97 protein-coding genes and 8 pseudogenes (2 of these 105 only partly in view) are annotated in these 112,896 nt (G+C 71.7%); 58 read left to right on the top strand and 47 right to left on the bottom strand.

The window, feature by feature from the left end:
• Positions 1-424 carry the final stretch of an FAD-binding protein gene (locus tag ACH4SI_RS22905; protein WP_398298388.1) on the top strand. It extends 917 nt beyond the left edge of the window, so the window shows 424 of its 1,341 coding nt (coding positions 918-1,341); its start codon lies off the left edge, out of view; its stop codon occupies positions 422-424.
• Between the two features lie 33 nt (positions 425-457).
• Here ACH4SI_RS22905 and ACH4SI_RS22910 read toward each other — a convergent pair whose 3' ends face one another.
• Both ACH4SI_RS22910 and ACH4SI_RS22915 read right to left on the bottom strand, forming a co-directional pair.
• On the bottom strand, positions 458-1,477 hold the full coding sequence (locus ACH4SI_RS22910; RefSeq protein WP_398298390.1) for a glutathione S-transferase family protein: 1,020 nt from the start codon (positions 1,475-1,477) through the stop codon (positions 458-460).
• A gap of 245 nt (positions 1,478-1,722) precedes the next feature.
• The gene (locus ACH4SI_RS22915; RefSeq protein ID WP_398298392.1) at positions 1,723-2,022 is read right to left on the bottom strand and encodes a hypothetical protein; all 300 of its coding nucleotides are present in this window, start codon (positions 2,020-2,022) and stop codon (positions 1,723-1,725) included.
• A gap of 253 nt (positions 2,023-2,275) precedes the next feature.
• On the opposite strand from ACH4SI_RS22915, the gene ACH4SI_RS22920 reads away from it, so the two are divergent.
• The gene (locus ACH4SI_RS22920) at positions 2,276-3,250 is read left to right on the top strand and encodes a helix-turn-helix domain-containing protein (protein WP_398298394.1); all 975 of its coding nucleotides are present in this window, start codon (positions 2,276-2,278) and stop codon (positions 3,248-3,250) included.
• 1 nt (position 3,251) lies between these two features.
• Here the strand turns inward: ACH4SI_RS22920 and ACH4SI_RS22925 are convergent, their stop codons facing one another.
• Positions 3,252-3,653, bottom strand: coding sequence for a RidA family protein (locus tag ACH4SI_RS22925; RefSeq protein WP_398298396.1), 402 nt, complete (start codon positions 3,651-3,653; stop codon positions 3,252-3,254).
• A 102-nt stretch (positions 3,654-3,755) separates the two neighbouring features.
• Here ACH4SI_RS22925 and ACH4SI_RS22930 point away from each other — a divergent pair, with 102 nt between their 5' ends.
• Entirely contained in the window at positions 3,756-4,139 is a 384-nt protein-coding gene (locus ACH4SI_RS22930; protein WP_398298398.1) for a winged helix-turn-helix transcriptional regulator, read from the top strand.
• A 161-nt stretch (positions 4,140-4,300) separates the two neighbouring features.
• Complete coding sequence (locus ACH4SI_RS22935; RefSeq protein ID WP_398298400.1) at positions 4,301-5,407, top strand: amidase domain-containing protein; 1,107 nt, start codon at positions 4,301-4,303, stop codon at positions 5,405-5,407.
• 67 nt (positions 5,408-5,474) lie between these two features.
• Here the strand turns inward: ACH4SI_RS22935 and ACH4SI_RS22940 are convergent, their stop codons facing one another.
• A complete protein-coding gene (locus tag ACH4SI_RS22940) occupies positions 5,475-6,185 on the bottom strand; it encodes a TetR/AcrR family transcriptional regulator (RefSeq protein ID WP_398298403.1) in 711 nt (236 codons plus the stop codon).
• A 179-nt stretch (positions 6,186-6,364) separates the two neighbouring features.
• On the opposite strand from ACH4SI_RS22940, the gene ACH4SI_RS22945 reads away from it, so the two are divergent.
• On the top strand, positions 6,365-7,321 hold the full coding sequence (locus tag ACH4SI_RS22945; RefSeq protein ID WP_398298405.1) for an ADP-ribosylation family protein: 957 nt from the start codon (positions 6,365-6,367) through the stop codon (positions 7,319-7,321).
• A gap of 15 nt (positions 7,322-7,336) precedes the next feature.
• Here ACH4SI_RS22945 and ACH4SI_RS22950 read toward each other — a convergent pair whose 3' ends face one another.
• Positions 7,337-7,876, bottom strand: a complete 540-nt coding sequence (locus ACH4SI_RS22950; RefSeq protein ID WP_398298407.1) for a hypothetical protein — start codon at positions 7,874-7,876, stop codon at positions 7,337-7,339.
• Positions 7,877-7,977: 101 nt separating this feature from the next.
• Complete coding sequence (locus tag ACH4SI_RS22955; RefSeq protein WP_398298409.1) at positions 7,978-9,192, bottom strand: cysteine desulfurase-like protein; 1,215 nt, start codon at positions 9,190-9,192, stop codon at positions 7,978-7,980.
• Positions 9,193-9,442: 250 nt separating this feature from the next.
• On the opposite strand from ACH4SI_RS22955, the gene ACH4SI_RS22960 reads away from it, so the two are divergent.
• Complete coding sequence (locus tag ACH4SI_RS22960) at positions 9,443-10,669, top strand: AI-2E family transporter (RefSeq protein ID WP_398298411.1); 1,227 nt, start codon at positions 9,443-9,445, stop codon at positions 10,667-10,669.
• Between the two features lie 59 nt (positions 10,670-10,728).
• On the opposite strand, the gene ACH4SI_RS22965 is transcribed toward ACH4SI_RS22960, so the two are convergent.
• Positions 10,729-11,184, bottom strand: a complete 456-nt coding sequence (locus ACH4SI_RS22965) for a sulfite exporter TauE/SafE family protein (RefSeq protein WP_398298797.1) — start codon at positions 11,182-11,184, stop codon at positions 10,729-10,731.
• Between the two features lie 172 nt (positions 11,185-11,356).
• On the opposite strand from ACH4SI_RS22965, the gene ACH4SI_RS22970 reads away from it, so the two are divergent.
• The 3 genes from ACH4SI_RS22970 to ACH4SI_RS22980 all read left to right on the top strand — a co-directional run bounded on the left by ACH4SI_RS22970 (position 11,357) and on the right by ACH4SI_RS22980 (position 14,114).
• Entirely contained in the window at positions 11,357-11,806 is a 450-nt protein-coding gene (locus ACH4SI_RS22970) for an RrF2 family transcriptional regulator (protein ID WP_398298413.1), read from the top strand.
• Between the two features lie 93 nt (positions 11,807-11,899).
• On the top strand, positions 11,900-13,096 hold the full coding sequence (locus tag ACH4SI_RS22975) for a globin domain-containing protein (RefSeq protein ID WP_398298415.1): 1,197 nt from the start codon (positions 11,900-11,902) through the stop codon (positions 13,094-13,096).
• Positions 13,097-13,295: 199 nt separating this feature from the next.
• Positions 13,296-14,114, top strand: a complete 819-nt coding sequence (locus tag ACH4SI_RS22980) for a class I SAM-dependent methyltransferase (protein WP_398298417.1) — start codon at positions 13,296-13,298, stop codon at positions 14,112-14,114.
• Here ACH4SI_RS22980 and ACH4SI_RS22985 read toward each other — a convergent pair.
• The 3 genes from ACH4SI_RS22985 to ACH4SI_RS22995 form a co-directional block, all read right to left on the bottom strand.
• Positions 14,111-15,409, bottom strand: a complete 1,299-nt coding sequence (locus ACH4SI_RS22985; protein WP_398298419.1) for a phosphatase PAP2 family protein — start codon at positions 15,407-15,409, stop codon at positions 14,111-14,113. The genes ACH4SI_RS22980 and ACH4SI_RS22985 overlap by 4 nt on opposite strands.
• Before the next feature lie 301 nt (positions 15,410-15,710).
• A complete protein-coding gene (locus ACH4SI_RS22990; protein ID WP_398298421.1) occupies positions 15,711-16,721 on the bottom strand; it encodes a methyltransferase in 1,011 nt (336 codons plus the stop codon).
• A 51-nt stretch (positions 16,722-16,772) separates the two neighbouring features.
• Positions 16,773-17,606, bottom strand: coding sequence for a CPBP family intramembrane glutamic endopeptidase (locus ACH4SI_RS22995; protein ID WP_398298423.1), 834 nt, complete (start codon positions 17,604-17,606; stop codon positions 16,773-16,775).
• A gap of 302 nt (positions 17,607-17,908) precedes the next feature.
• Between ACH4SI_RS22995 and ACH4SI_RS23000 the strand changes: the two genes are divergently transcribed.
• From ACH4SI_RS23000 to ACH4SI_RS23015, 4 genes are all read left to right on the top strand, one after another.
• Complete coding sequence (locus ACH4SI_RS23000; protein WP_398298425.1) at positions 17,909-19,054, top strand: sensor histidine kinase; 1,146 nt, start codon at positions 17,909-17,911, stop codon at positions 19,052-19,054.
• 5 nt (positions 19,055-19,059) lie between these two features.
• Positions 19,060-19,794: a response regulator gene (locus ACH4SI_RS23005; protein ID WP_398298427.1), complete on the top strand. Its 735-nt coding sequence runs from the start codon at positions 19,060-19,062 to the stop codon at positions 19,792-19,794.
• 674 nt (positions 19,795-20,468) lie between these two features.
• Positions 20,469-20,948 carry a macro domain-containing protein gene (locus tag ACH4SI_RS23010; protein WP_398298429.1) on the top strand — a complete coding sequence of 160 codons (480 nt, stop codon included), beginning with the start codon at positions 20,469-20,471 and terminating at the stop codon, positions 20,946-20,948.
• A 37-nt stretch (positions 20,949-20,985) separates the two neighbouring features.
• A complete protein-coding gene (locus tag ACH4SI_RS23015; protein ID WP_398298431.1) occupies positions 20,986-21,459 on the top strand; it encodes a nuclear transport factor 2 family protein in 474 nt (157 codons plus the stop codon).
• 1 nt (position 21,460) lies between these two features.
• Here ACH4SI_RS23015 and ACH4SI_RS23020 read toward each other — a convergent pair whose 3' ends face one another.
• Complete coding sequence (locus ACH4SI_RS23020) at positions 21,461-21,634, bottom strand: hypothetical protein (protein ID WP_398298433.1); 174 nt, start codon at positions 21,632-21,634, stop codon at positions 21,461-21,463.
• Between the two features lie 163 nt (positions 21,635-21,797).
• On the opposite strand from ACH4SI_RS23020, the gene ACH4SI_RS23025 reads away from it, so the two are divergent.
• Complete coding sequence (locus ACH4SI_RS23025; RefSeq protein WP_398298435.1) at positions 21,798-23,735, top strand: glycoside hydrolase family 97 catalytic domain-containing protein; 1,938 nt, start codon at positions 21,798-21,800, stop codon at positions 23,733-23,735.
• Between the two features lie 120 nt (positions 23,736-23,855).
• Positions 23,856-24,428 (top strand): YceI family protein, encoded by a 573-nt coding sequence (locus tag ACH4SI_RS23030; RefSeq protein WP_398298437.1) that lies wholly within the window; start codon positions 23,856-23,858, stop codon positions 24,426-24,428.
• Positions 24,429-24,459: 31 nt separating this feature from the next.
• Here ACH4SI_RS23030 and ACH4SI_RS23035 read toward each other — a convergent pair whose 3' ends face one another.
• The 4 genes from ACH4SI_RS23035 to ACH4SI_RS23050 all read right to left on the bottom strand — a co-directional run bounded on the left by ACH4SI_RS23035 (position 24,460) and on the right by ACH4SI_RS23050 (position 29,628).
• Positions 24,460-25,518 carry a PHP domain-containing protein gene (locus tag ACH4SI_RS23035; protein ID WP_398298439.1) on the bottom strand — a complete coding sequence of 353 codons (1,059 nt, stop codon included), beginning with the start codon at positions 25,516-25,518 and terminating at the stop codon, positions 24,460-24,462.
• A 49-nt stretch (positions 25,519-25,567) separates the two neighbouring features.
• On the bottom strand, positions 25,568-27,913 hold the full coding sequence (locus ACH4SI_RS23040; protein WP_398298441.1) for a glycoside hydrolase family 65 protein: 2,346 nt from the start codon (positions 27,911-27,913) through the stop codon (positions 25,568-25,570).
• Positions 27,910-28,653 (bottom strand): HAD family hydrolase, encoded by a 744-nt coding sequence (locus tag ACH4SI_RS23045; protein WP_398298443.1) that lies wholly within the window; start codon positions 28,651-28,653, stop codon positions 27,910-27,912. Before ACH4SI_RS23045 ends, ACH4SI_RS23040 begins: the two co-directional genes overlap by 4 nt.
• A 78-nt stretch (positions 28,654-28,731) precedes the next feature.
• The gene (locus ACH4SI_RS23050; RefSeq protein ID WP_398298445.1) at positions 28,732-29,628 is read right to left on the bottom strand and encodes a Gfo/Idh/MocA family protein; all 897 of its coding nucleotides are present in this window, start codon (positions 29,626-29,628) and stop codon (positions 28,732-28,734) included.
• 215 nt (positions 29,629-29,843) lie between these two features.
• Here ACH4SI_RS23050 and ACH4SI_RS23055 point away from each other — a divergent pair, with 215 nt between their 5' ends.
• The 3 genes and pseudogenes from ACH4SI_RS23055 to ACH4SI_RS23065 form a co-directional block, all read left to right on the top strand.
• Positions 29,844-31,100 carry a YncE family protein gene (locus tag ACH4SI_RS23055; protein WP_398298447.1) on the top strand — a complete coding sequence of 419 codons (1,257 nt, stop codon included), beginning with the start codon at positions 29,844-29,846 and terminating at the stop codon, positions 31,098-31,100.
• Positions 31,101-31,179: 79 nt separating this feature from the next.
• Positions 31,180-31,692, top strand: a complete 513-nt coding sequence (locus ACH4SI_RS23060) for a MarR family winged helix-turn-helix transcriptional regulator (protein ID WP_398298449.1) — start codon at positions 31,180-31,182, stop codon at positions 31,690-31,692.
• 87 nt (positions 31,693-31,779) lie between these two features.
• Positions 31,780-32,028 (top strand): annotated as a pseudogene (locus ACH4SI_RS23065) (MFS transporter); the annotation flags it as partial.
• Between the two features lie 116 nt (positions 32,029-32,144).
• Here ACH4SI_RS23065 and ACH4SI_RS23070 read toward each other — a convergent pair.
• From ACH4SI_RS23070 to ACH4SI_RS23080, 3 genes are all read right to left on the bottom strand, one after another.
• Complete coding sequence (locus ACH4SI_RS23070) at positions 32,145-32,519, bottom strand: toxin Doc (RefSeq protein WP_398298451.1); 375 nt, start codon at positions 32,517-32,519, stop codon at positions 32,145-32,147.
• A 2-nt stretch (positions 32,520-32,521) separates the two neighbouring features.
• Positions 32,522-32,761: a hypothetical protein gene (locus ACH4SI_RS23075; protein ID WP_014057435.1), complete on the bottom strand. Its 240-nt coding sequence runs from the start codon at positions 32,759-32,761 to the stop codon at positions 32,522-32,524.
• Positions 32,762-32,840: 79 nt separating this feature from the next.
• Complete coding sequence (locus tag ACH4SI_RS23080) at positions 32,841-33,815, bottom strand: carbon-nitrogen hydrolase family protein (protein ID WP_398298453.1); 975 nt, start codon at positions 33,813-33,815, stop codon at positions 32,841-32,843.
• Positions 33,816-33,999: 184 nt separating this feature from the next.
• Between ACH4SI_RS23080 and ACH4SI_RS23085 the strand changes: the two genes are divergently transcribed.
• Positions 34,000-34,983, top strand: coding sequence for an aldo/keto reductase (locus ACH4SI_RS23085; RefSeq protein WP_398298799.1), 984 nt, complete (start codon positions 34,000-34,002; stop codon positions 34,981-34,983).
• A gap of 16 nt (positions 34,984-34,999) precedes the next feature.
• Here ACH4SI_RS23085 and ACH4SI_RS23090 read toward each other — a convergent pair whose 3' ends face one another.
• The 4 genes and pseudogenes from ACH4SI_RS23090 to ACH4SI_RS23105 form a co-directional block, all read right to left on the bottom strand.
• Positions 35,000-36,961 carry a cellulase family glycosylhydrolase gene (locus ACH4SI_RS23090; RefSeq protein ID WP_398298455.1) on the bottom strand — a complete coding sequence of 654 codons (1,962 nt, stop codon included), beginning with the start codon at positions 36,959-36,961 and terminating at the stop codon, positions 35,000-35,002.
• An 89-nt stretch (positions 36,962-37,050) separates the two neighbouring features.
• Positions 37,051-38,457 carry an FG-GAP and VCBS repeat-containing protein gene (locus tag ACH4SI_RS23095; RefSeq protein WP_398298457.1) on the bottom strand — a complete coding sequence of 469 codons (1,407 nt, stop codon included), beginning with the start codon at positions 38,455-38,457 and terminating at the stop codon, positions 37,051-37,053.
• Positions 38,458-38,646: 189 nt separating this feature from the next.
• A pseudogene (locus ACH4SI_RS23100) lies at positions 38,647-39,441 on the bottom strand (SDR family NAD(P)-dependent oxidoreductase).
• Between the two features lie 63 nt (positions 39,442-39,504).
• Positions 39,505-39,642 (bottom strand): annotated as a pseudogene (locus ACH4SI_RS23105) (aldo/keto reductase); the annotation flags it as partial.
• A gap of 46 nt (positions 39,643-39,688) precedes the next feature.
• On the opposite strand from ACH4SI_RS23105, the pseudogene ACH4SI_RS23110 reads away from it, so the two are divergent.
• Positions 39,689-39,841: pseudogene (locus ACH4SI_RS23110) on the top strand (MarR family transcriptional regulator); the annotation flags it as partial.
• Here ACH4SI_RS23110 and ACH4SI_RS23115 read toward each other — a convergent pair.
• Positions 39,815-40,737: pseudogene (locus ACH4SI_RS23115) on the bottom strand (helix-turn-helix transcriptional regulator). The pseudogenes ACH4SI_RS23110 and ACH4SI_RS23115 overlap by 27 nt on opposite strands.
• Before the next feature lie 156 nt (positions 40,738-40,893).
• Here ACH4SI_RS23115 and ACH4SI_RS23120 point away from each other — a divergent pair.
• Both ACH4SI_RS23120 and ACH4SI_RS23125 read left to right on the top strand, forming a co-directional pair.
• Positions 40,894-41,841 (top strand): annotated as a pseudogene (locus ACH4SI_RS23120) (zinc-dependent alcohol dehydrogenase family protein).
• 50 nt (positions 41,842-41,891) lie between these two features.
• Positions 41,892-42,326 (top strand): VOC family protein, encoded by a 435-nt coding sequence (locus ACH4SI_RS23125; RefSeq protein ID WP_398298459.1) that lies wholly within the window; start codon positions 41,892-41,894, stop codon positions 42,324-42,326.
• Here the strand turns inward: ACH4SI_RS23125 and ACH4SI_RS23130 are convergent, their stop codons facing one another.
• Complete coding sequence (locus ACH4SI_RS23130; protein WP_398298461.1) at positions 42,327-43,382, bottom strand: CobW family GTP-binding protein; 1,056 nt, start codon at positions 43,380-43,382, stop codon at positions 42,327-42,329. It lies immediately after the preceding gene.
• A gap of 481 nt (positions 43,383-43,863) precedes the next feature.
• Between ACH4SI_RS23130 and ACH4SI_RS23135 the strand changes: the two genes are divergently transcribed.
• From ACH4SI_RS23135 to ACH4SI_RS23145, 3 genes are read left to right on the top strand one after another with little or no spacing between them, the layout of a single operon-like run.
• The gene (locus ACH4SI_RS23135) at positions 43,864-45,486 is read left to right on the top strand and encodes an amino acid adenylation domain-containing protein (RefSeq protein WP_398298801.1); all 1,623 of its coding nucleotides are present in this window, start codon (positions 43,864-43,866) and stop codon (positions 45,484-45,486) included.
• Complete coding sequence (locus ACH4SI_RS23140; protein WP_398298463.1) at positions 45,483-46,817, top strand: hypothetical protein; 1,335 nt, start codon at positions 45,483-45,485, stop codon at positions 46,815-46,817. The genes ACH4SI_RS23135 and ACH4SI_RS23140 overlap by 4 nt, the downstream gene beginning before the upstream one ends.
• A 17-nt stretch (positions 46,818-46,834) precedes the next feature.
• Positions 46,835-47,602 (top strand): enoyl-CoA hydratase-related protein, encoded by a 768-nt coding sequence (locus ACH4SI_RS23145; protein ID WP_398298465.1) that lies wholly within the window; start codon positions 46,835-46,837, stop codon positions 47,600-47,602.
• Between the two features lie 71 nt (positions 47,603-47,673).
• On the opposite strand, the gene ACH4SI_RS23150 is transcribed toward ACH4SI_RS23145, so the two are convergent.
• From ACH4SI_RS23150 to ACH4SI_RS23170, 5 genes and pseudogenes are all read right to left on the bottom strand, one after another.
• The gene (locus ACH4SI_RS23150) at positions 47,674-48,681 is read right to left on the bottom strand and encodes an aldo/keto reductase (protein ID WP_398298467.1); all 1,008 of its coding nucleotides are present in this window, start codon (positions 48,679-48,681) and stop codon (positions 47,674-47,676) included.
• 68 nt (positions 48,682-48,749) lie between these two features.
• Positions 48,750-51,301 (bottom strand): annotated as a pseudogene (locus tag ACH4SI_RS23155) (beta-L-arabinofuranosidase domain-containing protein).
• A gap of 107 nt (positions 51,302-51,408) precedes the next feature.
• Positions 51,409-52,845: an RICIN domain-containing protein gene (locus ACH4SI_RS23160; RefSeq protein WP_398298469.1), complete on the bottom strand. Its 1,437-nt coding sequence runs from the start codon at positions 52,843-52,845 to the stop codon at positions 51,409-51,411.
• Positions 52,845-54,728 (bottom strand): family 43 glycosylhydrolase, encoded by a 1,884-nt coding sequence (locus ACH4SI_RS23165; protein WP_398298471.1) that lies wholly within the window; start codon positions 54,726-54,728, stop codon positions 52,845-52,847. Before ACH4SI_RS23165 ends, ACH4SI_RS23160 begins: the two co-directional genes overlap by 1 nt.
• 161 nt (positions 54,729-54,889) lie before the next feature.
• Positions 54,890-55,921: a hypothetical protein gene (locus tag ACH4SI_RS23170; RefSeq protein WP_398298473.1), complete on the bottom strand. Its 1,032-nt coding sequence runs from the start codon at positions 55,919-55,921 to the stop codon at positions 54,890-54,892.
• A gap of 256 nt (positions 55,922-56,177) precedes the next feature.
• Here ACH4SI_RS23170 and ACH4SI_RS23175 point away from each other — a divergent pair, with 256 nt between their 5' ends.
• The 10 genes and pseudogenes from ACH4SI_RS23175 to ACH4SI_RS23220 all read left to right on the top strand — a co-directional run bounded on the left by ACH4SI_RS23175 (position 56,178) and on the right by ACH4SI_RS23220 (position 66,126).
• Entirely contained in the window at positions 56,178-57,263 is a 1,086-nt protein-coding gene (locus ACH4SI_RS23175; protein ID WP_398298475.1) for a MerR family transcriptional regulator, read from the top strand.
• Between the two features lie 145 nt (positions 57,264-57,408).
• The gene (locus tag ACH4SI_RS23180) at positions 57,409-59,331 is read left to right on the top strand and encodes a glycoside hydrolase family 127 protein (RefSeq protein WP_398298477.1); all 1,923 of its coding nucleotides are present in this window, start codon (positions 57,409-57,411) and stop codon (positions 59,329-59,331) included.
• 95 nt (positions 59,332-59,426) lie between these two features.
• Positions 59,427-59,657, top strand: coding sequence for a hypothetical protein (locus ACH4SI_RS23185; protein WP_398298479.1), 231 nt, complete (start codon positions 59,427-59,429; stop codon positions 59,655-59,657).
• Between the two features lie 165 nt (positions 59,658-59,822).
• Entirely contained in the window at positions 59,823-60,617 is a 795-nt protein-coding gene (locus tag ACH4SI_RS23190) for an ABC transporter substrate-binding protein (RefSeq protein WP_398298481.1), read from the top strand.
• Positions 60,618-60,620: 3 nt separating this feature from the next.
• Entirely contained in the window at positions 60,621-61,406 is a 786-nt protein-coding gene (locus tag ACH4SI_RS23195) for an amino acid ABC transporter permease (RefSeq protein ID WP_398298483.1), read from the top strand.
• 5 nt (positions 61,407-61,411) lie between these two features.
• Positions 61,412-62,194, top strand: coding sequence for an amino acid ABC transporter ATP-binding protein (locus ACH4SI_RS23200; protein WP_398298485.1), 783 nt, complete (start codon positions 61,412-61,414; stop codon positions 62,192-62,194).
• A gap of 141 nt (positions 62,195-62,335) precedes the next feature.
• Positions 62,336-62,617, top strand: a pseudogene (locus ACH4SI_RS23205) (hypothetical protein); the annotation flags it as partial.
• Between the two features lie 146 nt (positions 62,618-62,763).
• The gene (locus ACH4SI_RS23210) at positions 62,764-63,807 is read left to right on the top strand and encodes a LacI family DNA-binding transcriptional regulator (protein WP_398298487.1); all 1,044 of its coding nucleotides are present in this window, start codon (positions 62,764-62,766) and stop codon (positions 63,805-63,807) included.
• 113 nt (positions 63,808-63,920) lie between these two features.
• Positions 63,921-64,889 (top strand): acetylxylan esterase, encoded by a 969-nt coding sequence (locus tag ACH4SI_RS23215; RefSeq protein ID WP_398298489.1) that lies wholly within the window; start codon positions 63,921-63,923, stop codon positions 64,887-64,889.
• A 97-nt stretch (positions 64,890-64,986) separates the two neighbouring features.
• The gene (locus ACH4SI_RS23220) at positions 64,987-66,126 is read left to right on the top strand and encodes a CaiB/BaiF CoA transferase family protein (RefSeq protein ID WP_398298492.1); all 1,140 of its coding nucleotides are present in this window, start codon (positions 64,987-64,989) and stop codon (positions 66,124-66,126) included.
• A gap of 181 nt (positions 66,127-66,307) precedes the next feature.
• On the opposite strand, the gene ACH4SI_RS23225 is transcribed toward ACH4SI_RS23220, so the two are convergent.
• On the bottom strand, positions 66,308-68,128 hold the full coding sequence (locus ACH4SI_RS23225) for an ABC transporter ATP-binding protein (RefSeq protein WP_398298494.1): 1,821 nt from the start codon (positions 68,126-68,128) through the stop codon (positions 66,308-66,310).
• Positions 68,129-68,220: 92 nt separating this feature from the next.
• Between ACH4SI_RS23225 and ACH4SI_RS23230 the strand changes: the two genes are divergently transcribed.
• Positions 68,221-68,721 carry a MarR family winged helix-turn-helix transcriptional regulator gene (locus ACH4SI_RS23230; RefSeq protein WP_398298496.1) on the top strand — a complete coding sequence of 167 codons (501 nt, stop codon included), beginning with the start codon at positions 68,221-68,223 and terminating at the stop codon, positions 68,719-68,721.
• Positions 68,722-68,754: 33 nt separating this feature from the next.
• On the opposite strand, the gene ACH4SI_RS23235 is transcribed toward ACH4SI_RS23230, so the two are convergent.
• Positions 68,755-69,492, bottom strand: coding sequence for a hypothetical protein (locus ACH4SI_RS23235; protein ID WP_398298498.1), 738 nt, complete (start codon positions 69,490-69,492; stop codon positions 68,755-68,757).
• A 155-nt stretch (positions 69,493-69,647) separates the two neighbouring features.
• Here ACH4SI_RS23235 and ACH4SI_RS23240 point away from each other — a divergent pair, with 155 nt between their 5' ends.
• Both ACH4SI_RS23240 and ACH4SI_RS23245 read left to right on the top strand, forming a co-directional pair.
• Positions 69,648-71,531, top strand: a complete 1,884-nt coding sequence (locus ACH4SI_RS23240) for an ABC transporter transmembrane domain-containing protein (RefSeq protein WP_398298500.1) — start codon at positions 69,648-69,650, stop codon at positions 71,529-71,531.
• On the top strand, positions 71,528-73,309 hold the full coding sequence (locus ACH4SI_RS23245; RefSeq protein WP_398298502.1) for an ABC transporter ATP-binding protein: 1,782 nt from the start codon (positions 71,528-71,530) through the stop codon (positions 73,307-73,309). Before ACH4SI_RS23240 ends, ACH4SI_RS23245 begins: the two co-directional genes overlap by 4 nt.
• A gap of 56 nt (positions 73,310-73,365) precedes the next feature.
• Here the strand turns inward: ACH4SI_RS23245 and ACH4SI_RS23250 are convergent, their stop codons facing one another.
• Both ACH4SI_RS23250 and ACH4SI_RS23255 read right to left on the bottom strand, forming a co-directional pair.
• A complete protein-coding gene (locus ACH4SI_RS23250; protein WP_398298504.1) occupies positions 73,366-74,253 on the bottom strand; it encodes an alpha/beta fold hydrolase in 888 nt (295 codons plus the stop codon).
• A 200-nt stretch (positions 74,254-74,453) separates the two neighbouring features.
• The gene (locus tag ACH4SI_RS23255; protein WP_398298506.1) at positions 74,454-75,245 is read right to left on the bottom strand and encodes a metal-dependent hydrolase; all 792 of its coding nucleotides are present in this window, start codon (positions 75,243-75,245) and stop codon (positions 74,454-74,456) included.
• A gap of 137 nt (positions 75,246-75,382) precedes the next feature.
• Here ACH4SI_RS23255 and ACH4SI_RS23260 point away from each other — a divergent pair, with 137 nt between their 5' ends.
• Positions 75,383-77,896, top strand: a complete 2,514-nt coding sequence (locus tag ACH4SI_RS23260; protein ID WP_398298508.1) for a DEAD/DEAH box helicase — start codon at positions 75,383-75,385, stop codon at positions 77,894-77,896.
• A 52-nt stretch (positions 77,897-77,948) separates the two neighbouring features.
• Positions 77,949-78,857 carry an acyl-CoA thioesterase gene (locus ACH4SI_RS23265; RefSeq protein WP_398298510.1) on the top strand — a complete coding sequence of 303 codons (909 nt, stop codon included), beginning with the start codon at positions 77,949-77,951 and terminating at the stop codon, positions 78,855-78,857.
• Between the two features lie 28 nt (positions 78,858-78,885).
• Here the strand turns inward: ACH4SI_RS23265 and ACH4SI_RS23270 are convergent, their stop codons facing one another.
• On the bottom strand, positions 78,886-79,824 hold the full coding sequence (locus tag ACH4SI_RS23270; protein WP_398298512.1) for a DUF6397 family protein: 939 nt from the start codon (positions 79,822-79,824) through the stop codon (positions 78,886-78,888).
• A gap of 155 nt (positions 79,825-79,979) precedes the next feature.
• Positions 79,980-80,384, bottom strand: a complete 405-nt coding sequence (locus tag ACH4SI_RS23275; RefSeq protein ID WP_398298514.1) for a roadblock/LC7 domain-containing protein — start codon at positions 80,382-80,384, stop codon at positions 79,980-79,982.
• Between the two features lie 118 nt (positions 80,385-80,502).
• Between ACH4SI_RS23275 and ACH4SI_RS23280 the strand changes: the two genes are divergently transcribed.
• Entirely contained in the window at positions 80,503-80,931 is a 429-nt protein-coding gene (locus ACH4SI_RS23280; protein WP_398298516.1) for a PPOX class F420-dependent oxidoreductase, read from the top strand.
• A 64-nt stretch (positions 80,932-80,995) separates the two neighbouring features.
• On the opposite strand, the gene ACH4SI_RS23285 is transcribed toward ACH4SI_RS23280, so the two are convergent.
• Positions 80,996-82,186, bottom strand: coding sequence for an alcohol dehydrogenase catalytic domain-containing protein (locus ACH4SI_RS23285; protein ID WP_398298518.1), 1,191 nt, complete (start codon positions 82,184-82,186; stop codon positions 80,996-80,998).
• A gap of 99 nt (positions 82,187-82,285) precedes the next feature.
• Positions 82,286-82,723, bottom strand: coding sequence for a roadblock/LC7 domain-containing protein (locus ACH4SI_RS23290; protein WP_398298520.1), 438 nt, complete (start codon positions 82,721-82,723; stop codon positions 82,286-82,288).
• A 207-nt stretch (positions 82,724-82,930) separates the two neighbouring features.
• On the opposite strand from ACH4SI_RS23290, the gene ACH4SI_RS23295 reads away from it, so the two are divergent.
• The 3 genes from ACH4SI_RS23295 (at position 82,931) to ACH4SI_RS23305 (ending at position 85,046) form a co-directional block, all read left to right on the top strand.
• Positions 82,931-83,548, top strand: a complete 618-nt coding sequence (locus tag ACH4SI_RS23295; RefSeq protein WP_398298522.1) for a class I SAM-dependent methyltransferase — start codon at positions 82,931-82,933, stop codon at positions 83,546-83,548.
• A gap of 82 nt (positions 83,549-83,630) precedes the next feature.
• Complete coding sequence (locus tag ACH4SI_RS23300; protein ID WP_398298524.1) at positions 83,631-84,167, top strand: PadR family transcriptional regulator; 537 nt, start codon at positions 83,631-83,633, stop codon at positions 84,165-84,167.
• A gap of 84 nt (positions 84,168-84,251) precedes the next feature.
• Entirely contained in the window at positions 84,252-85,046 is a 795-nt protein-coding gene (locus ACH4SI_RS23305) for a hypothetical protein (RefSeq protein ID WP_398298526.1), read from the top strand.
• A 195-nt stretch (positions 85,047-85,241) separates the two neighbouring features.
• On the opposite strand, the gene ACH4SI_RS23310 is transcribed toward ACH4SI_RS23305, so the two are convergent.
• The gene (locus ACH4SI_RS23310; protein WP_398298528.1) at positions 85,242-85,424 is read right to left on the bottom strand and encodes a hypothetical protein; all 183 of its coding nucleotides are present in this window, start codon (positions 85,422-85,424) and stop codon (positions 85,242-85,244) included.
• Between the two features lie 141 nt (positions 85,425-85,565).
• On the opposite strand from ACH4SI_RS23310, the gene ACH4SI_RS23315 reads away from it, so the two are divergent.
• The 3 genes from ACH4SI_RS23315 to ACH4SI_RS23325 all read left to right on the top strand — a co-directional run bounded on the left by ACH4SI_RS23315 (position 85,566) and on the right by ACH4SI_RS23325 (position 91,105).
• The gene (locus ACH4SI_RS23315; RefSeq protein ID WP_398298530.1) at positions 85,566-88,565 is read left to right on the top strand and encodes an SNF2-related protein; all 3,000 of its coding nucleotides are present in this window, start codon (positions 85,566-85,568) and stop codon (positions 88,563-88,565) included.
• Entirely contained in the window at positions 88,562-89,881 is a 1,320-nt protein-coding gene (locus tag ACH4SI_RS23320) for an SWF or SNF family helicase (RefSeq protein ID WP_398298532.1), read from the top strand. Before ACH4SI_RS23315 ends, ACH4SI_RS23320 begins: the two co-directional genes overlap by 4 nt.
• 126 nt (positions 89,882-90,007) lie before the next feature.
• Positions 90,008-91,105 carry a pectinesterase family protein gene (locus ACH4SI_RS23325; protein WP_398298534.1) on the top strand — a complete coding sequence of 366 codons (1,098 nt, stop codon included), beginning with the start codon at positions 90,008-90,010 and terminating at the stop codon, positions 91,103-91,105.
• Positions 91,106-91,189: 84 nt separating this feature from the next.
• On the opposite strand, the gene xylA is transcribed toward ACH4SI_RS23325, so the two are convergent.
• On the bottom strand, positions 91,190-92,362 hold the full coding sequence (xylA, locus tag ACH4SI_RS23330; protein WP_398298536.1) for a xylose isomerase: 1,173 nt from the start codon (positions 92,360-92,362) through the stop codon (positions 91,190-91,192).
• Positions 92,363-92,521: 159 nt separating this feature from the next.
• Here xylA and xylB point away from each other — a divergent pair, with 159 nt between their 5' ends.
• Together xylB and ACH4SI_RS23340 are read left to right on the top strand one after the other, a co-directional pair.
• Positions 92,522-93,964: a xylulokinase gene (gene xylB / locus ACH4SI_RS23335; protein WP_398298803.1), complete on the top strand. Its 1,443-nt coding sequence runs from the start codon at positions 92,522-92,524 to the stop codon at positions 93,962-93,964.
• 44 nt (positions 93,965-94,008) lie between these two features.
• A complete protein-coding gene (locus tag ACH4SI_RS23340; RefSeq protein ID WP_398298538.1) occupies positions 94,009-95,256 on the top strand; it encodes an ROK family protein in 1,248 nt (415 codons plus the stop codon).
• Here the strand turns inward: ACH4SI_RS23340 and ACH4SI_RS23345 are convergent.
• Both ACH4SI_RS23345 and ACH4SI_RS23350 read right to left on the bottom strand, forming a co-directional pair.
• Entirely contained in the window at positions 95,237-95,725 is a 489-nt protein-coding gene (locus ACH4SI_RS23345; protein WP_398298540.1) for a GNAT family N-acetyltransferase, read from the bottom strand. The genes ACH4SI_RS23340 and ACH4SI_RS23345 overlap by 20 nt on opposite strands.
• Before the next feature lie 87 nt (positions 95,726-95,812).
• Complete coding sequence (locus ACH4SI_RS23350; protein ID WP_398298542.1) at positions 95,813-96,673, bottom strand: phosphatidylinositol-specific phospholipase C/glycerophosphodiester phosphodiesterase family protein; 861 nt, start codon at positions 96,671-96,673, stop codon at positions 95,813-95,815.
• Between the two features lie 411 nt (positions 96,674-97,084).
• Here ACH4SI_RS23350 and ACH4SI_RS23355 point away from each other — a divergent pair, with 411 nt between their 5' ends.
• Together ACH4SI_RS23355 and ACH4SI_RS23360 are read left to right on the top strand one after the other, a co-directional pair.
• Entirely contained in the window at positions 97,085-98,497 is a 1,413-nt protein-coding gene (locus tag ACH4SI_RS23355; RefSeq protein WP_398298544.1) for a family 2B encapsulin nanocompartment shell protein, read from the top strand.
• A gap of 82 nt (positions 98,498-98,579) precedes the next feature.
• Positions 98,580-99,968: a family 2B encapsulin nanocompartment shell protein gene (locus ACH4SI_RS23360; RefSeq protein ID WP_398298547.1), complete on the top strand. Its 1,389-nt coding sequence runs from the start codon at positions 98,580-98,582 to the stop codon at positions 99,966-99,968.
• A 31-nt stretch (positions 99,969-99,999) separates the two neighbouring features.
• Here the strand turns inward: ACH4SI_RS23360 and ACH4SI_RS23365 are convergent, their stop codons facing one another.
• The 4 genes from ACH4SI_RS23365 to ACH4SI_RS23380 form a co-directional block, all read right to left on the bottom strand.
• Positions 100,000-100,194 (bottom strand): hypothetical protein, encoded by a 195-nt coding sequence (locus tag ACH4SI_RS23365; RefSeq protein WP_009720740.1) that lies wholly within the window; start codon positions 100,192-100,194, stop codon positions 100,000-100,002.
• 181 nt (positions 100,195-100,375) lie between these two features.
• Positions 100,376-101,512, bottom strand: coding sequence for an acyl-CoA dehydrogenase family protein (locus tag ACH4SI_RS23370; RefSeq protein ID WP_398298549.1), 1,137 nt, complete (start codon positions 101,510-101,512; stop codon positions 100,376-100,378).
• Entirely contained in the window at positions 101,509-102,744 is a 1,236-nt protein-coding gene (locus ACH4SI_RS23375; RefSeq protein WP_398298551.1) for an acyl-CoA dehydrogenase family protein, read from the bottom strand. The genes ACH4SI_RS23370 and ACH4SI_RS23375 overlap by 4 nt, the downstream gene beginning before the upstream one ends.
• Positions 102,741-103,745 (bottom strand): NADPH:quinone oxidoreductase family protein, encoded by a 1,005-nt coding sequence (locus ACH4SI_RS23380; protein ID WP_398298553.1) that lies wholly within the window; start codon positions 103,743-103,745, stop codon positions 102,741-102,743. The genes ACH4SI_RS23375 and ACH4SI_RS23380 overlap by 4 nt, the downstream gene beginning before the upstream one ends.
• A 243-nt stretch (positions 103,746-103,988) precedes the next feature.
• Here ACH4SI_RS23380 and egtA point away from each other — a divergent pair, with 243 nt between their 5' ends.
• From egtA to ACH4SI_RS23410, 6 genes are all read left to right on the top strand, one after another.
• Positions 103,989-105,275 (top strand): ergothioneine biosynthesis glutamate--cysteine ligase EgtA, encoded by a 1,287-nt coding sequence (egtA, locus tag ACH4SI_RS23385; RefSeq protein WP_398298555.1) that lies wholly within the window; start codon positions 103,989-103,991, stop codon positions 105,273-105,275.
• Positions 105,272-106,606, top strand: a complete 1,335-nt coding sequence (gene egtB / locus ACH4SI_RS23390) for an ergothioneine biosynthesis protein EgtB (protein WP_398298558.1) — start codon at positions 105,272-105,274, stop codon at positions 106,604-106,606. The genes egtA and egtB overlap by 4 nt, the downstream gene beginning before the upstream one ends.
• Positions 106,607-106,648: 42 nt before the next feature.
• Positions 106,649-107,404 carry an ergothioneine biosynthesis protein EgtC gene (gene egtC, locus ACH4SI_RS23395; RefSeq protein ID WP_398298559.1) on the top strand — a complete coding sequence of 252 codons (756 nt, stop codon included), beginning with the start codon at positions 106,649-106,651 and terminating at the stop codon, positions 107,402-107,404.
• On the top strand, positions 107,401-108,366 hold the full coding sequence (gene egtD, locus ACH4SI_RS23400) for an L-histidine N(alpha)-methyltransferase (RefSeq protein WP_398298560.1): 966 nt from the start codon (positions 107,401-107,403) through the stop codon (positions 108,364-108,366). Before egtC ends, egtD begins: the two co-directional genes overlap by 4 nt.
• Before the next feature lie 242 nt (positions 108,367-108,608).
• Entirely contained in the window at positions 108,609-109,829 is a 1,221-nt protein-coding gene (locus ACH4SI_RS23405) for a transglycosylase family protein (RefSeq protein ID WP_398298561.1), read from the top strand.
• Positions 109,830-109,895: 66 nt separating this feature from the next.
• Entirely contained in the window at positions 109,896-110,960 is a 1,065-nt protein-coding gene (locus tag ACH4SI_RS23410) for a GDSL-type esterase/lipase family protein (protein ID WP_398298562.1), read from the top strand.
• Between the two features lie 19 nt (positions 110,961-110,979).
• On the opposite strand, the gene ACH4SI_RS23415 is transcribed toward ACH4SI_RS23410, so the two are convergent.
• Together ACH4SI_RS23415 and ACH4SI_RS23420 are read right to left on the bottom strand one after the other, a co-directional pair.
• Positions 110,980-111,897, bottom strand: coding sequence for an SDR family oxidoreductase (locus tag ACH4SI_RS23415; protein WP_398298564.1), 918 nt, complete (start codon positions 111,895-111,897; stop codon positions 110,980-110,982).
• A complete protein-coding gene (locus ACH4SI_RS23420; protein ID WP_398298566.1) occupies positions 111,894-112,700 on the bottom strand; it encodes an SDR family oxidoreductase in 807 nt (268 codons plus the stop codon). Before ACH4SI_RS23420 ends, ACH4SI_RS23415 begins: the two co-directional genes overlap by 4 nt.
• An 86-nt stretch (positions 112,701-112,786) precedes the next feature.
• On the opposite strand from ACH4SI_RS23420, the gene ACH4SI_RS23425 reads away from it, so the two are divergent.
• Positions 112,787-112,896, top strand: partial view of an enoyl-CoA hydratase family protein gene (locus ACH4SI_RS23425; protein ID WP_398298568.1) — the 5' end (the start) only. The gene runs 661 nt beyond the window's last position; the window shows 110 of its 771 coding nt (coding positions 1-110); the start codon lies at positions 112,787-112,789; its stop codon lies off the right edge, out of view.

Genomic DNA, 112,896 nt, shown 5'->3' on the forward strand with positions numbered 1-112,896 from the left:
GCTGGCGAACAAGCGGGGCGGCCGCGCCGGACTGGCCGAAGACCTCGACGAACTGGCCTGCCTACCCGAGGAATGGGGCTACCGGGGCGACTCCATCCGCGACGGCGTCAAGCGGTTCAACGAGCGCGTTTCGGCGGGGCTCGCCACGGCACCCGGCCGGGCACTGGACCCCCTGGCGCTGGACGAGCCCCCGTACTACGTCATCGAGACGGTACCGGCCATCACCTTCCCGTTCCACGGAGTGCGCATCGACGACCAGGCTCGGGTCCTGGCCGAGAACGGGGAGCCGCTGACAGGGCTTCTCGCCGCCGGGTCGGACACCGGCGGGCTGTGGCACCGCGCCTACGCGGGCGGTATCGCCTCAGCCCTCGTCTTCGGGCTGACCGCGGCGGACACCGCCGCGGCGCCGGCCCGTCACCCCTGATCCCGGATACGGAGGGTGCGCACGGCAGGTCCGTCAGCCGGCGCGGCCGGCCTCCGTGATCGCTTCACCGGGCGGCACCGGGCCGGGAGGGGTGCCGTCGCCGAAGGGGCGCCCGCCCAGTTCCTCCCGTCCGTGCGGGGCGGACCAGTCGGAGAGGTCGGGGCCCAGCGGGACGATGCGCGTGGGATTGACGCTGGTGTGCACCTGGTAGTAGTGCCGCTTGATGTGGTCGAAATCCACGGTGTCGCCGAATCCGGGCGTCTGGAAGAGGTCGCGTACGTAGCCCCACAGCACCCGGTCCTCGCTCAGCTTGTTCCGGTTGCACTTGAAGTGGCCGTGGTAAACGGCGTCGAAGCGGACCAGCGTGGTGAACAGCCGGATGTCGGCCTCGGTGATGGTGTCGCCGACCAGATACCGCCGCGTGGCCAGACGTTCCGACAGCCGGTCCAGACGGGCGAAGAGGTTCCGGTAGGCATCGTCGTACGGCCCCTGATGCGTGGCGAATCCGGCCTGGTACACGCCGTTGTTCACATCGTGGTAGACCCCCTCCATCACCTCGTCGATCTCGTCGCGGTGCTTCTCGGGGTACAGGTCCGGCGCCCCGTCCCGGTGCAGGGCGGTCCACTGGGTGGCGAGGTCGAGGGTGAGGCGCTGGAAGTCGTTGGTGACCAGCTTCCCGCTGGGGATGTCGACGATCGCGGGCACGCTCACGCCGCCCGGATACTCCGTCTCGCGGGCGTCGTACGCCTCGCTGAGGAACGCTATGCCCAGCACCGGGTCCCGGCCCCCCGGGTCCAGGGTGAAGCGCCAGCTCCGCTCGTCCTGGATGGGGTCCGTGACCGCCAGCGACAGGGCCGATTCCAGGCCGAGCAGCCGTCGCGAGATCAGCGCCCGGCTGGCCCAGGGGCAGGCCCGGCTGACGACCAGCCGGTAGCGCCCGGCCTCGACCGGCCAGCCGTCCCGGCCGTCGGCCGTGATCCGGTCGGAGAAGTGCGGCCCGGATCGTGTGAATTCCTTCTCGTCACGGGGTGTCTCCTGGCCAGCGGAGTTCAATTCGGTTACCTCCCGAAGTGCGCGGCGCGTATGTGTCCGCCCGACATGTGTACGGTCGGCTCACTACCTACCCTGCCGCACGCCGGGGAGACACGCGACGCAGCGCGATCCCAGGTGATACCTCGGTGAGGAAGCCACCTCGGAGCCGGGACAGGGGACAGGGGCACAGCACGGTGGCGGCCCGCCGGATGCACCGGCCGGCCGCCACCCCTCCCCCGCTCCCATCGCGGTTGTTCAGCCGGTGGTCAGACTCGCCGGTTGTACACGTACAGGAACCACTTCTTGTATCCGTCGTTGCCCGTTTCGTACTTGCAGCTGTAGTCGGCCCACCAGCGCTTGGTCTTGCCCGCCTTGCCCTCCGAAACACAGGCGCTCTTGGTCCAGTAGGCGCGGTAGAAGCTCCACCCCGCCGCCAGCTGGCCGGAGTTCTCGCCGGTGACTGCGTGGCCGGTCACGACCTGGGCCGGGGCCGACGGGCGCGGCGTGGCCTCGGCCGTCCCCGCCAGGCCCAGCAGGCCGGCGCCGAGTACCACGGTGGTGGCCACTGTGTTCCTCAGCGCCCTGCGGGCCCTCGGGCTCCTGCGGTTGTCGTTCCTCATGGACTTCCCCCTTCGTTCGTGTGGTGCGCCCCCGTGACGGTCCGGCCCTTCGTGGCCCGGCCGTGGCGCGAACACGCGAACATGCTGCCGCTCGCGCCCGCCGCTTGTCGTGAGCGGACGGCGCACTGTTGTTGGCGCAGAGCGCACTACCGCGGCGGGCCGATGGTGGAGGACGCTGGACCACGATGAGGGGGTCTTCGTGGAAGTGGTCTTCGACAGCGCCGCACTGCCCGTACGCGACCGTGCGGAGGCTTGGGTACGGACCACGGCTCAGGCGCTGGTCACCACCAAGCTCACATTCCCGCACCCCGGCGGCTTCCGGGGGCGTCTGCGGGCCATGCCCCTCGGCCCCGCCCAGGTCAGCGAGATGGCGTACGCGCCGCTGCTCTCCCAGCGGACGCCCGCCCTGATCCGGCGGTCGGACCCGGAGCAGTACCAGCTGGCTCTGATCCGCCGGGGGCACCAGGGCATCGAGCAGAATCGGACGCGGGCTCTCCTCGGTCCCGGCGAACTCGTCCTGTACGACAGTTCACGCCCCTTCGACGCCCTCGTCGACACCGGTCAGGCCGACTCCGAATCGGTGGTGCTGCAGTTCCCGAAACGGCTGCTGCCGCTGCCGGAGCGGAAGGTCGCCCGGCTGCTGGCGGTGCCACTGCCCGGCACGGAGGGCGTCGGCCGCCTGTGCGCGCAGTTCATGACCTCCCTGGCCGACGAACACCTCCGGTGCACTCCGCGCGATGTCCTGCGGATGGGGCACACGGCGGTCGACCTGGCCACCGCCGTACTGGCCCACCATCTCGACGACGAGGCGGCCCTGCCGGCCCGGTCACCGCAGCACGTGCTGTTCCTGCGCATCGCCGCCTTCATCGATCAGCATCTGCCCGCCGCGGATCTGGGGCCCGCCACCATCGCCTCGGCTCAGCGGATCTCGCTGCGCTATCTGCACCGGATCTTCCAGCAGCACGGCACCTCGGTGAGCGCGTACATCAAGGACCGCCGTCTGGACCGGTGCCGACGCGACCTGGCCGATCCCCATCTCCACCATCTGACCATCCAGGCCATCGCCGCTCGCTGGGGCTTCCCGCGGCCCGCCGAGTTCAGTCGCGCCTTCCGCGCGGCGGTGGGAATGCCACCCAGCCACTACCGGGCCCTCACCCACCGCCGCGCGCCGTGACCTAGGCGGGCAGTTTCGTGTCGACGACGAAGCTGATCTCGATGACCTGGCCGGGGAAGGTCAGTTCGGTGACGCCGATGACCGTGCTGACCGGGCGGTGGTCGCCGAAATACGCCAGGTTGCCCTCCGCCGTCGCCGCGGCGTTCCGCCGCAGGTCGACCACGTACACGGTCTGCGAGACGACCTGGCTCCGGGTGACGCCGTAGTGGTCCAGGACCTTGTCCAGGTTGACGTAGGTCTGCTTGAGCTGGGCGGCGAAGTCGTCCGGGGAGCGGAACTCGCCCGCCTCGTCCAGCGAGAGCTGTCCGGAGATGTGGATCAGATCGCCGGACTTGATCGCCTGCGAGTAGCCGAAGTCGCTCTCGGCCGGCACGTCGTAATGGAAGACATCGATGGTGGCCAACGGTGCTCGCCCTTCTGGTGGACTCTCTTGCGGTTACTCGGGAACTGTAGGAGAGTGACCGCCGACCTGGAAGAACGCACTTTTCGGTGACTGAGGAACCTGATGGTGACCAAGCAGCAACTCAATGGCCTTCCCGAGGACGCGGACCTGAGGCGAGCGGACTCCCTGGCGCGGGAGATCTTCTCGGACGTCGCCAACAAGTGGGCGCTCCTGATCATCGAGGCGCTCGGCGAGCGCACCCTGCGCTTCAGCGAACTGCGGAACGAGGTCGAGGGCGTCAGCCACAAGATGCTCACCCAGAACCTGCGCATGCTGGAGCGCAACGGCCTGGTCGACCGGAAGGTGCACCCCACCGTGCCGCCACGGGTCGAGTACACCCTCACCGAGCCCGGCCGGGCCCTGCGCGCCACGGTCGACGCCCTCTGCGGCTGGACCCACCAGTACCTCGGCCACATCGAGGACGCGCGCCGCCGCTTCGGCGCCTGAGGGGCGCGCACCCAGCCGAGCATTATCCCGCAGATGAAGACCCCGTCGACGCCACTTCGCGGTTTGAACACAAAATCACCAAAGTGGCGGCGCATATGCAAGGATCCGACCCCCCGGGCCGATCCGGCCCGGAGTGTGGAGGGGAATCCATAGTGAAATCAATGACCTTCAGATCCGCTGTCGGGGCGGCACTGACGGTGGCGTTGTCGGCCGTGGCTCTGCCCGCCTCGGCCGCGAGTTCGGCGCAGACGGGTGTGGTGGACGGGGCGACCGCCACGTCCTTCGGGCAGTTGGCGGACGCGGTGCTCACCGAGCGTACGGCGGCCCTGTTGGACGGGCAGCAGGCACGGCGTACGGCGGCACCGGCCACCAAGAAGGCGCGGCTGTCGGCCGGTCTGACGCGGACCGAGAACACGGCGCTGTCCACGCTGCGCACCCGCAAGGCGCGGCTGGCGGCGCTGGGCGAGGCGTACACGAACGCCGACACCAAGGTCACCGTGGGCAAGACCCGTGTCAAGGACGGGCGTGCGACCGTCCAGGCCACGGAGACCACGACGCTGACGTACAAGAAGATCCGCGGGGACGAGCCCGCGACCACCAGCTTCCAGGCCCACCACGAGCTGAGCTTCACCGCCGGCACCGGCGGCAAGTGGGAGCTGACGGGCATCAGGCCCACCGACGACGGGCCCAGGGCCATCAACGAGCCCGCCACGGTGGCGGTGAAGGCGGCGGCGCTGCCCAGCGCGACCCCCGCGTCCACGGCGATGCCGTCCCAGCAGGTGAACAAGCCCGCGGGTGCGTACAACTACGCGGCGATGGCGACGTACGCGGAGAAGTACTGGAGCAACTACAACCCCGCCTACCGGAAGTTCAACGAAGCCGGCGGGGACTGCACCAACTTCATCAGCCAGGCCCTGAAGGCGGGCGGCTGGAAGCACGCGCCGGGCGACGCGCAGGACTACCGCACTTGGTGGTACGACACCTCCACCCAGGCGACGGCCTGGGTGGGCGCCAACGAGTGGTCGTGGTTCACGCTGGACGCCAAGCGGGCGACCAACCTGGCGAACGTGTACTACATGGGCGTCGGGGACGTCATGCAGATGGACTTCGACCGGGACGGGTCCAAGGACCACACCATGATGGTCACGTACCGCTCACCCAGCGGTGTTCCGTACATGACCTACCACTCGGTCAACACGTACCGGAAGTCGATAGCGAGCGTCATCGCCTCCAACCCGAACTCGCTGTACTACGCGTACCGCACCTGACGGAAACACACCGGTGACCGTGGCCTCCGCCCTTCGGGTGGGGGCCACGGTCCATTGCCGTGCGTGGTCACATGTGGTGCGCACCGCCCGGGCTCTCGGCCCCGGTCGGCGTCTCGCGGCTGAAGGCGTGCTCCGGCCCCGGGTGGCCCGGGCCCGGGGCGGAGAGGTGATGGGTGGCGCCGGGGCGGAGTCCGTCGAGGTGGACGGCGATGTGGCGGCGGGCGGTGATGTCGAGCCACTCGGGCGGGGTGTTGGGAAGGGGTCGGCTGATCATGGCCGCGGTCATCAGCAGGTCGATGGAGTTGACGTCGTCGCGCACCGCCCCGCGCTCCCGGCCGCGGGCGAGCACCGCCTCCAGGGAGCGGGTGATGCGGTGGCGCAGGTCGGTGGCGTCCTCGTCGTGGAAGGCCGGCCCGCCGAACAGCGGGAGGACCAGGCGCGAGCGCTGTGCGACCACACCGGTCAGGAAGCGTTCGACGGCCCTCAGCGGGGCGTCCGGACCGCCCTCCTCGGCCACCTCCTGGGCGGCCCTCGCTTCGGCCAGCACGGTTTCGTAACCCTCGATGGCCACCTGCCGGCAGAGTGCGGCGCGGTCGGGGAAGCGGCGGTAGAGCGTCGCGATGCTGACGTGGGCGCGACGGGCGATGTCGTCCAGGGGCGCGGCGGTGCCGTGCTCGCCGAACATGGCGCGGGCCGCGTCCAGGATGCGCTGCTGGTTGCGGCGGGCGTCGGCGCGCATCGGGGGCTTCGCCCGTATGGATTCCTGACCGTCCCTCACGCCTCCGCGCCTTCCCTCGGTGTGCATACCGCATGCCCTGGATCGCACCACATGGCTGAGCGTAACCGGGTGGCGCGCGGGAGCCGACCGTCGTGTACGGGGCATCATCGGTGGCCGGGGGACGGTTCGGTAGCCTCGGTCCCCGTCACGGCGGCCGGGTGTGGATCGGGGGATGTTCGGTGGACAAGGCGAGGGCGGACGTCGAGGAGCGGGTCCGGCGCGACTGGGGGCTCACGTTGCCGGAGTCGTTCTTCCGGCTGATGGAGTGCATGGAACGGCTGGGGCCCGTCGAACGTCGAGCGCTGGCGGACATGGGGGTGTCCCCGTGCGGTGTCGCTGATGTGTACGACGACCCCGGTGCGCGGCCCCGCGAGGGCGTCGACGTGCGGGCGCATGGACGTTACTACCGGGATCCGCCGGAGTTCCTGACGTTTCTGCACGGCGGGTCAGACGGGCTGCACTACGGGCTGTGGTCCGACGACGGCCGCACGTGCGAGGGGATCGCCTCGTACTACAACAACGACGGTGGCGGGATCGAGAGGCACGCGGGGACGCCCCTGGAGGCCGTGCGGGCGCTCCTGGAACGCCACTGGCGGGACCTCGCGGACGACGACGGGGACGAGGAGTACCTGGCCGAGCGGCGGTCGGGGCTCGGGGCGCTGCGGCAGGCGCTGACCGGCTTCGAAACCGGGGACCGGGCGGAGGTGGGGATCGCCTGCTCCAGGATCCACGACGCCGCCGTCCCGCCCGTGGACCCGGGGCGGATCACCACCCTCGACGGTGCCGGCGCGCTCGTCGCGGGCAGCACCGCGCTGGACCGGCCCCCGCACAACGGGGCCGACACGTACGCGTTCGCGCGGTACATGTACGAGTTCTTCGAGGACCACGCGGCCGTGGAGCGGAGTGTGGAGGAGGCGCGGCGCCGGTGTGCGGCGGGGGATCCCGCGGAGGCGCTGGTGCTGGGGCGCGATCTGCACTGGGCGTCAGGGGGCGAGCCGGTGTTCGAGGGGTTCGCGCGGGATCTCCTCGCGGCGGCCTACGGTGCGCTGGATCGCCCCGCGCTCGCGGAGACGGCCGCCGCCCATCACCGCCATCGTGATCTGCCCCGGGTCGACGTGCTGCTCCCGAGCGGCTGACGCCAGGGGCGGGGTCTACGCGCCGTCGGCCCAGCCGGTGGCCGCCACCAGCTCTCGCGCGATGTCCACCACCAGCCGCCCGTCGGTGGCCACGCGCAGGGCGTCCGCGGGGGCCTGCTCGTCCAGGAGGCGGGCCTTGCGGGCGCTGGCGCGCAGTTCGTGCTCCAGTTCCGAGCCGAGTTCCCGGCCCGTCAGCCGCTCCTCCGTCGTGGCGTCCGATGCGGTGAGCAGGACAGGTACGATCCGGGCGCAGGGCCTGGTGGCGCGCTCGATCATGTCGGTGGCCGCGGGCAGCACGCTCACGGTGTTCGTGTAGACGAGGCGCCGGTAACCGAGTTCGGCGTAGTTGGCCCAGAGGGCCGTCAGGTTGCGTTCGGCGATTTTCGTGCAGCGCGGATCGTCCTCGGGGGCCGGGTGCACCTGGGCCATGAAGTCTCCCTCGACGATCGCGTGGGGCACCGACGCGGCGCGCAGCTGCGCCGACACCTCCCAGCCGACCGTCGTCTTGCCGACGCCCGCACGTCCTCCTATGACCAGTACTTCGGTGTGTTCCATGGAGGGAGGGTCTCAGCTGCGGCCCGCCGGCCGCGATGCGTTATCCGGGGCGTCGGCGGGAGCGAGCGGCTTCCTGCTCGGGCCGTCGGGCCCGCCCTGGGCTACCGGCTGTCCGACGACAGGAAGTCCGACAGTCCCTCCAGCAGTCGGTCCACGTCCTCGGTGCTGGTGTAGGGGGCCAGGCCGACGCGGAGTCCGCCGGTGTCACCGAGGCCGAGCCTGCGGGAGGTCTCGATCGCGTAGAAGGATCCGGACGGCGCGTCCACGCCGCTGCGGGCCAGGTGGCGGTAGGCGTCGGTGGTGTCGCGGCCGTCGATGGTCATCAGGAGGGTGGGGGTGCGGTCCGCCGCGCGGGAGTGGACCGTGATCGGGTCGAGGGCGGCCAGCCCCTTGTCGATGCGCAGCCGCAGCGCTTCCTCGTGTTCTTCGAGGGCCGCGTACGCCGATGCCAGCCGCTCGCGGCGGCTGCCGTGCGCCCGCGGGTCCAGCCCGGCGAGGAAGTCGACGGCGGCGCGGGTCCCGGCGAGGAATTCGTACGGCAGGGTGCCCAGCTCGAACCGCTCGGGGATAACGTTGGTGGAGGGCAGCAGCTTGTCGGGGTGCAGGGTCTCCAGGAGTTCGGGGCGGCTCGCCAGGACGCCGAGATGGGGGCCGAGGAACTTGTACGGGGAGCAGGCGAAGAAGTCCGCTCCGAGCAGGTCGAGGTCGACGAGGGAGTGGGCGGTGTGGTGCACGCCGTCGACGTACAGCAGCGCCCCGGCGCCGTGGACGCGCCGGGCGATCTCCGGTATCGCCGGGCGGGTGCCGATGAGGTTCGAGGCGGCGGTGACGGCGACCAGCCGGGTGCGCTCGCTCAGGACGGCGCTGATGTCGTCGGGGGTCAGCTCGCCCGTGGCCGGGTCGAAGTCGGCCCAGCGCACGGTGGCCCCGGCCCGGTCCGCGGCCTGGACCCAGGGGCGGATGTTGGAGTCGTGGTCCAGGCGGGTGACCACGACCTCGTCGCCCGGCGACCACGTCTTGGCGAGCGTACGGGAGAAGTCGTAGGCCAGTTGGGTGGCACTGCGGCCGAAGACGACCGCGGTGGGGTCCGCGCCGAGCAGATCGGCCATCGCCTGCCGGGCCGCGGCGACGATCGCCTCGGCGTTGCGCTCCCCCGCGGTGTTCTGTCCCCGGTTGGCCAGCGGGTGCGCCAGTGCGTCGGTGATGGCCTCGATGACGGGTACGGGGGTCTGCGTACCGCCGGGACCGTCGAAGTGGGCCGAACCGGCCGTCAGGGCGGGAAACTGCGCGCGGATGGCGGTGATGTCGTACGTCACGGCAACTCCTTGCTGCGGTGCGGAGGCGGTCGGCGGTGAGGCACCGTGGTGATCGATTATGGAGTTCGCCGGGGCTGTGGGGAACAGCGCCTGCCGCGGTCGGCTTCGCCGAGCGGAGGCGTGATCAGGCGCGCGCCCGGCCACCCTGATTGAATCATCACATCAGGCACATATCGGGAAGAGCGGTCATCCCGTCCCGCCGCGCGGGACCGGGGCGCGGGGCCGGGTCGCGAAGGGCGGTGGCACCGGCGTGAGCAGCGGGTCTCTCCCTCCGCCGGAGCGGGCACAGAGGCGGGAGGGCAGGCGGCGTCCGGGTATCCGGCGCGGCCGGTGGGCGCGGTACGCGGCGGTCGGCCGCCGTCCGCGCCAGGGCGCGGGGGCCTCGGCGCGGACGCGTGCGGGGCGCGGGGCGGGTGGCGCGGGCGGGGCGGGCGATCGGGTGCATCCCGGGCTGCGGCTGGCCGCGGCGTACGCGTGGCGGCTACTGGCCGTCGGGGCGGCGGTCTATCTGACGTTCACCGTACTGGGGCGCTTTCAGCTGGTGGCGGTCGCGGTGTTCCTGGCGCTGGTGGGCACGGCGCTGCTGCGGCCGCTGGCCGATGTGCTGGCGCGCAGACTGCCCCGGCCGCTCGCGGTGGCGCTGGCGGTGTTCGGGAGCCTGCTGGCGGTTTTGGGGCTGCTGGCGCTGGTGGGCAGCGCGGCGGCAGGTGAGGCGGGTCGGCTCGTGGGCGAGTTCCGCGGCGGCATCGGCCGCATCACCCAATGGCTGGAGGGACCGCCGTTCCACATCCGGCACCGCACGCTGACCGGGCTGCACGACAGGATCAGCTCGTTCGTCTCGACCCATCGCGCCACGCTCATCAGCAGGGCGCTCAGCAGCGCGGGCCGGGTCGTGGAGGCGCTGACGGCGGCGGTGCTGGCGCTGTTCTGCTCGCTGTTCTTCGTGCATTCCGGCGACGGGATGTGGCGGTGGTTCCGCGAGCAGCTCCCGGAGGCGGCCCGTTCACGGTGGGACCGGGCGGGGCGGGCGGCCTGGGGCACCTTCGCCGGGTACACCCGGGGCATCATCCTGGTGGCGGCGGCCAACGCGACTCTGGTCGGCCTGGCCCTGTTGCTGCTGCGGGTGCCGCTGGCGCTGCCGTTGACCCTGCTGGTCTTCTTCGCCACCTTCATCCCGCTGATCGGTTCGCCGATCGCGCTGGCCGTGGCCACGGTGGTGGCCCTGGCGGGGCGGGGACCGGTCATCGCGGCGGTGGTGCTCGTGCTCATCGTCGTGGTCGGGCAGGTCGAGGGGCATGTGCTGCATCCGCTGGTGATGAGCTGGGCGGTGCGGCTGCACCCGGTGGTGGTGGCGATCTCGGTGATCGCCGGAAGCATCGTGGCGGGGGTGGTCGGGGCGATCGTGGCCGTGCCCATGGTGTCGGTGGCCTGGTCCGTGACCCGCGCGCTGCGCGACCCTCCCACGGGTCACCGCTAGAAAGCGTCAGGAGGCCTCACGTACGGTCCGGGCCAGAATCCGCAGGCCCTCGTCGACGCTCAGAAGTAGCTGCGCAGCAGTCCCTCGGAGCCGCGGGTCGCGAGCAGCAGTGCGAGGATCACCACGCCCGAGGCGGCGGCGAGGTATCCGCCGTAGAGGGCCACGGCGAACATGCCGATGACGGACAGCCAGGTCACGTCGCCGCCCGCCGTGGGCTGGAGGGTGGTGGCCGTGGCCTGCCGGCGTCCGAGGATGAGCAGGGAGGCACTGCCGACGAGGAAGGGCACAACGCGTTCGAATACTCCGGGCGGGGTCAGCAGGAGCAGTACGACACCCACCGCACTGCCTGCCGCACAGGCCACACCGATCCGTAACGCCGCGTCGAACTGTCCGGTGAGCTCCCGCCGCGAACTGGGCACCACGGCGATGTTGCCGACCGCCGGCAAGACGGTGTTGGTGACGTTCGCGGTGGTCGGTGGAAGCCCCGCGGCCAGCAGCGCCGGGTAGGAAAACAGTGAGGCGAGTCCCGCACCGTCCCGGCCAGCCCCGCGGCCATCCCGGCGAGTGCCAGCAAGGTGGCCCGTACGTACGCATCCGGCATCGGCCCCGGCCGCTGCGTCAGCCGGACCGGCGGTCCTGCGGCCTCAATAAATTGCACCTGAGATTCGTATTATCTAAGATGGCGTCATGCGGCTGACGAAATCAACCGACCTGGCTCTCCGCGCCATCATGCGACTGGCGGTCACCGGAGCCGAGCCGTGCACCGCGCGGCAGATCGCCGGGGAGATGCGGGTGCAGTACAGCCACTTGGCGAAGGTCGCCGCCCGGCTGCAGCACCTCGGCCTCATCGAGACGCGGCGGGGGCGCGGCGGCGGGCTGGTGCTCACGGAGACCGGCCGCACCGCGTCGGTCGGCCAACTGGTCCGGGAGCTCGAAGGGGTCGGCGAGGTGGTCGACTGCGAAGGCGACACCCCGTGTCCGCTCCGGCAGGGCTGCCGACTGCGGATGGCGCTGCGGCAGGCACAAGAGGCGTTCTTCTCCTCGCTCGACCCGCTGACGGTCACTGATCTGGTCGGCTCCCCCACCGGGCCCGTCCTGCTCGGGCTGGTGGGACGAGCTCCGGTGGCGGACCGGTGACCGGGCCCCGCCGCGCCGGTGTGCCGACGCTCGCCGCGCCGGGTTTTTTCGCGCTATTAAATACGAATGCTACGTACCATTTAGGAGCCGGTGATGCTCTCCCAGAAGTCCGCTGACACCGTCCGCGCCACCCTCCCCGCCGTCGGTGCGGCCATCGGGTCCATCACCGATCTGTTCTACCGGAAGCTCTTCGAGGCCCACCCGGAGCTGCTGCGGCACATGTTCAACCGGGGGAACCAGGCCGCGGGCGTCCAGCGGCAGGCCCTCGCAGGTGCCGTGGCCGCGTTCGCCACCGCCCTGGTGGAGCGCCCCGATGTCCGCCCCGACGCGATGCTGAGCCGGATCGCGCACAAGCACGCCTCGCTCGGGGTGAGCCCCGCCCAGTACCCGCTCGTGCACCGCCACCTGTCGGCCGCGATCGCGGACGTCCTCGGTGACGCGGTCACCGAGGAGGTCGCCGCCGCCTGGGACGAGGTCTACTGGCTGATGGCAGGCGCCCTCATCGAGATCGAGCGGCGGCTCTACGCCGAGCAGGGGGTGCTGGCGGGCGGGACCTGGCGGCCCTGGGAGGTGGCCGAGCGGATCCAGGAGACCGCGGACGTCGTCACCTTTCGGCTGCGGCCCGCGGACGGCCGCCCGGCACCGGCCTTCAAGGCGGGCCAGTACGTCTCGGTCCAGGTCGAACTGGCCGACGGGGCGCGCCAGATCCGCCAGTACAGCCTGACCAACCCGCCCGGCGCGACGGTGCGCTCCATCACCGTCAAGCATGTGCGCGGCGGCACGGGGCCGGACGGCGAGGTCTCGGGGCATCTGCACGAGCACCTCCGGGAGGGCGATGTGATCAGCGTGTCCGCCCCGTACGGCGACCTCGTGCTCGACGCCAGGGACGCACCGCTGCTGCTGGCGTCGGCCGGTATCGGCTGCACACCGATCGTCGCGATGCTGGGGGATCTGGTCGACCGGGGGCACCAGGCCCCGGTCATCACGGTCCACGCCGACCGCTCTCCCGCCGACCACGCGCTGCGCGCGGATCAGGAGCGGCTGGTCACCAAGCTCGCCCAGGGTTCCGCACACGTCTGGTACGAACGGCCGGAGGACGACTGGCCGGCCGAGCGCACCGGCCTGGTGGACCTGTCCGGCGTCGAGATCCCCGAGGGCGTCCGGGCCTATCTCTGCGGGCCGCTGGGGTTCATGCGGTCGGTGCGCGCCCAGTTGCTGGAGCACGGTGTGCGACCGTCGGACATCCACTACGAGGTCTTCGGCCCCGATATGTGGCTCGCGCAGAGCTGACTCCGGCTCGCCCGACCGCCGATTTCAGCCGTCCCCGGCAGCCGCCGGGCACGGATTTCGGCGTGAAAGACACGAATGGCCCAGGGCGCGGTCGCCTCGATCCGGGTACTCGTGGGACGGTACGCATCACGGATTACCTTCCATTCCGGATGAATCGCCGGAAATGGCCGTCGGCATCCCCGCATTCGACCGAGGAACCATGGATCGCGAAAAGATCACTCTCAGCGGTACGCAGGAGACGATGCTCGCCACGCTGTACGGCCGGGCGGTGGACAGCCGCTCACCGCACTCCGTCCTGGGCGATCACACGGCCCAGGAGGCGGTGGAGCGCGTCGCCTACGACTTCGGCAAGACCGGCATGACGGAGACCACCGCGGTCGGCATCGCGCTCCGGGCCAAACAGCTCGACGACTGGACCTCCGCGTTCCTGGCCGAGCACCAGAAGGCGACCGTGCTGCACCTGGCGTGCGGACTGGACACCCGGGTCCACCGGCTCGACCCCTCGTCGTCGGTGCGCTGGCTGGACGTCGACTACCCCGACGTCATCGAGCTGCGCCGGCAGCTCCTCCCCCGGCCGTCGGGGAACTACGAGATGATCGCCTCCTCGGTGACCGAGGAGGCGTGGCTTTGCGAGGTGCCAGACGACCGGCCGACCGTGGCCGTCTTCGAGGGACTGACGATGTATCTGCGCAAGGAGGAGGGCAAGCGCCTCATCCAGCGGATCACCGACCGGTTCCCCGGCGGCCAACTGCTCTTCGACGTCTACGGGTCACTCGGCATCCGCCTCCAGAAGATGGTCCCGGCGGTCCGCAACGCGGGCGCGACGCTGCACTGGGGCCTGGACGACCCGCGTGAGATCGAGGGCTGGCACGACGGACTGACCCTGATGGACGCGGTCCGCAGCGTCGACATGCCGGGCATGGAGGCGATGCCCACCTCGGGCAGGGTGAGCATGAAGGTGATGGCACATCTGCCCGGCTTCAAGGACGTGGGCCGCATTCTGCGCTACCGCTTCTAGGCGAGTTCGGGCTGCGGTTCCAGCGCCGGTGCCTGCGCGACTTTCGGTTCCCACAGGCTGGTGGTCCGCATGTAGCCGTAGATGACCGAGGCCATCGCCAGAAGGAGAAGCGGTCCGAACACCCATGGATGCCTGGCCATCTCCATCGGCAGATAGCGATAGGACACCAGGAGCGCGGTGAAAACCGTTGTGCCGTAGGCGACCAGCTGGATTCCCGACCGGCCCCAGCCACGTGCGAGCGAGCGCAGCGCTGCCTCTATCGTGAGCGCGAACACCACACCGGCGATGAGATCCACGCCGTAGTGGTAGCCGAATCCCAGGGTTGCGGAAAGCGTGGCGATCAGCCAGAACGCGCCCGCGAATCGCAGAATCCGCGGCCCCTTGCGGGAATGGATGAAAATCGCGGTGGCCCATGCCGTGTGCAGGCTGGGCATGCAGTTGCGGGGGGTGGCGTCGTCGTACGAGACCGGGTGCGGGGGGTTGAACGGCGGTAGCGTGTGCGGCCACAGGTTGGCGATCGCCCAGTGCTCGCCGCCGGTGCCGAAGGCTCCGGTGCCGTAGGCGAAGACCGGTCCGACCACCGGGAAGATCATGTAGATGGCCGGCCCGAGGAGCCCGATGGCCAGAAAGGTGGGCACCAGATGGTGCCCCGGGAAGCGGCGCTCGACCGCCACGTTGCGCAGCTGGTACAGCGCGACGATGACCGCGGCCACCGGTAGCTGAATGTAGACGTAGTCGAGAACGTGGGCGGGGACCGGGCCGGCGGCCGCGACGACCCGCCCCACCAGCCACGACGGATTGCCCAGCGCGTGGTCGGCGATCGCCAGGTACTGGTCGAGCACCACCGGGCGGGTCTTCGCCGTGATGAGGAGCCAGGTATCGCCGGCCTTACGGCCGGCCACCAGCACCAGGCCCAGCCCTACGCCCTTCAGCAGCAGGACGCGCTCCCGGCCCGTGCGGCGCGTGACAGCGATGACCGCATAGCCCAAAATCACCCACAACGCGCCGTTACCGAAGGGGTGACCTTCGGTCACCTTCAGGTCGAGCGCCCACCGCACCAGAAAGAAGACGATATCGATACCGATCGCGACGCCAGCGGCGATGAACCGCTCCCGCCAGGTGAGCACCACCATCATCAAGGCCATGCCGCCGTACAGCAGGGGGCCCGATTTGGGGGCAATTATCACCTCTTGCGCCTGGCTGGTGATCGGCCCCGGCAGGCCGTAGCGACGCGCCGCGACCTCCAGCGCGACGAGAAACACGAGGAGCGCCACACCCGCCGCGACCCACAGCATCACCCGTGGTTGACGCCACGTGGCGAACGCCTTTCGGTAACTTGTTCGCGAAAACACCCGCGATGCTTTAGGTATCAATTGGTCAGCCGATTTGTTAGATATTGGTTGAGTAAGTCACTGTTGGCGCCGAATGGCATGGCTTTCCGTGAAGGGCGGGCGATGGGGGCGCTCGTCGTGAGTTTGATCATTCTATCGGAGCAGCGCGGGTGTCCAGTGTCAGCGCCCACGGTCGCCCCGATCCGCCCGGGGCGAAGGACCCGCGCCCGGCCGCCACGGCCGCACCGCACCCGGCGCCGGGGCGCTATTTGATGCCGACCAGCATGGAATAGCCGCCCATCAGGGCTTCGATCCGGGTGCTGCCGAATCCCGCCTCCGCCATCCAGGACCGTCCTTCGGCCACGGTGTATTCGCATCCGGCGACGGACTCGATCAGCATGTTCAGGCTTGCCAGCAGGCCGAACGCGTTGTGCCGCCGCTCGTCGTCGATGATCGCGTCGTAGATCAGCACCGCTCCCCCGTCGGGCAGGGCGTCGTACGCCTTCTTCAGCAGCAGCCGCTTCTCGTCCAGGCCCCAGCCGTGCAGGATCTGGCCCAGCACGATGACATCGGCGGTGGGCAGTTCGTCCGCGAAGAAGTCGCCGCCGTGGAAGGTGAGCCGGTCGGTGAGGCCGAAGGACGCCACGTAGTCGTCGAATACCGGGCGCACCCGGGGCAGTTCGTAGACACCGCCGCTGATGTGGGGGTGGCGCTGGGCCACCGCCACCGGGACGCAGCCCAGGGCGCCGCCGACGTCGAGCACCGTCCGGTAGCCGTCCCAGGGGAATTTCTCGGCTATCACCCGCGCCATTCCCATGCTGAGCCCAGTCATGCCGTGCAGGAATCGTTCGAGGCCGGCCTGGTCGTGGTAGATGGCGTCGTAGACGTCTCCGCCGTGCTTCTGTTCGTTCTGTGGCTTTCCGGTGCGCAACGCCTCGGTGAGCGACCCCCAGAACGGATAGAGACGGCTGTTCGCCATCTCCAGGACTCCGCCGACGTAGGCGTCCTTCTGCCGGTCGAGAAACGCGTCGGCGCTCGGGCTGTTGCGATACTCCCTCCCCGCTCTCTCCAGGAATCCCAGGGCGACCAGCGCGTCCAGGAAGTCCGCCGCGCTTCGCGGATGCAGACCCAGCGTCTCCGCCAGCTCACCGCCCTCGCAAGGGCCTTTGCCAAGCCGGGTGAAGACATCCAGCTCCACGGCGGTGAGCAGGGTTTTGGACGCCATGTAGCCGAGCCCCACCTCCAGGATGGGCTTCGGGCTGATCTCGTGCGACATGAAGTTCCTCGCCGTTGTTCCGGAATGAGCACACACGGCACTCGACCGCGGTCATTGCGGACTTTCGTACGCTACCGCGCAGTTGGGGCGGCAAGCGATCCACAGGCTGAGCCCGGCCAGGGGGATCGTGCTCAGCAGGGTGACGGCGACCGTGCCGAGACCGCCGCCCCCACTGCCGAGCACCTGGCCGGTGAGCAGGAAGAGGACCATGTTGTTGCCCGCGTGGGCCAGGCTCGCGACCCAGACCGTGCCACTGCGCACGAACAGCCAGGCGAGAATGACCTCCTGACACTGGAAGCAGAGGGTCCACACCAGCAGTCCCAGCAAGAGCCGGGGGAATTCGACATAGCCGATGAAGGCAAGCGGATAGTGCCAGGACGCCCAGACGAGCCCGGTGACAATCGACGACGGCGCCATTCTGCCGCCGAACAGCCGCGGTCGGAGATAGCTGGTCCAGCCGAACTCCTCACCCCAGTACAGCGGGGTGAGGAGGGGAAGGGCGAGCATCAGGGCGAGCACCGCCGCCCAGCCCGGGACACCGTCCACGATCTCGTCCAGCGGGGCGAGGTCCGGGCGCCACAGGCCCAGTGCGGCCGCGAGAGCCATGGTCACGGCGGCGATTGCCAACGGCCCGAACCAGGCGAGGAGATAGTAGCGCCAGGCCGTCTTCAGCCGGAGCCGGAGCCCCGCGTCGGCGAATCCCTCCCGGGTGACCCAGCGCCGTACGATGAACGCCGCCATGGCCGGGACACAGAAACCCGGAAGCTGCAGCAGCGGATGCAACGCGGACAAGCCCATGACCCGGTGCGCCACGAACAGCCACAGCCAGGTTCCGGCGAAGGACAGGGCGAGGAACACCGCGACCCCTCTGGTTTTCGGTGACATCAACACACATGCCTTTCATGAGTACTGACGGTTCGGCGCCGAAGAACGCCACGGATGAAGGTGCGGACAAAACTGCCGTCCGGCGGCGTGGGACGCATCGCTGCCACGAGGGAAATCCGCATCCCCCGGTATCGCCGGCGGAGCTGGCTCTTTCGGGGGAGGCAGGGCGCGGCGGGGCGCCGGTACTCTTCGGCCCCATGCGCCAACTGATGCGCCCACTTTTCGATGGCGCCACTTATCGGAGCTGGGCTTACCTACTTCTCGGAGCGGCACTGAGTGTGCCGCCGCTGGTGGTGGCGGTTGTGTCAGCACCGCCCGGGTGGCCGCTTCCCGGCCGTATCGCGGGCTTCACGCTCGCGCTCGTCGTCGTGATCGCCGGCATGGGTGTTCCGCGCGCGGCGCGCGGCTGGTGCGTCACGCTGGCCAACCGGCTGCTGGGCACCGAACTGCCCGTTCCGGCCGCCGCGTCGCCCCGGTCCCGGTGGCCCGACCGGGTGCGTACGGCGGTCTGGCTGGTGCCGCATGCGGCGGTGGGCGTGACGGCGACGGCTGCGACCGGGGCGCTGGTGTTCGCCGCGGTCATCTTTCCGGCCGTATGGCTGGATGGCGGAGGCCGGATCGCCGTCCTCTGGAGCCATGTCACCGTGACTGCGGGCGTGGCGGGAACGTGGAGCCTCCTCATCCCCGTTTTGTGTCTGCTGCTGGCCGCGTACGTGACCGCGGCCGCCGCCATGGGACTCCGGCTGCTGGCTCCGGTCCTGCTCGACCACCGGCCCGCCGAGCGGGCGGCCGCCGCCGAGGAGCGGGCGCGCCTGCTGGCCGGGCGCAACCGGCTGGCTCAGGAGCTGCACGACTCCATCGGGCATACGCTGACGGCCTCCACCATCCAGGCGGCGGTGGCCGGCGAACTGCTGGAGCGCGATCCGGTGGCGGCGCGGCGTGCCCTGACCAGCATCGAGGAGACGACCCGTGCGGCGATGGACGACCTCGACCACGTCCTCGGCGCCCTGCGGGAGCAGCAGGCGCCCACGGCTCCCGCGCGTACCCTCGCCGACTTCGGCGCGCTGGTGGAGTCGGTGCGGCAGGCGGGAGCGTTGCTGGAGGTGACCAGCGAGGGCAGCCTGGACCGCGTCCCGGCGACCGTGTCGCGCGAGGCGTACCGCATCGTCCAGGAGGGGCTGACCAACGCGCTGCGGCACGGCGCGAAGGCGGGCATCACGCTGCGGGTCACCGCCCGGGACGGGCTGCTGGAGCTGGAACTCGTCAACCTGGTGGGCGGCGCGGCGCGCTTCCGCCGGGGCGGGCGGCCGCGTCACGGGCTGGACGGGATCGCCGACCGGGTGCGGCTGCTGAACGGCGAGGTGTCGGCCGGTCCGGCGGACGACGCCGAGGGCGGGCGGGCGCGGTGGCGGCTGGTGGCGCGACTGCCGCTGGGGCCCGTGCGATGACCGCGATGAACGCTGCCGGGACGCCGGACGGGGCGGCCGCTGCACGCCGTACGGTGCGCGTGCTCATCGTGGACGACGAGGAACTCACGCGCACCGGACTGCGGACGCTGGTGTCCGCGAAGCCCGATCTCACTGTGGTCGGCGAGGCCACCGACGGGTGCGAAGTACTGGCGCTGGTGGACGAGTTGTGCCCCGATGTGGTGCTGATGGACGTGCGGATGCCCACTGTCAACGGGATCGAGGCCACGCGGCGGCTGAGGGCCGCGTCGGCGGAGCCGCCGAAGGTCATCGTGATCACCACCTTCGAGAACGACGAGTACGTCTACGACGCCTTGGAGGCCGGTGCCAGCGGATTCATCCGCAAGCGGGCCCCAGCCCAGCAGATCGCCCATGCCATCCGGCTGGTGGCCAGTGGGGATTCGGTCCTCTTCCCCGAGGCCGTCGCCCGGCTGACCACCGGGCGTCCGGTGCGGCGGGAGTCCGCGGCACGGGCGGCAACGCTCACCCGCCGGGAGGCGGAGATCCTCCAGCTGATGGCGGAGGGGCTGACGAACCAGCAGATCGCGGCGGTGCTGACGGTGAGCCTGGAGACCGTCAAGACGCATGTGGGCAATGTGCTGACCAAGCTGGGCGCCGGGAATCGGACCCAGGCGGTGATTCTGGCCTTCGAAGCAGGACTCGCGCCCCGAAGGCAAGAAAGGGCTTGTGCCATCAAGTCGCCTACGTCGCACGGGCCTTGACACCACTGATGACAGCGCTTCTACGGCGTGATGACTTTCGGACGACGATCCCTCAGACCCGGTGGGCGGCCGCTCGGCCTGCTCACGGCCGCCGCCCTCGGCGCCGCCGCCACCCTCACGGCGCTCCCCGCCCCCGCATCCGCCTCCGCTCCGGCACGGACTGGGCCGACTGTGACCGAAGGGCTCGGGCGCGAAGAACCGCCCCATCACGATCGGGCGTTACGGACCGGGCCCAAGCCCCGGATCGGCGGCGACACCGCGGGCAACGCCTCGGGCGTGCGCTTCAAAGCGGATGGGACCGGTCCAAGAAGACCGGGGGCATCGTATTCGACACCACTGTGCCCGACATCACGGCGCCGCCCGCCGCTCCGACCGTGCTGCACGATGTGCGGGTGCAGAACTCCACGGTGCGCAACACCCGGCGGCACCGCGTACGGCTGCAACACGATGGACCAACGTCCGCGGCGCGGTGGTGGACCGCAATGTGGTCGACCAGGCGGGAACGTCGGGCATCGAGGCGTACTACGCGGACGACGTGGTGATCCAGCGCCGTCAACCCGGCCGTGTCGGGCCCGTACGGCACCCCCCTCTACCGCGGCGCACCCGACATCGGCGCGATCGAGGGCCCGCGTTAATCGCTGTCGATTGTCAGTGGTGCCTCGTACCGTGAGGACATGGCGGAGATCGAGTACGTCCGGGGGGACGCCACCGCGCCTCACGGCAAGGGAGTGAAGATCCTCGCCCATGTCTGCAACGACCTGGGCGGCTGGGGGAAAGGCTTCGTGCTGGGGCTGTCGCGGCGCTGGCCGGAGCCCGAGGCGGCGTACCGCCGATGGCACCGTGAGCGGGCGCGCAACGACTTCGGGCTGGGCGCGGTGCAGTTCGTCCGGGTGGGCCCGTATCTGTGGGTCGCGAACATGATCGGTCAGCGCGGGATGCGCCGTGGCAGCAAGGGGGTTCCCGTGCGGTACGAGGCGATCGACACGGCCCTCGGCTCACTCGCGGCCAAGGCCGCCGAGGCCGGTGCGTCGGTGCATATGCCGCGCATCGGCTGCGGGTTGGCGGGCGGCCGGTGGTCGCGGGTCGAGCCGCTGATAGAGCGGCGGCTGACGGCGCGGGGCATATCGGTCACGGTGTACGACCATGCCGGCTGAGCCGGCATCGGCCCCGGGCTGCGGACAGGAGGCGGAGATGGAGACCGGGACACTCGATCCGATGGAGCGGCTGATCGCCGAGCGGGCCTGTGAGCGTCTGATCGTGGAGTTTCTGCGGCGGCTCGATCTGGGGGAACCCGGCACGGTGGCGGAGTTGTTCACCCCCGAGGGGATATGGGAGTGGCCCGCCGGCGATCGTCTGGTGCGGGGACGGGATGCGCTGCGGGAGTATTTCGCCTCGCGGCCGGCCGATCGGCTGTCGCGTCGGGTGTGTTCGAACATCCTGGTCACCGTGGACTCCACGGCGACGGCCCGCGCGACGTCGTATTTCGCGACGTACCGGGTCGACGGCTATCGCGGGGGCATCGTTCCGCCGCGGCCGCCGGTCAATGTGGGGCACTACGAGGACAGGTTCCGCCGGGTGGAGGGGCGGTGGCTGCTGGCCTCGCGGACCACGCATCTGGCCTTCGGCGGGGAGACGGAGCGGCTCGGGGGCGCGGAGCGGGACTGAGTCAGCCGTCCTCCGCGTCCGCGCCGCAGCGCGCGCAGCGGTCGAAGAGGGCGGTGTCCTGGATGGCGCCGCATGCGGCGCAGACGCGGTCCAGCCAACAGGCGGCTTCCCCGCCTTCGGATTCAGCGGGGGCGGGTACCGAGGGCCGGCTCGGCTCCGTGTCGTTGTCGCTCATCGTCGGTGTCTCTCCCGGGCCGTTGAGTGGGTCTATCCAGGGTCCCACGGGGCGGATACATCGGATCTGTGTCGTGCATCGGCGCATTCATAGGGCGTTATTCGGTCTCGACTCTCCACAGTTATCGGATGACTCGGTAACGTGTCCGCCTCGGGAGGCAAACATGGAGAGATCTGTCAGACGCTCCACCCTGGTCCTTCTCCTCTGCGGCGCACTGGCCATGACGCTGTTCGTCACGGGCCCGGCGCGGGCGAAGGGGCAGGCGAAGGACTCCGCGTGGACGGTGAGCGGTCCCTTGCCGAACGGGCGAGCGCCCCACTCGGAGGGCTCCGGTCCGCTCGCCCGGTTACGGCTCGACCGGGCCTCGGGCGCGCTGACGCTTCAGGTGTCCCGAGCCGGTCGTACGGTGGTCGAGCCCTCGGCCCTGGGCATCGTCACCGAGCGGGCGGACCTGTCGCACGGGCTGCGGTTCCTGGGCCGCAGCGACCGTACGGTGGCCGGGCAGTACCGGTCCACGGTCGGCAAGGAGCGCTCGCGCGCGTTCCGCATGACCGAGGCGCGCTTCCGGTTCCGGGGCAGCGGCGGCGCCCGGCTGGACGTGCTGGTGCGGGTGTCCGGCGACGGCGTCGCCTATCGCTACGTCCTGCCGTCCGGCAGCGGTGATGTGCTGGGCGAGACCTCGGCGTTCACGCTGCCGGCGGACGCGGACGCGTGGCTCGGCACGTACCGTAAGGACAACGAGAACCTGTTCAAGCAGTACACCGCGGCGACGGCGCCCGCCGGTGAGTACATGGCGCAGGCCCTGTTCGGGACGGGCGGCGTCTACACCCTGATCGCCGAGTCGGACCTCACCGGCCGCTACTCCGCCGCCCGCCTGGTCCACGAGGAGGGCCGCCCGACATACCGCATCGGGCTGTGGGACCAGCGGGTCGAGTCCGACGGCCCGCTCAGCACCCCGTGGCGCGCGATGGTCGTCGGCGATCTGGCGACCGTCACCGAGTCCACCTTCACCGACGATCTGGCTCCGGCCTCGAAGGTCGCCGACACCTCGTGGATCCGGCCGGGGCCCGCGCTGTGGACCTGGCTCGCGGGCGGGCGTCCGGCCGGGCAGAGCCTGTCGATGCAGAAGGGATACGTGGACTACGCGGCACGCCGTGGCTGGCCGTATGTGGTGGTGGACGCGGGCTGGTACTTCGACCCGGAGCAGTGGGACGTCACCGACCCCGACTGGCAGCGCAACAGCTGGATCCCGGAGCTGGTCCGGTACGCCCGGGAGCGGAAGGTCGGCATCCAGGTCTGGATCCACCATCGCGATCTGGACACCGCGGAGGAGCGCGAGCAGTGGCTGCCGACCCTGGAGAAGTGGGGGGTGAAGGGGGTGAAGATCGACTTCATGGACTCCGAATCCCAGGAGACGCTGCGCTGGTACGACGAGATCGTTCCGGCCACCGCCGCCCACCATCTGCTCGTCAACTTCCACGGCTCGACCATCCCCAAGGGCATCCAGCGCACCTGGCCGCAGGTGATGTCGATGGAGGGCGTCAACGGCGAGGAGAAGCGGGTGAACACCCCGGAGCATCTGGCGACGCTTCCCTTCACCCGCAACGTCATCGGCTCGATGGACTTCACCCCGGGCGCCTTCCAGCGGGCCGAGCGCCCCAACGCGGCCTCGGACGCGGGCGAGCTGGGCCTGTCGGTGCTGTACGAGTCGGGGATCCAGAACCTGGCGGGCACCCCGGAGTCGTACGACGCCCGTCCGCAGGCCCGTCGCTTCCTGGAGCAGATACCCACCTCCTGGGACCGCACCCGGCTGCTGGCCGGGCGGCCCGGCGAGAGCGCGGTGGTCGCCCGCGCGAAGGGAGGGCGCTGGTTCATCGGCGGCATCTTCACCGGTGAGGCGCACACCGCCGCCGTACCGTTGCGGCTGGGCCAGGGGAAGTGGCTGGTCGATCTCGTCCGCGACGGAGCGGACGGCCTGGTGCGCGAGCCGCGGGTGGTGCGCGGCGGGGACACCGTGTCCGTCCCGGTGGTGAAGGACGGCGGCTTCGCCGCCATCGCCTGCCGCTGGCGCCCCGGCCTCACCAGCTGCGGCCGGTCCTGACGCACAAGCCGTGCCCCGCGTCGGATCCGGCGCGGGGCACGGCGCGGAGCGGCGGATTCCGCGCGTCTGACGCATGATCGTTCCAGGGCGACCGAGCGGATCACACGTCAGGAAGCGGATATGGCGATCACCAGATGGTTCTTCGAGCCCGGCCACACGGCCGCCGAATTCAAGGCCAGGCACATGATGGTCACGTACGTGCGGGGACAGTTCAAGAATATTGAGGGCTCGATCGAGGTGGATCCGGACAAGCCGGAGGACGCCCGGATCGAGGCGACCATCGACGCGACGCAGGTGTACACCGGGCAGCCGCAGCGGGACGACCATCTGCGCAGCGCGGACTTCTTCGATGCCGAACACCATCCGACGTGGACGTTCACCGGCACGGGCGTCACCCAGCTGAGCGAAACCGAGTTCGAGGTCGCGGGCGATCTCACGGTGCGCGGTGTCACCCGCCGGGTGCCGCTCCATGTGACCTATCTGGGGCAGTGGAACACGCCCTGGTGGGAGGGTGACCGGGACCTGGGGCCGCGGCGGCGGGCGGGCTTCCTCGCTACGGGCCGGGTCAACCGGCAGGACTTCGGGGTGTCCTGGAACGACACGGTGGACCGGGGCGGAGTCGTGGTGAGCGACATGATCGACATCACCGTCGACGTCGAGGCCGTTCTCGATCCCACGGGCGGGCGCTCCTGAGCCGCTCAGAGGCTAGGGGGCGTCCGGCCGGTCAGCCGGTGCGGGCCCGGCGACCCGGCGGCTTGCGGGTGCGGGTCCACTCCCCCAGTTGCCGGGCCGTCCAGGTGTTGATGACGCGTTCCTTCGGCACGCCGCATTCCACCGCCCGGGTGCATCCGTTGAGCTGCCAATCGAGCTGGCCAGGCGCATGGGCGTCGGTGTCGACCGAGAAGAACGTCCCCGCCCGGACCGCCTCCCGGAGCAGGCGGCGCGGCGGATCCAGCCGCTCCGGACGGCAGTTGATCTCCACGGCGGTGCCCGACTCCACGCAGGCGGCGAAGACCTCGGCGGCGTCGAACGCCGACTCGGGCCGCTTGCCGCCCAGCAGCCGCCCCGTGCAGTGCCCCAGCACATCGACGTGCGGATCGCTGACCGCGGCCACCATCCGGCGGGTCATCGGGCGCGCGTCCATCCGCAGCTTGGAGTGGACGGAGGCCACCACCAGGTCCAGCCGTTCCAGCAGCTCGGGCTCCTGGTCGAGCGAGCCGTCGGCCAGGATGTCGACCTCGATCCCGGTCAGCAGCCGGAACGGGGACAGCGTCTCGTTGAGCGCAGCCACCACGTCCAGCTGCTCGCGCAGCCGGTCCGCCGAGAGCCCCCGGGCGACGGTGAGCCGCGGGGAATGGTCCGTCAGCACGGCCCAGTCATGGCCCAGCCGGGCGGCGGTACGGGCCATCAGCTCGATCGGGGAGCCGCCGTCCGACCAGTCCGAATGCAGATGGCAGTCGCCGCGCAGCGCGGCCCGCAGCTCGTCCGCGGCGGCGTCGGGCGGCCGATCCTCTCCGGGGCCGCCCTCTCCTGAACTGGCTGCGAGCTTCCGCAGATAGCCGGGCACCTCGCCCCTGAGCGCCTCCTTGACCACCTGTGAGGTCTTGGGCCCGAGGCCCTTGAGCGAGGCGAGCGTGCCCGCCGCCGCCCGTCGCTCCACCTCTTCCGGGGGCAGTTCGGCGAGCACCGCCTGCGCGGTACGGAAGGCGCGCACGCGGTACGTCGGTGCCTGCTCGCGCTCCAGCAGGAACGCGATCCGGTCCAGCGCCGTCAGCGGGTCCACCCGCGGCCTCCTTCCTCCCGCACGCCGATGTCTCAGGCGCGCCGGTGCCTCAGGCGCGCCGGTCCGGGCGGCGGCTCGGAGGCTGCCGGGGCTCGGCGCGCGCGGTCTGTTCGGGCACGTCACAGGTCTGCGGCGACTTGTCGGAGACGGTGATGGGCCGACCGTAGTGCTGGATCTCCAGCGGGGCGCCCTCGACCAGGGTGTAGGTGGCGGTGCGGTCGGTGATCTCCACGCGCAGCCGCCGTCGCAGCACCTGCACGCTGAAGGCCAGCCGGGCCAGCTTCTCCGGCAGCTTGGGCGAGAAGCACAGGTTGCCCTCCTTGTACCGCATCCCGCCGAACCCGGCGACCAGCGCCATCCAGGTGCCGGCCAGCGAGGCGATGTGCAGGCCGTCGCGGGTGTTGTGCTCCAGGTCCCGCAGGTCCATCAGGGCCGCCTCGCCCAGGTAGTCGTAGGCGAGGCGCAGATGGCCGACCTCGGCGGCCATGACGGCCTGGGCGCAGGCGGACAGGGAGGAGTCGCGGACGGTCAGGTGCTCGTAGTAGGCGAAGTTGCGTGCCTTCTCCTCCTCGGTGAAGCACTCGCCGCGCAGATACATGGCCAGCACCAGGTCGGCCTGTTTGACCACCTGCTTGCGGTACAGGTCGAAGTAGGGGAAGTGGAGCATCAGGGGGTACTGGCTGGGGTGGGTGTTCTGGAAGTCCCACTCCTGGTGGCCGGTGAAGTCGGCGGACTGTTCGTGGACGCCCAGCGTCTTGTTGTACGGGACCGTCATGGCCTCGGCCGCGTCCCGCCAGGTCGCGGCCTCCTCGTCGTCGGCGCCCAGCAGCGAGCCCTTGTCCGGGTGGCGCTCCACGACGTCCGCGGCGGCGCGCAGGTTCGACTGGGCCATGAGGTTGGTGTAGACGTTGTCGTCCGCGATGGCGCTGTACTCGTCCGGGCCGGTCACCCCGTCGATGTGGAACCGGCCGTGGTGGTCATGGTGGCCCAGGGACCGCCACAGCCTGGCGGTCTCCACCAGTATTTCCACCCCCGTCTCGCGTTCGAACTCCTCGTCGCCGGTGGCGGCGATGTAGCGCACCACGGCGTCGGCCACGTCGGCGTTGATGTGGAAGGCGGCGGTGCCGGCGGGCCAGTAGGCGGAGCACTCGGATCCGTCGATGGTGCGCCAGGGGAAGGCGGCGCCCTCGTGGCCGAGCTGGCGCGCCCGCTCCCGGGCGGCGGGCAGGGTGGACTGGCGCCAGCGCAGCGCCTGGGCGACCGCCTCGGGGAAGGTGTAGGTCAGCAGTTGCAGGACGAAGGTGTCGGCGTCCCAGAAGGAATGGCCGTCGTAGCCGGAGCCGGTGAGGCCCTTGGCGGGGATGGCGCGTTCCTCGGCGCGTGCCCCGGCCTGCAGGACGTGGAAGATGCCGAACCGCACGGCCTGCTGGATCTCGGCGTCGCCCTCGACCTCGACGTCGGCGCGGGCCCAGAAGTCCTCAAGCCAGGCGCGCTGCTGTTCGACCAGGCCCTCCCAGCCGGTGGAGGCGGCTCCGGCGAGCCCCGCCTCGACCTGGTCGCGTACGGCGGGCAGGGAGCGCGCGCCGGACCAGCCGTAGGCGACCAGCTTCTCCAGCCGCAGTTTCTCGCCCGGCTTGAGGACGGAGGTGACGGTGAGGCGGGCGACGTCGTCGCTGCTCTCACTGGCGTGGCGGGTGGGCGGCGGTCCGGTGATCAGATGGTCGGCGGCGCTGGCGACCCGCAGCCCGCTGGCCCTGGTGCAGTGGATCAGCCGCAGCCGCTTGTCGACGGCGGCGTGCTCCTCGGGCTCCAGCGGACTCTCCAGAGCGGAGGCGACCCGGGGGTCCCCGCCGCGCTCCGGCAGCTGTTCGTTGGCGACCAGCTCGGACTGGACGACGACGCGGATCTCGGCGTCCAGCGCTTCCACCTCGTAGGCGATCGCGGCGACGGACCGCTGGGTGAGGGAGACCAGACGGGTCGAGCGCACCCGCACGCTGGTTCCCGAGGGGGAGGTCCATTCGCAGGTGCGGTGCAGTACGCCGGCCCGCAGGTCGAGCACGCGCTCATGGGAGCAGAGCCGCCCGTAGCGCAGGTCGAAGGGTTCGTCGTCCACCAGCAACCGGATGATCTTGCCGTTGGTGACGTTGATCATGGTCTGGCCGGCCTCGGGATAGCCGTATCCGGCCTCCGCGTACGGCAGCGGGCGCAGCTCGTGCACCCCGTTGAGGTAGGAGCCGGGCAGTCCGTGCGGCTCGCCCTCGTCGATGTTGGCGCGCCAGCCGACATGGCCGTTGGACAGTGCGAAGACCGACTCGCTCTGCGGCAGCAGATCGAGGCGGAGCGCGGTCTCTCGCAGCTGCCAGGGATCGACGGCGTACGAGGAATCGGTGATCACGAGGGGCCCTCCAGCAGCTCGGCGAGATCCTTGACGACGATGTCGGCGCCGTGTCCGCGCAGCGCGTCGGCCTGGCCGACCCGGTCCACGCCGACGACGTAGCCGAAGCGGCCCGCGCGGCCGGCCTCCATGCCCGCCAGCGCGTCCTCGAAGACGGCCGCCTCGGCGGGGGCGGCGTCCAGGTCCTTGGCGGCTTCCAGGAAGGTGTCCGGATTCGGTTTGCCCGGGAGCCCTCGCTCGGCGGCGACCACGCCGTCGATCCGCACCTCGAAGAGATGCTCGATACCGGCGGCGACCAGCACGTCGCGGCAGTTGGCGCTGGAGGAGACGACCGCCGTGCGCAGCCCGGCGGCGCGCGCGGCCTCGGCGAAGCGCACCGATCCGGGATACGCCTCGACGCCTTCCTCCCGGATCTTCTCCAGGACGAGGGCGTTCTTCCGGTTGCCGAGCCCGTAGACGGTGTCCTTGTCGGGCGGGTCGTCCACGCTGCCCTCGGGGATGTCGATGTCCCGGGAGGCCAGGAAGGTGAGTACGCCGTCGGCGCGCGGGCGGCCATCGACGTACTCGTCGTAGTCGGTGGTCTTGTCGAAGGGGCGGAAGGAGGGGCCGTCGCGGCGGCGCAGAAATTCGTCGAACATCTGCTTCCACGCCGCCGCGTGCACCACGGCGGTCCGGGTCAGCACGCCGTCGAGGTCGAACAGGCAGGCCCGGATGCCCGCCGGGAGGCAGAGCTTGGTCATGGCTCCCGGTTCCCCAGCGCGCGCCGGAATATGCGGCCGGATTCTCCGGCGAATCCGGCGAGGGCGGGGAGCGGGAGCCTAGTCCGGTACGGCGGTGCGGCCCTCGCGGCGGGAGCGGTCGGCGGCCTCCAGTACGGCGACCACCTCGCGGCCGAACCGCACGTCGCAGGGGTCGGCCACGCCGTCCCGGGCGCTCAGCAGCAGCCGGTCGACGGCCGTGGTGAAGGCCTCCACGGCCGTTACTCCGGGGTCGGGCACCTCGGCCGTTCCCTGTTCGCCGTAGAAGTCGCAGCCGAAGCCGACCGCGGCGGGCCGGGCGTCCAGGGTGAGCGCGAGGGTGCCGACCGCGCCGGAGTGGTGCCGCAGCAGTACGTGCGCGGCGCCGCGCGGTCCGTCGAGGGCGCTGACCTCGGCCACCGGGCCCAGCACCGGCAGCAGCAGGGACAGGGCGTGCGGGCCGACGTCCCACAGCCCGCCGCGTTCGCGGCGCCAGGGAGAGCGGCCGTAGGGGCTGCCGGACCGGAATATGGAGCCGAAGCCGGTGGCCCGGCCGCCGTCCCAGCCCCCGGCCGCCGCGGCACGGTCCAGGAACGAAGCGACGGGCGCGGCGAAGCGCCGGGTGAAGAAGACCACCGAGGCCGCCGAGCGCTCCTCGGCGGCGGTCACGATCCGGTCGGCGGCGGCGGTGGTGAAGGCCAGCGGCTTGTCGAGCAGCAGATGGCGTCCGGCCCGTGCGGCGCGCTCGGCGAGGTCGCTCTGGATGTCCGGCGGGAGGGCAACGGCGACCGCGTCGACGTCGGCGATCAGGGCGTCGGCGTCGGTGTAGGCGCGGGTGCCGTGGCGGTCGGCCAGCACCGCCGCCCTGGCCGGGTCGCGGCCCCAGACCCCGGCCAGTTCCGCGTCGGGGTGCGCGGCGAGCGCCGCGCCGTGGGTCTCCGCGGCCCAGTGTCCGGTGCCCAGCAGTCCGAAGCGCATTTCCCGCCCTTTCGCCCGGTCCGCCGCGGGGCGCTCCCGCGGTGCGGGCGCGATCCTACGCCGCCGCCCCGGGCGCGGCGTCGGCCGCCGGTGGTACGCCGCTCACCTGCTTGGACGTGGGCGCGTGCCGGTGGGCGGGGCCGGTGACAATCTTGGGCCACGGCCCCGCCGCAGACCGGGCACGGCCGCCCTTCCCTCACCGCTGGAGGACCTCCGTGGCCAGCCCGACCCGCCCGAGCCTCACGCCCCCGGGCCATGCGAGACGGCCCGCCCCGGGGCGCCGCCGTACCGCGACGCGCGCGGTCGCGGCGCTGCTGCTGTGCTGTGCGGCGGTGCCGGGCTGCGCCTCCTCCCCGGAACACGCCTCCCACCCGCGGAAGTCGGCGGCGCCGCACCACTCGGGCCGGGCGCAGTCCGCGGCCGAGAAGGCGGCCAGGGCCCGGCTGCTGCCGGGCATGCCGCCGCCGCTCGATCCGCACGACCTGTACGCGGCGGACCGGCCGGGCAAGCTGTCGCGGGCGGTGAAGGGCTTTCCGTCGCGGGTGTACGTGCCCAACACGCTGTCGGACACGGTGAGCGTGATCGACCCCAAGACGTACAAGGTGGTCCGCACCGTCCAGGTCGGCCACCAGCCGCAGCACGTGGTGCCGTCGTGGGATCTGAAGACGCTGTGGGTCAACAACGACCTCGGCAACAGCCTCACCCCGATCGATCCGAGGACCGGCCGGGTGGGCCGCCCGGTGGACGTCCACGATCCGTATAACCTCTACTTCACACCGGACGGCAAGTACGCCGTGGTGATGGCCTCCAAGGACCGGGCCCTGGTCTTCCGGGACGCGCACAGCATGCGGGTGGTGAAGTCGGTGCCGGTGACGTGCTCCGGCGTCAACCACGCGGACTTCTCCCCCGACGGGCGCTACTTCATCGTCTCGTGCGAGTTCTCGAGCGAGCTGCTGAAGGTGGACACGGCCCGGATGAAGGTGGTGGCGCACCAGCGGCTGCCGCTCGCGGGGGCCATGCCGCAGGACGTCAAGATTTCGCCGAACGGGAAGACCTGGTACGTCGCCGACATGGTGGCGAACGGGGTATGGGTCCTGAACGGGGACACCTTCGACCGCCCCCGGCTGCTGCCCACCGGCAAGGGCACCCATGGCCTCTACGTCAGCCGGGACTCCCGCACGCTCTATATCTCCAATCGCGGCGAGGGCACGGTCTCCTTGCTGTCCTTCAAGACCGGCAAGCTCACCGGCCGCTGGCGGCTGCCCGTCGGCACCAGCCCCGACATGGGCGGCGTGTCCTCCGACGGCAAGGTGCTGTGGCTCTCGGGCCGCTACAACGGCGAGGTGTACGCGATCGACACCCGCACCGGGCGGCTCCGCGCCCGGATCCCGGTGGGAGGCGGTCCGCACGGGCTCGCCGTCTATCCGCAGCCGGGTCGCTACTCCCTCGGCCACACCGGCATCTTCCGCTGAGCCCGCCGGAATCAACCGGCCGGAACAACCCGGGCCGCTATATAGTCCGCCTATATAGACCCGTGATACATATGTACGTGTGGAGTACACACATCAGTCCGGATCGCCGGAACCCCCGGAGGCCGAGGGCAACGCGGCTCGTGAGGAGGTCGCGGAGGCGCTGGAGCGGCTGGCGTTCCTCGCGGTGCGTCATCTGACCACCCGGGACATCAGCTTCACCGCCGCCTCCACGCTCGGCCGTCTGGACCGGGAGGGCCCGGCCCGGCTCACCGCGCTGGCCGCCGACGAGGGCGTCAGCCAGCCCTCGATGACCCAGCTGGTCCAGCGGCTGGAGCGGCAGGGCCTGGTGTCCCGGGTCGACGATCCGCACGACGGGCGCGTGGTGCTGGTGGCGATCACCGATGGCGGGCGCGCACTGCTCGCCGAACGGCGCCGCGACCGTACCGCCCGGCTGGCCGGACTGCTCGCGACCCTGTCCCCCGAGGACGAACAGGCACTCGCCGCCGCCGTCCGCGCCGCCGCCCCCGCCCTCCAGCGGCTGGCGACCGGTGCGGGGCGGACCCGCAGGCACCCGGGGAGTTCCGCTTCCTGAACGGAGCCCTTCTTGTCCGCTGATCCCCGCACCGTCAGCGTCTGGGCGGGTCGCCGGCCTGGTGCTCATCGTGCTCTTCAGCGCGGCGGCGGATTCGCCGGCGCCATCATCCTCTACGAGACCGCCCTGGGCATCGGCATCGCGGCCGGCCCACTGCCCGGCGGCGAACTCGGCGGCATCAGCTGGCGCGGGCCGTTCTTCGGGGTGTCGGTCCTGATGGCCATCGCCCTGATCGCGACCATCGTGCTCGTCGAGCCCACTCCCACCCCGGTGCGCCGTGCCTCGGTCCTGGACCCGCTGACGGCGCTGCGCCACCGCGGACTGCTCACCATCGGCGGCGGGCTGGCCCCGTACGCGGCAGGCAAGCTCGCCGAGGCGGAACGGGCGCAGGCGGCGGAGACACCGGCCGCCGAGGCGGCCTCGGTTCCCGTGACCTGAGCGGAACGCCGTGGTCAGATACGCCAGGAGCGGATGCGGCCGGCCGCGTCGAAGACGTCCGCCTTGCTGGACAGGATGTCGCGGACCAGGTCGATCAGCGCACCGTACGGCGGGTCGATGCCCTCGCCGGACGCGTGCATATAGGCCACGGCGGTCGCGCTGGCGAAGCGCGCGTTGCTCGCCGGGAGCGGCTTGAGCGTGGCGAGCGTGTGCAGCAGCGCGGCGGCCCGCCACGCCGGGTCGGGGTCGACGCCCAGGCGCGGTGGGTCGACGCGGTGCCTGGCCACGGCGGCGACCAGCCCCGAGAAGTCGGAGATGGCCGGCTGTTCGGGCAGGACTTCCTCATGACGCTGGAGCAGCCACGAGATGTCGATATGAAGCGGCGGCATCGTCAGGCGGCCTGTCCCGGGTGTCGGTGTTCATCGTCCGGGAACGCGTCCGCGAAGGCGTCCGCGTTGTCCGCGAAGAAGCGGCGGAAGACCTCGGCGCCTTCCTGCAGGGCGCGGTGGCGGGCGATGTCGGCGACGGTCGCCTCGCGGACGAGGGCCTTCATCGTCGTGCCGCGCTCCTTGGCGATCTGGCGGAGGTCCTCAAGTTCCCGATCGCTGAATTCCACGTTGAGTGCTGACATGCGCCGCACCCTACTAGCCCGGTACCCCGACATCAATCGCCGCAGCTCACATGATGTATTTGTAGGTACTTGACAAGTATCACGGCACCTCTGCGCCGGGGGGCCGGGCACCGCCCTGGTCCACCCTGAGATACGGCCCGCGCACCTCATGGCTCGTCAGGGCGCGGTACGCGGCGGGGCGCCGGAACGCGTTCCCCCAGGTCTCGCGGCGCCGGTACTCGCGGAGCGCGTCGAGGTCGAGGACCGCCGGGTAGACGCCCTCGGCCTCGCCCGCCTCGACCACGAGCATGTCCCGGGAGCGCCCGTCGGCGAAGGCGATGCCGTCGAAAGCGATGGAGTGCCCCCAGCCGGGGCCCGCGTGGTTGGCCATGGCCAGTGCGGTCATGTTCTCGTAGGCGCGGGTCCGGAACTGGCTGAGCCGGTTGACCTCCAGGTCGCAGGCGTTCGGGGTGAGGACGAGCTCCGCTCCGGCGAGCATCAGGGCCCGGGCGCTCTTCGGGAACTCCCGGTCGTAGCAGATCATCGCCCCGGTCATGACCTCGCCCGCCGCCGTGTCCAGGGCGCACACCTCGAAGTCGTCGCCCGGGGTGAGGACGGCCTCGGACAGGTCGAAGGCGCAGGTGTGCACCTTGGCGTAGGTGAGGGCGAGGCGCCCGTGGCGGTCGATGAGGGAGACGGTGTTGCGCGGCGGCCCGTCCCACCTCTCCAGGTAGGTGAGCGCGATGGCCATCTCGAGTTCGGCGGCCAACTCGCGGAAGTGGGTGACGAACGGCCCGTCGCGGGTGATCGCCTCATCGCCCCATACGGCCTCGGGCTCGGGCAGTGGCGGCTGGGACGGCACGTCGTCCCACAGCCGGGGGTGGCGGTAGCGGTCACCGGTGGTCTCGTCGGTGACGGCCGGGCGGTAGCCGTTGCTCCACATCTCGGGGAAGAGCACGATGTCGGCGCCGAGGGCCTTGGCCCGGCGGCAGGCGGCGTCGCCGGTGGCGAGGTTCGCCCGCAGGCCGCGGCCGGGAGGGGCGAGCTGGAGCAGGGCGACGGTCAGGGTGGTCATGGCGGTTTCTCCTTCGGAGCGGAGGCGAAGGAGAAAGCGGTGGACCCCGGGCGCGGGGCGGGCGTCAAAGCATGGCCATCACGCTACACCGGGGGCCGCCCGCGAGGGGTCGGCCGGAACCGTGTTCGGCCGGTGCGGGTACGGTGAGCCGCATCACAGGAGATCGCGGGAGGAGAGCGTGACCATGGAGCAGCGGGTGTGCGGCCGGACCGGCCGCGAGGTCTCCGTCGTCGGGCTGGGAACCTGGCAGCTGGGCGCGGGCTGGGGCGATGTCAGCGAGGCGGACGCGCTGGCCGTGCTGGAGGCGGCCGTCGAGTCGGGGGTGACGTTCTTCGACACCGCCGATGCGTACGGGGACGGGCGCAGCGAGCAGCTCATCGGGCGCTTTCTGCGGGACCGGCCGGACGCCGGCATCTTCGTGGCCACCAAGATGGGGCGGCGGGTGCCGCAAGTCGCGGAGAACTACACGCTGGACAACTTCCGTGCGTGGACCGACCGTTCGCGCGCCAACTTGGGTGTGGACACGCTCGATCTGGTGCAGCTGCACTGCCCGCCGTCCTCGGTGTACGCCACCGACGCGGTGTTCGACGCGCTGGACACGCTGGTGGACGAGGGGCGGGTGGCGGCGTACGGGGTCAGCGTGGAGACCTGCGAGGAGGCGCTGACGGCGATCGCCCGGCCGGGGACGGCGAGCGTGCAGATCATCCTCAACCCGTTCCGGCTCAAGCCGCTGGAGAAGGTGGTTCCGGCGGCGGCCGAGGCCGGGGTGGGGATCATCGCGCGGGTGCCGCTGGCGTCCGGTCTGCTGTCGGGCCGGTACACCAGGACCACGCTGTTCGCCGACGACGACCACCGCACGTACAACCGGCACGGCGAGATGTTCGACCAGGGTGAGACCTTTTCGGGAGTGGACTTCGAGGAGGGCGTCGAGGCGGCGGTGGAGTTCGGGAAGCTGGCGCCGGAGGGTGCCACGCCCGCGCAGACGGCGCTGCGGTGGATCGTCCAGCAGCCGGGGGTGACCTCGGTCATCCCCGGCGCGCGGTCGCCCGAGCAGGCGCGGGCGAACGCGGCGGCAGCGGGGCTGCCGCCGCTGCCGCCGTCCACCCTGGAGGCCGTCGGCGAGCTGTACGACCGCCGGATCCGTGCGCAGGTGCACCACCGCTGGTGACCTGGCGCCCCCGACCTCAGAAGCCCGCGTCCGCCGCCCATCGGGTCAATTCCTTCTGGGCGGCGGCGCGCAGCTCTGCGGAGGGGGCGGCCGTACCGTCGGCGACCAGGGCGTAGTGCAGGGTGCCGGTGTCGTCGGTAGGCGCGGACAACACCAGGCGGCGGGCGTCGGCGCCGCCGGGCTCGGCCGCGGTGGCGATGGGGTGGTCGGCGGTGTGCCCCTGGGCGGTGTACGCGGGCGGGCCGGTGACGGTGCCCAGGTCGGAGACGACGGTGGTGGCGGCGGGGTCGAAGTCGCGCGGCAGGTGCAGCTCGGTGGGGGCGTCGGTGCGGCCGTCGGAGCGCCACACCAGCAGTCCGTAGCGGCCGGAGCCGGTGAGCTTCGCGACGTTGGGGAGGGAGCTGGGGATGCGGTCCCAGCTGAGGGTGGTGCTTCCGTCGCGTGAGCGGTCCTCGAAGGTGAACGCGAGCGTGCGGCCCGCCACCGCGCGCGGGTAGAGGCGGTCGAGCAGCCGGGCGTCCTGGCGCAGCTGGGCGTTGCCGGAGTCGTCGAGGCGTACGGCCGAGAGGTCCTCGTCGTTCCAGGCGTCGCCTTCGGTGAGGGTCTTCGAGGCGTTGCCGTTCATCGCTTCGTGGTGGCGGCCGTTGTAGATGTCCCACTGCCACTGGGTGGAGGAGAGAGCGGGGCCGGAGGCAGCGGGCTTGGTCCACCACGTGGCGCCGGGCAGGCGGGAGTCGAGCGCCTGGTACATGCCCTTGAGGACGGTGGGTGCCTTGTCGGAGGTGAAGCCGGTGAGCGGATGGCCGAACTCGCTCATGACGGCGGGGGTGCCCAGGGCGGTGGCGCGGTCGCGGACGGCGCCGAAGTCGGTCGCGTACTGGCCGTCGGCGGCCTTGCCGGGCATGAAGATGCCGGAGATGGCCTTCTGGTCGTAGTAGTGGGTGTTGAAGACATAGCGGGAGCCGGGTTTCCCCACGTCGAGCAGCCCGCCCTCCTGGCGCTGGAAGCCCAGGTTGGAGTTCCAGAACATGTTGGGCTCCACGAAGGCGGGCTTGTCCCGCCAGCCCGCGGCGTCCATGCGGGCGCGGAACTTCTCGTAGAACGGCCACAGCACGTTCTTCTCCCAGGTGCGGCTGTTCTCACCGCTGTCGTAGACGCCCGCGTAGGGCTCGTTGAGCGGGTCGAAGCCGGTGACGCGGGCGAACGCGTCGGCGGAGAGGTGCTGGGCGAGGTAGGACATGGTCTTCTCGGCGGTGGCGAGGAAGGCGTCCTGGACGCGCACGGTCCCGGCGCTGGTGGTCAGGGCGCGGTTGTGCCAGAAGTCGCGGGTGGCCTTCATGACGGCCTGGTTCTGGGTGATGTTCTGGCCCCAGTGGGCACAGATGCCGCAGGACTCCTTGCCGTAGCCGCCCGCGTCGACGACCCACTTGGGGGCGCCGTCGCCGCTGTACCAGCTGTCCTTGTCGAAGAGGTGGCGGGAGTAGAGGTCCTGGTGGAAGTCGGGGAAGACCCGGATTCCGGTGTCGAGGAAGGCCTTCATCTGGGCGGTGGCCTGCTCCAGGTAGGCGGTGTCCACCTCGCCGGGCCGGGGTTCGGCGTGGGCCCAGGAGAGCAGGAAGCGCACCGAGTTCGCCCCGGTCAGGGTCCGCATCGCGGCGGCGGACTTCCGGGCGTCGGCGGCACTGGCGAAGGGGAGGCCGTTGTTCTCCTCCAGTTTGGTCTCGCCGGAGACGTTGAAGCCGCGGAGCACGACCTCGCGCCCGTGGCCATCGGCGAACCGGGTCCCGTCCGTCGTCACCTCGTCCGCGGCCGGTCCGCCGAACCACGGCGCCTCGGCGGCGGCCGCCGGGGTGCCCGGGGCCGCGACGACCGCGGCCACCAGCAGAACGGCCGCCCCGAGCAGCCCTGTACGACCTGCTCGGGGTCGGCCGTTGCGTATGCCTGAAGACGCGGTGCCTCGCGTCGCATGCGTCGCCATGGACACTACCGTCCAGTAGACATGAGGAATCGTCAACTAGCGGCGCACGGTGGATCGGTCAGCGATGGCGAGTCGTCGCGGCGTTCGGGTTACCGCGGGAAACCAGCGCCCAGGGCCGCGCCCGCTTCCGGGGCGCCGAGCGTGTCGGGCCCGAAGGAGACGACACCGTCGGTCGTGAGACCGGCCGGCTTGCCGCGCAGCACCCAGGCGGCACCGCTGGAGGTGTAGGCGCCGTCCTCGTCGGGAGCGCCGGCGGAGAGGTCAGCCGCACCGTCGCCGTTGGTGTCGGCGAGCCCCACCGCCGCGCCGAAGCGGTCGCCCGCCTCGGCGACGCCCGGCACCCCGGCGGTGTCCTGGGTGAACGCCTGGGCGCCGGTCCCGGACAGGCCGCCCGAGCCGCCGTACAGCTGGACGACGCTGCCCGCGTCCTTCTGCCCGGCCTCCAGGTCCTCGTACGGGATGCCGACCGCGACGTCCGCGTAGCCGTCGCCGTTGACGTCGTCGGCGCTGAGCGAGTAGCCGAACTGGTCGCCGTCCTCGTTGACGCCCGGCACGCCCGCGGTGTTCTGGTCGATGGTCTTGGTGCGGGTGGTGCTCGGGCCCGACGCGGTGCCGTAGAACACCTTGAGCGTGCCGTGGTCGTTCGGCAGGTCCTCGACGACACCGCCGGGGACGGTGCGCACGATCAGGTCGCCGTAGCCGTCCTTGTCGACGTCACCGATGGTGGTGGTGGCGGCGTCGGTGAGCCTGGTGGGCGTCTTCCCGAGCCCGTCCGTGCCGCCCTTCCAGACGAGAGTGTTCTCGGACATCTCCTCGAAGGCGTGGGTGCTGACCAGCTCGTCCTTGCCGTCGCCGTTGAGGTCGCCCGCGGTCAGGCTGGTCGGCCGGTCGATCTTGTCGGTGTCGACGGTGGCGCTTCCCGCCGCCTTGCCCTCACGGGTGAACGGGCCGAACCGCACGCGCAGTCCGGTCCGCTCGTCGAAATCCGAGCCCTTGTTGACGATGACCTCGTCGACCAGGTCGGCGTGGCCGTCACCGTTGAAGTCGCCACCGGCGATGATGCTGTAGCCGAAGTTGTCGCCGTCGCCCTCGGGCAGCTGGGTGCCGCCGGTCAGGCCGTTCGCGGAGCCCCACAGGACGGTGACGGCGGGCTTGTTGCCGACCTGGATGGCCAGGTCGGTGTAGCCGTCGCCGTCCAGGTCGCGGGCGACCGTCTCTCCCCCGAAGTACGCCGAGGCAGCGGGGTCGCCGGGGACGCCCTCGGTGGCCTGGCTGACGATCTGCCGGTGGCCGGTGTCCGTACCGGAGGCAGACCCGTAGACGACGGCGACATAACCGGCCTTGCTCTTGCCGTCCACGGTGCCGGCCGGCGCGGACACGGCGAGGTCGGCGTATCCGTCCTTGTTGAAGTCGACCCGCGGCGCGGAGGCCGCGGTGGTGGCGCGGGCCTCGGCGGCGCCGGCCGAGGGGGCTGCGAGTAAGGCGGGCGTGGTCACAAGCGCGACCACCGTCGCGCAGCGCGCGACGGCGGAAAGGGAACGGGGCCGCACAAATCCTCCAGCTCGTTGATGAGTGTTTACCTCACGTACACCCACCAGGACACCCGAAGTCGCCGAAGGGTTGCGCATCCGGGCATAGGGAATCCCCTAAGGGGAGGGCGCCCCTCAGCGCGCGGACGATCTGTGTCAGGGGAGGATCGAGTCGACGTAACCGCCGTCGACGCGTACGGCGCCACCGGTGGTGGCGGAGGCGTACGACGAGGCGAGGTGGACGACGAGGTTGGCGATCTCCTCGGGTTCGATGAGGCGCTGGATCAGCGACTGCGGGCGGTACTTGAGCCATGAACTCGTGCTGCGCCTCGTCCCAGGGCTGCTCGTCGCCGACGAGTTCGCGGACGAACCCTTCGACGCCGCCGGTGTGGGTCGGTCCGGCGATCACGGAGTTGACGGTGACGCCGGTGCCTGCGGCCTCCTTGGCGAACCCGCGGCCGACGGCGAGCAGCGAGGTCTTCGTCATGCCGTAGTGGATCATCTCTGCCGGGATCACCACGGCCGAGTCGCTGGCGAGGTTGAGCACGCGCCCCCAGCCCTGCTCCTTCATGGCGGGCAGGTAGGCGCGGATGAGGCGTACGGCGGAGAGGACGTTGACCTCGAAGTAGCGACGCCACTCGGCGTCGCTGATCTCCAGCGGGGGCGCGGAGCCGAAGATGCCGAGGTTGTTGACGAGGATGTCCACGCGGGGAACGGCTTCGAGGACGGCGCGGGTGCCGTCCTCGGTGGCCAGGTCCCCCACGGCGCCCGTGACGTTCTCGTTGCCGGTCTCGGTGCGGATGGTCCGGACCGTCCGCTCGACGCGCTCCTCGCCGCGGCCGTTGACGACGACGTGCGCGCCGGCGCGGGCGAGGCCGGTGGCGGTGGCCGCTCCGATGCCCTGGGGGAGCCGGTGACCAGGGCGGTCCGGCCGGAGAGATCGATCTGCATGGGGTGCGCCCTTCTCGGTGGCGGTGTGGTGCGGTGCGGTCAGTTCAGGGTCTCGGGATCGGTGCCGGTCTGCAGGTACCGGCGCAGCACGACCTGCGCCGGAGTTACGCCAGATGCCTCGGCGATGCGCACCACGGCCCCGTCCTCGAGGACCGCTCCCTGGGCCAGCGGGCCCCAGGCCTCAGTGGCGATGCCGTGCTCGGTGATGCTGCGGTAACCGGCCTCCAGCGCATGGCGCACGGCGGCGGTGGTCGACCAGGGACTGCGCCTGCTGGAAGAGGCCCGCCCCACGCACAACACCGCCCTGCGTGAAGCCCTCGACCAGGCATCCGCCGAACCGGAGCTCGCACCCCTCGTTCGGGCCGTCAAGCAGCTACAGGGAACCACCCTGACCACGTGAGCGGCTCTCGGACTCCGCTTCCCGGAACCGGGTCGCCGCCCAGCTGGCGAGGAGCCTCAGCCGGTCCTCGTCCGTGGTGCCCGGCTCGGCGGTGTAGATGGTCAGGGAGTGCGCCTCGTGCGCGGACACGGGCAGGTCCAGCGGCTGGTAGGTGAGTTCCAGAGGGCCGGCGTCGGGATGGTGGAAGCGTTTGACGCCACCGTGGTGGATGCGCACCTTGTGGGCGGCCCACCGGGTGCGGAACTCGGCGCTGGCCGTGGACAGTTCGCCGACGAGTTCGCGCAGCGCCTTGTCGTTGGGGTATCGGCCGGCCTCGGCGCGCAGCAGCGCGACGGTGATGTTGGCGGCGCTGTCCCAGTCGTCGGCGAAGTCGCGTGAGCCGCGGTCGAGGAAGTAGTACCGGGCGAAGTTCGGGCGACCGCCCTCATCCGTCGTACCGCTGTCGAACAGCGGCGCGAACAGGGCGCGGGCGAGCGCGTAGTGGCCACCATGTCCAGGCGGCCATTGCTGACGAAGGCCGCGGACAGGGTCATGGAGTCGAGCAGCCGCTGGGCGCGCGGCGGGATGTCGACGGCCTTGCGGCGGCGCCGGGTCGCGGGTCCTGGCTGGGCGGCCTTGGCCAGGTCGAACAGATAGGTGCGTTCGTCCTCGCTCAGGCGCAGGGTGCGGGCCACCGCGTCGAGGACGTCCTCGGACACGCCGCTGATGTGGCCCCTCTCCAGCCGCGTGTACCACTCGGTGCTCACACCCGCGAGGACCGCGACCTCCTCGCGGCGCAGCCCGGGCACCCGGCGCCGGGCGCTGGTGGGCAGTCCGACCTGCTCCGGGGTGAGCTGGGCGCGCCGACGGGAGAGGAAGCCACAGATGTCCTCGCGGTTGTCGGAGCGGCATTCTATGCCTTCCAAGTTACGGCCCGGACTTCGGGCAAGGGGGGTTGAGCTTGTACCCCCCATAAACGCGGCCTCCCGCGCATGCGAGGGGGCGGTTTCGTGGGACGCGCACCTCGGTACCACGCCTGGGCCGCTTCACTCGAAACCTTAGGAGCAACTCTTATGCGCGCTGCTGTACTGCACGCTCCCGGCGACGTCCGTGTGGAGGAGGTCGCCGACCCGAAGATCACCGGCCCGACGGATGCGATCATCCGGCTGTCGGCGACCTGTGTCTGCGGCTCGGACCTGTGGCCCTACCGCGGCATCGAGCCGGTCGCCGAGGCCATGCCGATGGGACACGAGTACGTCGGCGTCGTCGAGGAGGTCGGCAGCGAGGTCCGGAACGTCACGCCAGGCCAGTACGTCATCGGCTCGTTCGTCGCCTCGTGCGGCACCTGCGAGATCTGATCCCCCACCGCCGACGGCACCCTCGTCCCCCTGCCGGGCACGCCCGACGCCGGCCTGATCCCCGGCCTGCTCGCCGCCTCCGACGTGCTGGGCACAGGATGGTTCGGCGCGGTCGCCGCCGAGGCCGGTCCGGGCAGGACGGTCGCGGTCGTCGGCGACGGTGCGGTCGGCCTGCTCGCGGTCCTGTCCGCGAAGCGGCTCGGCGCCGAGCGGATCATCGCGATGAGCCGCCACGAGCCGCGCCAGAAGCTCGCCCGCGAGTTCGGCGCCACCGACATCGTCACCGAACGCGGCGACGAAGGCGTGGCGAAGGTCAAGGAGCTGACCGGCGGCCTGGGTGCCCATTCCGTCGTCGAAGCGGTCGGCGCCCAGGAATCCATGCGGCAGGCGATCCGCTCCGCCCGCCCCGGCGGGCACGTCGGCTTCGTGGGCGTCAACCATGACGTCGCCCTGAGCGGCGAGGAGCTCTTCTTCTCCCAGGTCCACCTGCACGGCGGCCCCGCCCCGGTGCGCGAGTACCTGCCCGAGCTGATCGACCTGATATGGCAGCGCAAGATCAACCCGGGCAAGGTCCTCGACCTCACCGTCCCGCTCGACGAGGCCGCCGGGGCGTACAAGGCCATGGACGAGCGTCGCGCCATCAAGGCCATGCTGACCGTCTGAGCCGGTGCCGGGTCGCAGAGCACTTCCCGCATCGGCCGTACCGTGACCTCATGGAACAGCGCATCACGTTGGTCACGCTGGGCGTTTCCGATCTCGCTCGCGCCAAGGCCTTTTACGAGGCCCTGGGCTGGCGGGGGCAGGAAGTCGAGGAGACCGTGTTCTTCCAGGCGGGCGGCCTGGGGCTGGTTCTGTGGGGCCGCGACAAGCTTGCGCGGGACTGCGGGCTGGAGCCCGGGTCCGCGGGCGGATTCGGCGGCATCGCCCTGGCGCACAACGTGCGGTCCGAGGCGGAGGTCGACGCTCTGCTCGCGGCGGCGGAGCAGGCCGGCGGGACGGTCACCAAGCCCGCGGCCGTCAACGCCGTCGGCTTCTACTCCAGTGCCTTCGCGGATCCGGACGGCCACGCCTGGGAGGTCGCGTACAACCCCGGGTTCCCGCTCGCCGAGGACGGCTCGGTCACCCTTCCGGATTTCGGGAGCCGATAGTCACATGGCGTCGGGCGCTTCCCGGCCCTCCTGGTCCACGTAGCGCAGCACCCCCATCATGTGCCGCTCGTCGGGCTCGTCCGGGTCGGCCGCGACGCAGTCGGTCAGCCGCTTGGTGAGGGTGTCGGCGTCGATGCCGGTGCCGATCATCACCAGCTGGGTGGTGCGGGGTTCCCCGCGCTCCCAGGGCACCGGCTGGAACCGGAGGTACGCACCGACGGCGTGCAGGCCGTACTTCCGCTGCGGGTCGGCGCCGGCGAAGTGGACGAAGCCCTTGAGGCGATAGAGGCCCGCGGGGCGGGCGTCGAGGAATTCCATGAAGCGGCGCGGGTCCAGCGGCTCGGCCGAGGTGAATTCGACGCTCTCGTACGCGGCGTGGAGATGGCGGCTGTGGTCGTCGCTCTCGCCGCACACATCGGCGAACGAGAGCTGCCGGAAGCGCGCTTCGGGAGTGTCCCGGGGCTCGTGGTCGAAGAGGAGACCGGGGTCGACGCGGCCGTGTTCGGCGGTGAGGACGGGCAGCCCCGGGGCGATCTCGGCGACGGTTTCGAGGACGCGCCGCCGCTCGTCCTCCCCCACCCGGTCGGTCTTGTTGAGCACGATCAGGTCGGCGTCGCGCACATGGCGGTCCAGCTCGGGATGGCGGTCGCGGGTGCTCGCGAACTCGGCGGCGTCCACGACCTCCACCAGGCCGCCGTAGCGGATGCGCTCATTGCCGCTGGACAGCAGCGTACGGATCATGCTCTGCGGTTCGGCCAGGCCGCTCGCCTCGATCACGATGACGTCGATGCGCAGCTCGGGATCGGTGAGCCGGTCGAGCATCTCGTCCATCTCGGAGGCGTCCGCGGCGCAGCACAGACAGCCGTTCTCGATGGGGATCATCGAGTCGACCTGTCCGGCGACGGCCATGGCGTCGATGTTGATGCTGCCGAAGTCGTTGACGATGACTCCGATCCGGGTGTCCGCGCTGTCGCGCATCAGATGGTTGAGCATCGTGGTTTTTCCGGAACCCAGGAAGCCCGTGATGAGAATGACCGGGATCCGTTGTGTGGCCAAGGCTCTGTCTCCGTGCGGCGATACGTGGGCGGTGCGGGTGGGCCGTTCATGCTATCCGGATGGCCCGCCCGGATCATCCGGGGCAATTCTCGGCCATCGACGCATGGACTGAAACTCCGTCAGTTTCGGTGGCGCCGCCCCGCTTCGGCCCTTACCAGGTCGTCATCAACGCCACAAGGCGTATCTTTCCGCGCGGGCGCACTCTAGTGGGATCCTGGCCGACTTGCGCCCGTCGCCCGTCTTCCGTGCGCGCCGCACGGGTCCTTAAGCTCTCAAACACGTCAGACGGCTGATGACCACGTGGCACACGATGCGCATGTGACCGGGTCGACGGCGGCCCGATCTCCTCGCCGAAGTGCCACCTCGGCACCTCATGCGGCTCATCACACATCACCCTCCACCCGCACCCGGGCCCTTTGCGCCCGCACCCGGCTCCATCAGCCGAACAATGACCGACTTGTCGAACGAGAGTGGGCGACATATGCGGATACACACCGTGCATCAGCAACCGAGCAGGCCCCTGGGCGCAGGCCCGGACTGGCCTGCCGACCCCCTCCGGCACCTCTCCGGCACGGACCGGAGGCTGTTCCAGCAGTTCGGCCGGGGGCCGGAGGCCATCCTGCCCTGCTCCCTGATCCACCGGGCCATCGAGCGGCACGCCGCCGCGTCCCCGCTCGCGGTCGCGGCCGAGCACCTCGGCGAGACGATCACCTACGGGGAGCTGGACCGGCAGGCCGCACGGCTGGCGGCCCGGCTCGCCCACGTGGGCGTACGCCCCGGTGACAACGTCGCGCTGTTCGTCCGGCGCTCCCTCCCCATGCTCGTCGGCCTGCTGGCCACCCTGAAGGCGGGTGCGGCCTATGTGCCGCAGGACGCGGGGCTGGCGCCCCCGGCCCAGCTGAGCCATGTCATCCGCACGGCGTCGACCCGGGTGATCCTGACGACGACCGGATACGCGGGCCGCATACCGGCGCCGCCCGGCCACACCGTCATCCCGCTCGACACCGCGATGGCCGAACCCATCGATGGCGAGGCGAGCGCAGAACCTTTCGTACCCGCCCGGCCCGTGACCCCGGGCGACGGCGCTTACGTGCTCTTCACCTCCGGAACCACGGGAGCGCCCAACGGGGTCACCGTCACCCATCGCAATGTGTGCAACCTCCTGCTCACCGAGCCGGGTGACCTGGGGATGCGGCCCGGGATGCGGGTGTCCCAGATCCTCAACGTGGCCTTCGACATGGCCGCGTGGGAGATCCTCGGCTGCCTCAGCCACGGCGCCACCCTCGTCATCCGCGGCGCCGACATCGCCGAGACCGTACGCCGGGTGGACGTGGTCATCGCGACCCCCACCGTGCTCAGCGCGGTCGCTCCGGAGCTGTGCGGACGGATCAAGGTCGCGGCCGTCGCCGGAGAGCCGTGTCCGCGCTCGCTCGCCGACCGCTGGGCCCGGGTGTGCACCTTCTACAACGCGTGCGGGCCGACGGAGACCACCATCGTCAACACCATGCAGCGCCATGACCCGGCGGCGCTGCGGCTGACCATCGGACGGCCGACGCCCAACAACACCGTGTACGTCCTGGACGCCGGCCGGCGCCCGTGTGCCATCGGCGAGACCGGCGAGATGTGGGCAGGCGGCGACTGCGTGTCGGCGGGCTACCTGCGAAATCCGCGGCTCACCGCGGAACGGTACGCGCCCGATCCGTTCCTCGGCGGCGGGCGGCTGATGTTCCGTACCCGCGACCTGGGCCGCTGGACGCCCGACGGCGAGCTGGAACATCTGGGCCGCACCGACGACCAGGTCAAGGTGCGGGGGTTCCGGGTCGAACTGGACTCGGTGTCGGCCGTCCTCGAAGCGGTCCCCGGCTGCGTCCGCGCGGTGACGCTCAAGCTGGACGACCGGAGTCTGGTGTCCTTCGCCGCCCCGCTGCGGGTCGACCCCGAGGCGGCGCGGCAGGCCGTGGCGCGGGCACTCCCCTACTACTGCGTGCCGGTGGCCGTCCACACCCTGCCGGCGCTGCCGCTCACCAGCCGCGGAAAAGTCGACAAGGCGGCCTTGCTGCGACTGGCCGCCGAGCGCCGCACGGTCGGTGGGGTGGCGTCGTGACCACACCCCGCGTGCCCGCGCCCCGCGCCGAAGCGCCGCCGCGCACCGCGGAGCCGCCACTGCCGCCCCGGACACCGGGGGTACGCGGGCTGCTGAAGCATCCGCGCCTGATGCACTACAACCGTCTCATCGCCCTGGTCCTGGCGGTCAACCTGGCCTTCCTGCTGTCCCGTTCGAGTGATGGCCTCCCGCCCCGTACGCTCTCCGACGCGGCGCTCGTCAACTTCGCGGTCGCCATCGTCATCCGCCAGCAGTACGTCATCAATCTGCTCTTCCGCATCGCCACCGCGGCGCCCGTCAACTGGCCGCTGAGGATCCGGTGGACGCTGGCGAAGGTCTACCACTTCGGCGGGGCGCACGTCGGCGGGGCGCTCGCGGGCACGCTCTGGTTCCTCGCCCTGGTGGCCTCGCTGACCCGGCACGCCGCCCCGGCCGCGACACTCGCCGTCTCGTACGCCCTGATCGTCCTGCTGCTCGGGATCACGGCCACGGCGCTGCCGCCCTTCCGGGCGCGGTTCCACGACCGCTTCGAGAAGACGCACCGCTTCGGCGGCTGGGCGGCGCTCGCGCTCTTCTGGGCGCAGACCGTGCTGACCACGCTCGACGGGAAGGGTGGCGGGACCACCGCCGGGCGGCTGCTGACGGCGCCGGGCGTCTGGGTGCTGGCCGTGATCACCTTCAGTGTCGCGCTGCCGTGGCTGCGGCTGCGCCGGGTGGCGGTGGCCGTCGAACGCCCCTCCGCCCATGTGGCGCTCGCCCGTTTCCACCATGGGGCGACGCCCTTCGCCGGGTCCTCGACGGCGATCAGCCGCAACCCGCTGCGGGAATGGCACTCGTTCGCCAATGTGCCCGCGCCCGGCGAGTCGGGATTCCGGCTCACCATCTCCCGCGCCGGGGACTGGACCGGGAAGTTCATCGACGACGCCCCGTCCCGGGTGTGGGTGAAGGGCATCACCACCGCGGGCGTGGCCAACATCGAGACGCTTTTCCGCAAGGTGGTCTACGTGGCCACCGGCAGCGGCATCGGTCCCTGCCTCCCCCACCTGCTGGCCCAGGAGGTCCCGGCGCGGCTGGTGTGGGCGACCCGTACACCCCGTACGACCTACGGCGACGCCCTGGTGGACGAGATCCTGGCCGTTCAGCCCGACGCGCTCATCTGGGACACCTCCGAACACGGCAAGCCCGACATGGTCCGGCTCGCCTACGCCGCGTACGCGGACTTCGGGGCCGAGGCCGTCATCTGCATCTCCAACAAGAAGCTCACCTGGCAGGTGGTCCACGGCATGGAGTGCCGCGGGATCCCCGCGTACGGCGCCATCTGGGACTCGTGACTTTCGAGGGAGACATCGTGAACTTCATCAAGATCGAGCGGCATGAGCGCGTCGTCACCGTGACGCTGCACCGCCCCGAGGTGCTCAACGCGCTCAACAGCGGGCTGCTGGCCGAACTGGTCCAGGCGCTGGGGCCGCTGGACCGCGACCCCGGGACCGGCTGCTTCGTGATCCGCGGCTCGGAGCGGGCGTTCGCGGCGGGCGCCGACATCAAGGAGATGGAGCCCAAGACCTCCGTCGAGATGTTCGCCGAGGACTACTTCGCCGGCTGGGACGCCTTCGCCGCACTGCGCACCCCCAAGATCGCGGCGGTGTCCGGCTACGCGCTGGGCGGCGGCTGCGAGCTGGCGATGATGTGCGACATCATCCTGGCCGCGGAATCGGCCACCTTCGGTCAGCCGGAGATCAGGCTGGGCGTGATGCCGGGCATCGGCGGCACCCAGCGGCTGACAAGACTGGTCGGAAAGGCCAAGGCGATGGATCTGATCCTGACCGGGCGCACCATGGGCGCCCAGGAGGCGGAGCGCGCCGGGCTGGTCTCCCGCGTGGTCCCCGACGACCGTCTGACGGCGGAGGCGGCGGCCATCGCCGCGACCGTCGCCTCGTACGGCAAACCGGCCGTCATGGCGGCGCGCGAGGCGGTGGAGCGGGCGCTGGAGGTGGGGCTGCGCGAGGGGCTGCTGTTCGAACGGCGCTCCTTCCACGCGCTGTTCGCCGCCGAGGACCAGTCCGAGGGGATGGCCGCGTTCCGTGAGAAGCGCGCTCCGCGCTTCACCGGCCGCTGACGTAAAAGCGCGTGCCGTGTCCCCGCTTCCGGTGGCGGAAGCGGGGACACGGCACGCGGTCAGGAGCCCGGTCAGGGAATCTCGACGCCCGCCTCGGCGGAGAGGCGGTCGACCTCGGCCAGCTCGGCGTCGCTGAAGCCGGGCGAGTCCAGGACCGCGATGTTCTGCTCGAGCTGGGCGACGCTGCTCGCGCCGATCAGCACGGAGACCACCCGCGGGTCCCGCAGCACCCAGGCGAGGGCCAGCTGGGCGAGGGTCTGGCCGCGCTCCCCGGCGATCTTGTTGAGGGCGTGCAGCAGCGTGAGGCGCTCCTCGGTGAGCGCGTCACGCTTGAGGAAGTGGCCGAGCGCCATGCGGGAGTCGGCGGGCACACCGTTGAGATAGCGGTCGGTGAGCTGGCCCTGGGCGAGCGGCGAGAACGCGATGACACCGGCACCGGCCTCGGCGGACGCCTCCAGCACGCCGCCCTCGACCCCGCGCTGGAGCATCGAGTACGGATGCTGGTTGATCAGGTACGGGGTGCGCAGCTCCTTCAGGATCGCGGCCGCCTCCGCGATGGCCTCCGGCGGGTAGTTCGACAGCCCGGCGTAGAGGGCCTTGCCCTGCCGTACGGCGCTGTCGAGCGCGCCCATCGTCTCTTCGAGCGGAGTGTCCGGGTCGAAGCGGTGGGAGTAGAACACGTCGACGTAGTCCAGGCCCATCCGGGTCAGCGACTGGTCGAGGCTGGCCAGCACGTACTTGCGCGAGCCCCACTCGCCGTACGGCCCGGGCCACATCAGATATCCGGCCTTGCTCGCGATGAACAGCTCATCGCGGTAAGGGCGGAAGTCCTGGGCGAAGATCGAGCCGAAGTTGCTCTCGGCGCTGCCGGGCGGGGGCCCGTAATTGTTGGCCAGGTCGATGTGGGTGACGCCGAGGTCGAAGGCGCGGCGCAGCACGGCGCGCTGGGTCTCGAGCGGATGGGTGTCGCCGAAGTTGTGCCACAGGCCGAGCGAGACCTTCGGCAGCAGCACACCGCTGCGCCCGCAGCGCTGGTACTGCATGGAGTCGTAGCGGTTCTCCGCCGCGAGGTGGGCCATGTGCGTCGTCCTTGTCCATGCCGGTCGGTACGGGGGCGGGCGGGCCGTGGCCCGCCCGCCCGAGCTTGTCAGCTTTCGGCGAGCGTGGCGACCTCATTCGCGCTGAGTGTCCGGCCGTACACGCGGAAGTCGTCGTACGCGGCCCTGAGGTACGGGTCGGGGTACTGCGACTTGCCGAGGTAGGCGGCGCGGATGTGGTTGCCGAAGTCGGCGGGTTCGACGGTGACGCTCGTGTTGCGGCCGGCCTCGTGCCCGGCGACGTAGAGGACGGCGGTGCCGCTGCCGTAGGCGACGGCGACATGGGTCCACTGGCCGGTGGGCAGCGGCGCGGCCTCGATGCGCTGCTCCGCGCCGCCTCCGCCCGCGGTGATGGCGAAGCGCAGCTTGCCCGAGTCGGCGACCGGGGTGAGGAACATGTTGGCGGTGACGCCGGTGCCGATGTCGAAGATCCGGGTCCACTGGGCGGGGGTGCCGTCCAGCCGGACCCAGGTGGCGACCGTGTACGCGGTGGCGCCCGCGAGGAGGTCGTCGGCGAGGGTCACGTAGCCGTCGGTGCCGTTCAGCGCGACGGCGCCCCCGGTCCGGCCCGTGGTCCACGTGGCGCCGCCGGTGAGCCGGCGGTCTTGCCGCGGCCGGTGGCGTCGGCGGCGGTGGTGCCGGAGGTCTCGTCGAAGCGGTACCAGGCGGCGAAGGCGGGCGGCGGGGTGGGCGGCTGTCCGCTCAGCCAGTACACGTTGTAGCGCTGGTGGTGGAGGCGGGCGACGGGCAGCAGGGTGACGCTCTGCCCGTCCGCGGTGGCGGTGAAGCGCATCGGGCTGGTGGCCTGCTGGACCACGGAGTCCCGCTTGAGGCGCGGCATGGTCATGCCGGTGCGGTCGCCGTACGCCCCGGCCAGCACGACGGGCCCGTACAGCACGGCCTGGACGTCGGGGTCGTCGGGAGTGGGGTCGAGCCGCAGCTTCATCGGCAGGGTCACCTCGACCTTGTCGCCGGTCTTCCACTGCCGGTCGATGATCAGCCAGCTGCCGGGTTTCGGCTGGTCGGGGAGGGCGGTGCCGTTGAGCGTGGCGCGGGCCCCGGACGCCCACGAGGGGATCCGCACCCGCAGTTCCAGGGAGGCCGCGCCGGAGCTGACGGTGAGGGTGGTGGTCTGCTGGTCGGGGAAGCCGGTGGTCTGGCGCCAGGTGATGCCCTTCTCCTGCCAGCGCACCTCGGACGGGATGAAGAGGTTCACCAGGAGGCTGCGGTCGCCGCGGGTGTAGATGGTGTCGGCGAACTTGGCGTGGGTCTCCATGCCGCTGCCGTGGTCGCAGGAGAAGTTGTCGTAGTCGGTGGAGTACTGGTTCGGGTCGGGTCCCATGAAGGACGGCTGCTGTTTGAAGGAGCCGGGGGCGAGGCCCGTGTAGTAGATGTTGAAGCCGTGGGCCGAGTCGGGGTCCTGTTCGCCGAGCATCTGGTTGAACAGGGTGCGCTCGTAGTAGTCGAGCAGGTCGGTGCGCTCGGGCGCGTGGAAGTGGATCAGCCGGGTGAGTTTGAGCATGTTGTAGCTGTTGCAGTTCTCGCAGCAGCTGCCACTGAGCTGGGCGGCGATGGCGTCGGGTTCGTGGAAGGTCTCGCCGTTGCTGTTGCCGCCGATGACGTAGGTGTGGTGGTCGGTGACGATCTTCCAGAAGTTCTCGCCGATGGTGCGGTAGCGGCTGTCCAGACCCTCTTCCCACAGCCGCAGGGCGCCGACCATCTTGGGGATCTGGGTGTTGGCGTGGAGTCCGGCGAGCCGGTCCTCGTTCCGGCTGAGCGGGTCGAAGACGCGGGCGTGGGTGAAGCGCTCGGCGACCTTCAGCCACCGGCTGTCGCCGGTGATCGCGTGCAGGTCGGCGAGGACGTCGTTCATGCCGCCGTACTCGGTCTCCAGTACGCGCTGCATCTGCTCGCGGCTGAGTCTTCCGGTGCGCGTGTCGACCCAGGCGGCCTGGCGCAGCACGGTCTCCAGGGCCTGGTCCAGCCCCGCGAGCCGGTACTGGTCGACGAGCCCGGCCATGATCTTGTGGAGGGTGTAGTACGGGGCCCACACTCCGCTGCCGGCCTCCAGCCGGTCGAAGAAGTTCTCCGGGAACGCCGACAGATAGCCGGTCCGATAGCCCGCGGCCGGGGATTTCGCCTGGCACGCGGCGAGTTCGGCGACGAGCTTGCGGCTCTTGTCGAGCAATGCGGCCTCGCCGGTGTTGGCGTAGGTCAGGGCGAGGCCGGACAGCAGGTGGCCGGTGCTGTGGCCGCGCAGTTCGGTGGTCGGACTCTCCCAGCCGCCGCAGGGCTTGGCGCTGCTGGCGATGCCGACGTTGAGGCGGAAGGTGTGCAGCAGCCGGTCGATGTCGACGAAGCGCAGATAGGCGGTGTTGCGGGACTGGTTGTCCTTGAAGGCGCCGGGGAGCAGGGTCACGGCGGTGAGCGGGAAGGGCCGGACGCTCGTCAGCGCCCGGGCCCCCCGCGGGGCCGCTGCCGGGGCGACAACGCCGGGCGTGGCCGCCGCCGCGGTGCCACCGGCGGCCGCGGTGAGCATCACGGCCGCGGCCCCGGAGGCGGTGGTGGCGATGAAGTGCCGTCTGTCGACTGGTTCGTCCATGACTCTCCTCACGGAGGTTCGAAATTACGAACAATGTCCGACATTGTGCGCACGTGAAGGTACCGCCGCGTCCGGGGATGTCAACAACCCCGCGCCACTTCAGGCGCTCAGCCGCGCTGCCACTGCTGGTTGGCGCCGCCCGTGCAACTCCACTGGACGAGGGCGGCCTTGTCCGCCGTGGAGGAATCGGCCACGTCCAGGCACTTGCCGCTGGAGCGGGCGGCGAGCCGTACGTAGCCGCTGCCGGTGTCCGTGGCCTGCCACTGCTGGTTCGCGCCCGTGCCGCAGGCCGACTGGACGACCGCCGCGCCGTCGGCGGTGGAGCCGCCGGCCACGGTCAGGCACTGGGAGCTGTGCCGGGCGATCAGCTGGACGTACCCGCCGCCCGCGCTCCGGGACCAGAACAGCTGATTGCCGCCGCCGTTGCAGGTGTACTGCACGACCGCGGTGCCGTCGGTCTGCGAGGCGGAGACGACGTCGGCGCACTTGCCGCTGTGCCGGGCCTTCAGCGTGGTGTACGGGCCCCCGGAGCCGGTCACGGTGCCCGCCTCCGTGTCGATGGTGAGCTGCGGATACCAGTCCATGGTCATGGTGGTCGCGGTGGGGAAGGCCAGCGGCAGCCAGACGTAGCGCGAGTCGTTGACCTTGCCGCCGAAGGAGTTGCCCCAGCGGTCGCCCAGGTACAGGTACGAGGTCGCTTGGGCTCCCTGCACCGGCAGGACGTAGGCGGTCTGCGAGCCGTAGGCGGTGGCGTCGCCCACGTTGCGCATCGCGCTCCAGGGGCCGGCCAGGCTGGTGGCGGTGGCGTACTGCTGCTGGTTGGGGCTCCAGCCGGTGGCGCCGGAGGTCAGCATGAAGTACACGTTGCCGCGTTTGAAGAGCGCGGGGGCCTCGCGGTGGCCGCCGGGCCACGGGTTGGCCACCAGGCTCGCCACACCGGTGTAGTCGTCGGTCAGCCGGTAGATCTGAAGGTCGTAGTTCTCCCGTGCGGCCGAGATCATGTAGCCGGTGCCGTCGCTGTCCTCGAACAGGGTGATGTCGCGCGACATGTGCTGGTCCAGCGGGCGGAAGCTGCCCCGCCAGGTGTAGCCGCCGTCGACCGTGGCGGAGGTGGCGACGGCCGCGCGCGCCTCGCTGTAGTCACTGCCGTTCTCCTTGTGCATCCACATCACGAACTGCTTGGTCCGCTCGTTGTAGAGCACCTTGGGCCGTTCGATGTTGGCGGAGGCCAGCTCCGGATTTGTGGCCTGGGTGAGGACGTGGCGGCGGAACTCCCAGCTCTTGAGGTCCGTGGAGCGATAGGCGGACACATAGCGGAAGGTGTTGTCCGCGTTGCGGTTCTCACCGAACCAGTAGTAGTACGCGCCGACCTTGATGACGCCGCCGCCGTGTGCGTGGACCGCCTCGCCCGAGGTGGTGGTGAACTGCGTGGCGTTGGCGATGGTGGCGGGGGCCGCCTGCGCCGTACCGGCTCCCGCCAGCGGGGCGGGCCCCCCGAGAACGACGACGGCGGCCACGACGAGGGCCCACAGACGTCTTCGCATCACACGCTCTCCTTGAGGACGGTGAAGTGGCGGGCGAAGCCGGAGAGCCGGGGCAGCTCCCGGATGGGGGTCCAGGTGCGGAAACCGTCGAGGCTGTCGCTGTAGTAGTACTTCTTCTCGGCGTAGCCGTCGAAGTAGATCCGCCAGCCTCCGCCTGCCAGTGGCACCAGCGCCGGTCCCTCGCGCCAGCTGCCCCAGCCCGCCCAGTCGCCGGTGCCTCGCAGGGTGTAGGGGCCGCCGAGGCTGGTGGCCGTCGCGTGCTCGATGTACTTCGTCGTCTCCTGCTTGGTGAAGGCGTGGTACTGCCCGCCGTGGCGGACCACGAAGGTGTCGATGTAGTTCGCCTTGTCCAGGCCCGTGAGCGGCTTCGGGGTGGTCCAGGACGAGAGCGAGGCGTTGGTGGCGGTGAGCAGATGCGGCCGGAAGATGTAATCCGGTGTGGCGGTGGTGTCCAGCGACACGATGATGTTGACGCTGCCATCGGCGTCGACGAAGAACTCGGGCGCCCAGGTGCGCTCGACCCCGGCGAGCGGCAGCGTGTGGTTGCGGACGAAGGTCCAGTTGACCCGGTCCCGGCTGCGCGCGAATCCGATGGTGTTCCCGGTCCAGTTGGTGGTGTAGACGATGTAGTAGTAGCCGTCGGTGTGCTTGATGATGCTGGGGTCGCGGATCAGCTCCGCGGGCGGAGTGAACGCCGGCCCCTTGAGCAGCGTGTAGGTGAGCGCGTCCGGCGACTCGTACACGTACATGTTGGATTCGCTGCTGTTGGTGAAGGCCGTCATGGTGTAGCGGGTGGTGGCCTTGGTGTCCAGGGCGGGCCCGTCGGCCACGGGGATGCCGAAGTCCGGGGTGCCGTCCGCCTTCCAGCCCAGGGACTGGATGCGGGTGTGCCGGTTGGGGTCGTCCAGCGGGTCGCCGGTGATGTCCTTGTACTGGCGGGCGTGGTAGACGAGGACATCGGTGCGGCCGTCCTCGGCGACGGTGAAGGAGTTGTGGCCCGGGCCGTACTGCTTGGTGGTGTCGTTGCTGGTGAAGACCGGCTGCGGGCTCTTCTTCCAGGAGGCGGGGGCCAGCGGGTCGCTGTCCGCGGAGGCGGTGAGCAGCCCCATGCAGTAGTTGGCGTCGGTGGCGCTCGCGGAGTACGTGAGGAAGAGCCGTCCGTTCTTCTGGAGCACGGACGGGCCCTCGTTGACCTTGTAGCCGCGGGTCTCCCAGTCGTAGGTCGGACGGGAGATCTCCACTTGCGGCCCGGTGATGGTCCAGGGGTTGGTCATCCTGGCGATGTAGATGCTGGAGTTGTTGCCGACGTCCGGGTTGCTCTGGGCCCAGATGAGATAACGGGTGCCGCGGTGGACGAAGGTGGAGGCGTCCAGCGAGAACGAGTCGATGGGGGTGACGATGCGGCCCTTCTCGGTCCACGTCCCGGTGAAGGGGTTGGCGCTGCCGTTCTCCAGCACCCACATCCGGATCTTCCAGACGTCGTTCGCGGGCGCGGACGCGAAGTAGACGTACCACTTGCCGTCGATGAAGTGGATTTCCGGGGCCCAGATGTGGGCGCCCATGTCGCCGCTGGTGTGCTTCTTCCAGATCACCGACTCGGACGCGGTGGCCAGGCCCGCCAGGGTTCTGGAACGGCGCAGGATGATGCGGTCGTACTCCGGGGCGGTGGCGGTGAAGTAGTAGTAGCCGTCGGTGTGCTTGAAGATGTGCGGATCGGCGCGGTTACGGACCAGCGGATTGACGTACCGGGCGGCCTGGGCGGCCTTCTCCCGCGCGGAGGGGGTGGCGGCCTCGGCGAGACCGGGGGTTCCTGCCACCGCTCCCAGGGCCAGGGCACCCATCAGGACCCGTCTGCGGCTGGGCTGTCCGTCACTGCGGCTCATCGTCGCTCTCCTGCTGTGGGCATGCGGGGGCTCCCGCGCTCTCCGTCGACCGAGTAATGCATTGATCGAATTTGTTCGGAGATTAAGGGTTCTGATGACTTTCAACAGCCCCTGAGACAGGTGCGAAAGTTTCGAAAACCGTGGAGCCCCCGGAGCGCCGCTCAGACGAACGTCTGGCGCTGGAGCCAGAGGTCCCTGGCGATCCCGCTGCCCTGGAGGAACACGTACAGCAGGTTCTCCTCGTTGGCGATGGGGACGCTGATACCGGCGGAGCCGATGACGCCGCCGAGGGACTGGAAGCCGGTGTAGGTGTTGCCGTTCTCCGTGGTCTGAACGGCGACCCACAACGCATTGTCCGTCGCCTTGATGAACACGTTGACCCGGCCGTCCTGGCCCAGGCCGCAGGTGGGTCGCCACACGATCTGGGCGCCCAGGCTCACGGCGGCATTGAACGAGTTGTAGTCGTCGGTCTGCCCGACGCGCCGGACGGAGCCGTCGACGCCCCGGAAGAAGATCTGCACCCTGCCCGCCGCGTCCAGGCACACCGAGGGGCGGCTGGTCACGTTGGGGGCATTCAGCGAGAAGGGCTCCCAGGTGGCGGAGTTCGCGGACGTTTGCTGGATCGTGTAGAGGGTCTCGCCGCTGCCCTTGACCGCCACCACGATCCGCCCTCCCCCGTCGAGGATGGGCGAGGGCGTGGCGAAGATGCCGCCGCTCAGCGACGTCGCGGCGGTGTACGTCTCGTACTGAAGATCCTGGTTGCGCAGGAACCACAGGGCGTCGTCGGTGCCGGGGAAGAACACATAGATGCGGCCGTCGGCGCCGAGCGCCGCGGCCGGATCGTCCCCGATGCCGGTGGCCAGGATCTGGGGCGTTCCGTACCCGGAGTTGAGGGAGGTCTGGGTGATGACCTCCAGGTTGTTGCCCGGGGTGCGGTAGAAGACCCGCACTTTTCCGTCCTTCCCGCGGATCGGGGCGGGGATGCCGTCGACGGCCACGCCCGGGTATTGCTGCCACGGGCCCCACTCCCCGTCGCGGGTTTCGAGTCTGCTCCACAGGACGTTCGACCCGCCCCGGATGAAGACTTGGATCCGGTCGTCGGCCTGGGCCACCGGCGCGGGCTCGGAGTGAATGCCGCCTTCCAGGTTGATCCAGGTGCCCCACACGGTTCCGGGCGTGGTGGAAACGGACATGGGTCCTCCCTCACCTCGTGGCTGCCACGAGTCTGTGCGGATGTCCTGTCAGTTCCCGCGCCAATCACAACGAATGCCTGAAGAGGGGTAAATGAAAGTATGTGACTGATAAATATAAGTGAGTGAGATATGTGAGTTTGAATATGATCCCGGATTGGGCTTCGTTGACGGTGGTTGACCTGGGTTGACCTTCTCCGAGGGGGAAGCTCCAGCATCGTGGTGGCCGGGCGACGTGCCCGGCACGAGGAGGGCGGGCATGGGGCTGCTGACGATCGGCGCGTTCGCGAGGGCATCGAGGCTGTCTCCGAAGGCGCTCCGCCTGTACGACGAACTCGGACTGCTGCCGCCCGCCCGCGTCGATCCGCGCTCCGGCTACCGCCTCTACGACCCGGCGCAGCTGGAGCGGGCCCGGCTGGTGGCCTGGCTGCGCCGGCTGGGGATGCCGCTGGCCCGGATCCGTACCGTGTGCGAGCTGGACCCGGGCGCGGCGGCGCGGGAGGTCCGCGCGTACTGGGCGCAGGTCGAGGCCGATACGGCGGCCCGGCGTGATCTGGCCGCCTTCCTCGTCGATCAGCTGTCCGGAAAGGACGTCGCCATGTCTTCTGCCCACAACACCCTGGGAGTCCGCTACGCGGTGCTCTCCGACCGGGGCTCGATACGGGAAAGCAACGAGGACTCCGGATACGCCGGTCCGCGGCTGCTGGCCGTCGCCGACGGCTTCGGCGGCAGCCGCCATGCGAGCGAGGCCGCGATCGAGGCGCTCAAGCCGCTGGAGGCCGAGATCCCGGGGGCCGAACTGCTCAGCGCCCTGGAGGACGCGGCGCACCGGGCGCACGCCTCGGTGTGCGAGCTGGCCGCGTCCGATCCCGCGCTGCGCGACGTCGGGACGACGCTGACCGCGATGGTGTGGTCGGGCTCCCGGCTGGGGCTGGTGCACATCGGCGATTCGCGGGCGTATCTGCTGCGCGGCGGCGAGCTGTTCCAGATCACCCACGACCACACCGTGGTGCAGTCGCTGATCGACGAGGGACGCATCGCCGTGGCGGAGGCCGCGTCCCATCCCCAGCGGGCGCTGCTCCTGCGGGCCATGGGCGGCGGGTCGGCGTTCGAGCCCGATCTGGTGCTGCGGGACGCTTCGGCGGGTGACCGGTATCTGCTGTGCTCGGACGGGCTCAGCGGGGTGGTGGCCACGGAGGAGATCCGGCGCGTACTGGGCTCGGTGGCCGATCCGGGGGAAGCGGCGCTCGAGCTCATCGCCCTCGCCAACCGCGCGGGCGGGCCCGACAACGTCACGTGTGGCGTGGCCCATGTGGTGGACGGGGCGGAGCTGCCCGCCGCCTGACGTTCCGTCGGCTCTTCACACGGACCACGGTCGCCCCTCCTGACTCCGGCGCCGAAGTGCAGTGGAATGGACCACATGGCGCGTGCGGCCCGCCAGGTCGTGGAAGGCATGGCCGCCACGGAACGTACGGGTAAGGGGTAGGCAGATGTCCGTAGGACCGATCCGGCTCTCGCAGGATGCGCACACCGCTCTCCGTCCGCCCGTCACGGCCCGCATCACCGGGGGGTTCTGGGCCGCGAAGCGGCGCGTCAACGCCGAGGTCAGCGTTCCGCAGGGGCCGGGGAGACTGGAGGAGGCGGGCAATCTGGCCAATCTGCGGGCCGCCGCCGGGAAGGCGGAAAAAGGGTTCACGGGGGACTTCCCGTTCCAGGACTCCGATGTGCACAAGTGGCTGGAGGCCGCGTCCTGGCAGCTCGCCGAGGAGCCCGGCGGGCCGGCCACCGGGGAGCCGGCCGCGCAGGTGGCGCGGCTGGCTGCCCTGGTGTCGGACGCTCAGGACGCGGACGGCTATCTGCAGACGTACTACCAGGCCGGGCCGGGGGCCCTGCGGTGGTCGGAGTTGCACTGGGGACACGAGCTGTACTGCGCGGGCCATCTCCTCCAGGCCGCTGTCGCGCATCGGCGGGCCACCGGCGAGGACGGACTGCTCGACGTGGCCGTGCGGTTCGCCGATCACATCGACGCGGTCTTCGGCCCGGGCAAGGCCGTGGACGCGGTGTGCGGGCATCCGGAGATCGAGACGGCGCTGGTCGAGCTGTACCGGGAGACCGGCGAGCGGCGCTATCTCGATCTGGCCGGGTACTTCGTGGACCGCCGCGGTGCGGGCACCCTGGGCGACGGGGGTGCGACCGGCCCGCGCCCCGGGGCGCCCTACTGGCAGGACCACGTCCCGGTGCGGGACGCGAGGGCGGTCGCCGGGCACGCGGTGCGCCAGCTGTATCTGCTGGCCGGGGCCGCGGACCTGGCGGCCGAGACCGGCGACCGGGAGCTGCGGGAGGCGCTGGTGCGGCTGTGGGAGGACATGGTCGCCACCAAGACCCACCTGACGGGCGGGGTGGGCTCCCGGCACGACCTGGAGTCCTTCGGCGACGCCTACGAACTCCCGCCGGACCGGGCGTACGCGGAGACCTGCGCGGCCATCGCCTCGATCCAGTTCAGCTGGCGGATGGCGCTGCTCACGGGGGACGCCCGCTACAGCGACCTGATCGAACGGACCCTGTTCAACGGCTTCGCGTCCGGCGTCTCCCTGGACGGTGAGCGCTGGCTGTACGTGAACCCGCTCCAGGTCCGGGACGGCCGTACGGAGACGCACAGCGACCAGGAGGCGCGGCGGACGCCCTGGTTCCGCTGCGCCTGCTGCCCGCCCAATGTGATGCGGCTGCTGGCCTCGCTGCCGCATTACATGGCGAGCGGTGACGCCGGGGGCCTGCAGCTGCACCAGTACGCGTCGGGGGTGTACGCGGCGGGCGGCGGGACGGTGCGCGTGGGCACCGGCTACCCCTGGGAAGGCCGGATCGCGGTGGTCGTGGACGAGGCTCCCGCGGCGGCGGACTGGACGCTGTCGCTGCGCATCCCGCACTGGGCCGACGGTTACGAGGCGACGGTCGGCGGCGAGCCGGTGACGGAGCGCGCCGAGCGCGGCTGGTTGCGGCTGCGGCGCCGCTGGCGGCCGGGCGAGACCGTGGTCCTGACGCTGCCGATGGCGCCCCGGCTCACCCGCCCCGATCCGCGGATGGACGCGGTGCGCGGCTGCGCCGCGATCGAGCACGGGCCGCTGGTGTACTGCCTGGAGCAGCCGGATCAGCCCGCCGGGCTGCGGCTGGACGGCATCACGCTCGACACGGGCACCGAACTGGTCGCCGAGCACCGGCCGCAGCTGCTGGGCGGAGTCACCGTGATCATGGCCCGGGCGCTGCGCCGGGCGGCCCCGACCGACGGCTGGTGGCCGTATCAGGGCGCCGGGGGCGCCGTCGGCGGCGTGGGCGACCCGGTGCGCGTCACCGCGATCCCCTATTACGCCTGGGCGAACCGGGAGACCGGGCCGATGCGCGTCTGGATCCCCGCGTAGCGCCCACCGGAACTCGGCGGGGGTCCCGCGCGTTCTTCGCTCCAGGAACACGCTTTCGTGCCCGAGTGGGCACACCGGCGGACGGGAGGTGCCCCTTGAGCACCGGCTCCACAGACCGGGGGGACGAGGCGGACGACTGGGACGACGTCGTTCTCGATGAGGACTTCGTCCGGGGCGCCGAGGTCACCGAGCCCGCCGCGCGCACGCGCATACTGACCGCGCGCTGGCGGCGACGCGGCGCGCCCGAGCCCCAGCCCTGGCGGGCGGACGAGCCGCCGGCGGGCTGGTTCTGGAGCAAGCGCCGCAGGCGGCGACGGCGGCGCTAGCGCGGCTCCGCTCTTCCGGAGCAGGGCGAGGACCGGCTTCGCGGCCGTTATGCGCTCGCAACGCACACGGCGGGGTCGATGCGGCACGGAGGGTGGCAGGATGCGGGCCGACGCACTGATCACGTGTCCCGTGGGGTCGTTCACCGACCACGTCCCGGAGGTGCCGTGTCCGCTCGCTCCGCGCTGCCCGTCTTGGCCACCGCCGCCGCTGCCACCCTGCTCATCGGCTGTACCAGCACCACATCGCCGGACTCCGGCGGCCAGGACATCAGCCTGGTGAAATCCGGCAGGCTGACCACCTGCACGCATCTGCCCTATCCGCCCTTCCAGTCCCGGCAGGGCAAGAAGATCGTCGGCTTCGACGTGGATCTGGTCGATCTCGTCGCCTCGGAGCTGAAGGTGAAGCAGGAGATCGTGGACACGCCCTTCGAGGGCATCCAGTCCGGTGAGGACCTCAACACCGGCACCTGCGACGTCGCCGCGGCCGGGATGACGATCACCGCCGTCCGCGAGAAGAACCTGGATTTCTCCCGCCCCTACTTCGAGGCCACACAGGCGCTGCTCACCCGGAAGGGCAAGCCGTACCGCACCCTCGGCGACCTCAAGGGCAAGCGGCTGGCGGTCCAGCAGGGGACCACTGGGGAGACCTACGCCCAGAAGCGGGCCGACGGCGCCACCCTGGTCCAGTTCGAGGACCTCGGGCTGCTGGTGTCCGCGGTCAAGACCGGACAGGTCGCGGCGGGCATCAACGACAACGGGGTGCTGTACGACTACGTCAAGGACAACCCGGACACCGAGGTGACGGCCGAGTTCAGCACCGGCGAGAAGTACGGCATCGCCGTGCGCACCGGCAACGACGCCCTGCGCAAGAAGATCAACCAGGTGCTGGCGGACGCGAAGAAGGACGGCCGCTACAGCAAGATCTACCGGAAGTGGTTCGGCACCGCGCCCAGGAGTTGAGCTATGGCCATGACCCGTCGGCAGCGGGCGCGGGCGGTACGGACGGTGCAGTACGCGGTGCTCACCGCCGTGCTGCTCGCCGTCGTCCTGGCCGCGGACTGGGGTGAACTGCGCCGCGCGTTCTTCGACGCGGGCGTCGCCCGGTCGCTGGTCCCCGACATCATCACCACCGCCCTGCTCAACACCGTCGTCTACACCCTGCTCGGCTTCGGTTTCGGGCTCGTGGCCGGGCTGGTGCTCGCGCTGATGCGGCTCTCGCGGGTGCCGCCGTACCGGTGGCTGTCGGTGGCGTACATCGAGTTCTTCCGTGGCGTTCCGGCGCTGCTGGTGTTCATCGCGCTGGGCTTCGGGGTGCCGCTCGCCTTCCAGGTGGCGCTGGACCGGTACGTCACGGTCATGCTGGCGCTCGGCCTGGTCGGAGCCGCATACATGGCGGAGACGATCCGCGCGGGCATCCGGGCCGTACCCAAGGGGCAGATGGAGGCGGCGCGTTCGCTGGGCATGTCCCACGGCCGGGCGATGATCTCGATCATCATCCCGCAGGCGTTCCGGATCGTGCTGCCGCCGCTGACCAACGAACTGATCCTGCTGACCAAGGACTCGTCACTGGTCTATCTGCTCGGGCTCTCCCTGGACCAGTACGAACTGTCCAAGTTCGGCCGGGACGCGCTCAATCAGCACCGCAGTCTCACCCCGATCCTGGTCGCCGGGCTGTGCTACCTGCTCATCACCGTTCCGCTGGGCCAGTTGGTCCGGTGGCTCGAGGCCCGTACCGCGAAGGCGAGGTGAGGACCGTGATCCGGATCCGGGGGCTGCGCAAGTCCTTCGGCGGTCTTGAGGTGCTGAAGGGCATCGACCTCGCGGTGGAGCGGGGTGAGGTGGTCTGTGTCATCGGGCCGTCCGGCTCCGGCAAGTCGACCCTGCTGCGCTGTGTGAACCTGCTGGAGGAGCCGACGTCGGGCTCGGTGGCCGTGGGCGGGGACGAGGTGACCGATCCGGATGTGGACATCGACCGGGTGCGGCGGCGGATCGGCATGGTCTTCCAGGCGTTCAACCTCTTCCCGCATCTGACGGCGCTGGAGAATCTGACCATCGCGCAGCGGCGGGTGCTGCGCCGCGACAAGGCCGAGGCGGTGCGGATCGGCCGGGACACGCTGCACCGCGTGGGCCTGACCGGCAAGGAGAGCGCCTATCCGGCGCAACTGTCGGGCGGACAGCAGCAGCGGGTGGCGATCGCGCGGGCGCTGGCGATGGACCCGGAGCTGATGCTGTTCGACGAGCCGACCTCGGCCCTCGATCCCGAGCTGGTCGGGGATGTGCTCGCCGTCATGCGGGCGCTGGCCGACGAGGGGATGACGATGCTGGTCGTCACGCATGAGATGGGCTTCGCGCGGGAGGTCGCCGACCGGGTGGTGTTCATGGACGACGGCATGATCGTGGAGGCGGGCGGTCCGGAGCAGGTGGTGGGCGCGCCACGGCATCCGCGGACCCGGGCGTTCCTCACCCGGGTGCTGGACCCGGCCGCGGCCCGGGTGGTTCCGGACGACGGCTCGCAGGACGCCCGTACCGGCCGCTGAGCGCACCGCGTTGTCAGTCCGCGTTTTGTCAGTCCGTGCGTATCCGGGGAGGGGCGGCAACTTTCCGGGCCGCGGGGGCCAGCTGGAGGGTGCGGGCGGCGTCCCCGTACGGCCACTCCCCGGGGGTGCGCCGCCCGCGGGGCGGTCAAGAACCGCTCCACGCTGCAGTGGAGTGACAACTCGGTCGACATCTACACCGGGCTGGACGGCGGCGGTGCTCCGCAGTGTTCCCCGGACTGCGGACGCCTCTTCCACCAGGACGGCAACTACTCCAAGTGCCCCGGTGGTACGGCGCGCCACTACGACCAGTCGCTGTGGCTGACGAAGGGCTTCGGCGGCGGCGCCGGGGCAATCCACATCCTGCTGCACGAGATCGGGCACACCTACGGTCTGGACGACTTCTACGACTGGTCCCCGACCGGCGTGGGCGGCGCCTGTGACCGACGCGGAACGAAGGGGGTCGCCTCAATTCCCGGGTCTTCCCGTCGGAGTTGAGGCGGCCTTACTGTAGCAACCGGTTACTGCCCGGTCGGTGTCGCGCTTGGGCGGGTTCGGGAAGGGGTATCTCGATGGCGCGTTCCCCGGGATCGACGGGTCCGACGCTGGCGGTCATCGCCCGCGAGGCAGGGGTTTCGGTGCCGACCGCTTCGAAGGTGGTCAACGGCCGTGAGGACGTGGCACCCGATACCCGCCGCCGGGTCAGCGAGGTCCTGGACCGCCTGGGGTACGTCCGCAAACCGCGCTTGGGGACGCCCCGGCCGCCCACTCTGGTCGATCTGGTGGTGCATTCCCTGGACGGCGCGTGGTCGGGCGCGGTGCTCCACGGCGTGGAGGCGGCGGCGCATGGCGCGGGGCTCGAGGTGGTGGTGTCGGCCGGGCTGCCGCGCGCCCGCGACGGGCGACCCGAGCGGGGCTGGCTGGACAAGCTGTGTGCCCGGGGCAGTTCCGGGGTGCTGTTCCATCTCCCGGAGCTGACGCCCACCCAGTACGCCTGGCTCGACGAGCACCGGGTTCCGTTCGTGCTGATCGACCCCGGCCCGGTGCCGCCGCCGGGGGTGCCGTCCGTGGGTGCCGCCGACTGGCAGGGCGGTGTGAGCGCGACCGAGCACCTGGTCGGGCTGGGACACCGGCGGATCGCGGTGATCGGCGGGTACCGGCGGAAGGTGTGCAGCGGTGCGCGGGTGGCCGGGTTCCGCTCGGCGATGGCCGCGGCCGGGCTGCGGGTGCCGCCCTCGTACGTACGCTACGGCGACTTCCGGGAGGCCGGTGCGTACCAGCGGATGACGGAGCTGCTGGAGCTGCCCGAGCCGCCGACGGCGGTGTTCGTGTGCTCCGACCCGATGGCGCTGGGCGCGTACCGGGCGCTGCGGGAGCGGGGGTTGCGGGTGCCGGAGGACGTCAGCGTGGTGGGCTTCGACGATCTGCCGCAGGCCCGCTGGACCACACCGGCGCTCACCACGGTCCGTCAGCCGCTGTCCGAGATGGCGGCGGCGGCGCTCCGCATCCTGCTGCGGCTGAGGGCGGGCGAGGTTCCGGAGGGGATGCGGACCGAGCTGTCCACCCGGCTGATCGTCCGCTCCAGCACCGCTCCCCCGGCCCGTATTCCCTCTTGACCGATAAGTCGAACGCTGATCGCATGTCCGAACGGTCCGCAGTATCCGCGCGTCACATCTACCACCTTGCCCCCTGGCCATCGCCGTACCGATTCTCCGGAGGTCTTCGCCCCGTGTTCGTCGATCTGCCCCTGGACCAGCTGCGCACGTACCGGCCCCCGCTGCCCGAGCCCGACGGCTTCGACGCCTTCTGGGAGCGCACCCTCGCCGAGGCCCGCACCGCGGACCTGGACGCGGTCTTCACCGAGACCGACGCGGGCCTGGCCCGGCTGCACACCTACGATGTCGAGTTCTCCGGATTCGGCGGGCACCGGATACGCGGCTGGCTGCTGGCCCCGCGCGAGGCCGCGGGCCCGCTGCCCTGCGTGGTGCAGTACATCGGCTACACCGGCGGCCGGGGCCTGCCGCACAACTGGCTGCTGTGGCCGTCGGCGGGCTACGCGGTCTTCGTCATGGACACCCGGGGCCAGGGCTGGTCCCAGCAGACCCCCGGCGCCACCCCCGATCCGGCCGGCGGCACCGGGCCCGAAGCACCGGGCAAGATGACCCAGGGGATCCTCTCCCCGGACGACTACTACTACCGGCGGCTCTACACCGACGCCGTGCGTGCGGTGGAGGCCGCCCGCACGCATCCGCTGGTAGACCCCGCGCGGATCGTCGTCAGCGGCGGCAGCCAGGGCGGCGGCATGGCCCTGGCGGCGGCCGGGCTGGTGCCGGATCTGACCGCGGCCCTGGTGGACGTGCCGTTCATGACGCACATCCGGCGGGCCGTCGAGATCACCGACGCCGAACCGTACGGCGAACTGGTCCGCTTCTGCGCCGGTCAGCGCGATCTCACCGAGCGGGTCTTCGCGACCCTCGACCACTTCGACGGCCTCAACTTCGCGGCCCGGGCCACCGCGCCGGCGCTCTTCTCGACCGCCCTGCGCGACTCCGTCACCCCGACCTCGTGCGGCTTCGCCGCGTACCACCACTACGCGGGCGAGAAGGAGCTGAAGGTGTGGTCCTTCAACGGTCACGAGGGCGGCGGCACCCACCAGCAGGCCGAACAGATCGCCTACCTGCGGAACCTCCTCGGCTGAACCGGAGGCCATCCGGCCGGCCCCGGCGCGGTGGGCGGCGTTCGGCGGCCGCTCACCGCGGGGAAGACAGGGGCTACCCGTACCGAAGGAGTCGCCCATGTCCGCACAGCCCCTGGACGGCATCACCGTCGTCGCCCTCGAACAGGCCGTCGCCGCCCCGTTCGCCACCCGCCAGCTCGCCGACCTCGGCGCGCGGGTCATCAAGGTGGAGCGGCCGGGGCGGGGCGACTTCGCCCGGGAGTACGACCGTGAGGTCAAGGGCATGTCGGCGTACTTCGTCTGGGTCAACCGCGGCAAGGAGAGCGTCGTCCTCGATGTGAAGGACGCCACGGACCGGGCCCTGCTCGATAGGCTCCTGGCCCGCGCCGATGTGTTGGTGCACAACTTCGGCCCCGGTGCGGTGGACCGGCTCGGGCTCTCGGCGGACGCGCTGCGGGCCACGTATCCGCGCCTGATCAACTGCGCGATCACCGGTTACGGGGATCGTGGGCCGTACCGGGACAAGAAGGCGTACGACCTGCTCGTCCAGTGCGAGGCGGGGCTGCTGTCGATCACCGGCAGCCCCGAGGAGCCCGCCCGCCCCGGTATCTCGATCGCCGACATCGCGGGCGGGATGTACGCGTACACCGGCATCCTCACCGCGCTGTACGAGCGGGAGCGCACCGGCGCGGGGACGGACCTGAGCGTCAGCCTCCTCGACGCGCTGGGCGAGTGGATGGGCCATCCGTACTTCGCGCAGGCCTACGGCGGAGGCGGGGTGGTGCGCAGCGGGGCCCGCCATCCGTCGATCTCCCCGTACGGAGCCTACGCTTGCGGCGACGGGGCCCAGGTGTTTCTGAGCGTGCAGAACGACCGCGAGTGGATCACCCTGTGCGAACGCGTCGTGGGACGCCCGGAGCTGACTCGCGATCCGCGCTTCGCCGACAATCCGTTGCGCCGCACCCACGACGAGGAGCTGACGGCCGAGCTGGAGCGGTCCTTCGCGGACCACACGGCCGACGGCCTGGTGGCCCTGCTGGACGGGGCGGGCATCGCCAATGCCCGGCTGCGGGACGTCGCGGGCCTAGCGGACCATCCGCAGCTGGCCGCCCGGGAGCGCTGGGGCGAGTTCGGCTCGCCCGTCGGGCCGCTGCGCGGCCTGCTGCCGCCGGTCGAGGTGGCGGGGCGTCAGGCGGCGCTGCGGCCGGTGCCCGCATTGGGCGAGCACACGGAGTCGGTGCGCGCCGAGTTCTCCTGACGCCCCGGTGCGGGCGTGTGCACCAGGGCGTGTCCCAAAGCGTCGGGTCAGCCGCGGCGTCCGGGGGCACCTCCCAACGGCGGCTGGGGGCGCGTGCGATCGCACGGCGGAGGGGCGTCCTCGCGGGGCACCTCCCGGACGGAGTCCTGGGGCGGGCCTATGCGGACACGCCCTGAGGGGCTTATGCGGCGGGGACGACGGGCGACAGCTGGGCGTCGCGCCGCACCAGGGCGGCGTAGCGGCCGTCCTGGGCGAGCAGTTCCTCGTGGGTGCCCTGCTCGGCGATGCGGCCGCGGTCGAGGACGACGATCCGGTCGGCGTCGCGCACGGTGGAGAGCCGATGGGCGATGGTGATCGTGGTGCGGCCGGCCGTGAGGCCGTCGATGGCCTTCTGCACGGCCTGCTCGGTGCGGGTGTCGAGGGCGCTGGTGGCCTCGTCGAGGATGAGGACGGGCGGGTCGCGCAGAATCGTCCGGGCTATGGCAAGCCGCTGCTTCTCACCGCCGGAGAAACGGTACCCCCGCTCCCCCACCAGGGTGTCGTAGCCATCGGGGAGGGCTGCGATGTGGTCGTGGATCTGGGCGGCCTCGGCCGCCGCGACGATCTCGGCGTCGGTCGCGTCGGGCTTGGCGAAGCGCAGGTTGTCGGCGATCGAGGCGTGGAAGAGATAGGTCTCCTGGGAGACGACGCCGACCGCGCGGGCGAGGCTGTCGAAGTCGAGGTCCCGGACGTCGACCCCGTCGATCAGCACCCGGCCGCCGGTCACGTCGTACAGCCGGGGCACCAGATAGCTCAGGGTCGTCTTGCCGGAGCCGGTCGACCCGACGACGGCCAGACTGCCGCCCGCCGGGATGGTCAGGTCGATGTCGCGCAGGGTCCCCCGCGGCGAGGCCGGGCCCCGGGCGTCGTAGTCGAAGTCGACGCCGTCGAAGCGGACTTCGCCGCGCACCGTCTCCAGCCGCACCGGCCGGGCGGGCTCGGTGATGTCGATCGGCAGGTCGAGATACTCGAAGATGCGGGCGAAGAGGGCGAGGGAGGTCTGCATGTCCACCCCGGTCGACAGCAGGCTGACGGTGGGGCGGAACAGCCCCTGCTGGAGCGAGACGAACGCGACCAGGGTGCCGATGGAAACGGCCGGTCCCCCGGCCTGGAGGGCGATTCCGGCGGCCCAGTAGATGACGGCGGGCATGGCGGCCATGACGACGCCGATGGTGGACATCCGCCAGCGGCCGGCCATGCTGGCCCGCACCTCCAGGCCGACCAGGCGCTCGGACTCCCGGGTGAACTCCTGGGTGAGCGAGTCGGAGCGGCCCATGGTGCGGCCGAGCAGGATTCCGCTCACCGACAGGGACTCGGTGACCATGGCGGACATGGCCGCCATCTGCTTCTGGCGGTTCGAGGTGATCTTCTTGCGCTCGTTGCCGACCCGCCGGCTGATCCAGACGAACAGCGGCAGCAGGAGCAGCGAGACGACGGTCAGCCGCCAGTCGAGGGCGAGCATGGCGACGACCGTGGCCACGACGCTGGTGAGGTTGGAGACCAGCGAGGTCGCGGTGGAGGTGACGGTGGCCTGCATGCCGCCGATGTCATTGGCGATCCGGGACTGCACCTCGCCGGTGCGGGTGCGGGTGAAGAACGCGAGCGGCATGCGCTGCAGCCGGTCGTAGACCGCGGCGCGCAGGTCATGCATGACGCGCTGGCCGACGGTGGTGGAGATGAGGGTCTGCAGGACGCCGAAGACGCCGTTGACGACGGCGGCTGCGATCATGCCGAGGGCGAGCAGGGTCAGCAGACCGGTGCGCCGCTCGGGAATGGCGTCGTCGAGGATCTGGCGGAGCAGGAACGGCGAGGCGACCGAGACCAGCGCGGAGGCGGCGACCAGCAGCCCGACCAGGGCGAGCCGGCCGCGGTAGGGGCGGAAGAGCCGGAGGATGCGCCGCACCTGCGCGAGCCGCTCCGGATCGGGGGCCAATGGGGTCGATGGCGGTATGTCGTGGCGCATGGGCTCCCTCTGATGGCAGACGGCACAGACTTATCGAGCATAGCTCACTGTTACCTATACTCACAATGAACGGGGTCCGATAGACTGCGATCATGTCCACCCCCGAGAGATCCGGCCCCGAGGCATCCGGCCCGGAAACATCCGGCCCCGAGGCATCCGGCCCCGAGGCATCCGGTCGCCTCGCGGAGCAGCTACTGCGCCTGACCCGGCGGCTGCAGCGTGCCCAGAAGCGCCATATGGAACCGCTGGGCATCACCCCGGCCCAGGCCCGGCTGCTGCGCACCGTGGCGCACCACGACGGGCTGCCGCGCATGGCGGACCTCGCGGAGCGCCTGGAGGTGGTCCCGCGCGCCGTGACCTCGCTGGTGGACGCGCTGGAGGCGCACGGCTCGGTGCGCCGCGCGCCGGATCCGTCCAACCGCCGGGTGGTGCGGATCGAGCTGACCGAGACCGGCCAGTCGACGCTGCGGGCCCTGCGCGACGCGCGCCGGGCAGCCGCCGAGGACGTCCTGGCACCGCTGACCGATCAGCAGCGCGACGCCCTGGGCGACCTGCTCGACAGCCTCTCCGGACCCCCCGGCAGCCGCTGCTGAGCGGGGTCCGGGAGCGGTCGGCCGCGAGGGAGCTCAGGCGGCCAGATGCGCCTTGTCCCCCATCACCACCACCGGGTGCCGCTCGGGGTCGAGGTTCCGCAGCAGATACTCCATACCGGACTTGGGCAGGCTCACACAGGCCGACGTGCCGCTTCCGTGGTCCATGTGCAGCCAGATGCTCCCGCCCTTGCGCTGCCCCTCGGGCCGGGTCGGGTCGAGCGGTGAGGTGCCCTTGGCACGGTTGTAGTCGATGGCGATGACGTAGTTGAAGTCCGTCCAGTGCGACTTGGGCCAGGAATGGGGAGCGGCAAAGGCGGACGTTTCGCTGTACGGCAGCCGGGCGCCGGGGTCCGGGAGCACTCCGCCCGCGTCGCTGAGCGTGTAGACACCAACCGGACTGCGCTTGTCGCCCTCGTGGTGGCTTGTCGTCCAGCCGCGCTTGCCGTTGTGACCGGCCCAACTACGGGTGCGCTTCCAGTCCTTGCCTTCCTTGGTGTAGAGCACCACGGTCGCGTCGGCGGAGTTCACTCCTTTGCCGTAGACCGCGACAACCTGCCGTGAATTTCCGGGGATTTTGGCCTGGAGGGCGTTTCCCACCTCCGGGATGCGGGTGGGGTCCGACGCCGGGGCCTTGCTGCGCATCGCGTGCTTTCCCTGGCCGCCGCCCTTGTCGCCACCGCTGTTCCCGCCTCCGCCGCAGGCGGTGAGAAGGGTCAGGGCAGCGGCGGTCGCGACCGCCGTACGCATGGACATCGTGCCGGAAATTCGCATGTTCCCCATCGTCCCACTCCGGCGTGGGCCCGGCGCGCGCGGGATTGGCGCGTTCCGTCCCCCTGCAGGAAAACCAGTTGAAATTCGCACCCGTGAAAGGCCAACCTTTCACGTCTCTTTGCCTTCCCGGCCGCCGCCACTCACCCAGGAACGTCATGCGCATTCGCGATCTTCCGTATCCCGATCCCGGCCTACCCGACGTACGGTCAGGTACCCGGTTCCTCGTCTGGCTGGGCCGGAACCAGCTGGGCGGGCAGATCAAGGCCGCCCTGTGGGGGCTGCTGCACATGGCCGCGCTGGTGTGCTTCCCGCTTGCGATCGGCTTCGGCGTGCAGGCGGTCGTCGACCGTTCCGGTTCGCGGCTCGCCCTGGCCGGGGCGATGATGGTGGGGCTCACCGTGCTCACCGCGCTGGGTGACGCCATGCTGCACCGGGCGGCGGTCACCAACTGGATCACGGCGGCGGCCCGGGTGCAGCAGTTGCTGGCCCGTAAGACGGTCGAGCTGGGCTCGGCGCTGACCCGGCGGGTGGCGGCGGGCGAGGTCGTCGCCGTGTCCACGGGCGACGTGGAGAAGATCGGCTGGTTCGTGGAGGCGCTGTCCCGTTTCACCGCGGCCGCCCTCACGACCGTCGGGCTGTGTGTGGCGCTGGTGATCTACCAGCCCGCGCTCGGCGTGGTGGTGGCCCTCGGCGTACCCGCGCTGGCGCTGTCGGTGCTGCCGCTGCTTCCGCGGGCCGCGCGCCGGGCCGATGAGCAGCGGGAGAAGGCGGGCCGGGCGACCGAACTGGCGTCGGACACCGTGGCCGGGCTGCGCGTGCTGCGCGGCATCGGTGGCGAGGATCTGTTCCTGAGCCGCTACCGGCGGGCCTCCCAGGAGGTGCGGACGGCGGCGGTGCGCAGCGCGCGCATGTGGTCGCTGATCGCGGCGGTGCAGGTCGCGCTGCCGGGGATGCTGCTGATCGGGGTCGTCTGGTACGGGGCGGTGCTGGCCGGGAACGGCCGGATCACGGTGGGCGAGCTGGTCACCGTCTACAGCGCCGTGACGTTTCTGCTGTTCCCGTTGCGGCACTTCGAGGAGATCGCGATGGCCTACTCCTTCTCCCGCCCCTCGGCCCGTCGCGCGGCCCGGGTGCTGGCGCTGCGACGCCCCTCGGCCGAGATCGCGGACGCGCGGGCGGCAGGGCCCGGCACCGGGCCCGCCTCCGGGCCCGGCGAGAAGCTGCCGGCCGGTGATCTGTACGACCCGGCCACCGGGATGCTGGCACCCAGCGGGCAGCTGACCGCGGTGGTGTGCGGTGATCCGGACGTGGCGGGGCGGATGGCGGACCGGCTCGGCGGTCACCCCACCGAGGACGGCGCGGAATCCGGGGACGGTGGCGGTGCGCCCTCGGCGCTGCTGGGCGGGGTCGCGCTGGACGAGGTGCCGCTGGCCGCCGCGCGCGCCGCGGTGCTCGTGCAGGACAAAGACCCGGTGCTGCTGTCGGGCACGCTCACCGAGCTGCTGGACGTGCCGCGGTCGGGCGCGGTGCCGGCCCGGAAGGCGCTGGAGGCGGCGCAGTGCGGGGATGTCCTGGAGGCGCTGGGGCTGGCCTCGGTGGCCGACTCCGGGGACCGGGACCCGATGGGCGCCCTGATCACCGAACGCGGCCGCTCGCTGTCGGGCGGCCAGCGGCAGCGGCTGGCGCTGGCCCGCTCGCTGGTGACCGACCCGGAGGTGCTGGTGCTGGACGAACCCACGTCCGCCGTGGACTCGCACACCGAGGCACGCATCGGCGAGGCGCTGAAGCGGCTCCGGACGGGCCGGACCACGGTCATGTTCACCTCCAGCCCGCTGCTGCTGGACCAGGCCGACCGGGTGGTGTTCGTGCATGACGGCGTGGCGGCCGGGGTCGGAAGCCACCGCGAGCTGCTGAGCACCGATCCCGCGTATCGCGCGGTGGTCACCCGGGAGCCGGACGACGTCCAGGAGCAGGACGGGGCCCGCGGTGGGCTCGCGGAAAGAGAACGCATCGCGGAACAGATCGAGGAGTCGGCATGATCGGCGTGGCGCCACCCGCCTACGACCCGGCCGCACCGGAGTCGGCGACGACACTGCCGGTCGGCACGGCCGCCACCGTACGGGACTATGTGCGCGAGCTGCTGCGGCGGCATCGGAAGGCCTTCGTCGTGCTGATGGCGGTGAACGCCACCGCCGTGCTCGCCTCGATGGTCGGCCCCCAGCTGCTGGGCGGTGTGGTCGAGGACCTGTCGCAGGGCAAGGATGATCTCCATATCGAGCGCGCCGTCGCGCTGTTCGCGGTGGCGCTCGTGGTACAGACCGTGTTCGTGCGCATGGTGCGGCTGCGCGGTGCGGTGCTGGGCGAGCAGATGCTGGCCGATCTGCGCGAGGACTTCCTCGTACGGTCGGTGGGGCTGCCGCCGGGCGTGCTGGAGCGGGCCGGGACCGGTGATCTGCTGTCCCGGATCACCACCGACATCGACCGGCTGGCGAACGCGATGCGCGAGGCCGTCCCGCAGCTCTCCATAGGTGTGGTCTGGACGGGCCTGCTGCTGGGCGCGCTGACCGTGACGGCTCCGCCGCTGGGGCTCGCGGTGCTGGTGGGGCTCCCGGTGCTGGTGATCGGCTGCCGCTGGTACTTCAAACGGGCGCCGAGTGCCTATCGCTCGGAGGCGGCCGGGTACGCGGCGGTGTCCGCGTCCCTGACCGAGAGCGTGGACGCCGGCCGGACCATCGAGGCCCACCGACTGGGCGGCCGGCGGATCGCCCAGTCCGAGGTGCGCATCAGGCAGTGGACCGCGTGGGAGCGCTACACACTCTGGCTGCGTTCGGTGCTCTTCCCCGTGATCAACGTGAGCTACACGCTGATCACCGGCTCGGTGCTGATGATCGGCGGCGTCTGTGTGATGAGGGGCTGGATGTCGGTCGGCGAGCTGACGACGGGGGCGTTGCTGTCGCAGATGCTGGTCGAGCCGATCGGGCTGATCCTGCGCTGGTACGACGAACTGCAGGTCGCCCAGGTGTCGCTGGCCCGGCTGGTCGGAGTGCGGGAGATCGAACAGGGCCCGGCCGATGCCGAGGTGGCGCCCGTCGGCCGTGAGGTGCGGGCGGACGAGGTGCGGTTCGGGTACCGGGAGGGCAGCGATGTGCTGCACGAGGTGTCCATGACAGTGCCGCCGGGGACCCGGCTGGCGCTGGTGGGCCCGTCCGGCGCGGGCAAGTCCACGCTGGGTCGGCTGCTGGCCGGGATCTACGGCCCGCGAACCGGCCGGGTGACCTTGGGCGACGCGGAGCTGGCGCGGATGCCCGCCGAGCAGGTGCGCACCCATGTCGCCCTGGTCAACCAGGAGCACCATGTGTTCGTGGGCTCGCTGCGCGACAATCTGCTGCTGGCCCGGACCTCCGCGCAGGATGCCGAGCTGTGGGCGGCACTCGCCGCGGTGGACGCGGACGGCTGGGCGCGGGCGCTGAAGGAGGGTCTGGACACGGAGGTCGGCTCGGGCGGGCTGGCGCTGACCCCGGCGCAGGCGCAGCAGATCGCGCTGGCCCGGCTGGTGCTCGCCGATCCGCACACCCTCGTGCTGGACGAGGCCACCTCGCTGCTGGACCCCCGGGCGGCCCGCCACCTGGAACGGTCGCTGAGCCAGGTGCTGAAGGGCCGGACGGTGGTCGCGATCGCGCACCGGCTGCACACCGCTCATGACGCGGATGTGATCGCCGTGGTCGAGGCGGGCCGGATCAGCGAGCTGGGCAGCCACGACGAGCTGGTGGCGGCCGATGGCGCCTACGCGGCGCTGTGGCGCTCCTGGCACCGGTGACGGCCGGGCCGCGGAGAACCCCGGCCCGACCGCGCAGGATGCGGGCAGGTGGCCTCTCAGGCCCAGCGCTTCAGGAACTCGATCGCCGCGGAGCCGACCTCCGCGGGATGCGAGGCACTCAGGAAGTGCTGCCCGCCCTCAATGATCTCCAGGCGGGCCTCCGGGGAGCGGGTGAACATCCGTATCTCCTCCCGGGCGTTTGGCACGGAGTACACCTGGTCCGCGGTACCGTGCAGCCACATTACGGGGCAGCGGACCTCGTCGAGCCTGCCGTGGAGCCCGTCGCGGTCCCGCAGGTTGACCGTGCTGAGGCGCAGACGGTGGCGTCCGGCGTCACCGGCGTAGTGGGCACGGTAGGTGGTGAGCCAGAATTCGCGTTCCTCGGCCGAGAGGCCGCCCAGGGCCGTGGCGAAGACCTCGTCCACGACCTCGTCCGGCACGACCCAGTCCTCCCCGACCGGGTCGGCGAGGGCGTCGACGAGCGGCGTGTTGAACCCGACCCCGTCCCAGCACCCCAGGTCACGGCTGCGCGGGCTCTCGAAGTCCATCGACGTGCCGAGCGGGATGACGCCCTTCACGACGTCCGGGGCGAGCAGCGCCATGCGGACCGCCACCCAGCCGCCCTGCGAGGTCCCCAGCACGAAGGCCTCGTCGATCCCGAGGGCTTCGAGGACCTGCAGGTTCGCGATCGCGCTGTCCCAGTAGGTGAAGTGCTGGTACCCGGCCCTCGTACGGCCGTGCCCGTAGGGCTCGAGGGCCAGCAGGTTGGCCACGGATCCGAGGTCCGGGTCGGCGAACTGCGGCCGGTACAACTGGGCCGAGGTGGTGTACGAGTTGATCAGGACCAGCGTCGGGAGCGCGGGGTCGTACGGCTTGGCGAAGGTGTACCCGACGGTCGATCCCCCGAGGTGGGGGATCTCGACGGTCTGTTCGAGCGTGCTCACGGTGTACTCCTCGATGCGTACGTGGGGGGTCTCTGCTCGAAGCCCACTCGACGGAGGCCCGGCCTGCCGTGGTCGTGCGGACGAGCCCCCTGCGGAGGACGGCTCCGGTCAAGTCCGCTGCCATGATGAGCAGATGATCCACATGATGTCGAACAATGGCTGCGCGGTGGGTCGCCGGCGGCCCCGCCGCCGGGCGGGGCTCAGATGATGCCGAGGGCGCCCAGCCCGCCGATCCCGCCGAGCACCATGAAGACGGGCATCAGCACCTTCATCTCGACCCAGCTCCCGGCCCGGAAGCGCATGGCCTCCGGCGGGCCGAGCGCGTACCAGCGCTTGCGGCCGATCGGTATGGGCCACAGGATCGGGCAGCCGGAGACGGTGAGCGCGTCGCCGATGTCGTGCACGAGGGCACCGAGGACGATCGGCAGCCCCAGCCACAGATACTCCTGGCCGGGAGCGGTGAACAGCCAGTCCGCGCCGTTACCCGGCTTGTTCAGGATGTCGGCGAGTATCCAGGCGCTGGTGGCGCCGAGCAGCCACACCAGGACGTCGCTGGAGACCCGCGCCGCGCGCCACAGCAGCCCTTCGACGGCCAGCACCATGTGGACGAAGAGGATGCCGAGCACTGCCCAGCGGCCGCCCACCACGGCGAGTGCCGAGGATCCGGCGCCGATGAGGACGGCCCAGACCCAGGTGTGGGTCAGGGTGCGGTGGCCACCGGAGCGGCGGGCGTCGCCCGCTTTCCTGGTCGACTTGTAGACCGCGTACGACAGCTTGTCGATCACTTCGCACAGCACCCGCGACACCGGCCCGAAGGCCCGCGATATGGTCGCCGCCTTATGGTCGAGGTCGGGGGCGAGCGCCGCTCCGGCGCAGATCAGCGCGCCTACGACGAGCACCGGCCAGGGCATCTCGTGGCCGGCCGCGGCGGCCGCCGCGCCCACCCCCAGCCAGGCAGCCGCTCCGGACAGCGAATGCGCCGGTCCCATCATGGTCGTACCCCGCCCCTGTTCTTGCCCGCTTCGGTGCGGGAGTTGGTTGCATCGGCTGACCACACCCTAGCGACGGACGATCTTCGTCCGCACAGCCGGTTCCCGCCCCGCCGGGGAAACCAGGCAGTATAGGGTCCGTGACTCTTATCGATCAGCTGCCGAGCGAACCCGACCCCGACACTCTCTTCGAGAAGTTCTCGACCTGGGTCGAGGAGCGGGGCATCTCGCTCTATCCCGCCCAGGAGGAGGCGCTGATCGAAGTGGTGTCCGGGGCGAACGTCATTCTGTCGACGCCCACCGGATCGGGAAAGAGCCTGGTGGCCGCGGGCGCCCACTTCGCCGCGCTGGCCCGGGACGAGGTCACCTTCTACACCGCGCCGATCAAGGCTCTGGTCTCGGAGAAGTTCTTCGAGCTGTGCAAGCTCTTCGGCACCGAGAACGTCGGGATGCTCACCGGGGACGCGTCGGTCAACGCGGACGCGCCCGTCATCTGCTGTACGGCCGAGGTGCTGGCGTCCATCGCCCTGCGGGACGGCCGGGACGCCGACATCGGCCAGGTGGTGATGGACGAGTTCCACTTCTATGCGGAGCCGGACCGGGGCTGGGCGTGGCAGATCCCGCTGCTGGAGCTGCCGCAGGCGCAGTTCATCCTGATGTCGGCGACGCTCGGCGATGTGACGCGGTTCGAGGAGGATCTGAACCGTCGCACCGGGCGGCCCACCGCGGTCGTGCGGTCGGCGACCCGGCCGGTGCCGCTGAGCTACGAATACCGCACGACGCCGCTCACCGAGACGCTCACCGAGCTGCTGGAGACCCGGCAGGCCCCCGTCTACATCGTGCACTTCACCCAGGCAGCCGCGGTCGAACGGGCACAGGCGCTGATGAGCATCAACATGTGCACGCGCGCGGAGAAGGACGAGATCGCCTCTCTGATCGGCAATTTCCGCTTCACCACCAAGTTCGGCCGGAACCTGTCCCGTTATGTCCGGCACGGGATCGGGGTGCATCACGCGGGCATGCTGCCGAAGTACCGGCGGCTGGTGGAGAAGCTGGCCCAGGCCGGACTGCTGAAGGTCATCTGCGGTACGGACACGCTCGGGGTGGGCGTCAACGTACCGATCCGGACCGTGCTGTTCACCGCGCTGACGAAGTACGACGGCCAGCGGGTGCGGACGCTGCGGGCGCGGGAGTTCCACCAGATCGCGGGCCGGGCCGGGCGCGCGGGGTTCGACACCGCCGGGTTCGTGGTGGCGCAGGCGCCCGAGCATGTCGTCGAGAACGAGAAGGCCCTCGCGAAGGCGGGGGACGATCCCAAGAAGCGCCGTAAGGTGGTCCGCAAGAAGGCCCCGGAGGGCTTCGTCAACTGGGGCCAGAACACTTTCGAAAAGCTCATCGCGTCCGAACCGGAGCCACTCACCTCCCGGTTCCGGGTCACCCATGCGATGCTGCTGGCGGTCATCGCGCGCCCCGGCAACGCGTTCCAGGCGATGCGGCGGCTCCTGGAGGACAACCATGAGCCGCGCAAGAACCAGCTCCGGCACATCCGCAGGGCGATCGCGATCTACCGTTCGCTGCTGGACGGCGGGATCGTCGAGCGGCTGGAGGCTCCCGACGCGGAGGGGCGGCAGGTCCGGCTGACGGTGGACCTCCAGCAGGACTTCGCGCTCAACCAGCCGCTGTCCACCTTCGCGCTCGCCGCGTTCGAGCTGCTGGACCCCGAATCCCCGTCCTACGCCCTGGACATGGTCTCGGTGGTGGAATCGACGCTGGACGACCCGCGGCAGATCCTGGCGGCCCAGCAGAACAAGGCGCGGGGCGAGGCGGTCGCCGCGATGAAGGCGGACGGGATCGAGTACGAGGAGCGCATGGAGCGGCTCCAGGACATCTCCTATCCCAAGCCGCTGGAAGAGCTGCTCTTCCATGCCTACGGGCTCTACCGCAAGAGCCACCCCTGGGTCGGCGACCACCCGCTGTCGCCCAAGTCGGTGATCCGCGACATGTACGAGCGGGCGATGACCTTCACCGAGTTCACCGCGCTCTACGACCTGGCGCGGACCGAGGGCATCGTGCTGCGCTACCTGGCCAGCTCCTACAAGGCCTTGGACCACACCGTGCCGGACGACCTGAAGTCGGACGACTTCGAGGACATCATCGCCTGGCTCGGCGAGATGGTGCGGCAGGTCGACTCCAGCCTCCTGGACGAGTGGGAACAGCTCGCCAATCCGGAGGAGGAGTCCGCGGAGGAGGCGCAGGAGCGCGCCGACCAGGTCCGGCCGGTCACCGCGAACGCCCGGGCCTTCCGCGTGCTGGTGCGCAACGCGATGTTCCGCCGGGTCGAACTGGCCGCGCTCGACAAGGTGGCGGAGCTGGGCGAGATGGACGCCGAGACCGGCTGGGACGAGGACGCCTGGGCGGAGGCGCTGGACGCGTACTGGGACGAGTACGACGAGCTGGGCACCGGTCCGCACGCCCGCGGTCCGAAGCTGCTGCAGATCGAGGAGCAGCCCGAGCACGGGCTGTGGCGGGTGCGGCAGACCTTCGACGACCCGAACGGCGACCACGACTGGGGCATCTCGGCCGAGGTCGACCTGACCGCCTCGGACGAGGAGGGCCGGGCCGTGGTCCGGGTCACCGACGTGGGCCAGCTGTAACCTCCCGGCCACCGTCCGATCCCCGAACCACCTCAGCGAAGGAGCACCGCCGATGACCAACCCCGCCGAGCGCCTGGTCGATCTGCTCGATCTCGAACGGATCGAGGTGGACATCTTCCGTGGACTGAGCCCCGACGAATCGCTGCAGCGGGTGTTCGGCGGACAGGTGGCGGGGCAGGCGCTGGTGGCCGCCGGGCGCACCACCGACGGGGAGCGCCCGGTGCACTCGCTGCACGCGTACTTCCTGCGCCCGGGCCGGCCGGGTGTGCCCATCGTGTACCAGGTGGAGCGGGTCCGGGACGGGCGCTCCTTCACCACCCGCCGGGTCGTCGCGGTCCAGCAGGGTCGGACGATCTTCAATCTGACGGCCTCCTTCCACCGTCCGGAGCCGGGCATCGAACAGCAGCTGCCGATGCCCGAGGCACCCGGGCCGGAGAGCCTGCCGAAGCTCTCCGACGAGATCCGCGAGCACATGGGCGCCCTCCCCGAGTCGCTTGCGCGGATGGAACGCCGCCTGCCCTTCGACATCCGCTACGTCGAGCGGCTGCGCTGGACCGATGAGGAACTGAGGGGAGCGGAACCCCGCAGCGCGGTGTGGATGCGCGCGGTCGGACCGCTCGGGGACGACCCGCTCGTCCACACCTGCGCGCTCACCTACGCGAGCGACATGATGCTGCTGGATGCGGTGCGGGTGCCCGTAGAGCCGCTGTGGGGCCCGCGGGGCTTCGACATGGCCTCGCTGGATCACGCCATGTGGTTCCACCGGCCCTTCCGTACCGATGAGTGGTTCCTCTACGACCAGGAGTCGCCCGTGGCGACCGGCGGCCGGGGCCTGGCACGCGGCCGGATCTACGACCGCGCGGGTCGCCTCCTGGTGTCGGTCGTCCAGGAGGGGCTCTTTCGTCCTCTGGCTCCGGCGGCGGAGGCCACGGCCGGCGGCGAGGGCACGGAGAACAGCTGAGCCTCCCTGCGGCTCGCTCCGCCGTGGGTCAGCGCTTGCCGACCAGCCTGCGCCACAGGCCGCGCGGCCGGCCCGCGGACCGGCCCGGGGGCCGGGTCCGGCAGGTGGGAAGCGGCGCCACCGCGGCGTCCGGCCGCGGCGCGGGGCGGACCCGGCGCGCCGCCCGCACGGCGTCGGCGAGCGCCACGCGGTACCGCAGGATCTCCTGGGGATCCTCCGCCGTCTGCACCCGGTCGATCACTTTGCGTGCCGCTGCCGCGGCGGGGCGCACCGGGACGAGTGCGGGGCGAAGCTCCCGCACATGATTCCGGTCGTGCGGATCGCTGACGGCTACCGCCAGCTCGTCGGGGCCCAGCACCGCGGCCAGCACCCCGGCGCGCTCCCAGGGGTCCTGGGTCCGGGAGAGCAGCTGGCCGACGCGCCGCTCGCGCCACTTCTCGGCCCGCGCGTCCTCTCCCGCGGCCAGCGACGCGCTCAGCCCCGGTGGCGTACGGCCGGTCAGCAGGGCGGGCTCGCGGGTGGCGAACTCTTCCAGATCGGTCGCCAGATAGAGCCACACCACAAGCCGGTACCGGTTGACATAGAACCGGGCCGGGGCGAAGAAACCGCCGCGCGCCAGGCGGGTGAACCGGCCCGGGCTGATGCCCAGCAGATCGGCCCCGCCCGCCGTGCCGACCACCCGCAGCCGGGTGCGCAGCGCCTCCGGGAATCCCTCGGCGCCCGTCAGCCGTGCCAGCTCCTCCCGGGCCACCCGCCGCCCCGTGGGAGTGGTGATGGTGTGCACCTCCCCCAGCTGCTCGGCCAGCTCGAACTCGCGCGGCATGAGGCCCAGCATCCGGGCCGCGGTGCGGAACGCGACGCCCGTCGGCTGCCCCGGCCCGGCCGGGGCCGACGGCTTCCGGCGCTCCCGCGCCCCCTGCGACCTCCGCACCTCGCGTGCTTCCTGCTCCACTCGTACCACTGCCATGACGAAGCCTCCCCCGCGATCCATCAATCACTGACAGTGACGACGATAGCGCCGCGACACGACGGTCCGTCAGGCCTGTGGACAACCACCTGTGGATAACTTCCCGGACTCCCGGACTCCCGGACTCCGGACCCGGCCTCCCCGGCTCCCGACGGTCAGCTCGTGGCGCCGCTCTCCTGCCGGGCCTCGACGCCCAGGTGCTCTCCCACCCGGTTCACCAGCAGCGTCATCTCGTAGGCGACCTGCCCGACATCGGCGTCCGAGCCGCTGAGGACGCAGAGACAGCTGCCGTCACCCGCGGCCGTCACGAAGAGGACGCCCTCCTCGAACTCGACCATGGTCTGCCGCACCCGGCCCGTCCGGAAGTGGTTGCCGGACCCCTTGGCGAGGCTGTGCAGCCCGGAGGCGACCGCCGCCAGGTGCTCGGCGTCCTGGCGTTCCAGCGTCGCGCTCGCCCCCGTCACCAGCCCGTCGTTCGACAGCACCAGCACGTGCCGCACCTGCGCGATCCGGTTGGTCAGGTCGTCCAGTAACCAGTCGAGCCCCTTGCTGAGTGCCATTGGCGTTCCTCCCCGATCCCCTTCAGCTGCGTGCCAGCCTTTCTCACCGCCGCCGTCCGGGCAACCCGCCCTGCTCGTCCCTCCGGCCGTTCTGCGCTGCTTGACGCAAGATGGGGACATGGCACAGAACATGTCGAGGGATCAGTGGCAGAAGTTCCTCTCCGATGGCACCCACACCGGCAAACTGGCGACCGTACGGGCCGACGGAAGCCCGCATCTCGCGCCCATCTGGTTCCTGCTCGACGGGGACGACCTGGTCTTCAATACCGGGCAGGACACGGTCAAGGGGCGCAACCTGGCCCGGGACCCGCGCGTCAGCCTCTGCGTGGACGACGAGCGGCCCCCGTTCTCCTTCGTCACGGTGCAGGGCCGGGCCGAACTCAGCGACGACCTGGGCGAGGTACGGGAGTGGGCCACCCGGATCGCCGCCCGCTATATGGGCGATGACCTCGCCGAACAGATCGGGGCCCGCAACGGCGTCCCCGGGGAGCTGCTGGTACGGGTCCGCATCGAGAAGGTCATCGCCGTCGCCGATCTCGCCGACTAGCTGAAGAGGAGACTCAGCGAACTGAGCGAGTCGGGGGTGGCCTGATTCGGCCGAAATCAATCGCTCACGGTCGCATCACGACCTTTACCGCACCGTCCTGTTTCTGCTGGAACATCTCATAGGCGTGGGATGCCTGCTCCAGCGGCAGGCGGTGGGTGGCGAAGCCGTCGACGCCCAGCGGGTCCTCGTCCGTCAGCAGCGGCAGGATGTCGTCGGCCCAGCTGCGGACGTTCGCCTGCCCCATCCGCAGCTGGATCTGCTTGTCGAACATGGTCATCAGCGGCAACGGGTCGGTCATTCCGCCGTACATTCCGCTCAGGGAGACCGTCCCGCCGCGCCGCACCAGCGCAATGGCCAGCCGGAGCGCCGCCAGCCGGTCGACACCGGCCCTGGCCGTGAGCTTGGCGCCCCAGTCCCGCGGCAGTATGCCGGCGGCCCGCTGTGCGGTCCGGCCGACCGGGCTGCCGTGGGCCTCCGTCCCCACCGCGTCGATGACCGAGTCCGGGCCACGGCCCCCGCCCGTCGAGAGCACGGCCTCGACCAGATGGTCCTGACCGTCGAAGTCGTTCAGGTCGAACGTCTCGACGCCGTCGGCGCGGGCCCGCCGCAGCCGTTCGGGCACCAGGTCCACGCCGATCACCCGTCCGGCTCCCCGGTGCCTGGCGACCCGGCAGGCCATGTCCCCGATGGGGCCGAGACCCAGCACGCACACCGTGCCCTCCCGCGGGACGGCCGCGTACTCGACCGCCTGCCAGGCCGTGGGCAGGACGTCGGAGAGATAGAGGAAACGGTCGTCCGGCGGCCCCTCGGGCACCTTGATCGGACCGTAGTGGGCCTGCGGCACCCGCAGGTACTCCGCCTGGCCGCCCGGCACCGCGCCGTACAGCTTGCTGTAACCGAAGATCTCCGCGCCCATGCCGTACTCGATCACCTGAGTGGTCTCGCACTGGGTCGGCAGGCCGGAGCCGCACATCCAGCAGGATCCGCAGGCGATCTGGAACGGGACGACCACCCGGTCGCCGGGCCGGAGGCCGGTCACCTCCGGCCCGGTCTCCTCGACGATCCCCATCGGCTCATGGCCGAGGATGTCGCCGGGAGTCATGAAGGGCGTGAGCACCTCGTACAGATGGAGATCGGACCCGCACAGTCCGGTGGTGGTGATCCTTACGATCGCGTCCGTCGGTTCCTTGAGAATGGGGTCGGGCACCGTCTCCACGCGCACATCGCGTTTGCCCTGCCAGGTCACCGCTCGCATCGCCGTGTCCCTTCACGTGGTCATCGGCAGTCTCGACAAGGTGCCCCGGGTACCCGGTGGGGAACGGCCGAAGCGGCGACGGAACCTCACATTCCGCGGTCAGCCGAGGGCACGGCGCAGATGTTCGCCGACCTGCTCCACGAGCCGGGCCGTCTCGGCGGCGGCCGTGGCCGGGTCGCCGCCCGCGGCGCTCAGCACGACCAGGCAGGTGCCGGCCTCCGCCGCCGCGACGGAGAGGGTGCCGCTCTCCAGCTCGACCATCGTCCGGCGCACCGGGGCGGGGCGCGCACGGCGCCGCGCGCTCCTGGCCAGTCCGTGGATGCCGGAAGCGACCTCGGCCAGGTGGTCCGCGTCCCGGCGGGAGAGCCCGCGGGACGCGCTCAGGGTGGTCCCGTCCTGCGAGAGCAGCACGGCATGGCGGACACCCCCGGCGCGGGCCGCCCCGTCGTCCAGGATCCGGTCGAGCAGACCGGGGTCGAGCAGGCTCCGGTCGAGCGCGGCCGAAGAGCGGACGGCGGCTGCGCAGCGCTTGATCACGACGGTCTCCCTCGGTCGGCACGCGCCGCGAGCGGGCGGCGCGCTCGGGGTCCCCCCCATGAGCCACGGACGGTAGCCCGCCAGGGGGCGCATTGGGGGCGCATTGGGGGCGCATTTCGAACCTGTCGGAATTTGGCAGCGACAGTTTTTCGAATGACTGCTTGATGCCCGAATCTGTTCTCAGAACTGCGAACCGAGGAGCCCGTCATGCGTCACGAGCGCCCCCACCGAGACAGCGCGGCCGACGTGAGGGACTTCTTCACGCCCCGCGCGGCCGACTGGGACAGCCGCTTTCCCGACGACGGCCCGGCCTATGCCGCCGCCGTCGCCGACCTGGGCCTGCGCACCGGGGACACGGTGCTCGACGCGGGCTGCGGTACGGGCCGCGCCCTGCCCGCGCTGCGCGCCGTGGTCGGCCCCCGCGGGACCGTGCTGGGCTTCGACCTCACGCCCGCCATGCTGACGGCGGCCGTACGCGCCGGGCGGGACCGGGACGGGGTGCTCGCCCTCGCCGATGTCGCCCGGCTGCCGCTGCGCGACGGCTGTCTCGACGCGGTCTTCGCCGCCGGGCTGATCTCACACCTGACCGACCCCCGGGCCGGGCTGCGCGAGCTGGCCCGGGTGGTGCGCCCCGGCGGATCGTTCGCGCTGTTCCACCCGGTGGGGCGCGCCGCGCTCGCCGCCCGCCACGGCCGGCCGCTGACCCCCGAGGATCTGCGGGCCGAGCCCAACCTGCGGCCGTTGCTGGCCCGTTGCGGCTGGCGGCTGGACGCGTACACGGACGAGGACACGCGCTTCCTGGTCCTCGCGGTCCGTCAGGGCTGACGCCCGGGCGGACACCTCGTCATGCATGTACTGCGATGTACTGCGCCTAGGAGGTGCGGAAGCGGTACGCCACAATGCGGGCATGCTCGAACTCGCCATCCTCGGCTTCCTCCATGACGCGCCGCTGCACGGCTACGAGCTGCGCAAACGCATCACGGCGCTGACCGGGCACATCAAGCCGGTGGCCGAGAGCACCCTCTATCCGGCGATCAAGCGGCTGGAGAAGGCGGGGCTGCTGGCCCGTGAGACCCGACAGGGCGCGGGGGCCGCGCCCCGGCACGTCCTGACCCTGACGCCCGAGGGGCGGGCCGAGCTGCGCCGCCGACTCGCGGATCCGGCCGAGGGCGACATCACGGACGAGAACCGCTGGTTCATCCTGCTGTCGTTCCTGCGGCACCTGGACGACCCAGTGCGCCAGTCGGCCGTGCTCGAACGCCGCCTGGCCCATCTGCGCCACCCCTCCAGCTTCTTCTACGAGGGCGACCGGCCACTGCGCGCGGAGGAGGTGGAGGATCCCTTCCGGCGGGGCGTCCTCACCATCGCGCGCGCCGCCGGACAGGCCGAACTGTCGTGGCTGCGGCGCACCCTGGACGCGCTGCGGGCCGGGGGCGGAAGCTGACGCCGACCGCGGTACGAAGTCTCGACGCCGCGCCTACCGGCTGGTTAGGGTGCGCCGGACGAAGAACCTCAGGAGGAGGCTGCCGTGTCCGCCACGGAGGAGTCGGGCGAGGACGCGCTGTATGTGCTGACCGCCGTGCTGCTGACGCCCGCACAGTTCCCGAGCGTGCTCGGCGACGACTATCCCGAGGCGTGCGCCGCGCTCGGACTGGAGCCCTACGAGCCGGGATACGGCCTCGTGCTGGGGCAGGACGGCAACGGCGCCCGCTGGACGGTGGTCACCGACGATGTGTCGCTCGTGGCGATGGCCATCGCGACCTGGGACTGCGGCATGGAGTACGAGCTGTCGCTCGACGACCGGACCGTGGTCGCCTCCCTGCCCGGCTGGCCGCTCGCGGTGGCGGTGGCCGCTCCGGGCGTACCGGCACCCCACGACCCCGCACCCGACGCTCAGCCCGGGGGCGCGGCCCGGGCGCCGCTCACACCGCCGGACTCCGGCCAGTGGGGTCCGCCGCAGCGGCGGCTCGGCGCGGACGAGATCGCGCTCCAGTGGGCGATCTGGCGCGAACAGGTGGACGGCGAGGTGACGTTCGTGGCCCCGGGCGAGAAGCCGCACGGGGGCGTGCGGCGCGTTCTGGAGGAGGCGCGCGGCTACCTGGACAAGCCTCCGCCGCTGGGCCGGATCCGTTCCGCGTTCGCCACGGGTGACGCGCGGACGCTTCGGGCGGACGGACCGGGCTGGAGCATGGTGGCGCGGACCGACGACATCGCGTTCGTGCTGCTGGACGAGGCGCCGGGCGAGGTGCTGCCGGTCGGCCGCGGTCCGGAGCTGCCGGGGCTGCTGACGGCGCTGGACGAGCTGGCCGTACGACCGCACTGAGCGCGGGAACAGCGCACGGTCGGCCCACGGACGGCCCACAGCGTGCCGCCGGGCGCCGGTGACCGGCCGGGGTGGGGAGCCGGGACGATCCGCGATCGGTATTGCGCGGTCACTCCCAGGCGCGCGTCGCCCTCGCTCCCGAGCCCGGCCGGCTGCCCGATGCGCCACCCGGGCGCCGGGGCCGGGCCGCCTGCGTCAGCGACCCAGCTGCTTGCGGGAGACGCCGCGCAGCCTGCGCCGCTGCGACGGGTCGAGCAGCAGATAGGCGGCCACCGGCACGCCGACCATCACCAGCAGCGCGGCCCAGAAGGGCAGCAGCCACAGCAGGATCACACCGGCCACCACACCTCCGGTGGCGACCTTCGCGCGTGTGGACATCGCACCCGCCTCCTTCACGGCCCATAGCCGTATTCACTCCTCACAACGGACACCGGCGGCCGCCGGTTCCACATCCCGCCCGTCGTCCTGTACCCTCGGCCGCCCACTCCGGTAGTCAAATTTGAGGAATGCGTCAGAGCTGTGACCCCGCCCTCCGCGACCACCCCCTCCGAGATCGCCGAACTCTGCCGCTCCACCGCCGTCTTCCTGCCGGCCGACCCCTCGCGCGCCGGGCGCGTCGCCTTCTGGCGGCCGGACGGACCGCCGCCCGGCGGGGCGTCCGGCTCCACCGAGGAACTGACCGTCGTCGTCCCGGACGGCCCCGGTGTCCGCACCCGCACCGTACGCGCGCTGGTGCTGCCCCTGTCCGACGCGCTGCCGGTGCTCACCCGGGCCCGGGCGCGGGCCGCCGCGCAGCCGGGCGGAGAGCCGTCGGACCGGGGAGGAGCCGACCCGGCGACGGCCTTCTGGGGTGCCGCCGCCGTCCTCGCCCTGCAACTCGCCGCCCGCGGCCGTCTGCTGCCCGGGCTCACGGCCACCGACCACGACGCGTGGCGCGTCGGCCCGCTCGACGGCGGCGACCTGGAGCGGGTGCGGGAGCTGGCCGCCACCATGCCGGCCGCCGCCCACGCGGTGCCGCTGCCCGGCACCGGCACCGGCACCGGCCCTGGCACTGGCACTGGCACTGGCACTGGCACTGGCACTGGCACCGAGCTGCTGCCCGACCCCGAACGGCATCTGCGCGCCTTCCTCGACGCGGTCGCGGACGGACTGCCGCGCTCACCCGCCGCGTCCGTGGCCGCGGGCGGCCCCGCCTTCGCCGCCACCGCCCCGCGGCGACTGCCCGAGCAGCGCGCCTGGGCGGCCGACGTCGCCGCCGGGCACGACGCGGGCGTACGGCTGTCGCTCCGTATCGAACTGCTCCACGGAGCCGGCCAGGGAAACCGCGGCCCCGGCTTCCGCGCGGTCCTCCAGCTGCACAGCCTCACCGACCCGTCCCTGGTCGCGGACGCCGCCGAGGTGTGGGCGGGCACCGCGCCCGCCGGCGCGGCGCTCGGGCCCAGGGCCCGGATGGACGCCCTCCTCACCCTGCGGCGCGCGGCCCGCGCCTGGGCGCCGCTCACCCCGCTGCTGTCCGCCGCCGTACCCGAGGCGGTCGACCTCGCCGACGAGGAGGTCACCGAGCTGCTGGGCCCGGCGGCCGGTGCGCTGGACTCCGCCGGGGTGAAGGTGCACTGGCCCAAGGAGCTGGTACGCGGGCTCACCGCGCGCGCCGTCGTCGGCCCGGACGGCCCGGATGAAGCAGACGGAGCAGGCGACTCCGAGCGGAGCCAGGGGCCGCGGATGCCCTCCTTCCTCTCCGCCGACGCGCTGCTCCGCTTCAGCTGGCGGTTCGCCGTCGGCGACCAGGAGCTGACCAGGGAGGAGCTGGACCGGCTCGCCGAGGCCGGCCGCCCGTTGGTGCGGCTGCGCGACCAGTGGGTGGTCCTGGACCCCGAGTCGGCGCGGCGCGCCCGCGACCGTCAGGACCGCAAGCTCGCCCCCGTCGACGCGCTCGGCGCCGTCCTCACCGGCCGCGCGGAGGCCGACGGCGCCGAGGTCGAGGTGCGGGCCACCGGCTGGCTGGCCGCGCTGCGCGACCGCCTCGCCCAGCCCGCGGAGTACCGGCCCGGGGAGAACGGGGAGGACGGGGACGTGCCGCCCGTCGCGCAGCCCGCGGCCCTCGCCGCCACCCTGCGCGACTACCAGCTGCGCGGGCTGGACTGGCTGGTCCGGATGACATCGCTCGGCCTCGGCGGCTGTCTCGCCGACGACATGGGGCTCGGCAAGACCATCACCCTGATCGCGCTGCATCTGCACCGGCAGGACGTGCCCGGGGCCGCCGGGCCCACCCTGGTGGTCTGTCCCACCTCGCTGATGGGCAACTGGCGGCGCGAGATCGAGCGGTTCGCGCCGGGCACTCCGGTGCGCCGCTACCACGGCACGGCGCGCAGCCTGGACGGCGTCGCGGACGGCGAGTTCGTCCTGACCACGTACGGCACGATGCGGCTCGACGCGCAACGGCTGGCCGATGCGGGCCCCTGGGGCATGGTCGTCGCCGACGAGGCGCAGCACGTCAAGAACCCGTTCTCGGCGACCGCCAAGCGCCTGCGCGTCATCGGGGCCAAGGCGCGCGTCGCGCTCTCCGGCACCCCCATCGAGAACAACCTCTCCGAGCTGTGGGCGATCCTCGACTGGACCACCCCCGGGGTGCTGGGCACCCATGACGCGTTCCGCAGGCGCTACGCCCAGGCGGTGGAGAGCGGCAGCGACCCGGCCGCCGCGGAGCGGCTGGCGAAGCTCGTCCGGCCCTTTCTGCTGCGCCGCCGCAAGTCCGACCCGGGCATCGCGCCCGAACTTCCCCCCAAGACCGAGACGGACCGGGCCGTCGCGCTCACCAAGGAGCAGGCCGGGCTGTACGAGGCGGTGGTGCGGGAGATCCTGGCGGAGATCTCGGACAGCAGCGGGTTCGAGCGGCGCGGGCTCATCGTCAAGCTGCTGACCGGGCTGAAGCAGATCTGCAACCATCCGGCGCAGTACCTCAAGGAGGACCGGCCCGTGGTTCCCGGCCGCTCCGGGAAGCTGGAGCTGCTCGACGAGTTGCTGGACACCATCCTCGCCGAGGGCGCGAGTGTCCTCGTCTTCACCCAGTACGTGCAGATGGCCCGGATCCTCGAGAGTCACCTCGCCGCGCGCGGCGTCCCGGCCCAGCTGCTGCACGGTGGTACGCCGGTGGCGCGCCGCGAGGAGATGGTGCGGCGCTTCCAGGACGGCGAGGCGCCGGTGTTCCTGCTGTCGCTGAAGGCGGCGGGCACCGGGCTGAACCTCACCCGCGCCGGCCACGTCGTGCACTACGACCGCTGGTGGAACCCGGCCGCCGAGGCCCAGGCCACCGACCGCGCGTACCGCATCGGCCAGACCCAGCCGGTGCAGGTCCACCGGCTCATCACGGAGGGCACCGTGGAGGACCGGATCGCGGCGTTGCTGGAGCGCAAACGGGAGCTGGCCGACGCGGTGCTGGGCTCCGGCGAGAGCGCGCTGACCGAACTGACCGACGCCCAGCTCGCGGAGCTGGTGGAGCTGAGGGGGACCGAGCGATGAGCCGCACCGGGAACACCGAGGAGAACGCGCACGCCGAGGACGCGCCCGGCGCGCGCCCCGAGCGCACCCTCGCCGCCCTGCCGCCCGCCCACGGCGGCGCCTTCGCCCGCACCTGGTGGGGCCGGGCCTGGCTGAAGGCCCTGGAGGACACCGCGCTGGACAACGGGCAGCTGAAGCGCGGCCGCAAGCACGCACGCGAGGGCGCGGTCGGCGCGGTGTGCGTGCGGCCGGAGCGGATCACCGCGGTGGTACAGGACCGGGACCGCACCCCGTACCGGTCGGACGTGCTGTTGCAGGAGCTGGACGACGGCGAGTGGGACCGGCTGCTGGGGGTGGTCGCCGAGCGCTCGGGGCACATCGCCGCGCTACTCGACCGCGACATGCCGCCACAGCTCGCCGAGGACGCGGCCGCCGTGGGCGTCGATCTCCTGCCGGGGATAGGCGACCTGGAGCCGGAGTGCGCGTGCGAGGCGTGGGACCACTGCCCGCACACCGCCGCGCTGTGCTACCAGGTCGCCCGGCTGCTGGACGAGGATCCGTATCTGCTGCTGCTGATGCGCGGGCGCGGGGAGCGGGAGCTGTTGGACGAGCTCCAGGTGCGCAGCGTGGCGCACGCCGCCCGGCACGCCCCGCGGACCGGCGAGGAGACACCCTCCGCGGCCCCGGAGGGCATACCGGCCCGGGAGGCGTTCGCCGCGCCCGGTCCGGCCGCGCTGCCCGCTCCCCCTCCGCCCGTCAACGAGCCGGGCCGGCCCCCGGCGCTCGCCGGTGGTACTGATCCGGCGCCCGGGCTGGACGTGGCCGCGCTGGAGTTCCTCGCGGCGGACGCCGCCGTACGCGCGCGGCGGCTGCTGGCCGAGGCGCTGGCGCCCGGCCATGCCACGGCCCCCGTCCCGGCCGCGCTGACGCAGTGGCAGGACACGGTGCGGCTGACCGCCGCCGGCCCCCCGGCCGCGATCGCCGCCCGGCTGGCGGCGGGCTGCGGGCGCGACCGTCTGGATCTGGCCCGCGCCGCACGGGCCTGGGAGCACGGCGGGGCCGCCGCGCTCGCCGTGCTGGAGGAGGAGTGGACACCGCGGGCCGAGGCCCTGGCCCGCGCCCACGCCCAGCTCGCCACCGCCTGGGAGGAAGGCGAACGGGCGCCCCGGCTGCGCGCGGCGGGCAACCGCTGGACGGCGGTGGGCACCGATGCCCAGGTGCGCTACGGGCGCGACGGGCGCTGGTGGCCGTACCGGAAGGACCGGGGCCGCTGGTGGCCCGCCGGCCCTCCGGCACAGGATCCGGAGGCCGCCCTGGCGATGGTCGAGGCGGACTGACGCGGCACCGGGTCCGGTGGCGGTCCCCCGGTGCGGACACGGCGGCGGGGCGGCAACCTTTCGCGGGGGCGTGGCAACCGTAGGGCGTCAGAAGCCCCCCACGCCTCCACGGGACGGAGATCCCCCATGCCCCCATCGCGTCCGCGCTCCCGGCGCCGCCGCCCCGGTCCGCCCATCGGCCCCCTGGCCCTCGCCACCGGCGCCGCGTTGGTCGCCGTTCCGGCCACCGGGTGGTTCGGAGACAGCGGCCGGGCCCACGCGGCCGGTTCCGCCGCGGCGGCGACCCTGGTCGTCGCCAAGGACGGCAGCGGTCAGTACACGACCGTCCAGGCGGCCGTCAACGCGGTCCCGGCGAACAACTCCTCCGCGGTCACCATCTCCGTCAAGCCCGGTACGTACCGGGAGACCGTGAAGATCCCCTCCAACAAGCCGCACATCCGGCTGGTGGGCAGCACCGGCAACAAGAGCGACGTGACGATCGTCTACAACAACGCCTCCGGCACCCCCAAGCCCGGCGGCGGGACCTACGGCACCGGCGGCAGCGCGACCGTCGCCGTCGAGGCCGACGACTTCCAGGCGCGCCATCTGCAGTTCGTGAACGACTTCAACGAGGCCAACACGAGCATCACCGACAAGCAGGCGGTCGCGCTGCGCACCGCGGCCGACAAGATCGTGCTGGACGACATCGGCGCGGTCGGCGACCAGGACACCCTGCTGCTCGACTCCGCGAGCAAGGACAGGACCGGCCGGGTGTACGTCGGCAACGCCGTGATCCAGGGCAATGTCGACTTCGTCTTCGGCCGCGCCTCCGCCGTCATCGACAAGTCGACGATCCGGCTCGTCAAGCGCTACGACGGCAGCTCCGGCGGCTATGTCGCGGCGCCGTCGACCGCGGCCGGGAAGAAGGGCTTCCTGTTCATCAACAGCACCATCAGCGGGGACGTCACCAGCCGGTCCTTCTACCTCGGCCGCCCCTGGCACGCGGGCGGGGACGCGAGCCTCGATCCGCAGACGGTCGTCCGCAACACGAGCCTGTCGGGGGCGGTCAAGACCACGCCGTGGACGGACATGAGCGGCTTCTCCTGGAAGGACGACCGCTTCGCGGAGTACAGGAACACGGGCGCCGGTTCCGGTGCGGCGAGCGGCGACCGGCCGCAGCTGACCGACGCGCAGGCCGCCGACTACGAGATCGCGGACTGGCTCGCCGGCTGGCAGCCCTCCTGATCCGCCGGGTCCGGTGAACTTCCCGGTCCGGTGAAGCGAAGGCCGCCGGTCCCGTCGGGGGGCGGGACCGGCGGCCGGTCGCGGTCAGCCGCGCGCGGCCAGCAGATGGTCCATGGCGAGCTGGTCCAGGCGCTCGAAGGCCATGCCGCGCCCGGCGGCGGCCTCGACGTCGAACTCCTCGAAGGCGGTGCGGTCGGCGAGCAGCGCGGCCGGGGTCTCGCCCTCGTCCAGGGTGGGCCGGGCCAGCTCGTCCAGGCGCGAGGCGCGCAGCGCCTCCTGGACCTCCGGGTCGGCGCGGAAGGCCGCCGCCCGCTCCTTGAGGATGAGGTAGTTGCGCATGCAGCCGGCGGCCGACGCCCAGACGCCCGCGATGTCCTCGGTGCGCGGCGGCTTGAAGTCGAAGTGGCGCGGCCCCTCGTAGCCGGCCGTCTCCAGCAGGTCGACGAGCCAGAAGGCGGCCCGCAGATCGCCCGCCCCGAACCGCAGGTCCTGGTCGTACTTGATGCCGGACTGGCCGTTGAGGTCGATGTGGAAGAGCTTGCCCGCCCACAGCGCCTGGGCGATGCCGTGCGGGAAGTTCAGCCCGGCCATCTGCTCGTGACCGACCTCGGGGTTCACCCCGTACAGCTCGGGCCGCTCCAGCCGCTCGATGAAGGCGAGGGCGTGGCCGACGGTGGGCAGCAGGATGTCGCCCCGCGGCTCGTTGGGCTTGGGCTCGATGGCGAAGCGCAGATCGTAGCCCTGCTCGGTGACGTACGCGCCGAGCAGGTCGAACGCCTCCTTCATCCGGTCGAGCGCGGCGCGCACGTCCTTGGCGCCACCGGACTCCGCGCCCTCGCGGCCGCCCCAGGCCACATAGGTCTTCGCGCCCAGCTCGACCGCGAGGTCGATGTTGCGCAGGGTCTTGCGGAGGGCGTAGCGGCGGACGTCCCGGTCGTTGGCGGTGAAGGCGCCGTCCTTGAAGACCGGATGGGTGAACAGGTTGGTGGTGGCCATGGGCACGGTCATGCCGGTGGCGTCCAGGGCCTGCCGGAAGCGCTTGATGTGGGACTCGCGCTCGGTCTCCGAGGCGCCGAAGGGGATGAGGTCGTCGTCGTGGAAGGTGACACCGTACGCGCCGAGTTCGGCGAGCCGGGTGACGGACTCGACGGGGTCGAGCGCCGGGCGGGTGGCGTCCCCGAACGGGTCCCGGCCCTGCCAGCCGACCGTCCACAGGCCGAAGGTGAACCTGTCCTCGGGGGTGGGGCTGTAGCTCATCGCGACTCCCTCGCCTCTCACGGCTATTTCGTCATGGCACTTTACAAATTAGTATGCGCGAGCATTCCGTGGGAAGGCCCGCTCAGGCCGGATAAGACTCGTCGCAGCACACGCAGCACACAGGGACGCAAGGGAGAGCGCGAGATGGCAGCAGCAGCCGTGCCCGTGCCGGAAGGACCGCTGGTCGTCGGCGTGGACAGCTCCACGCAGTCGACCAAGGCGCTGGTCGTCGACGCCGCGACCGGCCGGGTCGTCGCACGCGGTCAGGGTCCGCACACCGTCGGCGGCGGAGCCGGCGGCGAGGGCAAGGAGAGCGATCCCGAGCAGTGGTGGGAGGCGCTGGCGGAGGCGCTGCGGCAGTGCGGTCCGCACGCCCGGCAGGCGGCCGCGGTCTCCATCGGAGGCCAGCAGCACGGGCTGGTGACGCTGGACTCCGCCGGCCGTCCGGTACGCCCCGCGCTGCTGTGGAACGACGTGCGCTCGGCGCCGCAGCGCGACCGGCTGGTCGAGGAGCTGGGCGGCCCCAAGGCGTGGGCGGAGCGGATCGGCAGCGTGCCCGCCACATCGTTCACCGTCACCAAATGGGCCTGGCTCAGGGAGAACGAGCCGGAGGCGGCCCGCGCCACCGCGGCCGTCCGGCTCCCCCACGACTACCTCACCGAACGGCTCACCGGATACGGCACGACCGACCGCGGCGACGCCTCGGGCACTGGCTGGTGGGCGTCCGGCACCGAGGCGTACGACGAGGAGATCCTCGGCCGGATCGGGCTCTCCCCCGCCCTGCTGCCGCGCGTGCTGCGGCACGGCGAGGCGGCCGGGACCGTACGGGACCTGCCGGACCTGCCGCTGCCCACCGGCGCCCTGGTGGCCACCGGAACCGGCGACAACATGGCCGCGGCCCTCGGTCTTGGACTGCGCCCGGGGCAGCCGGTGCTCAGCCTCGGCACCTCCGGCACCGTGTACGCGGTCTCGGAACACCGTCCCGCCGACCCCACGGGGGTGGTCGCCGGGTTCGCCGACACCCGTGACGCCTGGCTTCCGCTGGCCTGCACCCTCAACTGCACGCTCGCCGTCGACAAGGTCGCTGCGCTGCTGGGCCGGGACCGGGAGGCGGTGGAGCCGGGCGGGCAGGCCGTGCTCCTTCCGTTCCTGGACGGTGAGCGCACCCCGAACCTGCCCCATGCCTCCGGGCTGCTGCACGGGCTGCGCCACGACACGACGCCGGGCGGGCTCCTCCAGGCCGCCTACGACGGCGCCGTCTTCACCCTGCTGACAGCGCTCGGTCAGGTGCTGGACGCGGACGCGGCCCCCGACACTCCGCTGCTGCTCATCGGCGGCGGCGCCAAGGGCACGGCCTGGCGCGAGACGGTGCGGCGGCTCAGCGGCCGGCCCGTCCAGGTGCCGCGGGCGCAGGAGCTGGTCGCCCTCGGCGCCGCCGCCCAGGCCGCGGGGCTGGCGCTGGGCGAGGACCCGGCGGCGGTGGCGCGCCGCTGGGCGACCGCGGACGGGCCGTCGTACGAGGCGGTGGAGCGCGACGAGGAGGCGCGGGAGCGCATCGCGCGGGTGCTGTCCGACACGGACGGTCTGCTGCGTCGGGCCTGAACCCCGCTTGGACCGTACGAAACCCAGGAGAGGAGACGACGACGGTGGCAGAGCCACAGCCCAATACCCAGCAGGCGATGCGCCGCCGCAATCTCTCCCTCGTGCTGCACGCCGTGGCCGCGCACGGACCGCTCTCCCGCGCGTCCGTCGCGGCCCGGGTGGGGCTGACCCGGGCGGCGGTCTCCACGCTGGTGGACGAGCTGATCCGGGACGGCCTGCTGGTCGAGCTGGGCCCGTCCCGGCCCGGCACGGTCGGCCGCCCGGGCAGCGCGCTGCGGCTCAACGAGCGCGGCCCGGCCGGGATCGGCGCGGAGATAGGCGTGGACCATCTGGCCGTCTGCGCCGTGGACCTCGGCGGCCGGGTGCGGGCCCGTACGGAGATGGCGTCGGCGAACCGGGACCGCGCCGTGGGCCCGGCGCTCGACCGGCTCGCCGGGCTGGTCCGTCAGGTGGCGGCGGAGGCGGAGCGCGAGGGGCTGCGGCCGGCCGGGCTCGCGGTGGCGGTGCCCGGCCTGGTGGCGCGCGAGTCGTCGCTGGTCGTACGCGCCCCCAACCTCGGCTGGGAGGGCGTGGACATCGGCCCCGCTCTGCGCGCCGCACTGCCCGGGGTGCCGCTGAACGTCGACAACGAGGCCAATCTCGGGGCGCTCGCCGAGCTGTGGCGGGGCGGCCATGACCCGGCGCCGCGGGACTTCGTCCATGTCTCGGCCGAAATCGGCATCGGCGCCGCGGTCGTGCTCGACGGACGGCTGCTGCGCGGCACCCACGGCTTCGCGGGCGAGCTGGGCCATGTGCCGGTACGGCCCGAAGGGCCCGCGTGCGCGTGCGGCGGGCGCGGCTGCCTGGAGCAGTACGCGGGCGAGGAGGCGGTGCTGCGGGCGAGCGGTCTGTCCCCCGAACAGGCCGCGGCCCAGCATCCTGGCCCCGGCGGCCGGATCGCCCTGCTGGCCGAGCGGGCGGCGGACGGCGACCGCCGGGTGCGGAGCGCGCTGCGCGGGGCGGGGGTGGCGCTCGGCATCGCGCTGGCCGGTGCCGTGAACCTCCTCGACCCGCGCACGGTGGTGCTCGGGGGCGCGCTCACCCCGCTGGCGCCCTGGCTGCTGCCCGCGCTGGAGCGGGAGTTGGCGGTGCGGGTCGCGGACCCGGCGCGCTCCGGTCAGGGCGTGGTGACGGTCTCGCGGCTGGGCTCCGACGGTCCGCTGCTCGGCGCGGCGCACTCCGTGGTGCAGGCCGTCCTCGACGATCCGGCCGGGCTCAGGGAGGCGGCCGCGGTCACAGGAAGCGGTGCATGATGTGCAGCCCGACGTAGCCCTCCGCCGGATGGTGGAACGCCTTGGGCACGGTGCCCACCACCTCGAATCCGAGTGAGCGCCACAGCGCGACCGCCCGGGTGTTGGCCTCCACCACGGCGTTGAACTGCATCGCCTGGTAGCCCTCGGCGCGCGCCCACTCCAGGACGTGCTCACCGAGCGCGCGGCCGACGCCCCGCCCGGCGCTCTCGGGCGCCACCATGAAGCTGGCGCCCGCCACGTGCGCGCCGGGCCCCATCTGATTGGGGTTCATCTTGGCCGAGCCGAGCACCCGGCCCTCGGCGTCGGTGGCGACGGCGGTCCGGCCCGGGGACGTCAGCATCCAGATGTCGCGGGCCCGGTCCTCGTCCAGGTCGCGCGGATAGGTGTACGTCTCACCCGCGGCGACGATGCGGTGCAGGAAGGGCCAGATCGCGGGCCAGTCCTCGGGGGTGGCGGTCCTGATCAGCATGACGGCCAGCATGACGGAACGGACCGGCGTCCCGCGAACCGATTTCCGCGAATCCGCCGGGCCCGCCCGCCGGGTCCTCGTGCGGCGTCAGCGAGCGCCGCGCAGGAAGTCCTCCAGACCTGCCAGGTCGTCGGTGTTGAGGTAGTCGACCTGCGCGGCCAGCAGTTCCCGCCACACGGCGTCGCGCGCCGGGCCCGCCAGGTCGGGCGTGGCCCAGAAGCGCACCTTCTGCCGGGCCGCGTGGGCGGCGACGGTGATCTGGTACAGCTTCTCCCGCTCCTCCTTCGGCATCGGGCCGACGCCCTGCCAGGTGAAGGTCTTCGTCCAGTCGGCGCTGATGAGCGGGATGAAGGAGGCGGGCACGCCGGTGCCCATGTCCTCCAGCCGTCCGTCGTAGAAGGCGTGGCGCACCTTCTCGGCCTCCATGGGGGCGCGTGCTCCGCGGTCGCCCGATATGACGGCGGTCACGGCACCGCGCCGCACCTGGCCCGCGACACCGCCGTAGGCGCTGCTGAACATCCGGCTGTAGCGGCGCAGCCGCTTGGTGAGTTCGAGGTAGGTGGCCTCGCCGGGGGTCTTGATGTCGATCAGCAGTTGCAGCGACAGGTCGTAGCCGCGGTAGACCCGGCCGCGGTTCGCCGTGACGCGCTGGAACAGCGGGTCGAGGTAGAGGGATTCCAGGGTGCGGGTGGGGTCGAGTTCCGTCGCGTCGTGGGCGACCAGCAACTGGTCCCCCACCAGCCAGATGTCGGCCTCGACGCTGCCGAAGCCGTGGGACAGGGCGTCGGTGAGCGGGTGCGGGTGCTCGTAGTCGTTGTGCGCGTGGGCTCTTGCCAGCGGCGGCTTGGGCCTGGGGCCCGATGAGTCCGCGAACGCCGGGGCGGCCGTGCCGCCCGCGAGTGCGGCTCCGAGGGTGACGACAAAGGCGCGGCGTGTACGGCGGACCATGGGGCCTCCCGGCTCTCGTCCCGGCGCGGTGCCGGATGTGCGTGTTCGGACGCCAGTGAGTATCGGGGCGCCGCGGTCTCCGTGGGCAGGGGCGTGCGAAGAGTTCCGCAGGTGGTCCCCGGCCATTTCCGTCCCGTTCCCGCGGTCGGCCGGGGCGGCACCGGCGCACGCCGACGCCCGCGCGCCACGCTTCGGCGCAAGCGCCGTTATGGCCGACGAGCGCGGCGCGGGCGGGTGGCGCCGAGCGCCCGGTCCCGAATGGGATCGGAGTATTCACGCGCCGCCAATTCCGCAAACCCCTGGTGACGCACTCTTTTGAGTGAATGCACAGCCCAAAATCCGCTGATAGCTTGGCAGTTGCTCGAGCGGAATATCTCTTCAAGTCCGTACAGGGATGGGTGAGCATTCACGATGACGACGTCCGTTGAATCAGGTTCCGGTATCGGCAATCCGCAGCCGCCCACGAGTCTGGGCACGGAGGCGGCACGGAATCTGGCGACGACGACAAAGTCCGTGCCGCAGATGCAGGGCATCACCTCGCGGTGGCTGCTGCGCATGCTGCCGTGGGTGCAGGTGCCGGGTGGTTCGTACCGCGTGAACCGCCGGGCGTCGCACACGCTCGGCGACGGGCGGGTGGAGTTCACCACCAGCGGGTCGGCGGTGCGGGTCATCCCCGTCGAACTGCGCGAGCTGCCGCTCTTGCGGGCCTTCGAGGACACCGCGGTGCTGGAAGCGCTGGCGGACCGCTTCACCCAGCGCGAGTTCGCCCCCGGAGAGTTGCTGGTGGAGGCCGGTCGCCCGGCCGACGAGCTGATCCTGCTCGCCCACGGCAAGGTCGACAAGCTGGCCGAGGGGGCGTTCGACGAGCCCTCGGTGGTCGGCTCGGCCGCCGGCGGCGACCACTTCGGCGAGCGGGAGCTGGCCGCCGCCGAGCCCGGCGCCTGGGGCATCACGGTCAAGGCGGTCACCTCCTGCACGGCGCTGGCCCTGTCCCGGCAGGAGTTCGAGGAGCAACTGGACCGCTCCCGGGAGCTGCGGGCGCATGTGGAGGCGGTCCGCTCGGCGCCGGTGGCCGCGCAGAACGAGCACGGCGAGGCGTCCATCGAGCTGACCTCGGGACACGCGGGCGAACCGGCGCTGCCGGGGACGTTCGCGGAGTACGAGCTGACGCCGCGCGAGTACGAGCTGAGCGTCGCCCAGACGGTCCTGCGTGTCCACACCCGCGTCGCCGACCTCTACAACGAACCGATGAACCAGGTCGAGCAGCAGCTCCGGCTGACCATCGAGGCACTGCGCGAGCGCCAGGAACACGAGCTCGTCAACAACCCCGAGATCGGCCTGCTGCACAACGCGGACCTCTCCCAGCGCATCCACACCCGCAGCGGCCCGCCCACCCCCGACGACCTCGACGCGCTGCTGGCCACCGTCTGGAAGGACCCGGGACTGATCCTGGCCCACCCGCGGGCCATCGCGGCGATCGGCCGGGAGCTGAACAGCCGGGGCATCGTCCCGCAGCACGCCGAGGTGAACGGGCACGCGGTGCCGGCCTGGCGCGGGGTGCCCATCTTCCCGTGCAACAAGATTCCGGTGTCCCACAGCGGGGTCAGCTCGATCCTCGCGCTGCGCACCGGAGAGGAGAACCAGGGCGTCATCGGGCTCCACCGGACCGGAATTCCGGATGAATACCAACCGAGCCTTTCTGTCCGGTTCATGGGAATCAACGACCAGGCCATCATCTCGTATCTCGTCAGCGCCTACTATTCCGCGGCCGTCCTCGTCCCGGACGCGCTCGGAATCCTGGAAAACGTGGAAATCGGACTCTGATGGCCCGGCGGCCACGCCCTCGGCCGCCCGTACGACCTCCCGCAACGCCCCCTCCCGCTACCGAAATGGGTGATGAACACAGATGACCACCTCCGTGGAGTCCGGCGAGCAGCCGCAGAGTCTGGGAACGGCCGCCGCCCGGAATCTGGCGACCACGACCAAGTCCGTCCCGCAGATGCAGGCCAAATCCTCGCGGTGGCTGCTGCGCGTGCTGCCCTGGGTCCAGGTGTCGGCCGGTACGTACCGGGTGAACCGGCGGCTCAGCTACACGGTCGGGGACGGACGGATCGAGTTCATCAGCACCGGATCCGAGGTGCGGGTGATTCCGCCGGAGCTGGGTGAGCTGCCGACGCTGCGCGGCTTCGGCGACACCGCGGTGCTGGAGGCACTGGCGGACGGCTGCGTGCAGCGGGAGTACGCGCCCGGCGATGTGCTGGTCGAGGCGGGGCGCCCGGCGGACCAGGTGTTCCTCATCGCCCATGGCAAGGTCCGGCAGATCGCGCCCGGGGCCTACGACGAGGGCACCGCGCTCGGCCTGCTGGCCGACGGGGAGTACTTCGGCGACTCGGTGCTGACCGGGCCGGAGGGCACCTGGGAGTTCACCGCGCGGGCCGTCACGCGGACCACGGTGCTCACCCTCCCCCGCCGGGTCTTCCAGGAGACCGCCGACCGGTCCGAGGCGCTGCGCGGCCATCTCCAGGAGGCGTCCGGGCGGACCGCGCCCGCGCAGAACCGGAAGGGTGAGGCCGATATCGCGATCACCTCCGGCCACACCGGGGAGCCCGTGATTCCGGGGACGTTCGCGGAGTACGAGCTGAAGCCGCGGGAGTACGAGCTGAGCGTGGCTCAGACGATCCTGCGCGTCCACACCCGCGTCGCCGACCTCTACAACGAGCCGATGAACCAGGTCGAGGAGCAGCTGAAGCTGACCATCGAGGCGCTGCGGGAGCGTCAGGAGCACGAGCTGGTCAACAACAAGGAGTTCGGCCTGCTGCACAATGCCGCCCTCCCCCAGCGCATCCACACCCGCAGCGGCCCGCCCACCCCGGACGATCTGGACGAGCTGCTGGCCCGCCGCCGTAAGACGCAGTATCTGCTGGCGCATCCGCGCACCATCGCCGCCTTCGGCCGCGAGTGCAGCAGCCGGGGGCTGTATCCGCAGGGCGCCGAGGTGGCGGGGGTCGCGGTGCGCGCCTGGCGCGGAGTGCCGCTGCTGCCCTGCAACAAAATTCCGGTGACGGAGTCCGGCACCAGCTCGATCCTCGCGCTGCGCACCGGGGAGGAGAGCCAGGGCGTCATCGGTCTGCACCAGACGGGCATTCCGGATGAGTACGAGCCCAGTCTGAACGTGCGATTCATGGGCATCAACGAGCAGGCCGTGACGTCGTATCTGGTGAGTGCCTACTACTCGGCGGCGGTTCTGGTGCCCGACGCCCTGGGTGTGCTGGAGGACGTCGAGATCGGCCGCTGAGCGGTGGCCGTACCGCGGTCGCGGGCGCCGGTCAGGGGCGCACGCTGCTGACCACGTCCGCGGTCGCGGACAGGCCCTCGGAGATGGTGGGCGCGATGCTGCTGCTCGCCAGGTAGAAGCCCAGCGTGACGCACACCAGTGCATGCGAGACGCGCAGCCCGCCGCTGCGCAGGAAGACCACCGCCAGGATCAGCAGGAGCAGGACCACGGAAATCGAAATGGCCATGGGGAGCCTCCTGGGCCGCTTCAGGGGATCGGGATCCGGCCGTCAGTGTGGCGCAGAATCGCCCTGAATCCACTCGAAGCGGGTACTCCACACGAGTGCCGATCTCCCGTTCGACCTCCGGGTTCCCGCGAGGCCCGGTGAACCCGGCCCGCTGCGGGGCGGATTCACCGGGCGCGGCCGGTCAGCCGGTGGGAGCCGGGAGGTCCACCAGGCCGGCGAGCGCCTGGCGGTGGCGGCCCGGGGTGCCGAGCAGGGTCTCGGCGCTCTTGGCACGCTTGAGGTAGAGGTGCGCCGGGTGCTCCCAGGTCATGCCGATGCCACCGTGCAGCTGCACGCACTCCTCGGCCGCGTGCACCGCCACCTCCCCGCAGTACGCCTGCGCCACGGCCACCGCGACCGGGACGTCCGGGCTGTCGGCGGCCAGCGCGTCGGCGGCGTGCCGGGCGGTGGCGCGGGCCGAGACCAGCTCCAGCCAGAGCGCCGCCATCCGGTGCTTGAGCGCCTGGAACGACCCGACGGGGCGGCCGAACTGATGGCGCTCCTTGGTGTGCCGAACGGTCTCGGTCAGACACCACTCGGCCACGCCCAGCTGCTCGGAGGCGAGCAGTCCGGCGCCGGTCAGCAGCGCCCGTACGACGGCGGCCTGGGCGCGGTCGGGTCCGGCCAGCCGGCGCGCGGGGGCGCCGGTGAGAGTCACCGCGGCGACGGGCCGGGTGAGGTCGAGCGAGGTCAGGGGCTCCACGGAGACGCTGGCTTCCGTGGTCACCACGGCGTACAGGCCGTATCCGTCCGGTCCCTCGGCGGGGACGAGCAGCACATCGGCGCCCGCCGCGCCCGCGACATGGGAGATCCGGCCGCTGAGCGTCCCGTCGCCGTCCACCCGTACGGTGGCGGCCGGGGCGCCGCCGCCGGGGGTGGTGGCCGCGGGGACCGCCAGCGCGCCGACGTCGCGGCCTTCGGCGAGGGTGCCGAGCAGGCGCGCCACGGCGGCCTCGCCGGTGTCGCAGGCCAGCACGGCACTGACCGCGAGGACGGCGCTGGTGAGGTACGGCACGGGGGCGACGGCCCGGCCCAGTTCCTCCATGACGACCGCCGCCTCGCGCGCGGTGGCGCCCTGTCCGCCGAGCTTGTCGGGCACGAGCAGCCCGGCCGTGCCCATCCCGGTGCCCAGTGAGCTCCACAGTCCGGGGTCGTGCGCCCGGCCGCTCTCGGCCTCGGAGAGCACGGCGGCGGGCGGGCAGCGGTCGGTGAGCAGCGACCGCACGGCCGCGCGCAGATCGTCCTCGGCCTCGGTGTAGAGCAGGTCCGGGGTGCTCATCGGGGCAGATCCTTCCACGGGACGTCCTTGTCGGTCCGCGGCTCGGGCGGCAGGCCCAGGACGCGTTCGGCGATGATGTTGAGCAGAACCTCGGAAGTGCCGCCCTCGATGGAGTTGCCCTTGGCACGCAGATAGCGGTAGCCGGCCTCGCGTCCGGTGAAGTCGACAAGTTCGGGGCGGCGCAGCGTCCAGTCGTCGTAGAGCAGGCCCTCATCCCCCAGCAGCTCGACCTCCAGGGCGCTGATCTCCTGGTTGAGCCGGGCGAAGGCGAGCTTCATGGCCGAGCCCTCGGGCCCGGGCTGCCCGACGGCGAGCTGCTGGCCCAGCCGCTCGCCCGCGAGCCGGGCGGCCTCGGCGTCCACCCACAGCCGCAGCAGCCGCTGGTGCAGATCGTGGGTGCGCAGTTCGGGGCGGTCGCGCCAGGTGCCGGAGACCAGGCCGATCATGCCGCCCTCGCGAGGGACGCGGCCGCCGCCGATGGCGACGCGCTCGTTCATCAGGGTGGTCTGGGCGACCCGCCAGCCCTCGCCGATCTCGCCGAGGCGGCGGCTGTCGGGGATGCGCACACCGGTCAGGAAGACCTCGTTGAACTCGGCCTCTCCGGTGATCTGGCGCAGGGGCCGGACCTCGACACCGGGGTCGGTCATGTCGCAGACGAAGTAGCTGATGCCGCGGTGCTTGGGCGCGTCGGGGTCGGTGCGGGCGATGAGGATGGCCCAGCGGGCGAGATGGGCGCTGGACGTCCAGACCTTCTGCCCGTCGACCACCCATTCGTCGCCGTCGCGCACCGCCCGGGTGGCGAGTGCGGCGAGGTCGGAGCCGGCGCCGGGCTCGCTGAACAGCTGGCACCACACCTCCTCGCCGGTCCACAGCGGGCGCAGCAGCCGCTGCCGCTGCTCCTCGGTGCCGAACCCGAGGATGGTGGGCGCGGCCATGCCGAGGCCGATGCCGATGCGGCGGGGGTCGTTGTCGGGTGCGCCGGCGGCCTCGAGTTCTGCGTCCACGACGGCCTGGAGCGAGCGGGGGGCGTCCAGTCCGCCCAGCCCCACCGGGTAGTGCACCCAGGCGAGTCCGGCGTCGAAGCGGGCGCGCAGGAAGTCCAGGCGGTCGGTGGTGGCCGGCGGGTGGGCGTCGAGGAGCGCGCGGGTGCGGTGCCGCAGTCCGTCGGCGTCCACGGCGGCGGTGTCCTGGGCCGTGGCGTTCTCGGCTGTCGGGTTGTGGGGCGTGCTCATCGGGCGCCTCCCGCGGGCTGTCCGGGGACGACCACGACGCGGCCGGTGGTCACACCGTCGGCGACGCGCTGGACGGCGTCCGCGGCCCCCTCTATCGGCACCCGCTCGCTGACCAGCGGTGCGACGGTGCCCTGGGCGGCGAGCTTGGTCAGCTCGTCGTGGCAGGCGCGGATCGCCGCGGGGTCGTGGGTGTTGTAGAGGCCCCAGTGGAGGCCGAGGATGGCGTAGTTCTTGACCAGGGCGTGGTTGAGGGCGGCCTGCGGGACGACGCCGCTGGCGAAGCCGACCACCACGATCCGGCCCTCGAAGGCGATGCACTTGACGGACTGGGCGAAGGCGTCGCCGCCGACGGGGTCGTAGACGACGTCGGCGCCGCGTCCGCCGGTGGCCTCCTTGACCGCGGCCACGATGTCGTCGGCGCGCCGGTCGAGCACCACGTCGCAGCCCAGTTCGCGGGCGACCCGGGCCTTCTCCTCGCCGCCGACGACGCCGATCACCCGCGCCCCGGTCGCCTTGCCGAGCTGGACGGCGGCGCTGCCGACGCCGCCCGCGGCGGCGTGCACCAGCAGCGTGTCCCCGGCCCGCAGCCCGGCCCGGCGGTGCAGTCCGAACCAGCCCGTCTGGTAGCCGATGTGCAGGGCCGCGGCCTGGGCGTCGTCCAGCGCGTCGGGCGCCGGCAGCACGGTGGCCGCGTCGACGGTCACGTACTCGGCGAAGCCGCCCGAGGGGAGCGTGGGGGTGGCCAGGACGCGCGCCCCCACCTCGCCCCGCGCTCCCTCGCCGAGGGCGACGATCTCGCCGCACAGCTCCACGCCCGGGGTGAACGGCATGGGCGGCCGCACCTGGTAGTGGCCGCGGCACAGCAGGGCGTCCGGGAAGTTGACGTTGACGGCCCGGACCCGCAGGAGCACTTCCCCGGGACCGGCCACCGGATCCGGCACGTCGTCGAGGCGCATCACCTCACGCGGCTCGCCATTGTCGTGCACTCGCCATGCCTGCATCCGGTGGCCTCCAGAAGCTTTCGGTAGGGGCGCGGTAACGCGTCGGGGCGTCGTAACGCGTCGGGCGCACATACTAACCAGTCGGTAGGGACAGGGAAACCGGCTCGCACGGCGGCTTCAGCCATCCTGCCTTCCCACCCGGCGCGCGGTGAACTCTTGTGCAACTCTGGAGGCACCCTTGAGCCCGGGACCTCGACGGACAAGAGTGGGTGCCGACATATCGGTTCGTATCACAGCGATCCGATGGCCGGAACGGGACGGGAGATGACGACTGTGCCCGACAGCAAGGCGATCGACGAGGCCGAGATGGAAGCCAGACTCCACGGCATCTGTTTCAAAACCGGTCCCCCGCGACGCATCGGCGTCGAGCTCGAATGGCTCATGTACGACCCGCACGACCCCGCACGACCCATCGAGGCGGCCCGGCTGGAAGCCGCGGTCACCGCCCTGCGCGGACTGCCCCTCGCGTCCGCGCTCACCTTCGAACCCGGCGGCCAGCTGGAGCTCAGCTCCCTCCCGGCCGACTCCCTCACCGCATGCGTGGAGTCCGCCGCCGCCGATCTGGCCCTCGTCCGGGCGCTCCTCGCCGAGCTGGGCCTCGGCATCGCGGGCCATGGACACGACCCCTGGCGTCCGCCGCGCAGGATCCTCGCCACACCCCGCTACGACTCCATGGAGAACTATTTCAACCGCCGGGGACCGGCGGGGCGCTCCATGATGTGCAACACCGCCTCCGTACAGGTCTGCGTGGACGCCGGTCAAGAGGAGCCCGGCCCACTGGGCCTCGGGCGGCGCTGGCGGCTGGCCCATCTGCTGGGCGCCGTACTGACCGCCGCGTTCGCCAACTCTCCGCTGCGTGAGGGCCGCCCGACCGGCTTCCGCTCGACCCGCCAGGCGCTGTGGGCGGCGATGGACCCCGGGCGCACCCTGGCCCCGCCCGACGGCAGGGATCCGCGCGCCACCTGGGCCGGGTACGTGCTGGACGCGCCCGTGATGGCCATCCGGGACGACGGCGCGCGCTGGGCGGTGCCGGACGGCCTCACCTTCCGGGAGTGGGCCCGCACCGGTCTGCCGCGGCCGCCCACCCAGGACGATCTCGACTTCCATGTCTCGACCCTCTTCCCACCCGTCCGGCCGCGCGGCCACCTCGAACTGCGCATGATCGACGCGCAGAGCGGCGAGGACGGGTGGATCGTGCCCCTCGCCGTGACGGTGGCGCTCTTCGACGACCCCCAGGCCGCGGAGACCGTCTACCGCGTGGTGAAGCCGCTCGCCGAGACGGCGGGCGCCCGGCCCGCGCCCTGCAATCCGCTGTGGATGACGGCGACCCGTGACGCCCTGACCGACCCCGAGCTGCGCAACGCCGCCGTGGCCTGCTTCGCCACGGCGCTGGAGGCGCTGCCCCGGATCGGGGCCTCCCCCGCCGTCGTATCCGCCGTCGCCGACTTCGCGGACCGGTATGTCGCCCGTGGCCGATGTCCGGCCGACGATCTGCTCGCCCCCCTTCCCGGGAAGGAGGAACGGTCATGACCGCTTCCGGCCCCGCACTCGACCCCGAGGCGCTGCGACAGCGCGCCGAATCGGTTCTGCGCACCGCGCGCGACCGTACCCACACCCTCACCACCTGCGTGGACGAACACGACCTCACCGCCCAGCACTCCCCCCTGATGTCGCCGCTGGTCTGGGACCTGGCGCACATCGGCAACCAGGAGGAGCAGTGGCTGCTGCGCGCCGTCGGCGGACAGGACGCCCTGCGCCCCGAGATCGACTCGGTGTACGACGCGTTCGAGCATCCGCGCGCGTCGCGCCCCACGCTGCCGCTGCTGGCGCCCGCCGAGGCCCGCGGCTATGTCGCGGACGTACGCAACCGCGTGCTCGACGTCCTGGAGCGGACCGAACTGCGCGGCGCCCCCCTCGTCGACGCGGCCTTCGCCTTCGGCATGATCGCGCAGCACGAACAGCAGCACGACGAGACGATGCTCATCACCCATCAGCTGCGCCGCGGCCCGGCGGCCCTCACCGCCCCGCCACCACCCGACACCGCCGCTGACATCCTGCCGGAAGAGGTGCTGGTCCCGGGCGGCCCGTTCACCATGGGCACCTCGTCCGAGCCCTGGGCACTGGACAACGAGCGCCCCGCCCACCACCGGCTGGTGCCGCCCTTCTTCATCGACACCACCCCGGTGACCAACGGCGCGTACGCGCACTTCATCGCCGACGGCGGCTACACCGAGCGGCGCTGGTGGACCGCCGAGGGCTGGGCGCACATCCAGGAGCACGGCCTGACCGCCCCGCTGTTCTGGCGGCGCGAGGGCGGCCAGTGGCTGCGCCGGCACTTCGGGGTGACCGAGCCGGTGCCGCCCGAGGAGCCGGTGGTCCATGTGAGCTGGTACGAGGCGGATGCCTACGCCCGCTGGGCCGGGCGCCGGCTGCCCACCGAGGAGGAGTGGGAGAAGGCCGCCCGCCACGACCCGGCGAGCGGCCGGTCCCGGCGCTACCCCTGGGGCGACGAGGACCCCACCCCCGACCACGCCAACCTCGGCCAGCGTCATCTGCGGCCCGCACGGGCCGGCAGCTATCCGCGGGGCGCCTCGGGCTTGGGCGTACGGCAGCTGATCGGGGACGTGTGGGAGTGGACGTCGAGCGACTTCCTGCCCTACCCGGGGTTCACCGTCTTCCCCTACCCCGAGTACTCGCAGGTCTTCTTCGGGCCCGGGTACAAGGTGCTGCGCGGCGGCTCCTTCGCCGTGGACGCGGTCGCCTGCCGCGGCACGTTCCGCAACTGGGACCTGCCGATCCGCCGCCAGATCTTCTCGGGCTTCCGCACCGCCCGCGACGCGTCCCCGGCGGAGGCCTCATGAGCGCGCGCCGGCGGGCAGCAGGTTGCTTCCACGGAGGCGCCGGTGTGTAGGCATCTGGCGTATCTGGGGCCCGAGAAGCCCATCGGCGAGGTCGTCATCGCCCCGGAGCACAGTCTGTTCACGCAGTCATGGGCTCCGCGGCGGCAGGCGCACGGCACCGTCAACGCCGACGGGTTCGGCGTCGGCTGGTACGCGCCGGGCGACCCGGTGCCCGCGCGCTACCGGCGCGCCGGGCCCATCTGGGGCGACCTGTCGTTCGCCGATCTCGCCCGGGTGGTACGCACCGGGGCGCTGATGGGCGCGGTACGGGACGCCACCGTGGCGAGCGCCGACGGCGAGGCGGGCGCCTCCCCCTTCGCCTCCGGCGCCTGGCTGTTCAGCCACAACGGAGCCATCAGCGGCTGGCCGCACACGCTCGCGGATCTCGCCGCGTCCCTGCCGCCCGCCGATCTGCTCGGTCTGGAGGCGCGCTGCGACTCGGCGCTCGTCTGGGCGCTGACGCTGCACGCGCTGCGGCTGGGCCACGAGCCGGCCGAGGCGCTGGCCCGGACCACCGAGGCGGTGGCCGCCGCCGCGCCCGGTTCGCGGCTCAACCTGCTGCTCATGGACGGGGAGACGATCGCCGCCACGGCCTGGGGCGACACGCTCTGGTATCTGACCGGCCCGGACCGCGCGGTCGTGGTCGCCTCCGAGCCGTACGACGACGATCCGCGGTGGACCGAGGTCCCCGACCGCACGCTGCTCACCGCCACCCGCTCGGATGTACTCCTCACCGCACTCAAGGAGGGTTCCGCGTGAGCCCCTTCACCGTCACCCGCACCCTGCCCGCCGACGCCACGGCCGCGGCCCTGCGCGCCGATGTCGCCGAAGGGCTGACCCGCACCCCCAAACAGCTGCCGCCGAAGTGGTTCTACGACGCGCGGGGCAGCGAACTCTTCGAGGAGATCACCCGGCTGCCCGAGTACTACCCGACGCGCGCGGAGCGGGAGATCCTGATCGCGCGCGCGGCGGAGATCGCCGACGCCACCGGCGCCCGGACCCTGATCGAGCTGGGCTCCGGGTCCTCCGAGAAGACCCGCCATCTGATCGAGGCCCTGCCGGATCTGCACGCCTACGTTCCGGTGGATGTGAGCGAGAGCGCCCTGGAGCTGGCCGGGCACGCCCTGCTCGCCGACCATCCGGAGCTGACGGTGCACGCGCTGGTCGCCGACTTCCTCGGCGGGCTCTCGCTGCCCGACGACATTCCGGGGCCGCGCCTGCTGGCGTTCCTCGGCGGCACGGTCGGCAATCTGCTGCCGCCCGAGCGGGCGGAGTTCCTGGCCGCGGTGAGCGCCCTGCTGTCGCCGGGGGACGCGCTGCTGCTCGGGACCGACCTGGTCAAGGACGAGGCCACGCTCGTCGCCGCGTACGACGACGCGCAGGGCGTCACCGCGGAGTTCAACAAGAACGTGCTCAGGGTCCTCGACCGCGAACTGGGGGCCGACCTCGACCCGGCGGACTTCGACCATGTCGCCGTGTGGGACGCCGAGCGGGAATGGATCGAGATGCGGCTGCGCGCCGCCAAGGACCTCACCGTGAAGATCCCCGCGCTGGATCTCGCGGTGTCCTTCGCCGCCGGGGAGGAAGTCCGTACCGAGGTGTCCGCGAAGTTCCGGGAGGAGAAGGTGCGGGCCGAACTGGCCGCCGCGGGGCTGGAGTCGCGGCACTGGTGGACCGACGCCGCGGGCCGCTTCGCGCTGTCACTGGCGGTACGGATGTGACGCATGGGGATGGTGGGATGCGGGAGCGGATGATCGTCACCCTGCGTCCCGCTTGAGCCACCGACCGAATTCATGTGATACACATCACATCACCGAAGGAGGGCCGCAGCACAGCGCGTTGTGGCCCTTTTTCGGTGTGAACTCCCTCTTGTTGTGGCCAAATCGGGCCCCTTATGTTTAGCCCGCTTTGGCAGCCCGCCTCATGGGCAGCACCTCACAGGCAGCAGGAGAAGGAGCCGTCCATGCCCTTACGGGGACGCCACCGCCGTTACAAGCCCAACCGCATCTCCCGTGCCTCGCTGAGCGTCACGGCGGGCGGCGCCGGCATCGCACTCCCCCTCGTCGCCGCCACGGGCGCGAACGCCGCCTCCAGCGAGACCTGGGACAAGGTCGCCCAGTGCGAGTCCACGAACAACTGGGACATCAACAGCGGGAACGGCTTCTACGGCGGGCTGCAGTTCACCCAGAGCACCTGGGCGGCGTACGGGGGCACCGCCTACGCGGCGCGGGCCGATCTGGCCACCAAGACCCAGCAGATCGCCGTCGCCGAGAAGGTGCTCGACGGCCAGGGGCCGGGGGCATGGCCGGTGTGCTCGGGGAAGGCCGGTTTGGCGCGGGGCGCCGCCGCGCCGCAGACCGCACCGCAGGTCGTCAAGGCGGTGGCCAAGGAGCGCGCGAACACCACCGAGCAGGTGCGGCACAGCAAGCCGACGCCCACCAGCCTGCCGGGCAACGCGTCCACGAAATCCGGCCCCTATGTGGTCGTCGGCGGCGACACCCTGTCCCGGATCGCCGACGCACAGGATGTGCGCGGCGGCTGGCACGCGCTCTACGAGAACAACCGCGCGACGGTGGGCTCCGACCCCGATCTGATCTACCCCGGCCAGAAGCTCTCCCTGAGCGGGACCAAGGCCACGCAGGAGGCCGAGGGCAAGCCCGCGGCGAAGCCCCAGGCCAGGCACAGAGCCCAGGCCAAGGCGAAGGCCAAGTCCAGGGCCGTACCGCGCCACGCCGAGCGGCACGTGAGCAAGCCCGCCGCGAAGCCCGCCGCCGCCACCGGCTTCACCGCTCCCGTAAGCGGCGTCAGCCCGACCACCTCCTACCGCGCGTCCGGGTCCAGCTGGTCGAGCGGCCATCACACCGGCATCGACTTCCCGGTGGGCGTCGGCACGTCGGTGAAGGCCATGGCCACGGGCCAGGTGGTCTCGGCGGGCTGGGCGGACGCGTACGGGTACGAGGTGGTCATCCGGCACCCGGACGGCAAGTACAGCCAGTACGCGCACCTGTCCCAGCTGTCGGTGCGCGCCGGGCAGGGCGTCAACGTCGGTCAGCAGATCGGTCGTTCGGGCTCGACCGGGAACACCACCGGTCCGCATCTGCACTTCGAGGTGCGCACCGGACCCGCCTATGGCTCGGACATCAACCCGCTGAGCTATCTGCGCGCACACGGCATCAGCATCTGAGGCTTCGCGGCATCTGAAGGCTCTGAGCCGCATGCGCTTTCGGTGGGGCGTGCCAGACTCCGGGTCATGGACGATCGGCCCGCCCCGCTCGACATCGGTGATGACGATCCGTGCCTGACCTACCGGGGCGCGGTGTCCCTTCAGCGCGGCCCCGGCTGGACGGCTCCCTGGCGTCTGCCGTACGAGGACGCCGCGCTGTACCTCCCCGAGGGCGGGCTGGGGCGGGCCGCGATGCCGTCCGGGGTGCGGGTGACCCTGCGCACCGACAGCGTCTCACTCGTCTGCCGCTACCAGGCCGATCCCCCGCCGAGGCTGAACGGCCCCGAGGAGCGGGCCCGGCTCGACGTGGTGTGCGACGGGCGGCGGACGGCCACCGTCGGCCTGGAGACGCACGGCGGGGACGCGGAGGTCCGGGTCGACGGGCTGCCGGGGCGCATGACGACCGTCGAGCTGTGGCTGCCGTACTACCACCAGTTCCGCCTGCGGGGGCTGGCCCTGGACGCGGGCTCGGCCGTCGAGCGGGACAGCGCCGGACAGCGGCCGCGCTGGGTCCACTTCGGCAGTTCCATCTCGCAGGGTCGCGGGGCCGCGTCGCCGAGCCGGACGTGGGCCACCCTGGTGGCGCGCCGCGCCGGCTGGGATCTGACCTCGCTGGCGCTCGGAGCGGCCTGCTGCCTGCAGCCGATGACGGCGCGGCTGATGCGGGACCTCCCGGCCGAGGTGCTCACCATGTGCGTCGGCATCAACATCCAGGCGCTCGGCAGCCACAACCGCGACGCGCTCGCCTCGGCGCTCGTCGGTTTCGTGCGCACCGTTCGGGAGGGCCATCCGGACACCCCGTTCGCCGTGATGTCGACGATCACCGCGCCCGGGCGGGAGGAGGTGGCCGGGCCCTCGGGGATGACGATGCGCGAGTGCCGGGCGCACATACGGCGGGCCGTGGCGCTGCTGCGCGACCACGGCGACAAGAACGTGCATTACGTCCACGGTCCGGAGGTGTTCGGGCCCAGCTGTACGCGGCTGCTGCTGGAGCCGGAGGGGCTGGACCGGCTGCACCCCTCGGCCGACGGTCACCCGGTCTTCGCCTCCCGGTTCATGACGGTTCTGCGGCGCGCCGGATGCGTGCCCTGAGGGTGCGTGTCCGGGCGCGTCAGGACGCCCCGTACACCGGCCCCGGCGGCTGGGCACCGGCGAGCAGCTTCGCCGCGGCCTCACCGGCTTCGGCCGGGGTCCAGCGGGCGCCCTTGTCGGCGGTCGGGCCGGGACGCCAGCCCTCCATGACGGTGATGCGCCCGGCTTCGGCCTCGAAGACCCGTCCGGTGACCCCGGCGCAGGCGGCGGAGCCGAGCCAGACGACGAGCGGTGAGACATTGCCGGGTGCCATCGCGTCGAACGCGCCGGGTTCGTCGGGTGCCGCCATGGTGTCGGCGAAGGCCGACTCCGTCATGCGGGTGCGGGCCGCCGGGGCGATGGCGTTGACCTGGATCCCGTAGCGGCCCAGTTCGGCCGCGGCCACCAGCGTAAGGCCGACGATCCCGGCCTTGGCGGCCGCGTAGTTGCCCTGTCCGACGCTGCCCAGCAGTCCGGCCCCCGAGCTGGTGTTGACGACGCGCGCGGTGGGCGTCCGGCCCGCCTTCGCCTCGGCGCGCCAGTGTGCGGCGGCGTGTTTGAGGGGCAGGAAGTGCCCCTTGAGGTGGACGCGGATCACGGCGTCCCAGTCGTCCTCGCCGAGGTTGACGAGCATGCGGTCGCGCAGGAATCCGGCGTTGTTGACGAGGGTGTCGAGCCGGCCGTAGGTCTCGAGGGCGGCGGCGACGAGGGAGGCCGCGCCGTCGGCGGTGGCGATGTCACCGGCGTGCGCGACGGCCTGGCCGCCGTGGGCGCGTATCTCCTCGACCACCCCCTGGGCGGGGCCCGGGGATTCCCCGGCGCCGTCCGGTCCCACGCCGAGGTCGTTCACGACGACCCGCGCGCCCTCGGCGGCGAAAGCGAGCGCGTGCGCCCGGCCGAGGCCGCGACCGGCGCCGGTGACGACGGCGACGCGTCCGGTGCAGATGCCTGTTGTCATTCTGCTCCTCCTCCTGAGGGTGGTACGTCCGCCTGCGGCTGCGCCGCCGCCAGGAACGCCGGTCGCTCTCCGCCGCCGTGGACGGCCAGGCTCGCGCCGGTGATGTACGCCGCGAGGCCCGAGGCGAGGAAGACGCATGCGTCGCCCGCCTCGGCCGGGGTGGCGAGGCGGCCCAGCGGAACCGTGCGGGACACGGCGGCCACGCCGGTGGCGTCGCCGTAGTGCAGATGCGCGAGTTCGGTGTGGACCATGCCGAGGACCAGGGTGTTGACCCGGATCGCGGGGGCCCATTCCACGGCGAGGGTGCGGGCGAGGTTGTCCAGGCCGGCCTTGGCGGCTCCGTAGGCGGCCGTGCCCGGCGAGGGGCGGGTGCCGCTGACGCTGCCGATCATCACCATCGATCCGCCGCCCTCCTGGTCGCGCATCACCTCGTAGGCGCCGAGGGCAACCGTCATGGGCGCGATCAGGTTCAGTTCGACGACCCGTGCGGCGCGGCGCGGGCCGGAGTCGGCGAGCAGTCCGTACGGGCTGCCTCCGGCGTTGTTGACCAGGATGTCCAGGCGGCCGCACGCGTCGCGCACCCAGGCGAAGAAGTCCGCGACGGCGGCCGCGTCCCGCACGTCCAGCGCCCGGAAGCGGGCCGTGCGCCCGGCGGCCGCGACCGGGCGGTCCGGCGGGCGGCGGGCGCAGACCACGACATCGGCGCCGGCCGCGAGCAGGGCCCGGGCGATGCCCGCGCCGACACCGCGGGTGCCGCCGGTGACGACGGCGACGCGGCCGGACAGGTCGATCGAGACAGCCATGGCCCCTTCTCACCCTCCCGCTGTGTGCCGGGCGCTGCTACCTTCACGCCTAACAAACGTTTGGTGGAAAGGTAGCGGATCTGCTCATGGGTGTCTCCACCTCCGTCCCCGAAGCGGGCGTCGCCGTCGTCACCGTGGACTTCCCACCGGTCAACGCCCTTCCCGTGCACGGCTGGCACGAGCTGGCCGACGCGCT

It is taken from the genome of Streptomyces sp. NPDC021212 (genome assembly GCF_044332925.1).
GTDB lineage: Bacteria > Actinomycetota > Actinomycetes > Streptomycetales > Streptomycetaceae > Streptomyces.

Coding starts and splice junctions, on each gene's coding strand:
- ACH4SI_RS22930 (WP_398298398.1), top strand. CDS start 3,756: ATGGTGACCAAGCAGCAACTCAATGGCCTTCCCGAGGACGCGGACCTG.
- ACH4SI_RS22935 (WP_398298400.1), top strand. CDS start 4,301: ATGACCTTCAGATCCGCTGTCGGGGCGGCACTGACGGTGGCGTTGTCG.
- ACH4SI_RS22950 (WP_398298407.1), bottom strand. CDS start 7,876: ATGGAACACACCGAAGTACTGGTCATAGGAGGACGTGCGGGCGTCGGC.
- ACH4SI_RS22970 (WP_398298413.1), top strand. CDS start 11,357: ATGCGGCTGACGAAATCAACCGACCTGGCTCTCCGCGCCATCATGCGA.
- ACH4SI_RS22975 (WP_398298415.1), top strand. CDS start 11,900: ATGCTCTCCCAGAAGTCCGCTGACACCGTCCGCGCCACCCTCCCCGCC.
- ACH4SI_RS22980 (WP_398298417.1), top strand. CDS start 13,296: ATGGATCGCGAAAAGATCACTCTCAGCGGTACGCAGGAGACGATGCTC.
- ACH4SI_RS22985 (WP_398298419.1), bottom strand. CDS start 15,409: ATGCTGTGGGTCGCGGCGGGTGTGGCGCTCCTCGTGTTTCTCGTCGCG.
- ACH4SI_RS22990 (WP_398298421.1), bottom strand. CDS start 16,721: ATGTCGCACGAGATCAGCCCGAAGCCCATCCTGGAGGTGGGGCTCGGC.
- ACH4SI_RS22995 (WP_398298423.1), bottom strand. CDS start 17,606: ATGTCACCGAAAACCAGAGGGGTCGCGGTGTTCCTCGCCCTGTCCTTC.
- ACH4SI_RS23005 (WP_398298427.1), top strand. CDS start 19,060: ATGAACGCTGCCGGGACGCCGGACGGGGCGGCCGCTGCACGCCGTACG.
- ACH4SI_RS23010 (WP_398298429.1), top strand. CDS start 20,469: ATGGCGGAGATCGAGTACGTCCGGGGGGACGCCACCGCGCCTCACGGC.
- ACH4SI_RS23015 (WP_398298431.1), top strand. CDS start 20,986: ATGGAGACCGGGACACTCGATCCGATGGAGCGGCTGATCGCCGAGCGG.
- ACH4SI_RS23020 (WP_398298433.1), bottom strand. CDS start 21,634: ATGAGCGACAACGACACGGAGCCGAGCCGGCCCTCGGTACCCGCCCCC.
- ACH4SI_RS23025 (WP_398298435.1), top strand. CDS start 21,798: ATGGAGAGATCTGTCAGACGCTCCACCCTGGTCCTTCTCCTCTGCGGC.
- ACH4SI_RS23030 (WP_398298437.1), top strand. CDS start 23,856: ATGGCGATCACCAGATGGTTCTTCGAGCCCGGCCACACGGCCGCCGAA.
- ACH4SI_RS23045 (WP_398298443.1), bottom strand. CDS start 28,653: ATGACCAAGCTCTGCCTCCCGGCGGGCATCCGGGCCTGCCTGTTCGAC.
- ACH4SI_RS23050 (WP_398298445.1), bottom strand. CDS start 29,628: ATGCGCTTCGGACTGCTGGGCACCGGACACTGGGCCGCGGAGACCCAC.
- ACH4SI_RS23070 (WP_398298451.1), bottom strand. CDS start 32,519: ATGCCGCCGCTTCATATCGACATCTCGTGGCTGCTCCAGCGTCATGAG.
- ACH4SI_RS23075 (WP_014057435.1), bottom strand. CDS start 32,761: ATGTCAGCACTCAACGTGGAATTCAGCGATCGGGAACTTGAGGACCTC.
- ACH4SI_RS23080 (WP_398298453.1), bottom strand. CDS start 33,815: ATGACCACCCTGACCGTCGCCCTGCTCCAGCTCGCCCCTCCCGGCCGC.
- ACH4SI_RS23085 (WP_398298799.1), top strand. CDS start 34,000: ATGGAGCAGCGGGTGTGCGGCCGGACCGGCCGCGAGGTCTCCGTCGTC.
- ACH4SI_RS23090 (WP_398298455.1), bottom strand. CDS start 36,961: ATGGCGACGCATGCGACGCGAGGCACCGCGTCTTCAGGCATACGCAAC.
- ACH4SI_RS23125 (WP_398298459.1), top strand. CDS start 41,892: ATGGAACAGCGCATCACGTTGGTCACGCTGGGCGTTTCCGATCTCGCT.
- ACH4SI_RS23135 (WP_398298801.1), top strand. CDS start 43,864: ATGCGGATACACACCGTGCATCAGCAACCGAGCAGGCCCCTGGGCGCA.
- ACH4SI_RS23150 (WP_398298467.1), bottom strand. CDS start 48,681: ATGGCCCACCTCGCGGCGGAGAACCGCTACGACTCCATGCAGTACCAG.
- ACH4SI_RS23160 (WP_398298469.1), bottom strand. CDS start 52,845: ATGCGAAGACGTCTGTGGGCCCTCGTCGTGGCCGCCGTCGTCGTTCTC.
- ACH4SI_RS23165 (WP_398298471.1), bottom strand. CDS start 54,728: ATGAGCCGCAGTGACGGACAGCCCAGCCGCAGACGGGTCCTGATGGGT.
- ACH4SI_RS23170 (WP_398298473.1), bottom strand. CDS start 55,921: ATGTCCGTTTCCACCACGCCCGGAACCGTGTGGGGCACCTGGATCAAC.
- ACH4SI_RS23175 (WP_398298475.1), top strand. CDS start 56,178: ATGGGGCTGCTGACGATCGGCGCGTTCGCGAGGGCATCGAGGCTGTCT.
- ACH4SI_RS23180 (WP_398298477.1), top strand. CDS start 57,409: ATGTCCGTAGGACCGATCCGGCTCTCGCAGGATGCGCACACCGCTCTC.
- ACH4SI_RS23195 (WP_398298483.1), top strand. CDS start 60,621: ATGGCCATGACCCGTCGGCAGCGGGCGCGGGCGGTACGGACGGTGCAG.
- ACH4SI_RS23210 (WP_398298487.1), top strand. CDS start 62,764: ATGGCGCGTTCCCCGGGATCGACGGGTCCGACGCTGGCGGTCATCGCC.
- ACH4SI_RS23220 (WP_398298492.1), top strand. CDS start 64,987: ATGTCCGCACAGCCCCTGGACGGCATCACCGTCGTCGCCCTCGAACAG.
- ACH4SI_RS23225 (WP_398298494.1), bottom strand. CDS start 68,128: ATGCGCCACGACATACCGCCATCGACCCCATTGGCCCCCGATCCGGAG.
- ACH4SI_RS23230 (WP_398298496.1), top strand. CDS start 68,221: ATGTCCACCCCCGAGAGATCCGGCCCCGAGGCATCCGGCCCGGAAACA.
- ACH4SI_RS23235 (WP_398298498.1), bottom strand. CDS start 69,492: ATGCGAATTTCCGGCACGATGTCCATGCGTACGGCGGTCGCGACCGCC.
- ACH4SI_RS23240 (WP_398298500.1), top strand. CDS start 69,648: ATGCGCATTCGCGATCTTCCGTATCCCGATCCCGGCCTACCCGACGTA.
- ACH4SI_RS23245 (WP_398298502.1), top strand. CDS start 71,528: ATGATCGGCGTGGCGCCACCCGCCTACGACCCGGCCGCACCGGAGTCG.
- ACH4SI_RS23255 (WP_398298506.1), bottom strand. CDS start 75,245: ATGATGGGACCGGCGCATTCGCTGTCCGGAGCGGCTGCCTGGCTGGGG.
- ACH4SI_RS23265 (WP_398298510.1), top strand. CDS start 77,949: ATGACCAACCCCGCCGAGCGCCTGGTCGATCTGCTCGATCTCGAACGG.
- ACH4SI_RS23270 (WP_398298512.1), bottom strand. CDS start 79,824: ATGGCAGTGGTACGAGTGGAGCAGGAAGCACGCGAGGTGCGGAGGTCG.
- ACH4SI_RS23275 (WP_398298514.1), bottom strand. CDS start 80,384: ATGGCACTCAGCAAGGGGCTCGACTGGTTACTGGACGACCTGACCAAC.
- ACH4SI_RS23280 (WP_398298516.1), top strand. CDS start 80,503: ATGGCACAGAACATGTCGAGGGATCAGTGGCAGAAGTTCCTCTCCGAT.
- ACH4SI_RS23285 (WP_398298518.1), bottom strand. CDS start 82,186: ATGCGAGCGGTGACCTGGCAGGGCAAACGCGATGTGCGCGTGGAGACG.
- ACH4SI_RS23295 (WP_398298522.1), top strand. CDS start 82,931: ATGCGTCACGAGCGCCCCCACCGAGACAGCGCGGCCGACGTGAGGGAC.
- ACH4SI_RS23300 (WP_398298524.1), top strand. CDS start 83,631: ATGCTCGAACTCGCCATCCTCGGCTTCCTCCATGACGCGCCGCTGCAC.
- ACH4SI_RS23310 (WP_398298528.1), bottom strand. CDS start 85,424: ATGTCCACACGCGCGAAGGTCGCCACCGGAGGTGTGGTGGCCGGTGTG.
- ACH4SI_RS23320 (WP_398298532.1), top strand. CDS start 88,562: ATGAGCCGCACCGGGAACACCGAGGAGAACGCGCACGCCGAGGACGCG.
- ACH4SI_RS23325 (WP_398298534.1), top strand. CDS start 90,008: ATGCCCCCATCGCGTCCGCGCTCCCGGCGCCGCCGCCCCGGTCCGCCC.
- xylA (WP_398298536.1), bottom strand. CDS start 92,362: ATGAGCTACAGCCCCACCCCCGAGGACAGGTTCACCTTCGGCCTGTGG.
- ACH4SI_RS23345 (WP_398298540.1), bottom strand. CDS start 95,725: ATGCTGATCAGGACCGCCACCCCCGAGGACTGGCCCGCGATCTGGCCC.
- ACH4SI_RS23350 (WP_398298542.1), bottom strand. CDS start 96,673: ATGGTCCGCCGTACACGCCGCGCCTTTGTCGTCACCCTCGGAGCCGCA.
- ACH4SI_RS23355 (WP_398298544.1), top strand. CDS start 97,085: ATGACGACGTCCGTTGAATCAGGTTCCGGTATCGGCAATCCGCAGCCG.
- ACH4SI_RS23360 (WP_398298547.1), top strand. CDS start 98,580: ATGACCACCTCCGTGGAGTCCGGCGAGCAGCCGCAGAGTCTGGGAACG.
- ACH4SI_RS23365 (WP_009720740.1), bottom strand. CDS start 100,194: ATGGCCATTTCGATTTCCGTGGTCCTGCTCCTGCTGATCCTGGCGGTG.
- ACH4SI_RS23370 (WP_398298549.1), bottom strand. CDS start 101,512: ATGAGCACCCCGGACCTGCTCTACACCGAGGCCGAGGACGATCTGCGC.
- ACH4SI_RS23375 (WP_398298551.1), bottom strand. CDS start 102,744: ATGAGCACGCCCCACAACCCGACAGCCGAGAACGCCACGGCCCAGGAC.
- ACH4SI_RS23380 (WP_398298553.1), bottom strand. CDS start 103,745: ATGCAGGCATGGCGAGTGCACGACAATGGCGAGCCGCGTGAGGTGATG.
- egtA (WP_398298555.1), top strand. CDS start 103,989: ATGGCCGGAACGGGACGGGAGATGACGACTGTGCCCGACAGCAAGGCG.
- egtB (WP_398298558.1), top strand. CDS start 105,272: ATGACCGCTTCCGGCCCCGCACTCGACCCCGAGGCGCTGCGACAGCGC.
- ACH4SI_RS23405 (WP_398298561.1), top strand. CDS start 108,609: ATGCCCTTACGGGGACGCCACCGCCGTTACAAGCCCAACCGCATCTCC.
- ACH4SI_RS23410 (WP_398298562.1), top strand. CDS start 109,896: ATGGACGATCGGCCCGCCCCGCTCGACATCGGTGATGACGATCCGTGC.
- ACH4SI_RS23415 (WP_398298564.1), bottom strand. CDS start 111,897: ATGACAACAGGCATCTGCACCGGACGCGTCGCCGTCGTCACCGGCGCC.
- ACH4SI_RS23420 (WP_398298566.1), bottom strand. CDS start 112,700: ATGGCTGTCTCGATCGACCTGTCCGGCCGCGTCGCCGTCGTCACCGGC.